The organism is Methylotenera versatilis 79, from assembly GCF_000384375.1.
GTDB lineage: Bacteria > Pseudomonadota > Gammaproteobacteria > Burkholderiales > Methylophilaceae > Methylotenera_A > Methylotenera_A versatilis_B.
Genome location: NZ_ARVX01000001.1, coordinates 805,238 through 920,580, shown reverse-complemented (window position 1 = coordinate 920,580; position 115,343 = coordinate 805,238). Strand labels below are relative to the sequence as shown.

107 protein-coding genes and 3 tRNA genes (2 of these 110 running past the window's edge) are annotated in these 115,343 nt (G+C 43.3%); 45 read left to right on the top strand and 65 right to left on the bottom strand.

Features of this window, described 5'->3' with window-relative positions; all coding sequences use genetic code 11:
* Positions 1-1,734: the 3' portion of a phosphomethylpyrimidine synthase ThiC gene (gene thiC / locus METVE_RS0104660; RefSeq protein ID WP_020167286.1), read on the top strand. Its footprint begins 162 nt before the window's first position; the window shows 1,734 of its 1,896 coding nt (coding positions 163-1,896); its start codon lies beyond the left edge, outside the window; its stop codon occupies positions 1,732-1,734.
* Positions 1,735-1,812: 78 nt separating this feature from the next.
* Here the strand turns inward: thiC and METVE_RS0104655 are convergent, their stop codons facing one another.
* Positions 1,813-3,099, bottom strand: coding sequence for an ATP-binding protein (locus METVE_RS0104655; RefSeq protein ID WP_020167285.1), 1,287 nt, complete (start codon positions 3,097-3,099; stop codon positions 1,813-1,815).
* 269 nt (positions 3,100-3,368) lie between these two features.
* Between METVE_RS0104655 and METVE_RS0104650 the strand changes: the two genes are divergently transcribed.
* The 6 genes from METVE_RS0104650 to METVE_RS0104625 all read left to right on the top strand — a co-directional run bounded on the left by METVE_RS0104650 (position 3,369) and on the right by METVE_RS0104625 (position 9,607).
* Positions 3,369-3,444 (top strand) — tRNA-Val (locus tag METVE_RS0104650).
* A 26-nt stretch (positions 3,445-3,470) separates the two neighbouring features.
* Positions 3,471-3,547, top strand: a tRNA-Asp gene (locus tag METVE_RS0104645).
* A gap of 163 nt (positions 3,548-3,710) precedes the next feature.
* Entirely contained in the window at positions 3,711-5,051 is a 1,341-nt protein-coding gene (locus tag METVE_RS0104640; RefSeq protein WP_020167284.1) for a pseudouridine synthase, read from the top strand.
* 57 nt (positions 5,052-5,108) lie between these two features.
* Positions 5,109-5,498 (top strand): YidB family protein, encoded by a 390-nt coding sequence (locus METVE_RS0104635; RefSeq protein WP_020167283.1) that lies wholly within the window; start codon positions 5,109-5,111, stop codon positions 5,496-5,498.
* A 183-nt stretch (positions 5,499-5,681) separates the two neighbouring features.
* Positions 5,682-6,482 carry an undecaprenyl-diphosphate phosphatase gene (locus METVE_RS0104630; RefSeq protein WP_020167282.1) on the top strand — a complete coding sequence of 267 codons (801 nt, stop codon included), beginning with the start codon at positions 5,682-5,684 and terminating at the stop codon, positions 6,480-6,482.
* A 131-nt stretch (positions 6,483-6,613) separates the two neighbouring features.
* Complete coding sequence (locus METVE_RS0104625; RefSeq protein ID WP_020167281.1) at positions 6,614-9,607, top strand: AsmA family protein; 2,994 nt, start codon at positions 6,614-6,616, stop codon at positions 9,605-9,607.
* 39 nt (positions 9,608-9,646) lie between these two features.
* Here METVE_RS0104625 and METVE_RS12785 read toward each other — a convergent pair whose 3' ends face one another.
* Positions 9,647-9,823, bottom strand: a complete 177-nt coding sequence (locus tag METVE_RS12785) for a hypothetical protein (protein WP_020167280.1) — start codon at positions 9,821-9,823, stop codon at positions 9,647-9,649.
* An 85-nt stretch (positions 9,824-9,908) separates the two neighbouring features.
* On the opposite strand from METVE_RS12785, the gene mutY reads away from it, so the two are divergent.
* Positions 9,909-10,958, top strand: coding sequence for an A/G-specific adenine glycosylase (gene mutY, locus METVE_RS0104615; RefSeq protein ID WP_020167279.1), 1,050 nt, complete (start codon positions 9,909-9,911; stop codon positions 10,956-10,958).
* 78 nt (positions 10,959-11,036) lie between these two features.
* On the opposite strand, the gene METVE_RS0104610 is transcribed toward mutY, so the two are convergent.
* The 3 genes from METVE_RS0104610 to METVE_RS0104600 all read right to left on the bottom strand — a co-directional run bounded on the left by METVE_RS0104610 (position 11,037) and on the right by METVE_RS0104600 (position 12,617).
* Complete coding sequence (locus METVE_RS0104610) at positions 11,037-11,267, bottom strand: hypothetical protein (protein ID WP_020167278.1); 231 nt, start codon at positions 11,265-11,267, stop codon at positions 11,037-11,039.
* 152 nt (positions 11,268-11,419) lie between these two features.
* Positions 11,420-11,971, bottom strand: a complete 552-nt coding sequence (gene fae / locus METVE_RS0104605) for a formaldehyde-activating enzyme (protein WP_020167277.1) — start codon at positions 11,969-11,971, stop codon at positions 11,420-11,422.
* 163 nt (positions 11,972-12,134) lie between these two features.
* A complete protein-coding gene (locus METVE_RS0104600; RefSeq protein WP_020167276.1) occupies positions 12,135-12,617 on the bottom strand; it encodes a GNAT family N-acetyltransferase in 483 nt (160 codons plus the stop codon).
* On the opposite strand from METVE_RS0104600, the gene METVE_RS12565 reads away from it, so the two are divergent.
* Positions 12,604-13,086 (top strand): DoxX family protein, encoded by a 483-nt coding sequence (locus tag METVE_RS12565; protein WP_020167275.1) that lies wholly within the window; start codon positions 12,604-12,606, stop codon positions 13,084-13,086. The two genes, METVE_RS0104600 and METVE_RS12565, sit on opposite strands and share 14 nt — an antisense overlap.
* Before the next feature lie 57 nt (positions 13,087-13,143).
* On the opposite strand, the gene METVE_RS0104590 is transcribed toward METVE_RS12565, so the two are convergent.
* Positions 13,144-14,094, bottom strand: coding sequence for a quinoprotein relay system zinc metallohydrolase 2 (locus METVE_RS0104590; RefSeq protein ID WP_198290302.1), 951 nt, complete (start codon positions 14,092-14,094; stop codon positions 13,144-13,146).
* 133 nt (positions 14,095-14,227) lie between these two features.
* Between METVE_RS0104590 and METVE_RS0104585 the strand changes: the two genes are divergently transcribed.
* Positions 14,228-14,824, top strand: a complete 597-nt coding sequence (locus METVE_RS0104585) for a cytochrome b (protein ID WP_020167273.1) — start codon at positions 14,228-14,230, stop codon at positions 14,822-14,824.
* 62 nt (positions 14,825-14,886) lie between these two features.
* Here METVE_RS0104585 and hemE read toward each other — a convergent pair whose 3' ends face one another.
* The 3 genes from hemE to METVE_RS0104570 form a co-directional block, all read right to left on the bottom strand.
* Positions 14,887-15,951 carry a uroporphyrinogen decarboxylase gene (gene hemE, locus METVE_RS0104580; protein ID WP_020167272.1) on the bottom strand — a complete coding sequence of 355 codons (1,065 nt, stop codon included), beginning with the start codon at positions 15,949-15,951 and terminating at the stop codon, positions 14,887-14,889.
* 119 nt (positions 15,952-16,070) lie between these two features.
* A complete protein-coding gene (locus METVE_RS0104575; RefSeq protein ID WP_020167271.1) occupies positions 16,071-17,498 on the bottom strand; it encodes a glutamate synthase subunit beta in 1,428 nt (475 codons plus the stop codon).
* Between the two features lie 95 nt (positions 17,499-17,593).
* Positions 17,594-22,240 carry a glutamate synthase-related protein gene (locus METVE_RS0104570; protein ID WP_232415546.1) on the bottom strand — a complete coding sequence of 1,549 codons (4,647 nt, stop codon included), beginning with the start codon at positions 22,238-22,240 and terminating at the stop codon, positions 17,594-17,596.
* 284 nt (positions 22,241-22,524) lie between these two features.
* On the opposite strand from METVE_RS0104570, the gene METVE_RS0104565 reads away from it, so the two are divergent.
* Positions 22,525-22,776, top strand: coding sequence for a hypothetical protein (locus METVE_RS0104565; RefSeq protein ID WP_020167269.1), 252 nt, complete (start codon positions 22,525-22,527; stop codon positions 22,774-22,776).
* Between the two features lie 19 nt (positions 22,777-22,795).
* Here METVE_RS0104565 and hemL read toward each other — a convergent pair whose 3' ends face one another.
* From hemL to METVE_RS0104540, 5 genes are all read right to left on the bottom strand, one after another.
* Positions 22,796-24,079, bottom strand: coding sequence for a glutamate-1-semialdehyde 2,1-aminomutase (gene hemL, locus METVE_RS0104560; RefSeq protein WP_020167268.1), 1,284 nt, complete (start codon positions 24,077-24,079; stop codon positions 22,796-22,798).
* A 2-nt stretch (positions 24,080-24,081) separates the two neighbouring features.
* Positions 24,082-24,717 (bottom strand): thiamine phosphate synthase, encoded by a 636-nt coding sequence (gene thiE / locus METVE_RS0104555; RefSeq protein WP_020167267.1) that lies wholly within the window; start codon positions 24,715-24,717, stop codon positions 24,082-24,084.
* A complete protein-coding gene (gene thiD / locus METVE_RS0104550; RefSeq protein ID WP_020167266.1) occupies positions 24,689-25,555 on the bottom strand; it encodes a bifunctional hydroxymethylpyrimidine kinase/phosphomethylpyrimidine kinase in 867 nt (288 codons plus the stop codon). The genes thiE and thiD overlap by 29 nt, the downstream gene beginning before the upstream one ends.
* A gap of 12 nt (positions 25,556-25,567) precedes the next feature.
* Positions 25,568-25,641, bottom strand: a tRNA-Gly gene (locus METVE_RS0104545).
* A 73-nt stretch (positions 25,642-25,714) separates the two neighbouring features.
* Complete coding sequence (locus tag METVE_RS0104540) at positions 25,715-27,946, bottom strand: primosomal protein N' (RefSeq protein WP_020167265.1); 2,232 nt, start codon at positions 27,944-27,946, stop codon at positions 25,715-25,717.
* A 149-nt stretch (positions 27,947-28,095) separates the two neighbouring features.
* Here METVE_RS0104540 and argS point away from each other — a divergent pair, with 149 nt between their 5' ends.
* From argS to METVE_RS0104500, 8 genes are all read left to right on the top strand, one after another.
* Positions 28,096-29,754 (top strand): arginine--tRNA ligase, encoded by a 1,659-nt coding sequence (gene argS / locus METVE_RS0104535; protein ID WP_020167264.1) that lies wholly within the window; start codon positions 28,096-28,098, stop codon positions 29,752-29,754.
* 87 nt (positions 29,755-29,841) lie between these two features.
* The gene (locus METVE_RS0104530) at positions 29,842-30,462 is read left to right on the top strand and encodes an SPOR domain-containing protein (RefSeq protein ID WP_020167263.1); all 621 of its coding nucleotides are present in this window, start codon (positions 29,842-29,844) and stop codon (positions 30,460-30,462) included.
* Between the two features lie 162 nt (positions 30,463-30,624).
* A complete protein-coding gene (locus METVE_RS0104525; RefSeq protein ID WP_020167262.1) occupies positions 30,625-31,281 on the top strand; it encodes a thiol:disulfide interchange protein DsbA/DsbL in 657 nt (218 codons plus the stop codon).
* Between the two features lie 154 nt (positions 31,282-31,435).
* Positions 31,436-32,287: an SDR family oxidoreductase gene (locus METVE_RS0104520; RefSeq protein WP_020167261.1), complete on the top strand. Its 852-nt coding sequence runs from the start codon at positions 31,436-31,438 to the stop codon at positions 32,285-32,287.
* Positions 32,288-32,461: 174 nt separating this feature from the next.
* A complete protein-coding gene (locus METVE_RS0104515; RefSeq protein ID WP_020167260.1) occupies positions 32,462-33,079 on the top strand; it encodes a paraquat-inducible protein A in 618 nt (205 codons plus the stop codon).
* Positions 33,079-33,873, top strand: a complete 795-nt coding sequence (locus METVE_RS0104510) for a paraquat-inducible protein A (protein WP_020167259.1) — start codon at positions 33,079-33,081, stop codon at positions 33,871-33,873. Before METVE_RS0104515 ends, METVE_RS0104510 begins: the two co-directional genes overlap by 1 nt.
* Entirely contained in the window at positions 33,870-35,519 is a 1,650-nt protein-coding gene (locus METVE_RS0104505) for a PqiB family protein (protein WP_020167258.1), read from the top strand. The genes METVE_RS0104510 and METVE_RS0104505 overlap by 4 nt, the downstream gene beginning before the upstream one ends.
* A gap of 74 nt (positions 35,520-35,593) precedes the next feature.
* Entirely contained in the window at positions 35,594-36,235 is a 642-nt protein-coding gene (locus METVE_RS0104500) for a PqiC family protein (protein WP_020167257.1), read from the top strand.
* A 111-nt stretch (positions 36,236-36,346) separates the two neighbouring features.
* On the opposite strand, the gene ettA is transcribed toward METVE_RS0104500, so the two are convergent.
* Positions 36,347-38,011, bottom strand: coding sequence for an energy-dependent translational throttle protein EttA (gene ettA, locus METVE_RS0104495; RefSeq protein ID WP_020167256.1), 1,665 nt, complete (start codon positions 38,009-38,011; stop codon positions 36,347-36,349).
* 117 nt (positions 38,012-38,128) lie between these two features.
* On the opposite strand from ettA, the gene METVE_RS0104490 reads away from it, so the two are divergent.
* From METVE_RS0104490 to METVE_RS0104480, 3 genes are all read left to right on the top strand, one after another.
* A complete protein-coding gene (locus METVE_RS0104490; protein WP_020167255.1) occupies positions 38,129-38,674 on the top strand; it encodes a YaeQ family protein in 546 nt (181 codons plus the stop codon).
* A gap of 117 nt (positions 38,675-38,791) precedes the next feature.
* Positions 38,792-39,031, top strand: a complete 240-nt coding sequence (locus METVE_RS0104485; protein ID WP_020167254.1) for a DUF2171 domain-containing protein — start codon at positions 38,792-38,794, stop codon at positions 39,029-39,031.
* Between the two features lie 253 nt (positions 39,032-39,284).
* The gene (locus METVE_RS0104480; protein ID WP_020167253.1) at positions 39,285-39,941 is read left to right on the top strand and encodes a cytochrome b/b6 domain-containing protein; all 657 of its coding nucleotides are present in this window, start codon (positions 39,285-39,287) and stop codon (positions 39,939-39,941) included.
* Positions 39,942-40,034: 93 nt separating this feature from the next.
* Here the strand turns inward: METVE_RS0104480 and ccmI are convergent, their stop codons facing one another.
* From ccmI to METVE_RS0104430, 10 genes are all read right to left on the bottom strand, one after another.
* Entirely contained in the window at positions 40,035-40,874 is an 840-nt protein-coding gene (gene ccmI, locus METVE_RS0104475; RefSeq protein WP_232415387.1) for a c-type cytochrome biogenesis protein CcmI, read from the bottom strand.
* Complete coding sequence (locus METVE_RS0104470) at positions 40,874-41,347, bottom strand: cytochrome c-type biogenesis protein (protein WP_020167251.1); 474 nt, start codon at positions 41,345-41,347, stop codon at positions 40,874-40,876. Before METVE_RS0104470 ends, ccmI begins: the two co-directional genes overlap by 1 nt.
* Positions 41,344-41,880, bottom strand: a complete 537-nt coding sequence (locus tag METVE_RS0104465; protein ID WP_020167250.1) for a DsbE family thiol:disulfide interchange protein — start codon at positions 41,878-41,880, stop codon at positions 41,344-41,346. Before METVE_RS0104465 ends, METVE_RS0104470 begins: the two co-directional genes overlap by 4 nt.
* A complete protein-coding gene (locus tag METVE_RS0104460; protein WP_020184189.1) occupies positions 41,877-43,850 on the bottom strand; it encodes a heme lyase CcmF/NrfE family subunit in 1,974 nt (657 codons plus the stop codon). Before METVE_RS0104460 ends, METVE_RS0104465 begins: the two co-directional genes overlap by 4 nt.
* Entirely contained in the window at positions 43,847-44,344 is a 498-nt protein-coding gene (gene ccmE, locus METVE_RS0104455; protein ID WP_020167248.1) for a cytochrome c maturation protein CcmE, read from the bottom strand. The genes METVE_RS0104460 and ccmE overlap by 4 nt, the downstream gene beginning before the upstream one ends.
* 21 nt (positions 44,345-44,365) lie before the next feature.
* Entirely contained in the window at positions 44,366-44,533 is a 168-nt protein-coding gene (gene ccmD / locus METVE_RS0104450) for a heme exporter protein CcmD (protein ID WP_020167247.1), read from the bottom strand.
* Positions 44,534-44,535: 2 nt separating this feature from the next.
* Entirely contained in the window at positions 44,536-45,279 is a 744-nt protein-coding gene (ccmC, locus tag METVE_RS0104445; protein ID WP_020167246.1) for a heme ABC transporter permease CcmC, read from the bottom strand.
* A gap of 26 nt (positions 45,280-45,305) precedes the next feature.
* Positions 45,306-45,974, bottom strand: a complete 669-nt coding sequence (gene ccmB, locus METVE_RS0104440; RefSeq protein ID WP_020167245.1) for a heme exporter protein CcmB — start codon at positions 45,972-45,974, stop codon at positions 45,306-45,308.
* Complete coding sequence (ccmA, locus tag METVE_RS0104435; protein ID WP_020167244.1) at positions 45,974-46,681, bottom strand: cytochrome c biogenesis heme-transporting ATPase CcmA; 708 nt, start codon at positions 46,679-46,681, stop codon at positions 45,974-45,976. Before ccmA ends, ccmB begins: the two co-directional genes overlap by 1 nt.
* 176 nt (positions 46,682-46,857) lie before the next feature.
* The gene (locus tag METVE_RS0104430) at positions 46,858-47,328 is read right to left on the bottom strand and encodes a c-type cytochrome (RefSeq protein WP_020167243.1); all 471 of its coding nucleotides are present in this window, start codon (positions 47,326-47,328) and stop codon (positions 46,858-46,860) included.
* 642 nt (positions 47,329-47,970) lie between these two features.
* Here METVE_RS0104430 and METVE_RS0104420 point away from each other — a divergent pair.
* The 4 genes from METVE_RS0104420 to METVE_RS0104405 all read left to right on the top strand — a co-directional run bounded on the left by METVE_RS0104420 (position 47,971) and on the right by METVE_RS0104405 (position 57,186).
* Positions 47,971-50,859 carry a TonB-dependent receptor domain-containing protein gene (locus METVE_RS0104420; protein ID WP_020167241.1) on the top strand — a complete coding sequence of 963 codons (2,889 nt, stop codon included), beginning with the start codon at positions 47,971-47,973 and terminating at the stop codon, positions 50,857-50,859.
* A gap of 366 nt (positions 50,860-51,225) precedes the next feature.
* Complete coding sequence (locus METVE_RS0104415; protein ID WP_020167240.1) at positions 51,226-54,447, top strand: efflux RND transporter permease subunit; 3,222 nt, start codon at positions 51,226-51,228, stop codon at positions 54,445-54,447.
* A 7-nt stretch (positions 54,448-54,454) separates the two neighbouring features.
* Positions 54,455-55,717 carry an efflux RND transporter periplasmic adaptor subunit gene (locus METVE_RS0104410; RefSeq protein ID WP_020167239.1) on the top strand — a complete coding sequence of 421 codons (1,263 nt, stop codon included), beginning with the start codon at positions 54,455-54,457 and terminating at the stop codon, positions 55,715-55,717.
* Positions 55,714-57,186, top strand: a complete 1,473-nt coding sequence (locus METVE_RS0104405) for an efflux transporter outer membrane subunit (protein ID WP_232415385.1) — start codon at positions 55,714-55,716, stop codon at positions 57,184-57,186. The genes METVE_RS0104410 and METVE_RS0104405 overlap by 4 nt, the downstream gene beginning before the upstream one ends.
* 2 nt (positions 57,187-57,188) lie before the next feature.
* On the opposite strand, the gene METVE_RS0104400 is transcribed toward METVE_RS0104405, so the two are convergent.
* From METVE_RS0104400 to METVE_RS0104355, 10 genes are all read right to left on the bottom strand, one after another.
* Positions 57,189-58,553: a tetratricopeptide repeat protein gene (locus tag METVE_RS0104400; RefSeq protein WP_020167237.1), complete on the bottom strand. Its 1,365-nt coding sequence runs from the start codon at positions 58,551-58,553 to the stop codon at positions 57,189-57,191.
* Between the two features lie 99 nt (positions 58,554-58,652).
* Complete coding sequence (locus METVE_RS0104395) at positions 58,653-60,170, bottom strand: MBL fold metallo-hydrolase (RefSeq protein ID WP_020167236.1); 1,518 nt, start codon at positions 60,168-60,170, stop codon at positions 58,653-58,655.
* Positions 60,171-60,437: 267 nt separating this feature from the next.
* The gene (locus METVE_RS0104390) at positions 60,438-60,722 is read right to left on the bottom strand and encodes a hypothetical protein (protein ID WP_020167235.1); all 285 of its coding nucleotides are present in this window, start codon (positions 60,720-60,722) and stop codon (positions 60,438-60,440) included.
* Between the two features lie 17 nt (positions 60,723-60,739).
* Positions 60,740-61,240: a c-type cytochrome gene (locus METVE_RS0104385; protein ID WP_232415384.1), complete on the bottom strand. Its 501-nt coding sequence runs from the start codon at positions 61,238-61,240 to the stop codon at positions 60,740-60,742.
* Between the two features lie 27 nt (positions 61,241-61,267).
* Complete coding sequence (locus METVE_RS0104380) at positions 61,268-62,266, bottom strand: SMP-30/gluconolactonase/LRE family protein (protein ID WP_020167233.1); 999 nt, start codon at positions 62,264-62,266, stop codon at positions 61,268-61,270.
* Between the two features lie 42 nt (positions 62,267-62,308).
* On the bottom strand, positions 62,309-62,959 hold the full coding sequence (locus METVE_RS0104375) for a c-type cytochrome (protein WP_020167232.1): 651 nt from the start codon (positions 62,957-62,959) through the stop codon (positions 62,309-62,311).
* Positions 62,960-62,991: 32 nt separating this feature from the next.
* Positions 62,992-63,594 (bottom strand): peroxiredoxin, encoded by a 603-nt coding sequence (locus tag METVE_RS0104370; RefSeq protein WP_020167231.1) that lies wholly within the window; start codon positions 63,592-63,594, stop codon positions 62,992-62,994.
* A 51-nt stretch (positions 63,595-63,645) separates the two neighbouring features.
* Positions 63,646-64,041 (bottom strand): hypothetical protein, encoded by a 396-nt coding sequence (locus tag METVE_RS0104365; protein WP_020167230.1) that lies wholly within the window; start codon positions 64,039-64,041, stop codon positions 63,646-63,648.
* A 137-nt stretch (positions 64,042-64,178) separates the two neighbouring features.
* Positions 64,179-65,618, bottom strand: a complete 1,440-nt coding sequence (locus METVE_RS0104360; RefSeq protein ID WP_020167229.1) for a DUF1501 domain-containing protein — start codon at positions 65,616-65,618, stop codon at positions 64,179-64,181.
* 79 nt (positions 65,619-65,697) lie between these two features.
* On the bottom strand, positions 65,698-68,040 hold the full coding sequence (locus METVE_RS0104355; RefSeq protein WP_232415383.1) for a DUF1549 and DUF1553 domain-containing protein: 2,343 nt from the start codon (positions 68,038-68,040) through the stop codon (positions 65,698-65,700).
* Between the two features lie 612 nt (positions 68,041-68,652).
* On the opposite strand from METVE_RS0104355, the gene METVE_RS0104350 reads away from it, so the two are divergent.
* On the top strand, positions 68,653-69,789 hold the full coding sequence (locus METVE_RS0104350) for a sigma-54 interaction domain-containing protein (RefSeq protein WP_020167227.1): 1,137 nt from the start codon (positions 68,653-68,655) through the stop codon (positions 69,787-69,789).
* 342 nt (positions 69,790-70,131) lie between these two features.
* Here the strand turns inward: METVE_RS0104350 and METVE_RS0104340 are convergent, their stop codons facing one another.
* From METVE_RS0104340 to mnmG, 16 genes are all read right to left on the bottom strand, one after another.
* Complete coding sequence (locus METVE_RS0104340) at positions 70,132-70,530, bottom strand: hypothetical protein (RefSeq protein ID WP_020167225.1); 399 nt, start codon at positions 70,528-70,530, stop codon at positions 70,132-70,134.
* A gap of 33 nt (positions 70,531-70,563) precedes the next feature.
* The gene (gene glmS / locus METVE_RS0104335; protein ID WP_020167224.1) at positions 70,564-72,408 is read right to left on the bottom strand and encodes a glutamine--fructose-6-phosphate transaminase (isomerizing); all 1,845 of its coding nucleotides are present in this window, start codon (positions 72,406-72,408) and stop codon (positions 70,564-70,566) included.
* 63 nt (positions 72,409-72,471) lie between these two features.
* Complete coding sequence (gene glmU, locus METVE_RS0104330) at positions 72,472-73,842, bottom strand: bifunctional UDP-N-acetylglucosamine diphosphorylase/glucosamine-1-phosphate N-acetyltransferase GlmU (RefSeq protein WP_020167223.1); 1,371 nt, start codon at positions 73,840-73,842, stop codon at positions 72,472-72,474.
* 115 nt (positions 73,843-73,957) lie between these two features.
* On the bottom strand, positions 73,958-74,380 hold the full coding sequence (locus METVE_RS0104325; protein WP_020167222.1) for a F0F1 ATP synthase subunit epsilon: 423 nt from the start codon (positions 74,378-74,380) through the stop codon (positions 73,958-73,960).
* A gap of 42 nt (positions 74,381-74,422) precedes the next feature.
* Complete coding sequence (gene atpD, locus METVE_RS0104320) at positions 74,423-75,874, bottom strand: F0F1 ATP synthase subunit beta (RefSeq protein ID WP_020167221.1); 1,452 nt, start codon at positions 75,872-75,874, stop codon at positions 74,423-74,425.
* Positions 75,875-75,931: 57 nt separating this feature from the next.
* On the bottom strand, positions 75,932-76,798 hold the full coding sequence (gene atpG / locus METVE_RS0104315) for a F0F1 ATP synthase subunit gamma (protein WP_020167220.1): 867 nt from the start codon (positions 76,796-76,798) through the stop codon (positions 75,932-75,934).
* 25 nt (positions 76,799-76,823) lie between these two features.
* Positions 76,824-78,365, bottom strand: coding sequence for a F0F1 ATP synthase subunit alpha (atpA, locus tag METVE_RS0104310; protein WP_020167219.1), 1,542 nt, complete (start codon positions 78,363-78,365; stop codon positions 76,824-76,826).
* Between the two features lie 18 nt (positions 78,366-78,383).
* Positions 78,384-78,920: a F0F1 ATP synthase subunit delta gene (locus METVE_RS0104305; protein ID WP_020167218.1), complete on the bottom strand. Its 537-nt coding sequence runs from the start codon at positions 78,918-78,920 to the stop codon at positions 78,384-78,386.
* 3 nt (positions 78,921-78,923) lie between these two features.
* Positions 78,924-79,394, bottom strand: coding sequence for a F0F1 ATP synthase subunit B (locus tag METVE_RS0104300; RefSeq protein WP_020167217.1), 471 nt, complete (start codon positions 79,392-79,394; stop codon positions 78,924-78,926).
* A gap of 61 nt (positions 79,395-79,455) precedes the next feature.
* A complete protein-coding gene (gene atpE / locus METVE_RS0104295) occupies positions 79,456-79,731 on the bottom strand; it encodes a F0F1 ATP synthase subunit C (protein ID WP_020167216.1) in 276 nt (91 codons plus the stop codon).
* Between the two features lie 88 nt (positions 79,732-79,819).
* On the bottom strand, positions 79,820-80,635 hold the full coding sequence (gene atpB / locus METVE_RS0104290; protein WP_020167215.1) for a F0F1 ATP synthase subunit A: 816 nt from the start codon (positions 80,633-80,635) through the stop codon (positions 79,820-79,822).
* A gap of 68 nt (positions 80,636-80,703) precedes the next feature.
* Positions 80,704-81,135 (bottom strand): ATP synthase subunit I, encoded by a 432-nt coding sequence (locus METVE_RS0104285; protein ID WP_020167214.1) that lies wholly within the window; start codon positions 81,133-81,135, stop codon positions 80,704-80,706.
* Positions 81,136-81,267: 132 nt separating this feature from the next.
* Complete coding sequence (locus METVE_RS0104280; RefSeq protein ID WP_020167213.1) at positions 81,268-82,131, bottom strand: ParB/RepB/Spo0J family partition protein; 864 nt, start codon at positions 82,129-82,131, stop codon at positions 81,268-81,270.
* Positions 82,124-82,927: a ParA family protein gene (locus METVE_RS0104275; RefSeq protein WP_020167212.1), complete on the bottom strand. Its 804-nt coding sequence runs from the start codon at positions 82,925-82,927 to the stop codon at positions 82,124-82,126. The genes METVE_RS0104280 and METVE_RS0104275 overlap by 8 nt, the downstream gene beginning before the upstream one ends.
* Positions 82,928-82,969: 42 nt before the next feature.
* The gene (gene rsmG, locus METVE_RS0104270; protein WP_020167211.1) at positions 82,970-83,593 is read right to left on the bottom strand and encodes a 16S rRNA (guanine(527)-N(7))-methyltransferase RsmG; all 624 of its coding nucleotides are present in this window, start codon (positions 83,591-83,593) and stop codon (positions 82,970-82,972) included.
* Positions 83,590-85,533 (bottom strand): tRNA uridine-5-carboxymethylaminomethyl(34) synthesis enzyme MnmG, encoded by a 1,944-nt coding sequence (mnmG, locus tag METVE_RS0104265; protein ID WP_020167210.1) that lies wholly within the window; start codon positions 85,531-85,533, stop codon positions 83,590-83,592. Before mnmG ends, rsmG begins: the two co-directional genes overlap by 4 nt.
* A gap of 574 nt (positions 85,534-86,107) precedes the next feature.
* On the opposite strand from mnmG, the gene METVE_RS0104260 reads away from it, so the two are divergent.
* Positions 86,108-86,437 carry a DUF2853 family protein gene (locus METVE_RS0104260; RefSeq protein WP_020184187.1) on the top strand — a complete coding sequence of 110 codons (330 nt, stop codon included), beginning with the start codon at positions 86,108-86,110 and terminating at the stop codon, positions 86,435-86,437.
* Positions 86,438-86,515: 78 nt separating this feature from the next.
* Here METVE_RS0104260 and mnmE read toward each other — a convergent pair whose 3' ends face one another.
* From mnmE to rpmH, 5 genes are all read right to left on the bottom strand, one after another.
* Positions 86,516-87,859, bottom strand: coding sequence for a tRNA uridine-5-carboxymethylaminomethyl(34) synthesis GTPase MnmE (mnmE, locus tag METVE_RS0104255; RefSeq protein WP_020167208.1), 1,344 nt, complete (start codon positions 87,857-87,859; stop codon positions 86,516-86,518).
* Between the two features lie 40 nt (positions 87,860-87,899).
* On the bottom strand, positions 87,900-89,531 hold the full coding sequence (gene yidC, locus METVE_RS0104250) for a membrane protein insertase YidC (protein WP_020167207.1): 1,632 nt from the start codon (positions 89,529-89,531) through the stop codon (positions 87,900-87,902).
* A 73-nt stretch (positions 89,532-89,604) separates the two neighbouring features.
* On the bottom strand, positions 89,605-89,814 hold the full coding sequence (gene yidD, locus METVE_RS0104245; RefSeq protein WP_232415382.1) for a membrane protein insertion efficiency factor YidD: 210 nt from the start codon (positions 89,812-89,814) through the stop codon (positions 89,605-89,607).
* A gap of 45 nt (positions 89,815-89,859) precedes the next feature.
* On the bottom strand, positions 89,860-90,228 hold the full coding sequence (gene rnpA, locus METVE_RS0104240) for a ribonuclease P protein component (protein WP_020167205.1): 369 nt from the start codon (positions 90,226-90,228) through the stop codon (positions 89,860-89,862).
* 87 nt (positions 90,229-90,315) lie between these two features.
* Positions 90,316-90,450 carry a 50S ribosomal protein L34 gene (gene rpmH, locus METVE_RS0104235; RefSeq protein WP_015833284.1) on the bottom strand — a complete coding sequence of 45 codons (135 nt, stop codon included), beginning with the start codon at positions 90,448-90,450 and terminating at the stop codon, positions 90,316-90,318.
* A gap of 308 nt (positions 90,451-90,758) precedes the next feature.
* Here rpmH and dnaA point away from each other — a divergent pair, with 308 nt between their 5' ends.
* The 3 genes from dnaA (at position 90,759) to gyrB (ending at position 96,072) form a co-directional block, all read left to right on the top strand.
* Entirely contained in the window at positions 90,759-92,186 is a 1,428-nt protein-coding gene (dnaA, locus tag METVE_RS0104230) for a chromosomal replication initiator protein DnaA (protein WP_026362004.1), read from the top strand.
* Positions 92,187-92,476: 290 nt separating this feature from the next.
* Positions 92,477-93,577 carry a DNA polymerase III subunit beta gene (gene dnaN, locus METVE_RS0104225; RefSeq protein WP_020167203.1) on the top strand — a complete coding sequence of 367 codons (1,101 nt, stop codon included), beginning with the start codon at positions 92,477-92,479 and terminating at the stop codon, positions 93,575-93,577.
* Positions 93,578-93,654: 77 nt separating this feature from the next.
* Entirely contained in the window at positions 93,655-96,072 is a 2,418-nt protein-coding gene (gyrB, locus tag METVE_RS0104220) for a DNA topoisomerase (ATP-hydrolyzing) subunit B (RefSeq protein WP_020167202.1), read from the top strand.
* Positions 96,073-96,310: 238 nt separating this feature from the next.
* Here gyrB and METVE_RS0104215 read toward each other — a convergent pair whose 3' ends face one another.
* Positions 96,311-97,219, bottom strand: a complete 909-nt coding sequence (locus METVE_RS0104215; RefSeq protein WP_020167201.1) for a LysR family transcriptional regulator — start codon at positions 97,217-97,219, stop codon at positions 96,311-96,313.
* Positions 97,220-97,312: 93 nt separating this feature from the next.
* Between METVE_RS0104215 and METVE_RS0104210 the strand changes: the two genes are divergently transcribed.
* From METVE_RS0104210 to tatC, 5 genes are all read left to right on the top strand, one after another.
* On the top strand, positions 97,313-98,158 hold the full coding sequence (locus tag METVE_RS0104210; RefSeq protein WP_020167200.1) for a DMT family transporter: 846 nt from the start codon (positions 97,313-97,315) through the stop codon (positions 98,156-98,158).
* Between the two features lie 38 nt (positions 98,159-98,196).
* Positions 98,197-99,006 (top strand): hypothetical protein, encoded by an 810-nt coding sequence (locus METVE_RS0104205; protein WP_020167199.1) that lies wholly within the window; start codon positions 98,197-98,199, stop codon positions 99,004-99,006.
* A 393-nt stretch (positions 99,007-99,399) separates the two neighbouring features.
* The gene (tatA, locus tag METVE_RS0104200) at positions 99,400-99,570 is read left to right on the top strand and encodes a Sec-independent protein translocase subunit TatA (protein WP_020167198.1); all 171 of its coding nucleotides are present in this window, start codon (positions 99,400-99,402) and stop codon (positions 99,568-99,570) included.
* On the top strand, positions 99,563-99,889 hold the full coding sequence (gene tatB / locus METVE_RS0104195; protein WP_020167197.1) for a Sec-independent protein translocase protein TatB: 327 nt from the start codon (positions 99,563-99,565) through the stop codon (positions 99,887-99,889). The genes tatA and tatB overlap by 8 nt, the downstream gene beginning before the upstream one ends.
* On the top strand, positions 99,879-100,652 hold the full coding sequence (gene tatC, locus METVE_RS0104190) for a twin-arginine translocase subunit TatC (protein WP_020167196.1): 774 nt from the start codon (positions 99,879-99,881) through the stop codon (positions 100,650-100,652). Before tatB ends, tatC begins: the two co-directional genes overlap by 11 nt.
* A gap of 17 nt (positions 100,653-100,669) precedes the next feature.
* Here tatC and METVE_RS0104185 read toward each other — a convergent pair whose 3' ends face one another.
* The gene (locus tag METVE_RS0104185; RefSeq protein ID WP_020167195.1) at positions 100,670-101,707 is read right to left on the bottom strand and encodes a helix-turn-helix domain-containing protein; all 1,038 of its coding nucleotides are present in this window, start codon (positions 101,705-101,707) and stop codon (positions 100,670-100,672) included.
* 520 nt (positions 101,708-102,227) lie between these two features.
* On the opposite strand from METVE_RS0104185, the gene METVE_RS0104180 reads away from it, so the two are divergent.
* Genes METVE_RS0104180 through napH form a run of 9 tightly spaced genes read left to right on the top strand, consistent with a single transcriptional unit; the run spans position 102,228 to position 109,351 of the window.
* Positions 102,228-103,085: a methylamine utilization protein MauF gene (locus METVE_RS0104180; RefSeq protein WP_020167194.1), complete on the top strand. Its 858-nt coding sequence runs from the start codon at positions 102,228-102,230 to the stop codon at positions 103,083-103,085.
* A 60-nt stretch (positions 103,086-103,145) separates the two neighbouring features.
* Positions 103,146-104,372 carry a methylamine dehydrogenase (amicyanin) large subunit gene (gene mauB / locus METVE_RS0104175; RefSeq protein ID WP_051085506.1) on the top strand — a complete coding sequence of 409 codons (1,227 nt, stop codon included), beginning with the start codon at positions 103,146-103,148 and terminating at the stop codon, positions 104,370-104,372.
* A gap of 7 nt (positions 104,373-104,379) precedes the next feature.
* Positions 104,380-104,928 (top strand): MauE/DoxX family redox-associated membrane protein, encoded by a 549-nt coding sequence (locus METVE_RS0104170; RefSeq protein ID WP_020167192.1) that lies wholly within the window; start codon positions 104,380-104,382, stop codon positions 104,926-104,928.
* A 21-nt stretch (positions 104,929-104,949) separates the two neighbouring features.
* Positions 104,950-105,585, top strand: a complete 636-nt coding sequence (gene mauD, locus METVE_RS0104165; RefSeq protein WP_020167191.1) for a methylamine dehydrogenase accessory protein MauD — start codon at positions 104,950-104,952, stop codon at positions 105,583-105,585.
* A gap of 37 nt (positions 105,586-105,622) precedes the next feature.
* Positions 105,623-106,192 (top strand): methylamine dehydrogenase (amicyanin) small subunit, encoded by a 570-nt coding sequence (mauA, locus tag METVE_RS0104160; RefSeq protein ID WP_020167190.1) that lies wholly within the window; start codon positions 105,623-105,625, stop codon positions 106,190-106,192.
* Position 106,193: 1 nt separating this feature from the next.
* Entirely contained in the window at positions 106,194-107,216 is a 1,023-nt protein-coding gene (gene mauG / locus METVE_RS0104155; RefSeq protein ID WP_232415380.1) for a tryptophan tryptophylquinone biosynthesis enzyme MauG, read from the top strand.
* 2 nt (positions 107,217-107,218) lie between these two features.
* Positions 107,219-107,737 (top strand): hypothetical protein, encoded by a 519-nt coding sequence (locus tag METVE_RS0104150; protein ID WP_020167188.1) that lies wholly within the window; start codon positions 107,219-107,221, stop codon positions 107,735-107,737.
* A gap of 52 nt (positions 107,738-107,789) precedes the next feature.
* Complete coding sequence (napG, locus tag METVE_RS0104145; RefSeq protein WP_020167187.1) at positions 107,790-108,491, top strand: ferredoxin-type protein NapG; 702 nt, start codon at positions 107,790-107,792, stop codon at positions 108,489-108,491.
* Complete coding sequence (napH, locus tag METVE_RS0104140; RefSeq protein WP_020167186.1) at positions 108,485-109,351, top strand: quinol dehydrogenase ferredoxin subunit NapH; 867 nt, start codon at positions 108,485-108,487, stop codon at positions 109,349-109,351. Before napG ends, napH begins: the two co-directional genes overlap by 7 nt.
* 184 nt (positions 109,352-109,535) lie before the next feature.
* Here the strand turns inward: napH and METVE_RS0104135 are convergent, their stop codons facing one another.
* The 7 genes from METVE_RS0104135 to METVE_RS0104105 all read right to left on the bottom strand — a co-directional run.
* On the bottom strand, positions 109,536-109,913 hold the full coding sequence (locus tag METVE_RS0104135) for a c-type cytochrome (protein WP_020167185.1): 378 nt from the start codon (positions 109,911-109,913) through the stop codon (positions 109,536-109,538).
* A gap of 303 nt (positions 109,914-110,216) precedes the next feature.
* Entirely contained in the window at positions 110,217-111,071 is an 855-nt protein-coding gene (locus tag METVE_RS0104130; protein WP_020167184.1) for a TorF family putative porin, read from the bottom strand.
* 527 nt (positions 111,072-111,598) lie between these two features.
* Positions 111,599-111,925, bottom strand: coding sequence for an antibiotic biosynthesis monooxygenase family protein (locus tag METVE_RS0104125; RefSeq protein ID WP_020167183.1), 327 nt, complete (start codon positions 111,923-111,925; stop codon positions 111,599-111,601).
* Between the two features lie 15 nt (positions 111,926-111,940).
* Positions 111,941-112,846: a dihydrodipicolinate synthase family protein gene (locus METVE_RS0104120; protein ID WP_020167182.1), complete on the bottom strand. Its 906-nt coding sequence runs from the start codon at positions 112,844-112,846 to the stop codon at positions 111,941-111,943.
* 150 nt (positions 112,847-112,996) lie between these two features.
* Entirely contained in the window at positions 112,997-113,971 is a 975-nt protein-coding gene (locus METVE_RS0104115; protein WP_020167181.1) for a vWA domain-containing protein, read from the bottom strand.
* On the bottom strand, positions 113,968-114,483 hold the full coding sequence (locus tag METVE_RS0104110; RefSeq protein WP_232415545.1) for a hypothetical protein: 516 nt from the start codon (positions 114,481-114,483) through the stop codon (positions 113,968-113,970). Before METVE_RS0104110 ends, METVE_RS0104115 begins: the two co-directional genes overlap by 4 nt.
* 44 nt (positions 114,484-114,527) lie before the next feature.
* Positions 114,528-115,343, bottom strand: partial view of a vWA domain-containing protein gene (locus METVE_RS0104105; RefSeq protein WP_020167179.1) — the 3' portion only. Its footprint extends 150 nt past the window's final position; 816 of the gene's 966 nt are visible here — the last part of the coding sequence; its start codon lies beyond the right edge, outside the window; it ends in the stop codon at positions 114,528-114,530.

Genomic DNA, 115,343 nt, shown 5'->3' with positions numbered 1-115,343 from the left:
TCAGATACACCGTCTATGTTCGGCGCAGAAAAAAACCCGCCTGTGATGGTTTACGATACTTCTGGCGTTTATACAGACCCAAATGTAAGCATAGATATTCGTAACGGTTTGCCTGCTTTACGCGCTGGCTGGATTGAAGAGCGTAACGACACGGAACAATTAGACGGCCCAAGTTCAGCATTCGGCCAAGAACGTAAAACGGATCCAGCGTTAGCTGAAATGCGCTTTAACTTAACACGCTTACCGCGCCGCGCAAAAGCTGGCGCAAACGTTAGCCAAATGCATTACGCACGTAAAGGCATTATCACGCCCGAGATGGAATATATCGCGATTCGTGAAAATCAACGCCGCGAGAACATGAGCGACTTATTACAGAAACAGCATAAAGGTCATGATTTCGGCGCGAGCATTCCAGCAGTTATTACGCCAGAATTTGTACGTTCTGAGGTTGCATTAGGTCGCGCGATTATCCCAGTAAACATTAACCACCCAGAAATCGAGCCGATGATTATTGGCCGTAATTTCTTGGTTAAAATTAACGCAAACATCGGTAACTCTGCGCTTGGTTCTTCAATTTCAGAAGAAGTTGAAAAAATGGTGTGGGGCACACGTTGGGGCGGTGATACTGTGATGGATCTTTCCACCGGTAAAAACATTCATGAAACGCGTGAATGGATTATCCGCAATTCACCAGTGCCAATCGGAACTGTACCAATTTACCAAGCACTGGAAAAAGTAAACGGCAAGGCCGAAGATTTAACATGGGAAATCTTCCGCGATACATTGATTGAACAAGCAGAGCAGGGTGTGGATTACTTCACAATCCACGCTGGCGTACGTTTAGCCTACATCCCAATGACCGCAAAACGCATGACAGGTATCGTGTCACGCGGTGGTTCTATCATGGCGAAATGGTGTTTAGCGCATCATAAAGAATCTTTCCTGTATGACCATTTTGAAGACATCTGCGAAATTATGAAGCAATATGATGTTGCCTTTAGTTTAGGTGATGGTTTACGCCCAGGTTCCATCTACGATGCTAACGATGAAGCGCAATTTGCTGAACTGAAAACATTAGGTGAGTTAACCCAAATCGCTTGGAAGCACGATGTGCAATGTATGATTGAAGGCCCAGGCCATGTGCCGATGCATTTGATCAAAGAAAATATGGAACTGCAATTAGAGCATTGCGGTGAAGCTCCTTTCTACACTTTAGGCCCATTAACCACGGATATCGCACCAGGTTATGACCACATTACTTCGGGCATCGGCGCGGCAATGATTGGTTGGTACGGCTGTGCGATGCTTTGCTATGTAACACCAAAAGAGCATTTAGGCTTGCCAGACAAAGAAGATGTGCGCGTTGGTATCATCACTTACAAAATCGCGGCACATGCGGCTGATTTGGCAAAAGGCCATCCCGGTGCGCAGATTCGTGATAATGCACTTTCAAAAGCACGTTTTGAATTCCGTTGGGATGACCAATTTAACTTGGGTCTTGATCCTGAAAAAGCCAAAGAATTCCACGACGAAACATTGCCGCAAGAAGGCGCAAAACAAGCGCATTTCTGCTCAATGTGCGGCCCGCATTTCTGCTCAATGAAAATCTCACAAGATGTACGTGATTACGCGGCAGAACAAGGCATTGGCGAGCAAGAAGCTTTGCAAAAAGGCATGCAGGACAAAGCCATTGAGTTTGTGAAAAAAGGTAGCGAGGTTTATCAGAAGGTATAAGTTTTAACTCTGTGCCAGATTAAAAAGCCAGCGAAAGCTGGCTTTTTAATCTTATGTAGTAATTAACTGAATAAATTGCTACGTATTTTTATTAACGTATTTATTGTCCTGCGCGTAAAGATGACAATCTAAAGCTTGTGCTCTATATCTATCAGTTAAAGTTGGTTCACAGGATTTTAATTCTTTTGAACTTTGAGCAATTTTATTTAGCTCTTCATAAAGGTTTTTTGAATTGGATTTGATATTGTCCGCCCTGAATAATGCCTTCGGACCGTTGTGGGGAATAGTTCTTGATGCAGGGGACAAAAGTGTCACTTTTTTTCCTATGCGAGTAATTAACGTTTTGTGAAATTTATTACCCAAAAAAGCCCCTGTTGAAGCAATGTCTCCCAATGCATTAATATTTCCATTGTCTGATAATGCTTCATTAAGCATTGCAGAAATGTTCATAGCATCGCAATCTTTTAGCCAATAAAATGCGGGGGTCATAGCTTGTAAACTATACCGAGCAACCCATAATCGCTGCTCATTTGACAAATTTATTAGCTCCCTCTCTCTATACCATCTCCAAGTTATTGCAGAATGTGGAATAGCAAAAGGATCTCTTGTAGTCATCGCTATCCAACCCGCAATTTCTTGTTCGTTTGTTTCGGGGGTAATAGTAAAACTCATTCCTTTTACGGGAATGGCATCTGGAGCATCCTGAATGATAAATCTGGTATGTTCAGGATTAGATCTGTCCTCGGACAAAACGAAAATTTCACTTCCCTTAGGCGCTTCAACTACTTTAGTAATTTTTTCCAATAAGGAGTGCTTAAAGTAATCAATTCTTCTATTAAGAATGTCATCAATATCTCTAGAGTCCATCATGTGATTTGCAGCACTTCGACGAACATATGTTGTTCCCATATGCAAAACCGTTTGAGTTTTGCCACTTAGGTGAATAAATGACGCGTCTTTTGTAATTAAATGTGTTCGGTCATATGATGGGGGTATAAAAATAACTACTAAGTCTTTATCGTCTTTTTTAAATTGCTTAGATCTGATTCGAGTGATTGGAGGATCTATATTTTTATTAATTTTTTGGATGAATTTATTCACATCAACTAATAGTGTTAGTTGATCTTGAGGTAAACCAATAATTTCAAAAGTTGCATTTTTAACACCAAACACAAGATACCCCCCAAAAGTGTTTGTGAAAGCCAATAAATCTTTTGTAATTTCTAGCCATTCCTTATCCGTATTTTCAAAAGCAATTTTAAAATCTATGAGTTCAGTTTCTTCTTTGAAAGTGACAAGACATTCGAATATGTCTTCCGACAAAGGATCATCAGATTTTATACATTCATTAATTGTTATAGGCATATTGTTTTTATTAATTATGGGTTAATCGAACTTATATCTCATATAACTAAAGAGAAAATAATTGCACTCATCTTTTAGAGTAACAGGCCAGCCAATATTTTCAAAATAAAGCAAACTTTAAAAAAATTGTCAGTTCACACTTTATTATTTTATCGGCTTGTAAATAAATCATAAACCGTTATTGAAAAAATAAATGTTTTAACTTTATTAAGGTTAATGATTCAAATTATCAAAATTTATTGTAGAATGCGCACCCTGTCAATGATGACGGGTGCTTAGCTCAGTTGGTAGAGCGTCGCCCTTACAAGGCGAATGTCAGCGGTTCGACCCCGTTAGCACCCACCAGCATTAACAGTCAGCATAACCTGCTAGGAGTGGTAGTTCAGTTGGTTAGAATACCGGCCTGTCACGCCGGGGGTCGCGGGTTCGAGTCCCGTCCACTCCGCCAACATTCTTGTAGTAGCTTCTATTTAAAGTCGTTTTCTATTTAACCTGCATTTCATATTTGCCCTTTAGGCAAACTCCGTCTGTCAATTACAGCTTTAATTTTAGTAAGTGGATGATTGCATTTACAAAATAACAATGAATAATTAAGGACTTGCTACTTAATTTTGTTAAAATGCCAATATTGCCCACCAAGTATTAAGCCTATTTTGACCACGATAAAAATCACCAAAAAATCCAGCGAAACCTCATCAGGAAGCAAAGCGCCTGTACGGCGTGTTGACCCAGCTAGACGCGACAGGACGCAACCGCCGCCAAAGCCTGTGATTAGGGATGCTGTAGATGTAGCAAAATCGACTCAATCGCCAAAAACTGAAGGTGGACGCCAGCGCAATCATCGCTTTGATGGTAAAGCGCACGGTGAACCATTTGCCGAACAGCGGAGTGATACAAGGTCAGATACCGGCAAGCCAACTGAAGGCAGACCCGCCTATAGCAAGTCAAATGAAAATAGACCACTGAGAAGTGAGTTAAGGGCCGAAGTGCCTAACGATTCTAAGCCTGCCAATCATCAAGATTCACCTAAGCCACATAAGCCAGCAGGTAAGGACACGCGCATTACGCCACGCCCTGATAAAAATGAGCCGCAATATCGTCAAGCGCCGCGCCGTGGTGGCAAAGTGCGCGATGGTTATGATGCGGTTGCCACGCCACAGTATGGCGCTGCGGCAAAAGCGGCTTATAAATCATCACCTGTAAACGTAGAAATGCCGCGCCTTTCTAAAGTGATGGCAGAGCGTGGTATTTGTTCCCGCCGCGAAGCAGATGAATGGATTGTGAATGGCTGGGTGAAAGTGGATGGCGAGATTTTGGAAACGCTTGGCACACGCATTAAGCCAGATGCTGAGATTGTGATTAGTGCTTATGCCTATGAACAACAAGCTGAGCAAGTAACGATATTGCTGCATAAACCGGTTGGCTATGTGAGCGGACAAGCGGAAGATGGTTATCAACCTGCGATTGTGCTGGTTCACCCCGATAACGAATGGATGGATGACCCAGATTTAAATAGCTACAACGCTAAAGAATTTCAGCGTGGATTTTTACATGGTCTTGCGCCAGCAGGGCGCTTGGATATTGACTCGACGGGTTTGTTAGTGCTCACTCAGGATGGCCGCATCGCACGTCATTTGATTGGTGAAGATTCCAGTGTAGAAAAAGAATATTTAGTGCGGGTTGAAGGCGAATTAAGTGATGCGGATTTGCAGCGCTTGAATCACGGTTTAAGTTTAGACGGCGAAAAACTCAAGCCAGCTAAAGTCAGTTGGCAGAATGAAGACCAGCTTAGATTCGTTTTACGTGAAGGCAAAAAACGCCAGATCAGACGTATGTGTGAGATGGTCGGCTTGTTTGTGGTCGGCTTAAAACGTGTGCGGATTGGCAGTGTAAATTTAGGTAAATTGCCGCCAGGTCAGTGGCGATATTTAAGAGATAACGAACGTTTTTAAGTTATGCTAATAACGTTGTGATATGCGCTTTATTATTTTCAAATTTAGGAGAGAAAAATGGGTTTATTTGATGGCATTGCTGGTAGCGTATTAGGAAAATTCGGCGGCGAACAAGGCGGCGTTGCGCAAGCTGCGCTGGATTTGTTCAACCAAAATGGCGGCTTAAACGGCATTTTGGAAAAATTTAAAGAAGGCGGATTGGGCGAAGCAGCCGCTTCATGGGTTGGCACAGGTGAAAATGCTACTATTTCAGCCGAGCAGATTTCTAGCATTTTAGGCAATGGCACGATTGCAGAATTAGCCGCTAAAGTAGGCATTAACCCAGAAACATTAAGCGCACAAATTGCAGAACATTTACCTACGTTGGTGGATAAATTAACGCCAGATGGGGAAGTACCTGCTGAATCGGGCAGTTTATTATCAAATGTATTGGCTATGTTGAAATAACTTAACCAATTTTTCTGATTAATAATTAAGACTTGATATTGCGTTTTAATATACGTTTAAAACAGTTTTAGTTTAAAAGCGACATAAAAGATTCAACTTAAAGGGTGCACTCGCACCCTTTATAATTTTTCAAACCTGCTAAAATGTAAATCAATAAATCCCAACACTTAAAAAGCATCAATTATGGACTTAATACTATTTTTTAAAACCATCATCATGGGTTTGGTTGAGGGCGCTACCGAATTTTTACCCATCAGCAGCACAGGGCACTTGATTATTGTGGGCGATATTTTGGGCTTTTTATCCAAAGAAAAGCGCGATGTTTTTGAAATCATCATTCAGTTAGGCGCAATTTTAGCAGTGTGCTGGGCGTTTAAAAAACGTCTAGTCGATACTGTGACCAATCTGACAAAAGAAGCAAAAGCACAGCATTTTGTACGCAATTTGCTGATTGCATTTTTACCGGCAGCATTACTAGGCTTGGCTTTTCACGGCATGATTAAAGAATATTTATTTTCACCGTTCACAGTAGCCATTGCGCTGATTGTTGGCGGTTTTGCCATTTTACTCATCGAAAAACTGCCACTTAAAACGCCCACACAAAGTGTCGATGACATTAGCAGCAAACAAGCATTACAAATTGGCTTTGCTCAAGCGTTAGCATTAGTACCTGGCGTTTCGCGCGCGGGCGCAACCATTTTAGGCGGCATGATTTTTGGGCTAAACCGCACTGTAGCCACTGAGTTTTCATTCTTTTTAGCTATCCCCATCATGTTTGCCGCCACTGGTTATGATTTACTTAAAAGCTGGCGCTTATTGAATGCGGACGATTTAACGGTTTTTGCGATTGGTTTTATCACAGCATTTTTATCAGCTTTAATTGCGGTTAAGTTTTTAATTCGCTTTGTGCAAACACATAATTTTGTGCCATTTGCGTGGTATCGCATTGTGTTTGGTGTGGCCGTTTTATGGTATTTTTGGTGAACTAACTAGTTAACTGTTAATCCCAAATTAACTCACTTAAATTATTGATTTGTTTCAATAAACTATTAGATAATTAAAGCAGTGATTTGACTCTCGTTTTAAAGTGAAAACGTTGGAAAAGAGAAAATAAGATGAACAAATACATTAAGTATGCGCTTTATGGCGTTGGTGGCATTGTTGCATTGGCTTTGTTGATTGCCGCTTATTTTGCTGCGACCTTTAATCCAAACGATTACAAAGACGACATCATTAAACTGGTGAAAGATAAAAAAGAGCGCACGCTGAATATTGAAGGCGATATTAAGTTAAGTTTTTGGCCAAAAATCGGAGCTAATTTAGGCAAACTGTCTATTTCTGAACATAAATCTGACACCGAATTTGCCTCTGTAAATAGTGTTAAGGTGGCTTTGGCAGTGTTGCCTTTGCTGAAAAAACAGTTGGTTGTCGATACCATTTATGTAGATGGCGCAAAAGCTAATATCATCAAATACAAAGATGGCACCACCAATTTTGATGATTTATTGAGCAAAGACGATACGGAGTCTGAAACCATTAAATTTGATATTGATGGCGTGAATGTCATTAATTCTGCAGTGAATTACAGCGATGAAGCTTCTGGCGCAAAATACAGCGTGTCACAATTCAATATGCAATCTGGCCATATCGCTTTAGCTGAGCCAATTGATTTGCAAACCGATTTTGTGTTAACTGCCAACCAACCTGCAATTGCCGCCAATGTGACTTTAAAAGGTAACTTTTTGGCCGACCCTGAAACTAAACACTTTCAAGTAAAAGGCTTAGATAGCCATATTACAGGCGAGATGTTTGGCGGCACCGATTTGGACATTAAAGCAACCGGCAATGTGGATGCGAAAACTGAGCAATTGGAATTTTTGGTCGACGGATTGCAATTGGTCGCTTCTGGCAAATTTGATGGCAGCATGCAAACGGTTGATTTGAGCGCGCCAGCGATTAGCATTTTAAAAGATGAAGTGAATAGCAAAAAAGTCACTATTAGTTTCAACCAAGAAAAAGCCGACGGAAATTTGAAAGCCAATATGGTGCTGGCAGATATGAAAGGCTCACCTAAAGCCTTGCAAAGCAGCGGCATCACAGGCGATTTATCCATGGTACAAGGCAAACGTACAGTTACAGGCACGTTTTCATCGCCATTCAGCGGCAATATCGATAACTTGATATTCGATATTCCAAAATTGGTTGGCAAATTAGATGTAAAAGATCCTAGTTTGCCAAATGGCAGCATGAGCGGCTCATTCAATCTAGGCGCGCACGCGGATATTAAAAAAGAGTTAGTTAACAGTCAATTTGACTTAAATATTGCCGAAACCAAACTGGCTGGTGATATAGATGTGGCGAGTTTTAAAACACCTAATATCAAATTTAACTTAAATGCAGATAAACTGGATTTAAATAAATTGCTGCCAAAATCTAACGAAACCAAAGCCAGCACACCTACAAAAAGTAGCAACAAACCGACAGATTTGTCAGCACTTAAAAACTTATTGTTAGATGGAAAATTAAATATCGGTAGCATTATTTATGAAAAATACCGTGTGTCTGGCTTAAACGTGGCAATTAAAGCAGACGGTGAAAAACTCAGTTTGAGCGGCTTAAACGTTAAAGTGGATAACAGCCAAATCAAAGGTAGTTTAGCAATCAGCCAATTTGCCAAACCTTTGTACACATTCAATTTAGATATCGATCAAGTGGATGTCGACCAATATGTGACGGCTGATTCTGGCAAAAATGCGCCTAGCACCAGCAAACCCGCCAGCGATAAACCATTAGATTTAAGTGCATTAAAAGCCTTGAATGCGAATGGCTCAATACGCGTTGGTAGCCTTAAATATGGCAAAACCAAAGCCAGCAATATCAATATTAATCTAAAAGCCGATGGCGAAAAACTGAGCTTAAATCCATTAAGTGCGAAAGTAGATGATAGTCAAATCAATGCAAATCTGGGGATTAGCCAATTCAGCAATCCCGCTTTTAATTTTGCGATCAATATCGACCAGTTGGACGCTGATCGATACATCACCAAAACCGAGCCTTCTGCCAAAACTGAAACGACTGCAAAAAATTCAGCCGATACGCCGATTGACCTGAGTGCATTAAAAAAGCTTAATGCCTCTGGTGAGGCAAAAATTGGCAAATTAAAACTGGCCAATGTAAAAACACAAAATGTAAACATCGGCCTGAAAGCCAATGGCGGCATAGCAACTTTGTCACCTTTTTCTGCTAATTTATATCAAGGCAGTATGAGCGGTTTGCTAAAAGTGGATGCACGCGCAACGCCAATCATCACGTTTCAACAGAATATGAAAAATATCGCCATCGGCCCATTAATGGTCGATGCGATTAATAATGATATGTTGAGCGGCACTGGCGGCGTGAATGTAGATGTGACGACACAAGGTGCCAGCGTGAATGGCTTGAAAAAAGCACTAGCGGGCAATGCCGCACTGAATTTGGCAAATGGCGCAGTAAAAGGTGTGGATATTGCAGGCAGTATTCGCGATATTAAAAGCAAAGTGGACTTTCTAAAAACCAAAGAAACTAACGCTGATAAATCCAAAAAAACCGATTTCAGCGAATTAACCGCAACCTTTACCATTAAAAATGGCGTGGCGCACAATGAAGATTTGGCCATGAAAGCGCCTGTTCTGCGCCTAGCAAAAGGCGACAGCCGCGGTGATATTGATATTGGTAATGAAACGATTAACTATCTAGCTAAACCCACCATCGTCAAATCGCTTAAAGGACAGGGCGGGGCAGATTTGGATGAACTTAGCGGTATTGGTATTCCAGTTAAGATTACCGGCACATTTGCTAGCCCAAAATATGGCATGGATTTCGCCGCCATTGCGACTGCACTAGCACAATCTAAATTGCTGGATAAAGTGGGCGGTGAAAAAGGCGCGGCTGTAAAAGAGCTCATTAATGGCGGCGATAAAGCAAAAGCGCTGGAAGGTTTGTTAAACAAGAAAAAACCAGCTGATTCTGCAGCAGGTAGCGAAGCAACGCCTGCTCAGCCAGCTGAAGAACCTAAATCATTAAAAGAACAAGCCAAAGAAAAAGCATTGAAAAAACTGCTCAATTTTTGAAAAATTGAGCATAGGTTAACGCTTTAAATTCAGTCTATTTTAATAATCTTTATTATGCCCTGGCGCGTTTTCACTGTTGCCAGGCCCGTTACCATGTTTATTATGGCCTGGTGCGTTCTCACTGTTACCAGGTCCGCGAGGGTCATGTCCTGGCGGTACTGAATAACATGCTGCTACTAGACATACACAAAATAGCATCATTAACACTTGTTTCATTTTTCAATCCTTAATCAGTTAAGCGGTGATATATCATGTTGCAAGAAATCCATCAAAATAGCAAAACGCCTTTTAAAAAAACCCCATGACTTCATTCTCGCAACATATTATCGACTGGCAAAAACAGCACGGTCGTCACGATTTACCTTGGCAAAATACTGTAGATCCTTACGCAATTTGGGTATCAGAAATCATGCTGCAGCAAACCCAAGTGACTGCGGTGATTGGTTATTACGCTAAGTTTATGCAGCGATTTCCCAGCATTGAAATTTTGGCAGCTGCAACGCAAGAAGCCGTTTTGCAACATTGGAGCGGTTTGGGTTATTACTCACGTGCGCGCAATTTGCATGCGGCGGCACAAAAAATTATGGATGATTTTGGCGGCGTTTTTCCACACCAATTTGAGGATATTCAAAGTCTTTCTGGCATCGGTCGCTCTACTGCGGCGGCGATTTCTACTTTTGCGCTCAATTTACCGCAACCGATATTAGACGGTAATGTAAAACGCGTTTTTGCCAGACATTTTAATATTGCTGGCTACACGGGTGCACCAAAAATAGCACAACAATTATGGAAAATCGCCGAACGTGAAAACCCACAAGGTTTGGATAACTGCAAAAATGCAATTAATTACACGCAAGGCTTAATGGATCTAGGTGCAACACTTTGCACACGCACTAAGCCAAAATGTCCTATCTGCCCAGTCAATAGCAGTTGTGAAGCGCTGGCAAATGATCTGGTTAAAACCTTACCAACACCAAAGCCACGTAAAACCTTACCAGAAAGAAGTGTCACCATGCTGGTGCTGATGCATCAGAATGAAGTCATGCTGGAAAAACGTCCGTCTAGCGGAATTTGGGGTGGTTTGTGGAGTTTGCCAGAAGTAACTGATGGCGCAAATATGCACGAAATCGATTTGAAATACTCCACCGCGCTAGAGCCGTTAACGCATGTATTTACGCATTTTAAGTTGCATATCTCACCGCAACTTGTTTATATTGATCGGCTAATTCCACAAGTAAATCAAGCAGCAAAAATTTGGCTGCCGCTTGGCGAAGCGATTGCTGCGGCGATTCCGACACCTATTCGGAAAATTTTGATGTCAATTAAGGCGTTAAGCCAGCAGAATATTTAGCCAAAAAAATCGTTAACTAGCACAACAAAAAAGCCGAATAAATCGGCTTTTTTACTTAACTCAATTTTAATGCAGATATCAATGTGGACGTGATTCCAAGATTCTATCTGCCAGCATTTGAAATCGCGGTGAAACGAATTGTCGGCTTTGCGAACCTGCATCGACAATTGATAATAATTCTTCAATCGCCGATCTAAAACCCAACTCGAATAACCAATAATCCGATTCATTGATTGCAGATTTTTTGTCCGTATTAACCTCTGCACAAAGTCGCTCGAAAGCTTCCTTACATACGTTGCGTTCAGTCATAACAATGTCTCCGAATGTCTTCTTTACACATTAATACTAAATACGTATTTTAGCAATCGCGCTATCGTGCATAGCCAAAATGATTTCAGGCGATGATTTTAAGGTTAAGTTAACACCTAAATTAACCTTAAAATCCGCTTACTCTTGTTTCTTTATTTTTGGTCCCAAGAATCTTCCCACATGCAATGTTTGATTTTGTGACGGTTAGCAATCAACTCATCAATGCTTGGTTCGTCATTTAATGCGCGTTTGATGGCTAATTTAGTCGCGTCATAGTTATTTTTATACATATCCGCTTTGTCTAAATTGCCTTCTTTTTCTAAAGCGATACATCCTGGGTCAATCCATACCAAGCTGATAATACATAATTCGTTCACTTGATCTTTCGGAATAATGCCCTCGATCACGCAATCTAAAATCGCATCAGCAGTTGCAGCTTGAACCACGCCGCCAAATAGGCTGACATCAGTGCTGCCTTTAAGCGTTACTTTTGGCACCGTCATACAAACTGGACGCACCAATTGGTTAATATCACGCACTGCAAACATAGCTGTGTGGCCTTTGCTTTGCGCCATTAAGTTAGCAAATGCTTGGCCTACAGGACCATCAACAGCGCCGATTAAAATCTCTGGCATAGCCGCAGTAACGTCTTTGCCTTCGGTATATATAGTGGCTTCGCCTGCTTTAAAAATGATTTTTGACATAAATTTCTCTCTTGGGGTTTAGTAAAAAGTGTTCAGTGATAAAGTGTTTAATCAAAAGTGTTAATGATTAAAAGTTTTAAAAGTCTATTTTAACAAATGCTTGGCATTGCTAACAATTAATCTTGCCTGTGTTTATTTTAAATGCGTCTAAAATTTATCACATTCAATCCAGCATCAGGCGCATATCTACATGCGGAATCTGCACATCGGTATATTCCTCGCTGATTATTTGAAAACCCGCTTGCTGATAAAAATGAATCGCATGTGTTTGTGCTGATAAATCAATCTGCCGGCTGCCATGGCTGCGACAAATATTGATCGCTTCACCCAATAACATTTTGCCCACGCCCAAACCGCGCCAATGACTTAACACCGCCATACGCCCAATTTTTCCATAATGAATAATGCGTAAACAGCCAATCGCCTGATTGTCATGCATCGCCAATAAGTGCACGGCACCACCGTCAATGTCATCCCACTCAAACTCTGGCGTCACAGATTGCTCATTAATAAACACAGTCGTCCGCACTTCGCGCAAATTACTTTCCGCCTGCTGCCAAGTGACACGTTTAATACTCACTTGTTTAACTGAATCTGGTTCAATTAAATCCTGCTTAACAGGGCTATTTTGTATGGGTAATGGCAAGATTTTGTCCTTAGATAATCGCTACGGCTTGCGTGTTAAGCCTGTTCAGTGCATGATTCAGTTTGATTTTTTATCATCTAATTCGTTAAAGGCTCATATGCAACGTTATTTATCTACTCTTGCTCGCATTTTACTCGCACAAGTTTTTTTATTACAAATCGTTATGTTAATTGTTGGATTTTTCAGCAATCCTGATGGTTATCAACAATATCAAGCTGGCTTGGGCAGTTTAGGTTTACCAGGTATCTTCGCACCATTGATTATTTTGGTACAGTTAGTCGGCGGCTTGGCTTTGTTGTTCGGCTTTAAAACTAAATTTTTTGCGGTATTCATGGCGATTTACGCCATCATCATCTCAGTATTATTACATTTACCTGTGTTGCAATATTGGGCGATTGCAGGCGGTTTATTGATACTTTCTCTCAATCCAGTCACGCCATTCAGCTTAGATAATCTTAAAAAATCTTAATTTATTCAAGTTTTTATAAGGTTAATGCGATAAAAAAAGCGGCTAATGCCGCTTTTTTTATTCCCACTCTAAAGCTGGATAAAGCGTATTCACATTACGCCGATTCGCAATATCAAATAACAGCCATTTGTCTTTTTCGCTCGCAGCGGCAGTATCCATCGCTTTGCCCATATCACCTCCGTTTTTTATCACCGCGCGAATGTCCGTCAACAACGCATTTAAATAACGCTGTTCGTTATTCAGAGCAGCCACCCAATCTTTTGCAACAGGGCCGTGACCAGGAACCACTTGTTTCGCAGGATAGGTTTTAAGTACGTCAATCGCCGCAATCAGTCCTTTAATATCGCCTTCAACCACAGGTGTGCGTTCTATAAACAGTAAGTCGCCTGTAAATAAAGTGCCCGTCTTTGAATCGATTACTGAAATATCCGTATTCGTATGCGCGTTCGGAAAGGGCGTCACTTTTAACGTTCTGCCACCTAAATCTAAATCTGTTGGCGCTTTAATAAGTAAAGTTGGCTTAACGATAATGCTGCCTTTGGCATCTTCACCTAAATATCTCACATTCAATTTATCGTACGCTTCTTGACGTAATTGCATTGCATCTGCCAGCTTAAAATGCCCGACAAACTGTGGCTTATCCTGCAAAAAGACTGCATTGCCAAAAATATGGTCTGGATGCACATGCGTATTGATGACGTATAAAATAGGCTTGTCGGTGACTTTCTTAATCGCCTCGCGCAATTGCTGACCCACTTTTAAACTACCTCCAGTATCAATCACCGCAACGCCACGTTCGCCCACCACAAAACTTATATTGCAAATATCGCCTTGATAACCTTCATCAATATCTAAATGCTTGCCGTGATGCACATAAATGCCATTCCCTATATCTTCAATCGCAAAATTATTTGGTTTAACATCGGCCTGCACACAACCGATTAACGCTAAAAAACACAGCATTAACAATAAAAATTGACTCAATATTAACGACTTATTTATACGCATTTTTATCTACTTTCTGAAAGTCTTGCAGTAAGGATTTTTTCCCATGATAATAGCCCTATCATAATAGTTAGGCCAACGTTTAGGTGTGATGGTTGTCACATAGGTGCTTAATTTAAATAAATGGAAGATTTGTATGACGAATAACGCATCACGCTATACCAAAACCGCTGTAATACTACATTGGCTAATCGCCATCGCCATTTTAGGCATGTTCGCTTTGGGTTGGTATATGACCGGTTTGCCAAAAGAGGGCGCCAAACAAATATCGTATGACTTATTTGATTTAGGCGTTTACACATGGCAATTGGCTGAAGAAGCCACACCACGTACGTTTTATTTCAATCTGCATAAGTCTATTGGCATTACACTATTCGGCTTAATCATTATTCGTATTCTTTGGCGCATCACGCATAAACCACCTGCGCTACTTACCACTTACAAAGTTTGGGAACGTAAATTAGCCACTGGCACACATCACTTTCTTTATTTATTGATGATTGCCATGCCATTAAGCGGATTGATCACCGCTGTTTCCAGCAAATATGGCGTGAAATGGTTTGGCGTGCCGTTTATTAAGGGTTTAGATGACGCTGGTTTACGTGATATTTTTGAAGCGGCACACGAAATAATCGCCATCATTATTTTAGTCGTGCTGTTTTTGCACATCGCTGGCGCGCTTAAACATAAGTTTATTGATAAAGATGACACGCTTAAACGCATGTCGCTCTAATTATTAGCAAAATACTTAACACTATTTTTACATTAAAAAAGCCCGCAATTGCGGGCTTTTTATTACTGATGATACTGCTTACTATGTTCTCGAACTGCGGCAAGCATCGCCGCTGCGTTTTCAGGCGGCGTCCATTGTGTGATGCCGTGACCTAAATTAAATACATGACCGTTGCCATGACCGTAACTGGCTAAGATATTCGCAACTTCTTTTTCGATTGCTTCTGGTGTTGATAACAAAATAGCTGGGTCTAAGTTGCCTTGCAGCGCTACTTTACCGCCAACACGTTGACGTGCTGAACCGATATCGACAGTCCAGTCTAAACCTAATGCATCTGCGCCAATCTCTGCTTGTGCTTCTAACCATAACGCGCCGCCTTTGGTGAAAACGACGCTGGGAACTTTACGACCTTCGTTATCTTTAGTTAAGCCTGCCACGATTTTATGCATGTAGTTTAGCGAAAATTCTTTGTATGCATTGTGTGAAAGTGCGCCACCCCATGAGTCGAATATCATCACTGCTTGTGCGCCTGCAGCGATTTGCGCATTTAGGTATTGAATGACTGTTTGTGCGGTGGTTTCTAAAATATGGTGCAGTAAATCTGGTCGCGCGTAAGCCATTTTTTTGATATTTAAAAAATCCGTACCGCCTTTGCCTTCCACCATATATGTCGCAAGCGTCCACGGACTGCCTGAGAATCCAATCAGCGGCACGCGGCCATTAATCGTTTTGCGAATCTGGCTAACGGCATCAAATACGTAATGCAGTTTTGCCATGTCTGGTACGGTTAACTTCTGTATATCGGCTTCTTCGCGCAAAGTACGCTCAAATTTTGGGCCTTCGCCTTCTTCAAAATATAAGCCTAAACCCATTGCATCTGGCACGGTGAGAATATCAGAGAACAAAATAGAAGCATCTAATAATGGATAACGATCTAGCGGTTGCATCGTCACTTCAGTCGCAAAATCTGGGCTTTTGCATAGCTGCAAAAAGCTACCCGCGGTTTTACGGCTTTGTTTATACTCTGGCAAATAACGTCCAGCTTGACGCATCATCCACACTGGCGTGTAGTCTGTGGGTTGGCGCATCAGCGCTTTTAAGAATGTATCGTTTTGCAATTGACTCATGATTTACTACCTAAATAACGACTTAATTTTCGGCCTAATAAAAAAGGACACAAAGCAGTTTTACTTTGCATCCTTTGTTTTCTAATTCACTTAACTAAATTCAAATTCAGTTTGGCTATTTAACGCGGCAGTGTGGATGAACCCATTAAGAACTCATCTACGGCTTTTGCCGCTTGGCGACCTTCGCGAATTGCCCAAACCACCAAGGATTGACCGCGACGCACATCACCCGCAGCGAATACTTTAGCCTTGCTGGTTTTATAACTTTCAGCGCCCTCAGTGGTCGCTTTTGCATTACCGCGATTGTCTTTTTCTACGCCAAATGCATCTAACAATTTTTGCACTGGTGAGACAAAACCCATCGCCAATAATACTAAATCGGCCTTAATCACAAACTCAGTATCAGCAACTTCAACCATTTTGCCGTCTTTCCATTCTACTTTACAGCCTTTTAGCGCGGCCACTTTACCATTTTCGCCAATTAGTTCTTTAGTGGTAATAGACCAATCGCGGTTCGCACCTTCTTCATGCGAACTTGAAGTACGCATTTTAAGTGGCCAATTTGGCCAAAATAGCTCTTTATTCTCTTTTTCTGGCGGCTGCGGCATTAACTCAAACTGCGTGATACTTAACGCGCCATGACGGTTTGACGTGCCTACGCAGTCAGAACCTGTATCGCCACCACCAATCACGACAACGTTTTTATTGGTCGCCATCACTTGGTTAGCAATCGTGTCGCCTGCGACCACTTTATTTTGCGGCGTTAAAAAATCCATTGCGTACATCACGCCATCTAACTCGCGACCTGTGACGGGTAAATCGCGTGGATGCTCAGCACCGCCAGCTAAAATAACCGCATCAAATTCTGCTAATAAATCATCCGCAAGCACATTTTCGCCCACGTTTTGATTGACGCGAAACTCAACGCCCTCGGCTTCCATCTGCGTCATACGACGATCAATATGGAATTTTTCCATTTTGAAATCTGGAATACCATAGCGCAACAAACCACCGATGCGACTACTTTTTTCTAATACAACAACGTCATGGCCAACGCGCGCTAACTGTTGCGCAGCGGCTAATCCTGCAGGGCCTGAGCCCACAATCGCGACTTTCTTACCTGTTTTGTGCGTTGGAACTTGCGGTGTTACCCAATCGTTTTCCCATGCTTTATCGATAATCGCGTGCTCAATCGACTTAATGCCAACCGGATCAGCATTAATATTCAATGTACAGGCAGCTTCGCAAGGCGCCGGGCAAATACGACCAGTAAACTCCGGGAAATTATTAGTTGAATGCAACACATCGATTGCGCCACGCCAATCTTGGCTATAAACCAGATCATTCCAATCCGGAATAATATTATTGATTGGACAACCAGTTGTACAGAACGGAATGCCGCAATCCATACAGCGCGCGCCTTGTTGCTTGGCTTGATCGTCCGTTAAATGCAGCACAAATTCTTTGTAATTCTTAACACGATCAACGACTGGTAGATTTGCTTCTGCCAGTCGTTCAAACTCCATAAAACCTGTTACTTTGCCCATACTAATAAGCCCTTACCCATATTTAATTTTTTTTGCCGTGTTTTTAGTGTTAACTTTTTAACAAGCAAGTTTACAGCCAACTTTGTGTAAGCACGTTATGCTGCTACCAATGCCTTGTCTTCAGCCAACTCAATCAACGCACGTTTATATTCGTTTGGCATCACTTTTACAAATTTAGCTCTGTAATTTGCCCAATCTGCCAACATCGCACTAGCACGCACGCTGCCTGTGTATTTGGCGTGATTTTCAATCAGCGTTTTCAATGTGATTTCATCTGGCTGATCTAAATGATGTATTTTTCCAACACAAGATTCTGCAGTTTCCACTTTTTCTAGCGACACCATGCTCATGTTGCAACGTCTAGCAAACAAGCCATCTTCATCGTAAACATAAGCCACGCCGCCACTCATCCCTGCAGCAAAGTTTTGGCCTGTTACGCCTAAAACGACTACCGTTCCGCCTGTCATATATTCACAACCGTGGTTGCCTACGCCCTCAACTACCGCAGATGCACCAGAATTGCGCACACAGAAACGTTCACCTGCCACGCCTCTAAAGTAGCTTTCACCTGTGGTTGCACCGTACATTACGGTATTACCGATGATGATATTTTCGTGCGCAATACCACGGAACGCGACTGGCGGTTTGATGGTGATACGTCCGCCACACAAACCTTTACCAACGTAATCGTTACCTTCACCCGTTAATTCAAACGTGATACCTTTGGCTAAAAATGCCGCAAAACTTTGGCCAGATGTACCAGTGAAATTCACGTGAATCGTGTCATCTGGCAAGCCAGTATTGCCATAGCGCGTCGCAACTTGGTTTGATAACATGGTTCCAACAGTACGATTTGTGTTGGTGATTGGAATATCTAACACGACTTTTTTGCCAGTTTCTAATGCGTCATTAGCAAGCGTGATTAACTTGTTATCCAACGCATTAATTAGTCCATGGTCTTGCACGTCATTATTTTTGCGTGAGACACTGGCTGGCATTTCTGGCAAGTGGAATACTTTACTGAAATCTAAGCCATTGATTTTCCAGTGATCGATACCTGCTTGCATATCCAGTAAATCGGCACGACCAATCAAGTCATCAAATTTGGCAATACCGATTGAAGCCATTAATTCACGTACTTCTTCAGCGACAAAGAAGAAGTAATTCACCACATGTTCAGGTTGTCCAGTAAAGCGTTTACGTAATTCTGGATCTTGCGTAGCCACGCCAACTGGGCAAGTATTTAGATGGCATTTACGCATCATGATACAGCCTTCAACTACTAGCGGCGCCGTTGCGAAACCGAATTCATCTGCACCTAACAATGCACCAATCAGCACGTCGCGGCCTGTTTTCATTTGTCCGTCAACTTGCACAACTACGCGACCGCGCAATTGATTCAGCACTAAAGTCTGCTGTGTTTCAGCCAAGCCTAATTCCCACGGCGTACCTGCATGTTTGACTGATGAGATTGGCGATGCGCCAGTTCCACCATCATGACCTGCAACCACGATGTGATCTGATTTCGCTTTCGCTACACCTGCCGCTACGGTACCGATACCAGTTTCAGAAACCAGTTTTACCGAGATTGAGGCTTTTGGATTGGCATTTTTAAGGTCATGAATCAATTGCGCTAAATCTTCAATTGAATAGATATCATGATGTGGAGGCGGTGAAATCAAACCCACGCCCGGTACTGAAAAACGCAATTTAGCGATATATTCTGAAACCTTATGACCAGGTAATTGACCACCTTCACCTGGTTTTGCACCTTGTGCCATTTTGATTTGAATTTGATCGGCTGAAGCCAAATACTCAGCAGTCACACCAAAACGACCAGATGCCACTTGTTTAATGCGTGAGCGCATAGAGTCGCCCGCTTTAAGTGGAATATCGCGCACAATATTTTTGGCGCCAATCACGTTTGCCATGGTGGTATCACTAGCTACTGGAATGAAACGTTTCGCGTCTTCGCCACCTTCACCGGTATTTGATTTACCACCAATTCGGTTCATCGCGATGGCTAGAGTTGCATGCGCTTCGGTAGAAATAGAACCTAAAGACATAGCGCCTGTAGCAAAGCGTTTGACGATTTCTTTGGCTGACTCAACTGAATCTAGTGGAATGGCTGAACCCGCTGATTTAATTTCAAACAAGCCACGCAAAGTCATATGGCGGCGCGTTTGGTCATTAATTAACGCGGCATATTCTTTATAAGTCGTCGCAGAGTTAGTACGTGTCGCATGTTGTAATTTTGCGATGGAATCTGGCGTCCACATATGCTCTTCGCCACGCACACGGAATGCGTACTCGCCGCCTGCATCAAGGCTATTCGCCAATACAGGATCATCGCCAAAAGCACTTAAATGTAAACGTTCAGCTTCTTCTGCGACTTGATCTAAGCCTATACCTTCGATATTAGTCGCAGTGCCAGTAAAGTACTTGTCTACAAACGCTGTGTTTAAGCCAATTGCTTCAAAAATTTGTGCGCCACAGTAAGACTGGTATGTAGAAATGCCCATTTTCGACATCACTTTGTACAAACCTTTGCCGATAGCTTTTACGAATTTTTTGGCACCTTCGTCATTTGTTTTACTATTTGATTGGTCATTCGCCATATGATTAATGGTTTCAAACGCTAACCATGGGCAAACCGCTTCGGCCCCGTAACCAGCAAGCAATGCAAAATGATGTACTTCGCGCGCAGAGCCTGTATCTATTACCAAACCAGTGCTGGTTCTTAGGCCATGTTGCACTAAATGCTCATGTGTTGCAGAGCAAGCCAGCAGGGCAGGAATCGCCAGGCGGTCTGCACTAACGTTTCTGTCTGACAGAATTAAAATATTAAATCCATCATGCACTGCGCTTTCTGCAGCACTTGCAATATTCGCTACCGCAGCAGCCATGCCATCCTTACCTAATGTTGTAGGGTAGGTAATGTCTAGCACTAAAGATTTATATTGGTTGTGCGTGAGCGTTGCAATAGCTTTTAATTGCTCTAACTCATCCAGCATTAATACTGGCTGTCCAGCTTCCAAGCGCATTGGTGGAGTAGTTTCATCCACGCCTAACAAGTTTGGTTTAGGACCAATAAATGTCACCAACGACATCACCAATTCTTCACGAATCGGGTCAATTGGCGGGTTAGTCACTTGTGCGAATAACTGTTTGAAATAGTTGTACAGCAGTTTTGGTTTGGCTGACAACACAGGTAATGCTGCGTCATTACCCATAGACCCGGCACCTTCTTCGCCATTAGCGACCATTGGTGCCATTACAAATTTGATATCTTCCTGCGTATAACCAAATGCTTGTTGTGTATCTAACAAGCTGGCAGCCATTTCTAGCTTGCCCTCTACTTTTGACATATCGCTCAAAAAGTAGCGTGTTTTTTCAATCCATTGTTTATAAGGTTTGGCTGTTGCTAGCGCATTTTTCACTTCAGCATCGCCAATAATACGGCCTTCTTCAGTATCAATCAGCAACATTTTTCCTGGCTCTAAGCGCCATTTTTTCACGATTTTTTCTTGTGAAAAAGTCAGCACACCCATTTCAGATGCCATCATCACTATGTCGTCATCTGTCACTAAATAGCGAGCAGGGCGCAGACCGTTACGGTCCAATGTTGCGCCAATCATGCGGCCATCGGTAAATGCTACCGCTGCTGGGCCATCCCATGGCTCCATTAATGCTGCGTGATATTCATAAAAAGCTCGGCGCTCTTCATCCATTAGCGGCTTACCTGCGCCATCTTTTGCGCCCCAAGCTTCAGGAATCAACATCATCATTGCGTGTGGCAATGAATAACCACCAGCGACTAACAACTCTAAACAGTTATCAAAACAAGCTGAATCTGACTGACCTTCTGCAATTAATGGCCAAAGCTTCTCTAAATCCTCACCAATCACGCTTGACCTCATTGTCTCGTGACGCGCTGCCATCCAATTCACGTTGCCTTGCACGGTATTGATTTCACCGTTATGCGCAATCATGCGGAATGGATGGGCTAAATCCCAAGCAGGGAAAGTATTAGTTGAAAAGCGTTGATGCACTAGCGCTAGTGCTGAAACGACGCTTTCATCGTTTAAATCCGTGTAATAAACGCCTACTTCGTTCGCCAACAACATACCTTTGTAAACAATGGTACGTGAAGATAACGACGGTATGTAAAAAGCGGCTTTGTCATTTAAATTTAAAGCGCGTACAGCATGCTCAATACGTTTACGGATGACAAACAATTTACGCTCAAACACATTTTGATCTGAAACTGTGCTTGCAATAATCACTTGTCGCATAATCGGCTCAACATCGCGTGCAGCTTGGGCAATATTACTATTGTTCACCGGCACATCACGCCAACCAAGGAATGTTTGGTTTTCTTCTGCAATGATTTTTGTGATTAGCGCTTCGCAAGCTTCACGACTTTTTGCAACTTGCGGTAAAAAAACATTACCAACTGCGTATTGACCTGCTTCTGGGAGACTGATATTCAGCTTAACGGCTTGTTTACGCATAAATGCATCTGGCATTTGCATTAACAAACCTGCGCCATCACCCAGCTTGGGATCGTAACCTGTCGCACCACGATGCGTTAGATTGGTGAGCAGCTCCAAACCTTTTTGCACAATTTCATGGCTTTTCTTACCTTTAATGTGCGCAACAAAACCCACACCACAGGCATCTTTTTCGTTTGCTGAATTGTATAAACCTTGATTTTTAGGAGCTAGGCTATTTTGAGCCATACTTTTAGCCTCCTGTATTTCAGTTTTTGGGTTTAGCACTTCAATCTTAAGTGTCATTTCGGATTGCATATTCTTAGCCTAATAATTCTGTATCAAAACATTTAGCGGAACCTTCAATAATACCGTTTAATGCTTTCAAGTTCAATCGCTTAAGTGCAGATTGATGATATTTTCAGCGCAAAAAAGCTCTATCAAACTAAAATAATTTGACAATGCAAATGAGAATGATTATCATTTGTAACCAGTGCATTGTTTCTCTAATATAAACTGAAAAGGAACTTAAGATGAAAGAAGCTTTTTGCGAAAAACTTATATTAGCGGATAGCCTAGGCGTTCGCTTAACTTATTGCCAAGACTGCAATGTGGTGGAGCTAGAAATCGGCGCGATTTCTTTGCGCCTGAATCCAGATGTGATTCAGCGCGTTGCTAATCTCATGATGAAAGCAAGTTTACAGCTAGACCATATTGAAGCGGTTAATCGCACTATGAACTCAAGCGAAGCAGGACAAAGCTCCAGATTGCAAATGACGCATTAAAAATGCGTTAATCTAAACCCTACAAAGCTGCGAAAGCTTTTTTTGCGGCTTCAATCGTGTAGGCAATATCTGCATCAGAATGTGCGGCAGAAACAAAACCTGCCTCAAAAGCAGACGGCCCCAAATAAATACCGCTATCCAGCATGCTGTGGAAAAAACGATTGAAATGGTCTTTATTGTTATCTTGCATGATTTCAGCATAGCTGGTCGGGCAATTCTCACTGAAATACAAGCCAAACATGCCGCCGACATTTTGCGCATTAAACGTAACGTTAGCTTGTTTGGCAGCTTGTTTTAATCCATCCATTAAACGCTTGGTTTGAGCCGTTAATTTAGTGTGAAAATCTGGCGCTTGAATCAAGTTAAGTGTCGCCAAACCGGCACTTACCGCCACAGGATTACCAGACAAAGTACCTGCTTGATACACCTTACCCAGCGGCGCCAATACACTCATAATATCTTTACGTCCTCCAAATGCGCCAACTGGCAATCCGCCGCCAATCACTTTGCCTAATGTGGTCATATCTGGCGTGATATTATACAAAGTCTGCGCGCCACCCAAATGCACCCTAAATCCAGTCATCACTTCATCAAAAATAAGAATTGCGCCGTGTTTGGTACATAACGCACGTAAGGTCTGCAAAAACTCCATTTTTGGCACGATCAAGTTCATATTGCCAACTACTGGCTCAATAATCACACAGGCGATCTCATCGCCGCGCTTGTCGAATAAATCTTGCAATTGCTGCGTGTTGTTGTATTCCAGGGTTAAAGTGTGAGCGGCTACACTTGCTGGCACACCGCCAGAATCTGGCTCACCAAACGTTAACAAGCCAGAACCTGCTTTTACCAGCAAGCCATCTGAATGACCATGATAACAACCTTCAAATTTCACAATCGTATCGCGGCCTGTAAACCCCCGCGCCACACGGATTGCGCTCATCGTCGCTTCTGTGCCACTACTATTTAAACGCACTTGTTCCATACTTGGCACGAGCTTGTTAATCAGCACCGCCATTTCCAGCTCAAGGCCTGTTGGCGCCCCAAACGAAAGACTATTAGCCGCAGCAGCTTGTACAGCAGCAATCACTTCTGGATGTGCATGACCGACAATCATCGGGCCCCAGGAATTGATGTAATCAATGTATTCTTTACCGTCGACATCCCACAATTTGGAACCCAAACCTTTTTTAAAGAATACTGGAGTGCCACCTACTGAGCGAAAGGCACGCACTGGCGAATTAACACCGCCTGGAATTAATTGTTGGGATTGTTCAAATAACGATTGATTAAGTGATGTCATGTTTAATGCTTAAATAATTGGGAAAATTGTTGAGAGGATAATTTTACGTCATCTGCAGTAAAAATTGCCTGAATAACGGCAATTGCATCTGCACCTGCCTTCAAGACTTGCGACGCATTTTGCAAGTTAATGCCGCCAATGGCGACACTTGGAATAGTTAACTCATCATGCGCCCGATTAAACAGACTTAAATCCGCTACAGGCGCATTTGGCTTTGTATTAGAAGCAAAACAAGCGCCAAAAGCCACATAATCAGCGCCTTGATTTTGTGCAGTTAAAGCCAAATCGAAACGGTTATAACAAGAAGCGCCTAATATTTTACCCTTGCCTATTCTGGCTTTAACTTCTGCTAAATCACCATCATCTGCGCCTAAATGCACGCCATCTGCATCTAAAGCTAAACATAACTTAACCGAATCATTAATAATCAGCGGCACATTATATTGCCTACACAAAGGCAGAACAGCCTGCGCCTGTTGAGTTTGCAGCTTATGATTAGCTTGCTTATTGCGATATTGCAGAATATTGATGCCGCCTTGTAGCGCGGCTTCTACTTTTTTGACCAATAAATCGGTATCGTCAATATCGGGCGTAATGGCATAAAGCCCATTAATGCTGAATGAAAGGGATTTTTTCATCTGAATCTGTATCATCGTCTCGCGCCCAAAAGAAGCGGTCGGGAATAAATTGCCCCATGCCTGGACGAAATGCATTTTTAAGTGTTTGCCAAGTGTATTCTTGCGCCTCTTGAATCGCTTCTTCCATACTCAAGCCATGCGCCAAACAAGCCGCAATTGCGCTGGTTAATGTGCAACCAGAACCATGATAACTGCCTGCAAGCCGTTCCCAGTGATAAGCTTTGAGCAAGCCACTTGCGCCAGATGATGTTGAGCCGTAAAGCGAATTGACCACATCTGTGCTGCGTTCGTGCGTGCCAGTAATTAACACATATTCCGTGCCCATATCCAGCAAACGTTGCGCAGCCTCTTCTAATGAAGTGTTTTGGATTTCATCACCTTCATCGAAAAACGCTAAACGGCGCGCTTCCAAACTATTTGGCGTAATCAATGTGGCTTGCGGAAACAATAACTCGCTCATCGCTGCCTGCATCTCTTCATTAGCCAACTCATCACCACGGCCAGAAGTCAAAATAGGGTCAATCAGCAGCGGCACATCTGGATAATCAGCCATAATTTCTGCAATTACCGCAATATTTTCTACGCTACCGAGCAGGCCCAATTTAAACGCAGAAACCTGCACGTCCTCTAAAATCGTACGCGCTTGCTCATTAATCCAATCAGAATCCAGCGCCATTACGCTTTCCACGCCCACAGTATCTTGCACAGTAATACCGGTAACAACAGATAGTGGATGGCAGCCAATACTAGCTAAAGCTAAAATATCGGCTTGCAAACCTGCGCCGCCGCTCGGGTCTGTAGCGGCAAATGTTAAAACGGTTGGTGGAGTTGGTGTCATTACATTCTCTCTTGGAGCGGCTGGCGGGAATCGAACCCGTGTATCAAGCTTGGGAAGCTAGCGTTCTACCATTGAACTACAGCCGCAAAATAATCATTTTAGCTAAAACGTTATTTTACTGCCTTTTTGCTTTAGATGCAGACTGAGCGATAAAACAGACTAAAACTCCAACGGGTCAATATCCAAACTCCAGCGGATTTTTGCAGCCAATGGCAACGCGCTAATTTGCGGCATCCACATTTTGAGCAAGCGCTGCAAAGCAACGCGACTATTCGCCTGCAATAATAATTGCGCGCGCTCCATGCCTTTTAGACGTTCCATTTGTGGACGAATCGGATCGTAAATCATGACGTCGTTTTTTAACAACTGCGCAGCATTAATAGCTTTGTTGAGGAATTGCTGTACTTGCGCGTAATCATTGGCTTCTGCTCGTAATAATGCAAAAAAACTAATCGGTGGAAACTGCATTATTTGCCGCTCTTGCAAACACTCATTAGCGTAGCTGACGTAATCTTGTGCACGTAAGGCATTAAAAAGTGCATGTTGTGGAAAAGCCGTTTGTATCAATACTTCACCTGCTTTTTCAGCGCGACCTGCACGCCCGGCAACTTGCATCAGCTGCGCAAATAGTCGCTCACCTGCGCGGAAATCCGGGCTATACAGTGCGCTATCTGTGTCGATTACCCCAACTAAAGTCAGGTTTGGAAAATCATGTCCTTTAGCAAGCATTTGTGTACCCACCAAAATATCGATTTCTTGATTGTGTACTTGGGTTAACAAATCTGTCAGCGCATTTTTGTTGCGCATGCTGTCACGGTCAACACGCGCTATTCTGGCTGTTGGCAGCAAAGTTTGCAGCGTTTGCTCCAATCGTTGCGTGGCTTGCCCAATTGGACGCATATCTGCATTACCGCAACTTGGGCATTGCAATGGAATTTTTTGTTCATGTCCGCAGTGATGGCATTTCAATCTTTTTTGGCTTAAATGCACCACCAACCTTGCCGAGCAGCGCGTACAAGGCGCAACCCATTGACAGGCATTGCAGTGTAAAACGGGTGCATAGCCACGCCGATTAATAAATAATAAGCTTTGCTCGCCTTTGTCTAAACGTTCGCGCAAAGCCTTAATAAGCAGAGGCGACAAGCCATTTTCAGTAGGTGATTTTGCAATATCGATACAAAAAATATTCGGCAAAACAGCATTTTCCACCGCACGCTGCGTAAGACTGAGCAAACCATATTGCTGCTTTTGCGCGCTTTTATGCGTTTCGGCAGGCGCACTTGTTGCATTGAACCAAGTTTCCAAAGAGGGCGTAGCACTGCCTAAAATAATGGGAACATTTAGCTGTTTAGCGCGCACCATTGCAATATCACGCGCATGGTAACGCATGCCATCTTGCTGCTTATATGAGCCATCATGTTCTTCATCCATCACAATCATTTTTAAATGGGGCATTGGTGTAAACACACTTAACCGCGTGCCAATCACAATTTTTGCTGTGCCAGAACTGGCGGCGAGCCAATTTTGTAAGCGCTCACTTTCGCTCAAATTACTATGCAGCGTGACTAATGGAAATTGACTTAAGCGACTTCTGAAGCGCGCTTCTAATTGTGGCGTCAGGTTGATTTCTGGCACCAAGACCAAAACCTGCGCACCATTTCCTTGTGCATTTCTCTGGTTAAGTATTTGCTGCAGCACTTGAATATAGACTTCAGTTTTTCCGCTGCCAGTGATGCCAAATAATAGCCAAGGCTTAAAATTGTGAGTGAGTGCTAACACACAATTTATGGCGTTTTCTTGCTCAACATTCAATTGCGGCTCAACAGCAGACGTTGGCATCGAGGCTTTAATCGCCAGCACTTCTTGTGCGCTAACTACATTTAACTGCTCAAGCTCAGTAATTGCTTTGCGCCAGCCAGTCGATACTAAACTCAACTCTGCCTCAGTAACACTTTGCTGACTTCGCAAAAGCGTAATAATCCGATGCATCAATACTTTGCGCGCTGGAATTTGGCTTGTATCTGCCTGGTCAATCAAACGATACGCAAATTGTTTGCGGGAAACCGCTGGCTTGATTTGACGCAAACGTAATGGCAGCGCCGACATTAAAGCCTGCCCCAGCGGGTAATGATAATAATTGGCACAAAACTGCAGCAATTTAAAAGTCTGGCCATCAAATACCACATCATCAAATATATGGCTGACTGATTTTAATTTTTCTATTGGATAGTCAGACGTTTGCGCAATACCCACCACCACGCCAACCAAATTGCGACCTGCGAAAGACACCACAACCCGACTACCAACACGCGCAACAAAATTGCCGCTTAAATAATCAAAAGTTCGATTTAGCGGCACATCTAACGCAATATTTAAAACAATGGGCGACATATTGATGGGTTATTGAGCCGAGCTTTAAGACTAGCTTAGATTAAAAGTCCTGCTTGGGTTAAAATATACCTTTTGTATTATTTGTAGCGACTTGTTTTCGGGTTTCATGACGATTATCCCGAAAGCTTAACATACTTGAAAGCGTATTCTTGAAAGCCCATTTAACCCATTTACTCACCAGCGCTGCCAGCGAAATAGGCGCAGATATTGCCGAAATCCAATTAGTGCTTGAGCGCCCGAAATCTGCGGAACATGGCGATTTTTCCAGTAACTTAGCGATGGTGTTAGCCAAATCTTTGCGTAAAAATCCGCGTGAATTAGCCACTAGTTTAATCAATGCATTGCCGCAAAGCGAGTTTATTGCAAAAACAGAAATCGCAGGTGCAGGTTTTATTAATTTCTTTTTAAACGCGCAATCGAAACAAAGCGTGATAAATGAGATTTTGTTGCAAGGTGAACAATTTGGGCGCAATGATTCTGGTAAAAGCGAAAAAGTACAGGTGGAGTTTGTATCTGCAAACCCAACGGGGCCTTTGCATGTTGGACATGGCCGTGGCGCAGCAGTCGGCGATTGTTTAGCGCGTTTGTTAGACGCGAACGGCTGGGATGTGACGCGCGAATTCTATTACAACGATGCTGGTGCGCAAATTGATAATCTTGTAATTTCAGTACTGGCGCGCGCTAAAGGTATTGCGGTAGATGACGCAAGTTTTCCTGAAAATGGCTATCGTGGTGATTACATTGTGGATATTGCCAATGCCTATTTGGCGAAAAAAACTGTTGTGGCGGATGATATGCAAGTCACTGCCAGCGGCGATTTAAATGATACTGAATCTGTGCGCGCGTTTGCGGTCGCTTATTTGCGGCATGAGCAAGATTTAGACTTAAAAGCCTTTCAAATCAAATTTAATGTATTTTCGCTAGAAAGCAATTTGTACGAGACAGGCAAAGTTGAAAAAACCGTTCAAGCATTAATCAAAAACGGTCATACATATGAACAAGATGGGGCGATGTGGTTAAAAACTACTGATTATGGCGATGATAAAGACCGTGTAATGCGCAAAACTGACGGTGGTTATACTTATTTTGTGCCAGATGTCGCTTATCACTTGGATAAATGGAATCGTGGCTTCGTGCGTGTGATTAATGAGCAAGGCGCAGATCATCACAGCACGATTACGCGTGTGCGCGCTGGTTTACAGGCACTGAATGTGGGCATTCCGGCAGCTTGGCCAGATTACGTTTTGCACCAAATGGTGACCGTGATGCGCGGTGGCGAGGAAGTGAAATTGTCAAAACGCGCTGGCAGTTATGTCACCTTGCGCGATTTAATCGATGAAGTGGGTTGCGATGCCACGCGCTATTTCTTGGCAGCGCGTCGTGCCGACTCACAATTAATCTTTGATATCGATTTAGCACGCGCGCAAACGAACGATAACCCTGTGTATTACATCCAATATGCGCATGCGCGTATTAATAGTGTGTTAACACAATGGAATGGTGAAGTTTCCAGCCTTAAACAAGTCGATTTAAGTCCACTTAACATGCCAAATGAAGCAAAATTAATGCAACGTTTGAGTGAATATCCTGAAGTAGTCAGCAATGCAGCGACTGAATTGGCGCCGCACACTATTGCGAATTACTTAAAAGAATGTGCAGCTGATTTGCACAGTTATTATAATGATACGAAATTTTTAGTAGACGATGTGCCAACTAAATTGGCGCGTATGGCGTTAATCGCCGCGACACAACAAGTGCTGAAAAATGGCTTAGGCTTGTTAGGCGTGAGCGCACCGAATAAAATGTAAGCAGCTGATTCAAATAGCAAGTCGAGCAAAACAGTCTTGCAAGAACTATATAATATTTAAGTAATAAGCCATATTTAAGGACGCAACATGAGCAAAGATTATAAACCCGCTGCGAAAAGAAACGGCACGAGTAGTAAAGGCAACCCGTTTTTTACCGGTTTGTTAGTTGGCATATTGTTAGGCGTTGGCTTGTCAGTTGGCTTGACCATGTACATTAAAGGCACGGATAGCCCTTTTAATGAAAAGAAAATATCTCAGCCGAATAAGGACACTTTAGCTGAAAAATTACCCAAACAAAAAATTGCTACCGATAACGCTTTACCGTCAGAAGAAAATCCGGATGATTCTGCTGCGAAAAAAACCGATAATCAATTCGATTTTTATACCATTCTGCCAGAGACTGAGAGTACCGTTACCGAAAAAGAAATAAAAGACCGCGCATTAACGGTTAAAAAAGACAATTATTTTCTGCAAGTTGGCGCGTTTCCAAATGAAGCAGATGCCGACAATATGAAAGCAAAATTAGCGCTGCAAGGCTTTGAAGCGGTTGTGCAAACGGCAACCATTCCAGAAAAAGGCGTTTGGCATCGCGTGCGCGTTGGGCCATTAAGTGATATTGATCAAATTAACAAGATTAGAGGCGATTTAACTACCGCTGGTTTTAATACTGATTTAATTAAAGTACATACTGAAACTAAACCGCAGTAATTTGTCCTACAATTTGTCATCTTTTTAGGTCGACCAATCGTTTAATTAATGCAAACCGTTGTTAACAATTGATTTGTTAGCTCGATCATTTGCGATGTTGAATGCATTTAGAGTAATCAAATTTTTAAAAATAACTATCTCAAAGTAAATTAGGAACCATCCATGAAAAAGTTTTTAAGTATATTAATGCTGTTGTTAAGTACATCTGTTTTAGCTGACCCAAAACCAGGTGCAGAATTTGATGCGGTTGCACAACAAATTACCACTGACGTACCTGCCAAAATTGAAGTGATGGAAGTTTTTTGGTATGGCTGCATTCATTGCTATCAAATGGAAGCGCCATTAAATGCCTGGGTAAAAAAATTACCAGCGGATGTTTATTTTAAACGTATGCCTGCGCTGCCACGTGCCGATTGGGCGCCGATGGCAAAAGCTTATTTTGCGATGGAAACATTAGGCATTCAAGAGAAATTACACGCGCAATTGTTTGATGCAGTGCATAAACAAAAAGTGTTGAACCCAACTGACGAAAAAGCAGCGATTGATTGGATCACTAAAGCCAGTGGTTTAGATAAAGTTAAAGTAGAACAAGCCTTTAAATCATTCACCATTAACACTAACTTAAATCGTGCCGCACAAGTTTTCCGTGCATCTGGTGCAACTGGTGTACCAAGTTTGGTGATCGATGGTAAATATATTACCTCTAGCACCATGAGTGGCGGCAACCCAGAAGCGCTAAAAGTGGCTGATTACATTATTGAAAATGTACGTAAAGAAAAAGCAACTCAAACTACAAAAGCACCTGCCGTAAAAAAATAGTTCAGAAATAACCAAGCTCAAAGTTTAACTAAGCGGCTATTAAAGCAATTAGTTAAAATTAGATTAAGGCTTATGTTATTACACCTGCTATATAAAACCAGCCCGCTGATGTTCACGCACAGCGGGTTCTTTATGCGCTAAACTTATTGCTAACATGCAAAAAATCTTTATTACGGGCGCATCCAGCGGCATTGGCCAAGCATTAGCGCATGAGTACGCAAAACGCTATCAACATGCTGGATGCATCATTGGATTAGCGGCTAGACGTAGTGAGCACTTACAAACTTTAGCTTCAGCATTACAAAATCAATACCATATTACCTGTACGATTTACACTTTAGATGTACGCGACAGTTTGGCGTGCAAATTAGCTGCAGATGATTTTATACAACAACACGGCGCACCCAATATTGTGATTGCCAATGCTGGTGTTAGCCGCGGCACGTTGACTGAACATCGAGAAGATATACCGGCTTTTCAAGCGGTGATGGACATTAACGTGATGGGCATGGTGCACACTTTTCAACCATTTATTCAAGCGATGATTGATGCTGCAAAACCTAATATCACAACCAATAGCAATGTAATACTTAACCCTCAAAACAGTGCAAAAACTGCGCAATTAGTTGGCATCGCCAGCGTCGCAGGTATTCGTGGCTTACCTGGCGCGGGCGCATACAGTGCAAGTAAGGCCGCTGCAATTAGCTATTTAGAAAGCTTGCGTGTAGAAATGGCGGTACATCATATCGCTGTTACCACCATCGCTCCAGGTTATATTCGCACGCCGATGACTGACGTTAACCAGTACAAAATGCCATTTTTAATGGATGTAGATATTGCTGCGAGCAAGTTTGTAAACGCTATTGAAGCCAAGCGCCGCTTTGTGGTCATTCCGTGGCAAATGGGTTTGGTTGCAAGATTCATGCGTTTAATACCACCATTTTTGTGGGATTGGGCAATGAAAAAAGCGCCGCATAAACCAAGAACTAATTGGGATTGGTTGTAAGATTTTTAAGTAGTTTTTAAAATATTTAGTCTAGCTGGATACTAGTCGAGCCAAGCGTGTAGGACTAGACCGATTGTAATTTTTTGGTTTTAGCGCGAACATTCGCCAATATAAATTTTCTAAATTATTGCTTTATAAATGAGTTTAATACCTTGCCCAATATACCCTTAATTTATGCATGAAATCACCTACCTGATTGCCTGTGAGCAGTGTGACGCGGTGTTTCAAAAACTGTCACTTGCTAATGGCGAAATTGCCCGTTGCACGCGCTGTGGTGCGGAAATGGATCGCAACGCACAAGGTCGGCGTAACCATCTTTTGCCATTAACAATCGCCAGCCTTATCATGTTTCTTATTGCCAATACTTTCCCAATCGTGGAAATGGAGCTGCAAGGCTTGCATAGCCAGACGACTTTGATTGGCGCGGTATTGTCGTTAACCACCGAAGGCATTTCACTGGTGGCGTTGCTGGTGTTAGCAACCACTATTTTGTTTCCGTTTATGCAGATGCTTATCTTGTTTTACCTGTTGGTACCTTCGCCTGATCCGCACAGCCGTCCTGGTTTTAGCCCGTTGATACGTCTTATGCAGACATTACGGCCTTGGGGAATGGTTGAGGTTTTCATGCTGGGCGTGTTGGTCGCGCTTATTAAGCTATCGAATATGGCGACAATCATTCCTGGCATTGCTTTGTGGGCATTCTGTTTGTTAACCGTCATGCTCACGGTCGTCGTGTCATTTAATCCGCGCTATCTGTGGCAGTTGGAAGATTCTGCGCAAGAAGCCGCTTAATGCAAGATTCTGAAACAAATATTGACGATATTGCCTTAAAAAATAAGGTTAAGTACACAACTCCACGTTACGATAGCGACGATTTTGATTTGGCAAACTTCGACACGGCCCGCAGTTTAGGTATATTGACTTGCCATCAATGCAGCAAACTGTGGAAAGGCGCGCAGCAAGGCGAGCATTGCCCACATTGCAACGCGACACTACATATTCGCAAGCCTGATAGCATCAACCGCACTTGGGCGCTGCTGATTGCCGCATGCATCTTGTATATTCCAGCGAATATGATGCCCGTGATGATTACCAGCACGTTCTTTGACACGCATCAAGATACGATTCTCAGTGGCATTATATTTTTCTGGATATCTGGTGAATGGGGACTGGCAGCTGTGGTATTTATCGCCAGCTTTCTGGTGCCGTTGCTTAAGCTAACATCTTTGTTTATATTACTAGTCACCGCACAAAAAAAGAGCGATTGGCGGCGTTTAGAGCGGGCAAAGTTATATCGCATGGTAGAGCTCATCGGCCGTTGGTCTATGCTGGATGTGTTTGTCGTATCGCTACTCGTTGGTTTGGTACAGATTCAAGGGTTTGCCCAGATAACAGCTGGCGTGGGCATTGTGGCTTTTGGCGCAGTGGTCGTGTTAACCATGCTTGCCTCGCTTAGCTTTGATCCACGTCTGATTTGGGATACTGCAAATTCTGCGACCACGAAGTCGCAAACACCAACGCCACTGATTACCAATAGCAATAACGACTCGCCTAATAACGACATGGCCAAAGAAAGTACAACATGAGTGAAGATGTTAAACAAGACACTTTAGGCAACTTACCTAAACCGAGCCGCGAACAACAGCGCAACTGGCTGCCATCGCTAGTGTGGTTAATACCGATTATTGCGGCAATAATCGGCATCGCGCTGGTGGTTAAAATATTAGTCGATCGCGGCCCAATCATCACCATCTCGTTCCGTACTGGCGAAGGTATAGAGGCGGGTAAGACCAAGGTGAAATATAAAGAAGTCGATATCGGCGAAGTGCAGACCATCACGCTCAGTAAAGACCGTTCGCAAGTATTAGTCACCGTGCAACTGTCTAAAAACGCTGAAAGTTTCACTGCGGTAGACACGCATTTTTGGGTTGTACGACCACGGTTAGGCGCATCAGGTATTTCAGGTTTAGGTACATTACTATCGGGCGCCTATATTGGCGCAGATGGCGGAACTTCAGAAGATAGGACCAAAGAATTTACTGGATTGGAAGTACAACCAACGGTAACGCGTGACGCTTCAGGCAAGCAATTCATTCTGCATGCAGATGATTTGGGCTCACTGGATATCGGTTCGCCGATATTTTACCGCCGCATCAAAGTAGGCCGCGTGTCTGCGTATGATTTGGATGCAGATGGCAAAGGTGTCAATTTGCGCATTTTTATTGACACGCCTTATGATAAGTTTGTCGGCGTCAACACACGCTTTTGGCATGCCAGCGGACTGGATATTCAAGTCAATTCCAGTGGTTTTAAAGTGAACACGCAGTCGCTCGCGACCGTTATTTTGGGTGGGCTGGCATTTCAATCGACTGATGATAAGCCTGGTGCGCTGTCCAAAGAAAACACCACTTTTCTACTGGCACAAAATCAAAATGATGCGTTTAAAGCGCCAGATGGCCGTTCAGAAACCGCTATTTTGCACTTTAATCAATCCATTCGTGGCTTAACACCAGGCGCGACAGTCGATTTTCGCGGCGTAGTATTGGGCGAGGTGAAATCGGTCGGCATTGAATACGATCCAAAACGCCGCGAATTCGATATGCCAGTGGTGATTGAAATCTATCCAGCAAGGTTAGGGCGTAAATATGCCAAGGATGAAGCGCAATCGCCTTATTCTCAACAGCAACGCATCCAGTTTATGGTCAGCCGTGGTTTGCGCGCGCAATTGCGCACCGGCAATTTGCTCACTGGTCAGCTTTATATCGCACTCGATTTCTTCCCTAAAGCGCCAAAAGTAATCCTGCAAAACAGTGAACAAATTGAACTGCCGACAATTCCGAATGGATTGGATGAGTTACAAACGCAGATTTCCACTATCGCCAACAAACTTAGCAAAGTACCGTTTGAGGAGATTGGTCATGATTTGCAGAAATCATTAGCGACCTTAAACAAAACCTTGAGCAGTGCAGAAAAACTAGCACAAACATTGAATCAAGATGTTGCGCCAGAAGTGACGGCGGCGATGAAAGACGTACGTAAAACGCTGGATAATGCAGATCGTACGTTGTCTAGTGCAAATCGCACCTTGTCTGAAGATGCGCCATTGCAGCAAGATTTGCGTCAAACGCTGCAAGAGTTATCGCGTGCAGCGGCATCGATTAAAGTGTTAACCGATTATCTGGAACAACACCCTGAATCGCTGATTCGCGGCAAAGCACCTGATAATCCATAAAAAAGAAACCATACGTAGAGTACGTTAATAATGGCTTTATACTGAAAAAGTGATATAAAAAATAGGAAAACCAGATGAATTTAACCAAATATACCGCGTTAATATTTGCGCTTGCAGCGATGTTAACTGCTTGCGTAACGCCTATCAATGCGACGCGTTTTTATACATTAGCCAATACTAATGCAGCAAAAAATCAAGCGGAAAACGTAACCGCAGTAACGCCGATTGCTATTGAAGTATTGCCAATTAATGTTCCAGAACGCCTAAAACGGCCACAGCTAGTCATTACCACTAATAACGCTTCACAATTGAAGATCTTGGAACAGGAACGCTGGTCATCATCATTCAATGATGAGCTGCAGGACGCATTTGTCAGCGGCATCAGCAGCCAGTTAAGTGCTATTGATATTTCACGTGGTGGTCGCACAGCAAACCAGCCCACTTACCGTATTGCCATTGTGTTACAGCAATTTAACGCCACACCGGGTGAGCAGGTACAAGCCAACTTCGGCTGGACTATCACGCGTCTAGATGCTGGCGCGCGTTCAGCTGAAAGGCGCGCGCTATCATGCCAAACCACTATTTCTAAAATGGTGAGTAACGATATGGACGCCGTGGTAAAAGGTGTGCAAGAAGCGGTCGCAGATGTGATACAGGCAATTTCTGCGAATGTCACTAGTCTTAATAGTGGCGAAGAGGCTAAATGCAATAGCTAGAATAATCAGTGTTACTTCCAATAAAAAAGGCTAACATTTCGTTAGCCTTTTTATTTAGTCACAACATTACCTTATGCGTTAAGTAATAATTTAAATACTTAACGCTTAAACCTAACGAGTAATCGGTTTATAGCGAATACGCTTAGGTTTAGCACCTTCTTCACCTAAACGTTTGCGTTTATCCGCTTCATATTCTTGATAATTTCCGTTAAAGAACGTCCATTGCGATTCACCTTCCGCCGCTAAGATATGCGTGGCGATACGGTCTAAGAACCAGCGATCATGTGAAATCACCAATACGCAACCGGCAAACTCTAGCAACGCATCTTCCAACGCACGCAAAGTTTCCACATCCAAGTCATTTGAAGGCTCATCTAGTAGCAATACATTGCCGCCAGAAATCAGCGTTTTAGCCAAATGCAAACGTCCGCGTTCGCCGCCAGATAATTGACCAACGATTTTCTGCTGATCGCCACCCTTAAAGTTGAAGCGTCCAATATAAGCGCGACTTGGTGTTTCATAACGGCCGACCGTTAAGATATCTGAGCCGTTGGCGATTTCTTCAAAAACGGTCTTGGTATTAGCTAAATCGTCGCGGCTTTGGTCTACATAAGCGAGCTTAACGGTTTGACCAATATTAACTTCACCGCTATCTGGCGTTTCTAAACCCATGATCATTTTGAATAATGTCGATTTACCCGCGCCGTTCGGGCCGATAATGCCGACAATCGCGCCAGCTGGTACACTAAAGCTCAAATTATCAATCAATAATCTGTCTTTAAACGCTTTAGTGACGTTGTTGAATTCAATTACTTGGTCACCTAAGCGCTCACCTGCAGGAATAAAAATCTCCTGAGTTTCATTGCGTTTTTGGTATTCCGCGCTGGCTAATTCTTCATAACGCGCGATACGCGATTTACTTTTGGCTTGGCGCGCTTTCGGGTTTTGGCGCACCCATTCCAATTCCGTGTTTAAGGCTTTGCGACGTGATGACTCTTGCGACTCTTCAAGTGCCAAACGTGCTTGTTTTTGGTCTAACCAACTAGAGTAATTTCCTTTCCAAGGGATACCATGCCCGCGATCAAGCTCTAAAATCCATTCAGCGGCATTATCAAGGAAGTATCTATCATGTGTTACCGCTACGACTGTGCCTGTAAATCTCACTAAAAACTGCTCTAACCATTCCACAGACTCTGCATCCAAATGGTTGGTTGGCTCGTCTAGCAACAACATATCGGGTTTGGATAATAGCAATTTGCACAGGGCCACACGGCGTTTTTCACCACCAGATAATGGACCGATTTTTGCATCCCAAGGCGGTAAACGCAGCGCGTCAGCGGCAATCTCTAACTGCGTACTTAAATCTGAACCGCTGGCGGCAATAATGTTTTCCCACTTGGCTTGTTCTTCAGCCAATTTGTCAAAATCCGCGTCTGGCTCTGCATAAGCAGCATACACGGCCTCTAGCATTGCCTGCGCCTGCATCACCTCACCCATGCCGCTTTCTACCTCTTCACGCACGGTTTTTTCAGCATCCAACTGCGGCTCTTGCGGCAAATAACCAATGGTCATATTCGGCTGCCATTGCACTTCGCCCTCAAATTCTTTATCCGCATTGGCCATAATGCGCAATACGGTCGATTTACCAGAGCCGTTTAAACCCAGCAGACCGATTTTTGCACCTGGGAAGAAAGATAAAGAAATATCTTTGATGATTTGCCGTTTTGGTGGCACGATTTTACTCACGCGGAGCATAGACATTACATATTGAGCCATAGCGATAACTTACTAATTTGAAAGAATGAAAGCTTAACAGAAAGCGGGCTTAACTGGTAAGCAGGGCAGGCTTGTATAGGTATAATGCACTCACTTAAATTAACTTGCTAAAACCATATGGCGCTTAAATCCACCATCTATAAAATTGACTTAAATATCGCAGATATGGACAGGCAATATTACGCGCAACATAGTTTAACGCTGGCCAAACATCCCTCAGAAACCGATGAGCGTGTGATGGTGCGGCTGATTGGTTTTGCGTTATATGCCACCGAAACGCTTATTTTCGGCAAAGGATTAAGCGATGACGAAGAACCTGATTTATGGCAAAAAGACCTAACTGGCGCGATTGAATTGTGGATGGATGTTGGTTTACCTACAGAAAAAGATATTCGCAAAGCAGCAGGGCGCTCCAAACAAGTCGTCGTCGTTCTATACGGCGGACGTATTGCCGATATGTGGTGGACACAAAATAGTAAAGCTGCATTAAAAATTAACAATTTAACGGTCATTAATCTGCCAGAAACCCAAGAATTAGCCAATATAGCTAATAGAAGCATGCAAATAAGTTTAACGATTCAAGATAGCCAAATATTGGTGAGTCATGATGGTGGCAGCTTTGATATTACGCCAGTTACTTTGAAAGAACTTAACACTTTTTAAAGCTTAATTTTTCACACTGTCTGACAGATTTTTAGGACATAGTCCGATAAATCCCACAAGGTGAATCTAGTTTAATAGCGTTTAGGATATGTTTCCTTAACAATATTGGAGAACAACATGATTAACGCTAACGAAATTAAACCAGAAATGCCTGTTGTCTGTTCGCAAGATGGTCAGTTTGCAACAGTTGACCATTTGGAAGGTTCAAACAGCATTAAATTGAACAAAGATGAAAGTGGTGAGCATCACTATATTCCTTTAGATTGGGTAGTTTCAACCGAAGACGGCAAAGTGAAAATTGATCGCTCTGGCGAAGAAGCGATGCAGCAATGGTCAACATCACCGCGGTCTAGTTAAGTAAGTTATTGGTCATAAACGTCATACAATCAGTTAGATAGCTGGTTGCATGATTGCTTTTAAATCAATTAGTCTTTGGTACTTCACACAAAAACGCTTCTTATTAAAAAGTTGATTCGTAGGAAGCACCTAACTGTTTCAATAGCAACAGTTGAGTTTGGAGTTACACCTATCTCTTTGTTTTTAAATGCTTAGTGGAATGGCGCGATTATTGCGTATTCCACTGAATCTATTTAGGCAATAAGAGGTATTCATGAAAAGTATTCACGTGTGGGATCTTCCACTTCGACTATTTCACTGGGCTTTAGTCGCCCTTGTGATTGCAGCTATAGTTAGCGCAAAACTAGGTGGGAATGCCTTGGATTGGCACGTTCGATTCGGTCTTGCAACATTAGCTCTGCTTATCTTTCGCTTACTTTGGGGATTTATCGGTGGAACCCATGCTAAATTCTCAAACTTTATTCGCGGACCTAAAACGATATGGGCGTACCTTAAGGGATTAGCTGACAAGCCTTTAGGCCACAACCCAATGGGGGCGCTTTCGGTCATCGCGATATTGCTAGTTTTATTCACGCAGGCAATTACTGGTTTATTCTCGAACGACGACATCCTGACTGAAGGGCCGTTATATGCACTCATCAGTAAAGACACCAGTGATTACCTGACACATCTTCATACGCTTAACCAATACCTTATGTACGGCTTACTGGCATTGCATGTAGGTGCTATTTTGTACTATCGACTGTTCAAAAAGGAAAACTTGGTACGCCCTATGCTGACAGGCCGTAAACAAGTTCATCCATCTATTGCAGAAATCTATAACGGGAGCGTAGGTAGTTTGCGCTCCGCAGTGGTTGTCATCTCTGCTAGTTCAGTTTTAGTGTGGTTTATTGCAACCTATTGGAAGTAAAAGATTACTCAACTAGTAAAAAAAAGCATGTAAAAAGGGCATAAGAATCAACGTTCTCATGCCCTTTGTATTTACAGAAATACAATTGGATGATTAGTTAGTGACAAGCGCTTTAGCTTCAGCGAGTGATTTTTCTACTGACAACGCAATCTCAGAACCTACTGGCAGATCAGGCTGTAGTCTTTCCCATAGCTCAATCGCAGTTTTGTAATCTTGATGCTTAAAGGCAATAGAAGCACCTAACATCAATGCATTGGGCAGATGCGGATCAATTTTTAATGCCCTGAAAACAAGCGTTTCCGGCTTACCATCGACCTTGCGGTCATTCGCCATTGCCAGTACCACAGCATAGTCTGTTAATAACTCTGCATCATCTGGCGCCAGCTTTTCCGCCTTGTCAAAAGCAAATATCGCTTCATCATAACGATGCAACTTGCCATACGCCCGCCCCAGTAGCGCCCATCCAGCTGCGTCATTCGGGTCTTTATCGAGTTTTTCACGCAACGATTTCAGAATAGGCTCAATTTGAGCCGCATCTCTATCAACACTCTTCGTTTGCTGAGCCAACAGCTCGTTAATAGCCGTTGGATGGCCAATTTTTTGATAAATCAGTACAGAAAAAACAGGCAAGGCAATTAATAACAACACAGCGAGGCATTTATCTGCAGTGAATGTAAGTGTCTTTGCAACATCGCCCCCAGCCTCATCCAATAGGCGATGTTGCAGCTCGCTGTTCGCAAGTTCATATTGTTGCGCAGCCAACACGCCGCTGGCTCGATCTTGTTCGAGCTCTGCGAATTGTTGGCGGTATAAAGCCAATTTCTCACTTTGTGCATCTGTTGCTATTTCACGTGCTGGCTTTAACAAAGGCGGCAATAAAATGGCCAGGCTGGCAATCATTAATAGCGCTGCGGCACCCCAAAAAATTAGCATCATGATTCCTTGTTTATAAGATCTGAATTTAATAGCTCGGTCACTTTGCGTGACTCATCAATATTTAGCGGTGTAGCAATAATTTGTTTCTGGCGGCTACGCAATATTAAGCCCAAGCCAATGACTCCAGCGACCAGCAACAAAAATGGGCCTATCCATAGCAACACAGTTGTTGCTTTAACTGGCGGGCGATACAGCACAAAATCGCCATAACGCGCGACTAGGTAATCTATAATTTCCTGATCACTTTTACCCTGCGCTGCCATTTCCCGAATTTCCACACGCAAATCTTCTGCAAGCGGCGCGTCAGAATCGGCCAAAGTTTGATTCTGGCAAACAAGGCAACGCAATTCTGTAGATAAACGATGTACCTGAACTTCAAGCTGTGGATCGACTGCCAAGGGGTTTGCTTCTTCAGCTAACAACGGTGTGGTCAGCAATATCAACACGATGAATGATAGAAAATGCCTCATTCCGCCTGCAGCCTTTTGACCAGTGGCAAAATTTTTTCCGTCAGCAGTTTGGATGTAATAGCGCCAGTCTGCTTGTAACGAATAATGCCTTTTTTATCAATTAGATAGGTTTCAGGCACGCCATACACACCATAGTCGATACCTACGCGTCCAGTTTCATCCATTACAGATAAAGTATAAGGATCACCGCCCCCGTTTTTTAACCATTTTTGTGCAGCATCTTGCGTATCCTTGTAATTGATTCCATACAAAGGCACTGCTCTTGTTTTCGCCAGCTCAAGCAATAGCGGATGCTCTTCGCGGCAAGCGGCGCACCACGATGCCCATACATTGAATAACCACACCTGATCTAACATCTCTTTAGGGGAGAACGATTGCTGCGCATCATCCAGCCGTGGTAAAGAGAATTGTGGTGCAGGTTTACCCACTAGCGGCGAAGGCACATCGCTGGGATCATGCTGTAAACCCACTGCCAAAAAGCCCACTAATACGACAAATAATATCAGCGGCCCCAGAATCAACAGGCGCTTCATGCAGTCACGCCTTTTGGCACAAGCTTACTAGCTGCTTTATGTTTGCTAGCACGATAGCGACGGTCACTTAATGCCAGTAAACCACCAAGCGCCATCAACGCGCAACCGCCCCAAATCCAATCCACCATAGGTTTGTAATAAATGCGTACACTCCAAGTACCATCCTGCAACTTTTCACCCAGCGATGCGTACACATCGCCTGTGATACTGGCCGCAATTCCCGCTTCGGACATCGGCATATTCTGCACGATGTAGATTCGTTTGGAAGGCTTTAGCGTTGCGATTGCTTTGCCGTTTTTAGTGACCTTGATCGCGCCCTGAGCGGCTATATAATTGGGTCCTTCAATGTTTTGCACGCCTTCAAAAGTAAACGCAAAACCTGACAGATGGGCAACATCGCCGATTTTCATACGCACCGCTGTTTCGGTTTCAAAACCCTTAACGATAGTGACACCCAAAATAAAGATGCCGATGCCAAGATGCGCAAACCACATACCCCACCACGCTAGCGGTACACTGCGAATACGCGTTAGCACTGACTGATGATTTGCCGTCAAGCGTTCGCGCAAGGTTTGCAATGAAACGAGCAATACCCAAGCCGCCAAAAATAAACCCAGACCTATCATAGGCGCCCAGTGCCCAAGCCATAAAGGCAATAAAGCTGCTGTTGCCAGGCTGATGAAGAATGCCCAGCGCAAACGTAAAGCCAGTTCTGGCAATTCAGCTTTTTTCCAGCGCGCTATTGGCCCGACTCCCATCAAAAAAACCGCTGGTGCCATTAACGGTGCAAACACACTGTCAAAATAAGGTGGGCCTACAGAAATCTTGCCTAAGCCAAGTGTATCCAAAAAAAGTGGATACAGCGTGCCTAATAATACTGAACCAGCTGCCACTACGAGCAACACGTTGTTCCCGAGTAAAAAGCTCTCGCGGGATAGCAGATCAAACGCGCCGCCTTTGCCCACGCTGCTTGCGCGCCAGGCAAACAAGGCCAGTGAGCCACCGATGACAATGACGAGAAAGGCCAATATAAACAAGCCGCGCTCCGGATCGGTAGCAAATGCATGTACTGAAGTCAGCACACCTGAGCGCACGAGAAACGTCCCTAACAAACTCAGTGAAAAAGCACTTATCGCCAGCAATACCGTCCATGCTTTAAAGCTGCCGCGTTTTTCGGTGACGGCCAATGAATGAATGAGTGCTGTGCCGACCAGCCAAGGCATGAAAGACGCGTTTTCAACCGCATCCCAGAACCACCAACCACCCCAGCCAAGCTCATAGTAAGCCCAGTTACTGCCGGCCATAATGCCGATAGTCAGGAAAACCCATGCCATAGTCGTCCAAGGACGTGACCAGCGCGCCCATGCTGCGTCCAGCTCTCCCCCCAATAATGCCGCAATAGCAAAAGCAAACGCCACGGAAAAGCCCACATAGCCCATGTAAAGCATAGGAGGATGAAACACCATGCCAGGATCTTGTAACAAAGGGTTCAGGTCGCGACCATCAATCGCTGCCGGTATTAAACGCTCAAAAGGATTGGATATCGTCAGTAGGAACAGTAAGAAGCCGACACTGATTAGACCCATCACACCCAGAATTCTGGCACGTGTGATTGGTGGCAAATGCTTGGAAAAGAAGGTGACGGCGACTGTCCATACATTCAAAATAAATGCCCAAAGCAATAATGAGCCCTCATGCCCACCCCACAATGCTGCCACACGGTATTGCAAAGGCAGTTTTGAGTTGGAATTGGATGCCACGTAAAGAACAGAATAATCCTTAACGGCAAAAGTGTAGGCGAGTGATACAAAAGCAACTGCCACCAATAAAAATTGGGTGCGTGCTGCGGGTTTTGCTAACGCCATCCAGGCGACATTGCCTTTAGCTGCTCCCCAAATAGGAAAAACGCCTTGTAACACAGCCACCAGAAGTGCCAGAATCAATGCAAAATGACCTATTTCCGGAATCACGACTTATCCTTTTTTTCTATGATTTGTTCTGTGTCTTTTCTTGTATTGAATGAGCTATTTGCTGACCCAGCTTCTTGCGCGCGTTTCAATGCCTCAGCGGCTTCAGGTGGCATATAGTTCTCATCATGTTTTGCCAGCACTTCGCTGGCTGTGAATTGACCTGCGGCATCTAGCTTGCCTTGCGCGACGACGCCTTTTCCTTCTTTAAACAAATCCGGCAAAATGCCTTGATAGCGCACGGCAGTACGTTTCGCTAAATCCGTCACCGCAAAATGTACGGTCAAGCCATCTTGGTCATGCTGCACACTACCTTGCTCTACCAAACCACCTATTCGAAAGCTAGTGTTTTTTGGCACTTCGCCATTGGCGACCTGAGTTGGCGTGTAGAAAAACACCATATTGCTACGAAAAGCATTGAGGATGAGGGCTGCGGCTAAGGCGACGATAAGCAAACCCCCGCTTATCCAGGCTAATCGTTTATGTCTTGCTTTCATTGATATCTTTCATTTTCCAATTTAATTCGATGCTATCTGCTGCTTGATTAGTTGAATCGCTTTATGACGGCGATGGCTCAGAGATAAGAGTTCCCATATTGCAAGCAGCGCCGTCAAACCGAATGATCCCCACACATAAAAGGCGTAGCCGCCCATGGCTAAGAATTCACCGAGTGTCTTCCAATGCATGATTAATTGACCTCACTTAATGGCTGCACCCAATCGGCACGGCGTTCGCGCTCAAGGATGATGCTACGCAAGCGACTAAGCGCCACCGCAATCGCATACATCCAACACGCCAGTGTCATCAGCAACATACCAGTGAGCATGATAGAGGCCATTTTTGGCGCAGTCGTCACGCTGACAGAAGCGCCTTGATGCAAGGTATTCCACCAGCGTACGGAAAAATAAATAATAGGTATATTGATAGCGCCAACCAAAGCTAATAGTGCGCCAGCACGATCAGCGCGACGCGGGTCATCAATCGCGGCCTGCAAGGCGATGAACCCAATATAGAGAAATAGCAGAATAAGCTCTGAAGTCAGGCGTGCATCCCATACCCACCATGCACCCCACATCGGTTTTCCCCATAATGAGCCTGTGACTAAAGCAATCACTGTAAACAGCGCACCAGTAGGTGCAAGTGCTTGCGCCATCATGGCGGATAGTTTTGCATTTAGCGCCAGACCTATACCTGCCCAAGCCGCCATAACCAGATAGATAAGCATCGACATCCAAGCTGCCGGCACATGGATAAAGATGATGCGGTAAGCTTCGCCTTGCTGAAAATCGGTAGGCGCAACTGCGAAGCTGATATAAAGACCCGCAACCAATAGCAAAGAAGCTAATCCATAAAACCAAGGTACCAGCTTGCCTGCCAACGGATAAAAAGCCGCGGGCGATGCATATTTGTACCAATTAATCCCAAACGTCATAAATAGTTTCCGTATCGTTTATATTGTTATTCAACTGCGATGCGTAAGGCGGTTGCGCTGGCAAAAGGCGCTAATAGCAGCGCCAATAAAGTGCTAGCCGCCAAAAGCGACAGATTCGCCTCTGCACTAATACCAGTTTGACTAGCCGTTACCGCGCCAGCGCCAAAAATGAGAATAGGTATATAAAGTGGCAACACCAATAGCGCGATCAGCAAGCCGCTACCTCGTACTCCCAACGTTAATGCAGCACCGATAGCCCCAATCAGGCTTAAAGCAGGTGTGCCTAACAATAAGGACAACGCCAATATCCACAAACTTTGACTGTGCATGCCGTACTGCAAGGCTAATAATGGTGAGAGCAATACCACAGGTAAGCCAGACACCAGCCAATGCGCCACGATTTTGCCCAAGGTCAACAGGCTAAGGCTATGTGGAGAAATGACCAGTTGCTCAAGCGTGCCATCGGCATAATCAGAAGCAAATAGCCTGGATAAAGAAAGCATACATGCCAATAACGCTGCCACCCAGAGTACGCCCGGACCTAACTGGCGCAAAATGGCAGGATCAGGACTCACGGCCAAAGGAAACAAACTAGCTACCATCACAAAAAAGAACACCGTCGTGGCGATATCCGAACGGTTGCGAAACGCCTGCAAAAGGTCGCGCTGAATAATGGAAATAAAGCCAGTGCTCACTAATGTAGCCTATAGATTTGGATGTCATCGGAAGCAATATCCACAGGTTGATGCGTAGTGAGGATGACCATGCCACCTTTTGCAAGATGTTGACTGATTCGACCTGCTAACAAACCGGACATTTCGGTATCCAGCGAGGCGAAGGGTTCATCAAGTATCCACAATTTGGCAGGCGTGTGAATATTTGCAACAGATGTAGCAATAGCGTCTAACCATAAACGCGCCAATGCCACACGGCGCTTCTGCCCTTGAGAAAGATAACGAGTAGGTAAATACGCCTGACGCTGCAGCCCAACAGCTTGTAAAGCTTGGAGTACCTGATTTGAAGCTAAGTTAGACTGAATTTCCTGCTGGTTAATGTTGGAAGAAAACAACAAATTTTCGTGGGCACTCAAGTCTTCTTTGATCGCGTTCAAGTGTCCGATATACAGCAATTGCGATTGAAAAGCTTCGGCACGCCGTTGGATGTTCCGCTCATTCCATAAAACAACTCCGGATTCCGGTTGCAACAGTCCGGTCAGTACTCTGAGCAGACTACTTTTGCCTGTGCCATTCTCACCCAAGATATAAAGCAAACTGCCGGCTTGTAAGTGCAGGTTGACCTCTTTAAACAAAATGCGGTCACCGCGAACGCAACTGATGTTTTGAGTGACCAGGTTTTGAGTTGTCAGATGTTGAGTTAACGACACATTTTGGGTGGAAGACATAAAAACCTACTGAATAAGCTTATTAATATGATTGAAAATAATGGTTCAAAAAAATGGCGCTAACATCAGCGCCATTTTTGCAGCACATGTCACGATCCAACTAATTATTCATGATTAACTGACAGGTCATCTTTAGCTTATCCAACTTAATCTCTAGTCATTATTTCTTGTCAAAATTACTTCTTATCTTTTACGCGGTAATCATCATGGCAAGCTTTACAAGTTTTACCTACTGCGCCCACTTGAAGCTTCAGCGTATCAAGGTCTTTAGCGGCAGCTGGTAACTTGGCAGCTTCGAACTGGAATTTGTCTGCAGCTTCTTTAAATTTAGCATTCTCTTTCCAAATTTTGGGATCTGACTTATGAGTACCAATGTCTGTACCAGGGCCGAATGAACCAAACGGTAACGTAGATAACGCTTCTACGATGTTGGCAGATTTTTGTGCCAAGGCTTGGTCATATGGACGCTCGCCTTTTGCAATAGCACCAAGAACAGAAAAGTTACGCCCAATGACATTAAACACAGATTGGCGATAACGCACTTCCTCTTCTGGTTTAGGTTCTGCAGCAAACGCTGCACTTACCATCGTCAATGTTGCTGTTAATGCAAATGCGCCTAACACGATTTGTTTAACTAATTTATTCACAGTTAATTCCTTGATAATTATTTTGAGAGATTTTAAGTGTTAAGTCTGGACTTTAAAATTGAGCATGTTGCACTTTGCAATGCCCACTTAATCTCGCAAACTAGCCAACACCAATCGATTTTAAATGCAATTACTATGCCACCCTTTAAAATCAACTAGTTACCTATTTTTCTGCTCTTTTTTATGATGATTTGCTTAATTAGCAACAGCAAATTGTTTAATCTCGTACAGTCAACTGAGCTAAAAACAATCACCTCTTTATAATTTTTCCTAATATAACAACTAATTATCATAACTCTTAATTATTAATAGTTATTTGCTTATTCCTTTTTGTTGTTTGTTCAAAAACATCTTTTTTATCTAGCGAGAATCCTTTCCAATCTTGACAAAATTAATGCCGACTTATGTCCCATTCACAGCAGCAGTGTTTCAAAACGCTGATGATGCTGCAACATTTAGCGCCACTTTATTTACCTCATCCAAGCTCTTTCAAAAAATAATTAAACGCCCTACAAAAGCCTTGGATATTAGTTCTAACAACTTTATCGACCCCCATTTTTTTAATTTTTTTGCCTGCTGGCATGCTCTTTGCCAGAAGAGACCGTCCATGTAGTCCATCAAAAAATTAGGGAGTTTGTAAAAATGAGCTTTAAACAATCGCAAAATAGCGACTCACCACCAGCCAATCGTTTACCTTTTCGACCGTCTAAAGTGACGATTGCAATTGCTACTGCTTTGAGCATTTTTAGTGCTAACCCCGTGTATGCTGCGGATGACAAAGTGGTCGATGAATTGCAAGCCGAAATTACGCGTTTAAAACAGGCATTGCAAAAATCGGAGCAGGAATTAGCTGCGCAAAAAAATACTGCGGCGCCTGCCAGTAATGAAACAGCGGCAGGCGCCGCGCCCGCTGGTAATGCAACTGAAAACAATACAGCTGCAGCTCCGCCTCCAGAAGAAGCCAATAATTTGGATGCCGTTGTGGTACGTAGCCGCAGTAAACTTGAAAAATTGCATGATGTGCCGCAATCGGCTTCGGTATTATCAGGCGCCGAACTAAACCGCGAGTTGGCACTAGATCTTGGCTCTATCACGCGCCGTACCGCTGGCATTCAATTTAATCAGAACAATACGCGTGGCGGATCTTTATCGATTCGTGGTCTGGGTAAACGCTCATTTACAGAAACGCAAGATCCAAGCGTTGGCCTTGATGTTGATGGCGTTAGCTATGGACTCACACAGTTAGGCAACTTTGACTTTTTTGACGTTGAATCAGTGACCGTTTTGCGAGGCCCGCAGGGTACGGCGGGTGGTAAGGGCGGTAGTACCGGCCTTGTCAGCATCAATACACGACGCCCATCATTTGTGCCTACTGCAGATTTCTCGCTGACTTACGGCCAGCGTGATGCTCTAGTCGCCAAAGCTAACCTTGGCGGCACAGTGGTCGAAGATTTGCTGGCATGGCGCGGTTCTTTCATCGCCGACCGCGGACGCGGCTTTTATGACAGCGAATACGACAAGAACTACAGCTTCTATAACAGAAACCGATTGGCAGGGCGCGCGCAATTCCTGTTAACACCCACACCAGAATTGACCGCACGTTTCAGTTTTGATCTAGAACCTAAAGCGCCGCAGGTAGAAAACGGCCTGACCTTCCGCCACGACCAGCCACTGAAATACGATAACGGTTTATACAGTGATCCTAGAGGCACCACCGCCAAAGCCAAACTGGCCGGATATATCAGACCCACCGTCGCGACCAACCCCAACAGCCCCACAACCTTCGTGGGCGCGCGCGACTGGTTTGTAGGACGCAGTTTCAGCGCCGATGGCCGTACCAACAAGATTTATGACTACAATGACTATGTCAGCAAAAAGCTATTACAAAATGAAAATCAGGGACAGACTGTCACTAACAAAGGCGCTTCAGCCGAGGTTAATTACGACTTCGAGAACAATACGCTGACTTCGATCACGGCATGGCGCAGCTATAGCTTTGATGCCCACAACGATGAAGGCACACCATTCGATATCAATCTTAATGGCGGCGGCGGTGTCGATTATCGCCAATACAGTCAGGAATTCCGTATAGATTCCAAGCCCGGCGAGCTGTTCGATTACCGCGCTGGCATCTATGCACTGCGCACCGAAGACACTATCTCGTCCAAAACAGGCTGGGGCGCAGATGCAGGCGCCTGGTTTGCCAACGAGGCTCAATACAACGCGCTTGATAGAAACGCTGGCGTGAATCGCGGCTCGGGTTTGGCTCTGCTCAAGGACTCTTTGGACGACGGCTATACTAAGGCAGACACGAAGGTAGATACCAATAGCAACGCGGTTTATGGCCAGATCAACTGGCATTTGACCGAAGACGTGAATCTGCTGACCGGGCTTCGCATCACGCATGAGGATCGCACCACCGAAGATACGAAGATTTTGGCTTCCAATGGCATAGGCGCTGCGCTTAACCCAGTATCCGTGCGCGGCGTAGCCACTGGAGGTTTCGCATCTGATGGCTCTGGCAACTTGGGCGCAAATACGCCTGCGCAGTTGGCAATGGCAGACGCTGTGGCGGCCAAGTATTTCGGTGCAGCTAACTATGGCGCATTATCAACCGATCAGAAACTGCAGATAGCTAATGCTAAAACCCTCCGCGCAGGGCAAATCGGTACGCTCAGCAACGGCGTCAAGAGCAGTTATCGCGATGTATTGTTCACCTCATTGGTTAGCCCTAGCTATAAGATCAACGAAAACTTCACTGCATATACCTCTTGGCAATATGGTGAAAAATCTGGTTCCGCACTCAACGTCAATTTCGTCAAGGCAAACGTTAAACCTGAAAAAACTAATGCTTTTGAACTGGGTCTGAAATCGGAGCTGCTCGACAAGACGTTAACACTCAATGCGGATGTTTATTATCAAGATATTCGCGATTATCAATCGACCATACGTGCAGTTGACGAATTTACCACCGCCACCAATATTGCTACAAACCAACCAAATCCGCTGGCTTACTTAAGCGTGCAAGGTAACGTTAAACGCGTGAAAGCAAAAGGGTTCGAGCTAGACGCGTTCTATTCGGGTATTGATTACACAACCGTGCGCTTTGGCTTGGCTTATACGGATGCGCGCTACGCCGATTTTGACAATGCTGCGAAGCCGGATGAGTTGACATACTTAGCGCCAAACTTTATCAGCCAGACTGGCGATACTCTGCCAGGCGTTTCAAAATGGACCTTCAATCTAGGCGCTGAATACCGTCGCCCAATCGTCGACAAGATATTCCATACCAGCTTCAACACCAATTTCAACAGCCGTTATAACAACACCGATACGCTTTCGAGCTATGGCTGGGTAGATGCCTACAGTCGTACCGATGCCTCAATCGGTCTTACGTTTAAGAATAATTTTGACTTGAGTCTGGTGGGACGCAATATATTCGATAACCGTGAGCATGAAGAAGGTTGGACCAGTTATGCGCCGTTTCCTTATCCACGCTGGATTGGTGTAAGTTTCAGCGGCAAATTGTAGTCCGCTTGCTGCGCCAGAATCTAATACCAAATCTAATATTAAGTTGCTCTTTTAGGGACTTGGGGGATTTCCTCAAGTCCCTTTTCTTTTGCAATTTCCATGTTTAACAAAACACTCAACTGTTTGCCATACAACAGCAGTCATCATCATGTGCACAAAATTCAGCAAGTTTGTTTCGAAAAACAGCTGATTTAGGACTAATTGAGGCAATTTCGCTTGGTATGGTTTTTGCATTTAGGTATTGCTGTTCTTATGTGGGGTTTTGTAGTTTTCGATAAGTACAGCCAATAGTGCAACCTTTGTCTGGATTCATTAAAAAAATTCATTCCTGACATCTATACGGAAATACCTGGAGTTCCTCCCCATATGTGGATAGTTAGCATTGCACTTCGCCGCCCTTATACTTTTGTAGTGGCTGCTTTACTCGTCGTCCTGTCTAACCTGTATGTACTGCGCAACATGTCGACAGACATCTTCCCCAATATCAATATTCCAGTCGTCGCCATGATTTGGGAATACAGAGGCATGACCTCCAAGGAAATGGCGGACCGTATTGCTGGGCAGGTTGAGCGATCGATGAGCCTGATTGATGGTATTGAACATATTGAGTCGGTTTCTTTCTCTGGAGCCTCAATCATTAAAATATTCTTTCATCAAGGTACCGATATCAGAACCGCACTTGCACAAGTGATGGCAAGCAGTAACTCTGTATTTCGTTCGCTGCCTCCAGGGATTAACCCGCCGCAAATTATTCAATACTCAGCATCAGATTTGCCGCTTCTGCAGATTGGATTATCGAGTAAAACGATCCCGGAAACCGAAGTTGCTGATTTAAGTGGCAATGTTTTGCGTAACGTTTTGCAATCCAAAAAAGGCTTGGCGCTCACACGTCCATATGGCACCAAAGACCGCCAGATATCAGTCGATTTAGACAGCACCGCACTGTTAGCAGATGGTTTGAGCCCAGTCGATCTGGTCAATACCATGGCCGCCCAGAATATGATTTTGCCTACTGGCTCTATTAAGTTAGGAGACACTGAGCTGGATGTCACCTTGAACGGTTCTATCGCCAAAATTGCTTCGATTGCTGATTTACCTGTGACCACGATCAACGGCAATACTATATTTGTCCGCGATGTAGCTCAAGTGCGCGATGGAGCTGGAGCACAGACCACTATTGCACGACAAAATGGCGAGCGCGGCGTGCTCACTTCGGTATTTAAAATAGGCGACATCTCAACGCTGGAAGTGGTGGCTCATGTCAAAGAATCTATCCCCAAAATTCTCGACCAAATGCCGCAAGGGATTGATTTAAAACTGATGTTCGATCAATCGCTATTTGTAAAAGCTGCCGTAGATAACGTGTTGCATGAAGGCCTGATCGCGGCTAGTTTGACAGCTGCTTTGATTCTGCTATTTCTTGGCAGCTGGCGTAGTACCTGCATCATCGCCGTTTCCATTCCGTTATCCATCATGTGTTCACTCATCGTGCTATACCTGATTGGTGAAACCATCAACTTGATGACCTTAGGTGGGCTGGCACTTGCCGTGGGCATATTGGTAGATGATGCTACGGTAGAGATTGAGAATATAGAACGCCATATGGCGATGGGCAAGCCGATACATCAGGCCATTATGGACGGTGCAGCGGAAATCGCAGTGCCTGCATTCGTTTCCACGTTGTGTATCTGTATCGTATTCGTCCCCATGTTCTTTTTAAGTGGCGTCGCACACTTTTTGTTCGTGCCGCTTGCAGAAGCGGTGGTATTTGCCATGCTGGCGTCTTACATCATTTCGCGTACGTTGGTTCCTACCTTGGCCATGTACCTGCTGGCCAATCATGAGCATGATCATGGCCTAAGTCAGGGTAAGGCTAAGGTTCAAGGCTGGTTTTCAAGCATACATCAACGATTCAATCGTGGATTTGAATTGTTGCGTCAGCAGTATGTTTCCCTGCTCGCTGGCTTGTTAAACCGCCGTAAACTATTTGGCGCAGGCTTCTTGCTATTCTGCCTGCTCTCACTTGGCTTGTACCCTTTGCTTGGACAAGATTTATTCCCCCCCGTGGATGCCGGGCAAATTCGTTTACATTTGCGCGCCACCTCAGGTGTGCGGATAGAAGAAATGCCCAAGCTGGTCAATGCAGTTGAGGGCGTCATCCGTGAACACATACCGCAAGACCAAATCGGGGAAGTGCTGGACATTATCGGTGGCCCTTACAGTACCCGCAATACGTTATTTGGTAACTCTGGCACTGTAGAAACAGCGGATACGGAGATTATGATTTCTCTGAAAGCGGGCCATCGTGATTCTAGCGCTCAATATATCAGCAAACTGCGGTCGGTACTACCGAAACGCTTTCCTGGGATTGAGTTCTTTTTCCAGCCAGCCGACCAGATCAGTCAGACATTGAATTTTGGCATCCCGGCGCCGATTGACATTCAAATCATGAATGGTAAACCTGAAGAAATCACGCCGCTTCTTGTCGCACTTAATAATAAGGTACGACAGATTCCCGGTATTGTGGATGCCCACGTTTACCAGCGCTGGAGCAAGCCTACACTCGATCTGGAGATGAATCGCACACAACTTAATCAGCTGGGACTTTCCGCCAGGGATGTAGCGCAAAACCTATTAATATCCTTAAGCGGCAGTATGCAAACCGCCCCAAGTTATTGGCTGAATCCGGCCAACGGTAACTCTGTCAATATCGGCGTGAAAAGTAACGAGCTTGTATTGAACAATCTGGATGCACTCCTGCGCACTCCGGTAGGAACTGCTAACGGCAGCAACAATACCCAATTACTGGGTAATCTGGTCACAGTGAAACGTTCTTACCAGCAACCAGCGGTCACCCATTACAACAGCAACAATGTGTTTAATATCTACGCAAACGTGCAAGATCGTGACTTGGGTTCAGTAAGCCGCGACCTTGAACGATTGGTGGAAGAAACTAGAGGCCAACTACCCAGAGGCGCAGAAATAGCACTTCGCGGACAAGTTGAAACCCTCAACGATTCCTTTACTGGATTGGCTACAGGTCTAGCTGTCGCTATTCTGCTGGTTTATCTACTCATTGTGATCAATTTCCAATCTTGGCTAGATCCGCTCATCATTATCAGTGCGCTTCCGGCAGCACTGGCCGGTATCGCGTGGACGCTTTATCTAACTGGCACCACATTAAGCGTACCAGCCTTGACCGGCATCATCATGACTATGGGCGTGGCGACTGCTAATAGTATTTTGGTGGTCTCATTTGCCCGCACCCAATTACAAAAAGGCACCACAGCCGTAATCGCGGCACTGGAAGCCGGTTCAACACGGTTGCGCCCTGTGTTGATGACGGCTTTTGCGATGATCGTGGGGATGTTACCCATGGCCATCGGCGTTGGCGAAGGTGCAGAACAAAACGCGCCGCTCGGCAAAGCGGTTATCGGCGGTTTATTGTTTGCCACCATTTCCACATTGATTTTTGTGCCTATCGTCTTTGCTGCTTTACATAGACGGTCTAAACATAGTCACGACCATTCGTCACAACTTTCGTCGCATGCGGCGAATTTACCCAATCCATTAACATCTGGCCATTGAAAATACTATGACTGATATAGCTCCCAACATTCTTGCTCAGAAATCCACTTCCAAACGTCATCCCCTACGCATCGCTGCTTGGCTGGGTTTTGGGTTTGTCATTGTGCTGATTGCCAGCGGCGGATTACGCTTTCTTGCCAATGCCAAGGCTGTCAATGCCTTGCAACAACATACTCAAGAAAATCTAATCCGCAGCGTTAATGTGACGTACCCCAAAACCGATAAACTCAAAACCACTTTAATGTTACCTGCCAGTTTGCGCGGTTATAGTGAATCTGTGGTCTTTTCCCGCAGCAATGGTTACCTCAGCGCTTGGTATAAAACCATAGGGGATACGGTCAAGAAAGGTGAATTACTCGCTAAATTAGAAACTCCAGAACAGACCCAAGAACTCGCACAAGCCACAGCCTCACGTGAATTGGTCAAGACGCGCTTAGCGTTGGCAAAGCTCACCCAAGAGCGCTGGCAAACTTTACGCGACCATGATTCTGTACCGCAACAAGAGCTTGAAGAGAAACGCAGTATCTACCAACAAGCGCTTAACGAGCTGACTATGGTGGAAGCCAATATCAATAGACTTGAACAACTACAATCATTTCGTCATATCGTCGCACCGTTTTCCGGCGTCATTACCAGGCGCAGCATTGATATTGGTGATCTGATTACACCTAACAGCAAAGAGTTATTTGCGCTCACCCAGATAGATAAGCTGCGATTAAGCCTGTGGGTTCCCCAAGTATATGCCAGCGAAATCAAGTCCAATCAGGAAGTAGATGTTTCCGTGAGCGGCCTAAGTGAAAAATTCAAGGGCAGAATCGAACACTTATCAGGCGCCATTGACCCTGTCACACGTTCGCGCCAGATAGAAATCGTTTTGGATAACCCGGACCGCAAACTGATTCCCGGAGCCTATGCCGAAGTTAGCATTAACTTAGTCAAGGCGATTCCCGCTCAAATCATTCCGCCTAGCGCTTTGGTGATCAGTAAAAACGACCCATATGTCGTTATCGTTGATAAAGAGAATAAAGTCAGGTTCCAAAACGTGAAAATAGGACGCGATTTGGGGAAAACCATAGAGATCATTGATGGCATATCGTCAGGCGACACGTTGATATTAAGCCCGTCCGAATTGCTTGAAGAAGGCGAAAAGGTGATCCCAACTTTAATCACCTTGAAAGACCCGGACGATAAAAGCCAGAAAAAAGTAGCCGAGAATATTAAAAACCCCAGTGAAAAGAACCCATCGCCTGATGGAACAGCAAAACCATGAGCTTAGCATTCAAAAAGAGCTTAAGTTTAAGCCTGCTCAGTATGAGCCTGGTCGCTTGCTCTCCTTGGCAGATTTACCATAAACCCGCGATTGATTTGCCCGTTACTTGGCAAGAAGGCTGGCGACCAGCCACACCCCAAGATAGCGTTCCAAAAGGCGAGTGGTGGCTACTTTTCAATGATGCAGAATTGACTCGATTATCGCAGGCAGCTATTGCACATAATCAAAGTTTGAAAGCTGCCTTTGCCAGTGTGCAACAAGCCCGTGCGCTTTCCCGCGTTTCGCAAGCAGCGTTATACCCATCTCTGGATTTCGCGGCAACAGCCAGTCGCACCCAGCCATCTGCCAATCGCCCAAATAACGCAAGAAACGCATCCGTTTCTGCCAATATTCAGCAAAATATCAATCCTGTATTCGTCGCTGGATATGAAGTGGATCTATTCGGCCGCATTGCCCATGACATTGAGTCGGCAAAAACTTCATTACAGCAATCCCAAGCAGATTTTGAGAATCTGAAGTTAGTACTCACTGCCGATGTAGCCAGCAACTACTTTAATCTGCGTGAACTAGAGTCCGAACTGGATATTTTGAAACAAAGCATCGAGCTGCAAACTAAAGCTGTAAAGTTTGCCAAGACAAGACATGAAGATGGCGTTGCTACCGGGCTAGACACGATCCAGCAACAAGCTTTGTTAAGCAAGACTCAGGCACAACTCAGCCTTACGCAACGTCAGCGGGATATCACGCTACATGCACTCGCTACCTTGACTGGTTCAACTGTGAACAATTTCAAAGTGATCAATGGCAACTTACCGACGGCGATCCCAGAAATACCGATTGGATTACCCGCTGACGCGTTGGAAAGACGTCCAGATGTTGCCGCGACAGAACGCGCGGTCGCCATAGCTAACATCCAAATTGGCGTTGCCAAAGCAGCCTGGTACCCATCATTACGTTTGAGTGCCACACGCGGTTGGCAAAGCACCACCGCAGCAAATCTATTCGATGCACCTAGCGTTGTGTGGTCTTTGGGTATTAGTCTGGCGCAGACCATATTTGATAGTGGTCGTAATCAAGCCCAGATTGAATTTGCCAAAGCCGGCCATGAACTGGCCTCAGCGGAATATAGGCAAACCGTATTAAACGCCTTGCAGGAAGTGGAAGACGGGCTTAGTACCGGGCGCTCTTTGACTGATTCGCTGCGTGATTTACAAGCTGCGGAAGCTGCTTCAGCTAAAGCAGCTGAGATGATTGATGATCGCTACAAAGGCGGTATTGCCAGTGTGCTGGAACTCATCAGCGCGCGCCAGGTTCTACTAGATAATCAACGTCAGCTTCAAGTCGTCAGAGGCCAGCAATTAGTCAATGCGGTGTTTTTGATCAAATCACTCGGTGGCGGTTGGCAAAACACGCTACCTGTTCAAAACTCGCAAAACGATACTAAAAAAACGGTTAAGTCTGTCGATTAGCCTTAAGCCTTTTGCAAAGCCTGTTTGACTTCTTGCAACACCGATGACCAATCACCAATAGCTGTTTGCCTGAATAACCTTGCTGTTGGATACCAAGGGCTGTCGCTACGACCTAAGAGCCAGCGCCAATCAGGGCTGTAAGGCAACAATATCCAGACTGGCTTGCCCATGGCGCCAGCCAGATGCGCAACAGCGGTATCTACTGTAATAACCACATCCATTAAAGTGATGATTGCTGCGGTATCTGTGAAATCTTTTATATGTCCACCCAGATATTTTATTTGGGGATGCTGATGAAAGAATTCTGCATCCCCTTCCCGCAACTTTTTTTGTAGCCCATAAAAATCTGCATTTTGGTCCACTATTGACGCGAGCTCTTGTAAGGCTATAGAACGATTATGATCATTCGAATGCGTCGCACTGCCTGCCCATATCAAACCTACACGCGATTTTGATTGATTGACCAGCCCAGTCCCGCCCAGCTTATTCCGCCATGCACGTACTTTTTTAGCATCAATCGCAATATAAGCTGACGTATGAGGGATAGTATCTAACTTGGTAGCAAATGCTTTGGGCAAGCTGAGTAATGGGCAATGGTAATCAAATTTCGGCAGTGAATGACCACGTGCGATAAGCAGATCGACACCTTTTAAAGTTCTTATCAAATTAACCAGTTGCGGTTGTACTTCTAGCACCACAGTCGCTCCCAGCGTTTTGACTAAACTGGCATAGCGGCAAAACTGTAATGTATCGCCAAGCCCCTGTTCGGCATGCAATAAGATAGTTTTACCCTGCAAAGAGTCTGTGCCGTCCCATAAGGACTGTGTAAACAAATGTTTTTCTGCGTGAAGCTCAGACGCCCAGCGCCATTCGTACTCCTGCCAGCCCGGTTGATAGTGACCGGCAAGTAAAAAGCATAAGCCAGCATTCCAGCGTGCATCTGCATAATCGGGCGCATGAGTTAAAGCAAGCTGATAATTTTCTTGGGCATCATCCAATCGGTTGAGCGCACGCAATGCATTGCCTTTGTTATTCAATACCTCAGGGTGATTCGGCATCGTTTGCAACACTTGGTCATAGCTATGCACGGCATCTTGAGGGCGATTTAAGCTACGCAATACATTACCGCGATTGAATAATGATGGCGGATGATCAGGTTCAATCGCCAAAGCGAGCTCAAAGTAGGTTAGAGCATCATCGTTGCGTTTAATTTGTTGCAAAATAATGCCGACATTGTTGAGGACATTTGCCTGATGTGGATGATCGGCCAAGACTTGTTGATACAAATCCAATGCCTGTGACCAATGACCGTTTTGGTGATAAGCCAAAGCCTGGTCTAAACGCGATGGAGATGCGTTAACGGTCATCGTTTAAATTTTGTTTTTGCTATAACAAATCTGGTTAGCGTGAATAAAAAAACTGAGTGCCTAATAAGATTTAGGCACTCAGTTAATTTTAAAAAAAGATTAATTATTGCTAGCTGTCTGTGGCTTGATACCGATTGCTGCTTCTATATCTTCCAACTTGGTGACACGTGGGCCATGTAACGCAGCAATCTGCTCAACATTCAACTTGAGACGCTTGATATTGTCATACAGATTAGCCGTGTAAGGGTTTACGCTAGTAGGCAAGGGCGCACCAGCTGCAGGTGGCGTATAGGCATCCGCTTCAACCAGCACTTTGTCATTTGGCAAATAAACCAATGCGAAAGCATCATTATGCGTATTACCAGCGATGGTATAAATCTCTACAGGATGGGCTGCATCTGGCAACACTAGCTTGTCTGAAAAGGTTTTAAACTTTGCAGGTTTATGAGAAGCGGCCAAGCGATCAGGACTAAGCGTATGCGCATTGGCCCAGATTTTTTTGTAATATGGCTCATTGAGTTTATGCGTCACAATCGTTGCGCCTTCATCCACATAAGTACGCAAGCCGCCAGAATGGTCAAAGTGATGATGTGTATTCACTAAAAAAGTGATGGGCTTGTTCGGGATGATTTCTTTCACCTTGGCAATCACCGCTTCTGAGCGCGCTTCATTTAAAGGCGCTTCAACCAGAATGATTTGGTTTGCCTGCTCAATCGCCACGCTATGGTGGGTGCCGCCTTTCAAGTAGAACACTCCCGGCACAAGCGGATCAGATGTCACTTTAATTGATGTGTCCGCCTGGCTTAACTCGGCAGGTACCGTAATATTTGCCTCAGCATTCGGCGTTACAGATTTAACCGCTAAAGCCAATACAGGATAACCGCCTTGTTTGCGGAGGATATTAGAAGGGAAAGAAATGCCGCTGTAATCTTTGTAATCGCTATAACTGTACTCAACCAATGTATCGCCTAGCACTGGGCTATCGATCCAAGTCTTGACATTGCTGACCTCATTTTTGGCATTGATGATGCCGACATACTTATTCTTACCCTGCGTGAATGAAACTTCCACGCCTTTTTTTACTTTTTTCGATGTGGCATTGTTAGCTTGCGCAGCTTTCAGAAAGCCTTGTGGTGTCGCCCAAATCTCTGACACGCGCTCTTCAACTGCGGCTACTTGTGGTTGAGCAACAGGCGCTGAGTCTGGCGCAGCACCCGCTGCTGGCGCTAAATTCCAAGCCGTATTACCACTCACATATTGATCAGGCTTTTGCTCAACCGGCACTGGGCGAACACGTTTAGGTTCAACGGCTTGCTTACGGGTAATCTGTACACGTTCAGCAGGTGCTTCAAAATTGATGGTGGCTTTATAACTACTTACATTGAATTGCGGCCAAGATGAGCTTGGATTCGGCGCTTGGCCAAATTGGTACCAATGCCCGGCGCCTGAAAACTCAATCGATTTTAATTGAGTTGCACCAAGTACTTCAGTCGAAGCAGCAAGTGATGGCGCATCTTGTCCCCAGGCTGAAAATGAAGCCACTGCCAAGGCAATAGCGGTAAGCTGGCGCAGCTTTAAACCACCTGTCTTAGAAGTAATTGTTGTTATTACTGACATCTTTAATCCTTTAGCTCAAATATTAAAAATTCATTCATATGAATGTTATTAGTTGCGTTGCAAGTCCTGTGCCAGACATTTTATAATGCGTAAAATCACAAAAAAACACCAGATAACATATTGTTTTTAATCACTAATATTAAATACAACCGAAAACACAGGGTATAAATCGAATAAATATGCACATTGGTTTGTTGTTAGGGAAACAGCAACAAAAAAGCCCACTGTTGTTTTTCAAACAGAAGGCTCTTAAATAGATAGTGTATTTTATTCTAAGCGATGCTTGAATGGCGTACGGCTGTCTCCATGATAACTAGAATGCTGATTGAGGTCGTGAAGATCATTCGCACCAAGTTTGACTGAGATATTTTTTTGGTCACGAACCCTAACAATTCGTTGATTTGCGACCAAGTTAGGAAGGTCAATTTCTATAATTTCCTGAAGATTAAGCTTCTCCCCATCTACTACAGAGAACGAAATTCCAATATTATTATCCGTCAGCGCCTGATAATTACCATATAAGAAATTTAGTTTAGTTATAGTGGCTCGCATCTTGAAAAACTTTTAGCTTAATCATCCCCTTTAAAATCATCATGGCAAGCTTTGCAACTGCGCGTCACTTTGCCGAACTGCTCTTTGATAGCCGATGCATCATTAGCACTCGCCGCTATTTTGGCTAACTCGGTCGCTTCTTTACTAAAGTTATTCGATAGTTCTGTAAATTTCGCTTTATCTTTAAACACCTCTGCGTTAGCGGCTGTTTCATGCCAACCCTTGCCTTTTTCCGTACCAGGCACAAATAAAACTGGCAATCCTGAATTGGCGATGCCCGCGATTGCATTGGCAGCAGCGACCACCTCAGCTTTGTTGTAAGTTCCCTGAATCGAAGACTTGATACGTGAAACGTTCCATTCAATTATGCGGTAGGCGGACTGTCGCCATTGAATCAATTTTTCAGGTTTGGGTGTCTGCTCAGCCAGAGAAGCCGTTGATGTAACCATAAGCACTGTTGTAACAATGACTGTAGCAATGGACTTAAGCTGTATGGATTTAATCTGTAGTTTTGTCATATTTTCTCAATCAAGACTTCTAATTACTTATTTAACTCGACCTGCGTAGCCCGTCGTTAACATTGGGATTTTATAGGCATCCCCACGACCAACTACGTAAAGTGTCTTTTTATCTTTACCTGCAAAAGCAAGGTTTTGCGGCGCTTTCGGCAGTTCAATAATGCCTAGTGCTATGCCGGCCTTATCAAACACTTGAATGCCAATAGTAGTCGCCACATATAAGCGACCCTCCGCATCTATCGCCAAGCCATCGGCGCCACTGCTAAATCCATTTTCGGCTTTACGATAGCCGTCAAGCAAGGCGAATTTATGACGTGGCCCGATGGAGCCATCTTCTGCAACGTCGTAAACAAACACATATTCGCCGAAAGTATTCGCAACGTATAAAACTTTCTCATCCGGGCTAAGTTGAATGCCGTTAGGGCGTTGAATGTCCGTGATAATCTGCACCAACTCACCACTTGGCTTGATATAGTAAACTGCTGGTTGGCCCGTTGAGGCTTCTCCCGGTTTAGGATTTATGCCAGGATCCGTGAAATACACACCGCCTTTTTTATCAATGACCAGATCATTTGGACGATTTAATGGCTTACCGTTAAATTGACTCGCCAACACTTTTGCATGCTCTTTTGGGTAGATGATGCCTACGCTAGGTTTCAACGTTTGCACTGCATATAAATCACCATTGGCTGAAAACGCTAAGCCATTTGCACCATTGCTTTCCGCGATGAAATTGCTCGTATTGCCATCTAGGCCAATTTTAGTAATACGGTTTGCTTGCGTTTCAGTAAAGATAAAACCACTGCCATCTGGTAAAGCAATGGGGCCTTCCGTTCCTGTAAAGCCGTTTTTAATCGGCCTTAGCTCTAAACCGCCAGCGATTACTCCTGCAATTGGTGGCGTCACTGCTGGGGCGACGGCTTCCTCAGCAAATGCTGGAAGCGCACCAATAATGGTTACTGAAGTAAATAATGTGCCTAGAATCCATGACTGTTTAAGTATGAGTGATGGTTTTTTTGTTTTCATGTTGTTTCCTTTAAGCGTTGGTACGCTATGTAGTTATATGGTTTATGGCATGTCAGAAATATATTCTGCCAATGCTTCTATCTCAGTATCTGTCAGTGACTTTGCAATCACATTCATCACCTGGTCAGGGCTATTTGTCCGTGCCGCAGATCGCCAGTTGCGTAATTGTTCACGTAGGTAAAACTGACTTTGTCCAGCAATGACAGGGTTAATATCATTCGCGGAATGACTGCCTTTACCATCCATTCCATGACAACTTTTGCAAGACATGATGTTGCGTTTTGAATCACCACGCAGAAACAGATTCTGCGCGATTGCGTTTGTTTTACTGCCTTTACCTTGCATAACGGGTTGATTAGCAAAATACGTAGCAATATTCTCTAAGTCTTCGTCATTAAGGTGCTCTACCATTTTGCTCATCACAGAGTGTTTGCGCTCCCCTGATTTAAAATTGCGCAATTGCTTGAACAAATATCCAGCATATTGTCCCGCAAGCTGGGGCACGCCAATGCCGGATTTTTCTAAGGAATCAGCATTCGCATGGCACTCAATACAAAGCTCTGACTTGGATTTGTTTTTACCCAGTTCAAGATTGCCGCCGCCAAAACGGATGGCAACATCTTCTTGATCTACAAATGTGGTTTCAGCCATGACAGGTGGAATAACGTTTGGAATGACAAAAAAACTTAACATGCTAAATAATGCAAAATAATTTCTAAACAAACTTACTTAGACCCTATTGCCTTATTTGGGCTTGCTGCCGCTATTTTCTCAACCACTTCAAGCGCTTTTCCTACATTTTCTGCAGGTTTAATGCCGCCAATTGTCGCGGCAATTTTGCCATCCTGCGTCACCACGAAAGTCGTGCGTTCTGCATAACCGTGATTGATGTCTTTACCGCGCGTGTCTTTCTTACCAGCTACGGCATCGCGTATCGCCAATTCATAAGATTTTGAAATCTTGCCATCAATATCTGTAGCAACCGATACCTTGCCTGCGCAATAATCAGGGTCTGCGGAAAACTCATTCAGTCGCTCAATATTGTCCAGCGACACGCCGACGACTGTTGCTTTCGCAGCAGCAAATTTTTCATACTTCTGGGCAAATGTATGCGCTTGAACATTGCATCCACCAGTGTAAGCAGAAGGGTAAAAATACACGACAACCGGCCCTTTTTTCAGCGCTTCTTTGAGTGAAAAGGTATAAGCCTTGCCATCCAGAGATGCTTGAGTGGTAAAGTCCGGCGCTTTATCACCTTCTTTAAGCGCAGCAGCGGCTGGTAATGAAATCACGCTAGCCAACAAGGCCGTAAGTAGTAATCGTTTCATGGGTAAATTCCTTGAGTAATTGAATATAAAGGTTGAATCAAGCTTAAAAAGCTAATCCTTCTTTTTATAAATTTTGTGGCAAGCTTTGCAGGTTTTAGATAAAGCCACAGCATTTTGCGAAGCGGCGTCAAAGTCGTTGGCTGAGACTGACTTTGCAATCAAAGCAGAAAGATCACGACTTTCCTGCGCCCATTTCACGCCATCAGCGGCATCTGCTTTCTTGAGGAAAAATGCCTCGACTTCATCAAACATTTTTTGCATTTCTGACGCTTCAGAGGCAGATGCTGCTACATCTTTCAAGGCCAAGTTTGAAGTCAGACTTTTATTTAAATCTTCCATCGCTGTCATAAAGTCTTCGTCGACTTCACTATAGGAAAATACGGGTGTAGTAATAGCTGCCATTGCAATTAAGGCAATTGCTAAATATTGATAAATCTTTTTTTTCATTTTTACTTTAATTACAAACTTGTAGACATAAAGCACTTAAAATATTTAAGTGTTAAGTAGTGGGCAATGGCACACGAAACTAGTCATGTCTAGTTCCGTGTGCCATTGATATAAATACCCACTTATATAAATAATAATTAAGCCAGTAACTCTTTAATCACTTCACCATACACAACAGTCGGACGCTCAGAACGGCCATCATGCAAGAACGTGGTTTTCAAGTGATCAAGGCCCATCAGTTGCAGAATTGTGGCGTGCAAATCATAGGTATCTACTGTTTTTCCTACAGACTGCAAACCGACTTCATCTGTTTGGCCAAAAGTGGTACCAGCTTTAACGCCAGCGCCCGCCATCCATTGTGTATAACCCCAGGGATTATGGTCACGGCCTGTACCGCTTTGTCCGTAAGATGTCCTGCCAAACTCCGAGGTCCACACGACAAGCGTAGATTCTAGCAAGCCACGAGATTCAAGATCGGCCAGTAAGCCTGCAATCGGCTTATCAACAGCCTTGGCATGGGCGCCATGATTTTTTTCAAGATCTTGGTGTGCATCCCAGTTTCTGCTTTCGCCCTCAATATCAGTAGGGCCTGAAACAACTTGAATAAAACGTACGCCACGCTCAACTAGGCGGCGAGCACGTAACATATTAGTACCGTAATCCTTAGTTGCTTCGTCGTTTAGACCATACAACTCTTTGGTTGCATCAGTTTCTTTACTCAAATCTACTGCTTCTGGCGCTGCAGATTCCATACGATAAGCTAGCTCATAAGAACGCACTCTGGCTTGCAACTCTGTATCTTCGGGATAACGCTCACCACGTTTTTCATTCAAGCGTTTCAGCAAATCAAAGTTGCCGCGTTGCTGGCCAGCAGCCATTAACTCAGGGCGCTCAAGATGCAAAATAGGCGATGCCCCTGGACGGAATGCCGTACCTTGATACACAGCTGGCAAGAAGCCTGAACTCCAATTGACTGAACCAGCTTGTGGCTCTTTTTTACCACCATACAGCACCACGTAGGAAGGCAAGTCTGGATTTGCTGTACCCAGCGCATAGGATATCCAAGCGCCTAATGAAGGGCGGCCTGGATTCAAATCGCCGGTATTCAATTTGAGGATAGAAATATCGTGTGTTGCACCAACCGTGGTACTAGATTTGATAAAGGCAATCTTATCTGCATGCTTAGCAATATTAGGTACTAGGTCTGAAAACCATGCACCACTTTCCCCGTGTTGCTTCCACTCACGCTTTGAAGCGTAAAGCTTGCCGACGCCACCTTGCGTACTGGTCTTGATACCTTTCAGGAATGAAGCGGGTACTTCTTGGCCAGACAACTTAATCAGGTCGGGTTTGTAATCATATAAATCTAACGTACTAGGTGCGCCATCCATATGTAGCCAGATGACGGATTTAACCTTAGCGGCAAAATGTGGCTGTTTAGGCGCTAGTGGATCAATAAGCTCTGCCGCTTGTGCAGCTGTTAAAAAGCCAATACCTGGCAAGAAGCCGCCGGCTGCAATGCCCCCTAGGCCTATGCCGGCTTTAAGTAAAAAGTCTCTGCGAGATTGATTGTTCATGATGCTATCCTTAATATTATTCAATTATTTTATAAAAGTTGTCTGGGTTTAAAATTTTTGCCGATTTAAATCTTATTGCTTAAAACCGGTAACTAAACTCGTTGGAATTTGCAACTGTATGCACCAGATCAACCAAAGCTGCGGCTCGAATCGGATTGGTCACTTTTGCATCTTTTAAGCCAGTCGGCAACGCAATTGCCAGTTTTCCATCCGTGCTTTTTTCTTGAACAATCTCTTTTTCGTGATTGGTCAGGAATGAAACCAAAGTGGCTTTTTCTGCCTGATCAGGTTTACGTGCAAACAGTATCTGATACAACTTATCCAACTGTGCAGATTCATCATTGCCCGCCTCGCGTATCACGCGACCAGCCAATGCCTGAGACCAACCAAACACTACATCACTATTAAATAGCGCCAGTGCTTGCAGTGGCGTGGTTGTTACGTCACGCTTGCTATGCACTTGTTGTGCAGAGGCCATATCAAAAGTTTCCAGCAATGGATAAGGCACACTACGACGCGTAAATACATACAGGCTGCGTCTATTGAAATCCTTGGAATCTTTAGAAACTTCCCACAAATTGCCTGCGCCCAAATTGCCCGGAACAGGTGGGAATACGCTTGGGCCGCCTACTTTTTCTTCCAGCTGACCAGATGCGACAAGCAAGGAGTCACGAATTTCTTCGGCTTCCAAACGTTTGCGTGGGAACACCGCTAACAGCTTGTTTTCAGGATCCGCTTTATAGGCATCTTCACGATAAGATGAAGACTGACGGTAAACGCTAGATAGCAATATTTCACGCTGCAGCTTTTTCACGCTCCAACCCTGCGATACAAAATTGCCTGCTAAATAGTCCAGTAATTCGGGATTACTTGGTTTGTCTCCTGCACGGCCGAAGTCACTGACTGTACGTACAATGCCTGTTCCAAAATACTGATTCCAAACGCGATTCACAAATACGCGCGCCGTAAGCGGGTTTTGCGGACTGGCAATCCAGTTGGCAAGCGCAGTACGACGGCCCGATGAAATCTCGGTAGGCACGATATTTGGCTTCTCATCCGTTAATGCAACCGGGAAAGCTGGTTGAACTTCATCAAGTGGGCGTTCATGATTACCGCCAAAGAACACAAAAGTAGGCGGCGCATCACTATGGCCGAGCTCAGTCATAGCTGAAATAGTGTCTGAGCCTTTAGCTGGTTTAAGCTTGTCGAACTTCTTCAGATCATCACCAAGTTTTTTATATTGCGCATACTTCTCTGCATTACCTGGCACATAATTATCGCTTTCTTTCTCTGCAGACTCTTTCAGATAGGCGCCTAATTCATTATCGGTAGTGACATTAGTCAAGCGATGATTTACCCAGCGATCCAGCGCATTCCATTGTCCTTCTGGCTTGAATATAGAGTCGCGGCTATCAGTTAAGTAACGTTCTTTGTGATACTGTAAGGCCTTATCACGTACCGTATCTAAAATAGCAGTGCGCTGCGCACGGATATCCTTGGTAGCCTCTTCCCACTTGGCCTGCACCTGTTGATACTGGATTTCCTGATCATTTTTGGGAGCCGGAACATTGTCTACTGCGCTGACATTAGAAAAGAAAGCCTGTAAAGCAAAATAGTCTTTTTGCGTTACTTTGTCAGCCTTGTGGTTATGACATCTGGCGCAACCCACAGTCGTGCCAAGTAATGCCAAACCAACAGTATCTGTAATGTCAGTAGTGATTTGGTATTTACGCTGAATAAGATCACGTGAGTTACGATTATCGGGAAAACCAGCGATAAAACCCGTTGCGACCAATGCTTCTGTGTCACCTGGGAATAACTCATCTCCCGCCAACTGCTCTTTCACAAAGCGATCAAACGGCTTGTCCTGATTAAACGAGTTGATGACATAATCGCGGTAACGCCACATATTTGGACGTGTCTGGTCACCTTGAAAACCGGTGCTGTCCGCATAACGAGCCAGATCCAGCCAGCGACGTGCTTGGCGCTCACCATATCGAGGTGATGCCAGTAAACGGTCTACTAACTTTTCATAAGCATTCGGCGAACGGTCTTCTACAAAAGTACGCACTTCTTCAGTAGTGGGAATCACACCCCAAGCATCCAAAGTAGCACGACGAATATACGCTGCGCGATCAGCATCTGGAGACGGTTTGATGCCCTTGGCTTCTAATTGTGATAGCACAAAAGCATCTACTGGCGTACGCACCCAGGCCTTTTGCTTTACTACTGGTACCGCTTGGTTTTGTACCTGTTGCCATGACCACAGCTTGGCGGCAGCAGGTTTTTTTTGCTCAGCTTGTGGCTTTGCAATAGTATCAGCCGCAGCTTTTTCTTCCGCCGCATAGGTTGTCGCTGTTGAAAATGCCATCAACACCGCAAAATAAACGGTCTTTTTTATTAAATTATTTAGATTACTCATTTACTACTCCCGCATTATTCATTTACCACTCCCGAGTTATGTATCAATTGCGTTAGCCTCAACGCGTTGCGGCTTTAACTGCTACCAAAGCAAGCCTAGAATCTGCAAAACATGGGCTATTTGGAAAAACCGACTCACGAGCTATAGCGCAACTATTGTGCCACTCTGTATACGCAACTTGAAAATACCTGGGTTATGTTTCTATATGGTTGATTTATAACTATAAAATAAAGAATAGTGATCAATAATTAATTTTATTGAGCATTTACATGTTGATGATTCTGGTGATGTAGGAACAGTGTTTTACGTTTTTTTTGTTGCTACAGAAACAGCTATTAAATTAAACCACTCTTACCAAAAATCGCAATTCGTCTCACCGCAAAATAATTAGGTACTTAAATTCGTCATTTATAAATATCCAAATACTAAAATTTAATCTACTTTTTTGACTGCACTAGAAAATTTGCTTTTTAGACGAGAGAAAAATTTTACGATAAATACGCAAACTTCCTATATGCATAATGAGTATATGTAAATAACTATATATAATTATTAATTAGATAGAAAGTTATGTATATTCACCGAGTTATCATTAGGTCAACATCCATCAGCATGCAATCTAAACCATGGTTATCTAACACTGAGTTGCGCGGCTTTCAAGACGATAGCAGTCATGGTGTCATCGAACATCCTAATCCTTCGGCTGTTAGCTTATCCATCCGCGCAAGTGCGCTGGTGTTCAACGACCCAAAATCTAAAAAACTTTTAGCACTGATTGAAAGGGTGGCCGCTAGCGACGCAACCGCATTAATTATTGGCGAAACTGGAACAGGTAAAGAATTAATTGCTAGGCGTCTGCATGATTTAAGTGCGCGCAGAAATGGACCTTTTGCAGCCATTAATTGCGGCGCCTTTTCTGAATCATTGGTAGAAAGCGAATTATTTGGTCATGAAAAAGGCTCATTTACGGGTGCCATTTCCGCCAAAGAAGGCTGGTTTGAGAGCGCAAGTGGAGGGACTTTATTTTTAGATGAAGTTGGCGATTTGCCTTTATCGACCCAAGTAAAACTGCTTCGCGTTCTTCAAGAAAGAGAAATCGTACGCGTCGGCTCACGCAAGCCTCAAAAAATCAATGTCAGGCTAATCGCCGCGACAAATGTCAATTTGGAAGATGCGGTAAATGCGGGAAATTTTAGACAAGATTTATACTATCGAATCAAAGTTGTGCCGATTGAGTTGCCACCACTGCGCGAACGCATCGGCGACATTCTTCCGCTAGTGAATCATTTCTTAAAAGTTTATACGGGACGTTTACATACATCGACACCACACCTATCAGCCGCTTCAGTCCATGCCTTAGAAACCTACGCATGGCCAGGTAATATTCGAGAGCTAGAAAACACTATCCACCGCGCTTTATTGGTCTCTTCTGGCGGTGTAATTTATCCTAAAGATCTGCATTTACCTTACATTACCAGTAAATTTACACCCATAAGTGTTCATGAAAGTGATGATCACTTCTTAAATGTTCCAACAACATCAACCGAGGTTAGATCTCAAGATATTGAAAATCTGCTTTCCAGACTTTTCAAGCAAGAATTACCTAATTTATATGAGCTAATCAACGCGATTACTGTGCGCAAAGCGTATGATCATTGCAATAATAACCAAGTACATACCGCAAAATTATTAGGTATTAGTCGTAATATTTTGCGTGCACGTTTAAAAGAATTGAATCTGATTGCTTAAGGCAGAACTTAAGTTAACCATTATTTTTAAGCAAAAAGCCTAGTTAGTTAGGCTTTTTGCTTATGAAGTTAACATATTAAAACCTCAAAAAATATCATCTATGCTTAAATTTACAGGTGGTTTTGACTTGCAATCCCCTGATGCCGTGCCGAGCAACGCAGACGAATCAGGAGTTTTCGGCGAGGACTGTCTGAGCGAAGCGAGTTCCGCAGCCGCCTGATTCGTTGAGTAGCGCAGGGAAACCGAAGGTCATGGCATGGGGTGTCGTTTACTTTGGTTACTTTCTTTTGGACAAGCAAAAGAAAGTAACTTGCCGTCGGGCAACCCTGACTAGTTTTAAATCTAGTTAGGCTCTTTTATACTTTTCATATATTGATTATATCCATGCAGTGATAATTGGAGGTAAGTTGCACCGCCAACACCGCAACCAAATAAATATGAAATCCAACGTCTTGTAGAGTTCCAATCCCCGTCAATATCTGAACCAGATAAATAAGGGACCCAATAAAGTAATTGATAAGCTCCCGCACCAATTATGATGACATATCCCAAAAAAGCCCCTAGAAAAAGTATTTTTCTAAGCAAATATTTTTTATCAGAAAAGTAATATAGTTTAAAACTATATTCACCTTTTTCGTCAATTTGTTCTGGTCTGTAAATTACAGCCCATATCATGTAAATGACGCTTACCAAAATATAAATAGAAAGTATAACTAATAGAGTTCTTAGAAAAAACTGCATATGAATTCTTTCTTATTTCATATTAACTTATCGTTACTCAACCGTGACCGACTTAGCCAAATTCCTAGGCTTATCCACATCCGTTCCCTTTAACAATGCCGCATGATACGCCAGCAACTGCACTGGAATCGTATGCAAAATAGGGGATAGTATGCCCACATGGCGTGGTGTGCGTATGACATGCACACCTTCAGACTCTGTAAAGTGGCTATCGGCATCGGCAAATACAAATAGCTCGCCGCCGCGCGCTTTGACTTCTTGCATGTTGGATTTTACTTTTTCTAACAATGCATCATTTGGCGCAATCACTACCACTGGCATGTTGTTATCTACCAATGCCAATGGGCCATGTTTAAGCTCACCGGCAGGGTAAGCTTCTGCGTGAATATATGAGATTTCTTTGAGTTTAAGCGCGCCTTCCATAGCGATTGGGTAGTGCACGCCACGGCCTAAGAATAGCGCGTGTTCTTTGTCACCAAAGCGTTTTGCCCATTCGCGGATTTGCGGCTCTAAATTCAATGCAAATTGCACGCTGCCGGCCAATTGGCGTAATGCGCCTAGATATTCTTGTTCTTTTTCGGTGTTAAGTATGCCTTTTTGTTTAGCTAAAGTGGCGGCTAATACAAATAAAGCCACTAATTGTGTGGTGAATGCTTTGGTAGATGCTACGCCAATCTCTGCGCCTGCACGTGTGTAGAAAACCAATTGCGATGCGCGTGGAATCGCACTTTCTTGCACGTTACAAATGCTTAAGCTTAATTCTTGGCCTAGTGATTTGGCGTGTTTTAAGGCTTCCATCGTATCTAAGGTTTCACCCGATTGCGAAAGCGTGACGATGAGTTGATTGGGATTTGGTACCGATTCACGATAACGATATTCACTGGCGACTTCTACATTGCAAGGTACTTTCGCGATACCCTCTAACCAATATTTGGCGGTTAAGGCGGCATAATAACTGGTGCCAGCGGCTAATATTAAGATGCTATCCAGCTGCTTAAATACATCTGCTGCACCTTTGCCAAATAGCTCTGGCCTAAATGCGCCGTCATCGATTAATGCCTCAATGGTGTCGTTAAGTGCTACTGGCTGCTCATAGATTTCTTTTTGCATAAAGTGGCTGTAAGGGCCAAGCTCTAAGCTTGCTAGCGAAACATCACTAGTATGCACTTTACGCGTGGCTAAGGCGCCATCTTTACCGTAAATAGTCACAGCATCGGTTGTTAACGTGGCGATATCGCCATCTTCTAAATAAATCACTCTACGCGTCACAGAAAGCACGGCTGAAACGTCTGAAGCGATAAAATTTTCATCCTCCCCTAAGCCAATCAACAGCGGACAGCCTAAGCGCGCACACACCATCAAATCGGGTTGACTCACTGCAATCACACTAATTGCAAATGCGCCTGTTAATTCAGCGATGGCGGCTTTGGTTGCGGCTAATAGATCAGACGATTTTGCGAAATAATGATGGATTAAGTGAGCGATCACTTCGGTATCAGTTTGCGAATAAAATTCGTAACCAAGCGCTTTTAATTTTGCGCGTTGTTCATCGTGGTTTTCAATAATGCCGTTATGTACCACGGCGATTGTTGGATTTTCTTGTTTAGGGGAAACATGCGGATGCGCATTACTTTCAGTTACGCCGCCATGCGTAGCCCAGCGTGTGTGGCCGATACCAACAAATCCGCTTAATTTTAAATCGTGCGCTTTTTCTGTCATCGCGGCTACGCGCCCAACCGCCCGCACACGCTCAATGCCGTTGCTATTGAGTATTGCAATTCCAGCTGAATCGTAGCCGCGATATTCCAGCCGACTTAAGCCTTCTATTAGCGTAGATACGACGTTTCTTTTAGCGACTGCGCCTACAATTCCACACATAATGATTCTTTCTAATGCTTAATTTTCTATTTACTGCAATTTTTTTAAACGCTGTTTTACTAGTTAATCTTTTTTAATTTTTACTGGTCGTTTCCAACCCAAAATGGTTTTTTGTTCTTTAGCACGACAAAAAGTTAACGCATCGGCAGGGGCATTTTTTGTAATGGTTGATCCTGCGGCAATCGTCGCATTTTTGCCAATGGTCACTGGTGCAATCAACTGCGAATCGGAGCCAATAAACGCGCCATCTTCAATGATGGTTCTGAATTTATTCGCACCATCGTAATTACAAGTGATTGTGCCTGCGCCAATATTGACACTCTTACCAACGCTGGCATCGCCCACGTAGCTCAAATGGTTAATCTTGCTGCCAATGTCTACTTGCGCATTTTTAAGCTCTACAAAGTTGCCTACGTGCGTATCTGCCGCCAATGTAGTGCCGGGCCTTATTCGTGCATATGGTCCGATGCGGGTATTTTCGCCAATTACAGCATCATCGATATGCGTAAAAGCAGCAATCTGTGTACCAGCAGCAATCGTTGCATTCTTAATCACGCAATTAGCAGCGATTTTTACGTTATCGCCTAATGTGACATTGCCTTCGAATACGCAATTCACATCAATTTCCACATCGCGGCCGCAACTGAGTGCGCCACGAACATCTAGCCTAGCAGCATCTTTTAACGTAACGCCTTGCTGTAATAGTCGTTGCGCAACACGCGATTGGTATACGCGCTCAATCTGGCTTAAATCTATTTTAGAATTAATGCCAGTCACCGACCATTCATCCGCCGTGATTTCTGCAATGACATTTACATTATCTTTAACAGCCAGCTCAACAATATCGGTTAAATAATACTCACCTTGTGCATTGTTATTACTTAAGCGACTTAACCAATTTTTTAGATGAATATTTGGCATCGCCATAATGCCCGTATTCACTTCGCTGATTTGTCGCTGCGCCTCTGTTGCATCTTTATGCTCAACGATTGCTGTGACCAGATGGTTGTTACGCACGATGCGACCGTAACCAGTTGGATCGGCTTTATTAAAAGATAAAATCGCCAATTGTTTATTAGCGCTTTCAATTAATTTTTTGCAAGCTTCAACATCAACCAAAGGCACATCACCTAGCATAATCAAGCTGGTTGCATCGTCACTCAAATAGGGGATTGCTTGTTGTACCGCGTGGCCTGTACCTAATTGCTCGGCTTGATTAACCCAGTCTATATTCTCATGCGCAAATGCTTCACGCACTGTCTCACCGCCGTAACCATAAACGACAATGATTTTCTGTGGATTTAAGGATTTTGCACAATCGATCACATGCGCCAAAATTGGCTTGCCACCAATACTATGCAGCACTTTTGGCTTATTTGAATGCATGCGCGTGCCTTTGCCCGCGGCTAAAATCACAATGTTTAATGGCGTCATTTTTTGTGTGTTTTTAAGTGTTAAGTACTGGTTCTTCAATTCAGAAAGTATAACAAAAAAGGCAGCCTAAGCTGCCTTTTTGCTGGTCTAGCTTTACGCCAAACAATCCATGTTTTTAATGCGTTTTACGCAAACGTTCAATCGCATGGATTTGCGCCATTGCTTCTGATAACTCCGCCTGCGCTTTTGCATAATCGATATCAGAAGTGCGATTTTTCATCGCTTCTAATGCCGCTTCTTTAGCTGCAATTGCTTTCACTTCATCTAGATCAGCACCACGTACCGCAGTATCCGCCAACACAGTGATTAAACCTGGTTGCACTTCTAACAAACCACCAGAGATGAAAATCAACGTTTCTTCAGCTTGATCGGTTTGTTTGATACGTAATGCACCTGGTTTAATAGTCGTAATCATCGGCGCGTGGTTTGGGTAGATACCCACTTCACCAGCACCCGCAGGCGCAACCACAAACTCGGCTTCGCCTGAGAATATACTTGCTTCTGCGCTTACTACATCGATATGAACAGTATTTGCCATAATTTTCTCTTAACTTTTAAAGTTTAATGTTCTAAAAACTTATTAGTTTAAAGTTTTGGCTTTTTCTACTGCTTCTTCAATACCACCCACCATGTAGAAAGCTTGCTCAGGTAAGTGATCATACTCACCAGCAACAATGGCTTTAAAGCCTTTAATGGTTTCTTTTAATGGTACGTATTTGCCTGGCGCGCCAGTAAATACTTCAGCCACGTGGAATGGTTGTGACAAGAAGCGTTGGATTTTACGTGCACGGCCAACAGCTAATTTATCTTCTGCTGACAATTCGTCCATACCCAAAATCGCAATAATGTCGCGTAACTCTTTATAACGTTGTAATGTTTGTTGAACGCTACGTGCTACGTTGTAATGCTCTTCACCAACAACCAATGGGTCTAATTGACGTGAGCTTGAATCTAGTGGATCAACCGCTGGGTAGATACCTAAAGATGCAATGTCACGTGACAACACAACTGTTGAATCCAAATGCTGGAACGTAGTAGCAGGTGATGGATCGGTCAAGTCATCCGCAGGTACATAAACCGCTTGGATAGACGTAATAGAACCTGTTTTAGTTGATGTAATACGCTCTTGTAAACGGCCCATTTCGTCAGCCAAAGTAGGTTGGTAACCTACAGCAGAAGGCATACGGCCTAACAACGCTGATACTTCAGTACCGGCTAATGTGTAGCGGTAGATATTATCAACGAAGAACAATACGTCACGACCTTCATCACGGAATTTCTCAGCCATTGTCAAACCTGACAACGCTACACGTAAACGGTTGCCTGGTGGTTCGTTCATTTGACCAAACACCATCGCTACTTTTGATTCTTTCATGTTATCAAGTTTAATAACACCAGCTTCTGCCATCTCGTGATAGAAGTCATTACCTTCACGCGTACGCTCACCCACACCGGCAAACACTGATAAACCTGAGTGTTGTTTTGCAATGTTGTTGATCAACTCAAGCATGTTAACGGTTTTACCTACACCCGCACCGCCGAACAAACCAACTTTACCGCCTTTAGCAAACGGGCAAACCAAGTCAATCACTTTAATACCTGTTTCTAATAAGTCTACAGATGGTGATAGCTCTTCAAAAGTAGGCGCTTTTTGGTGAATGGCACGACGCTCATCACACTCAATTGGACCAGCCTCATCAATTGGGCGACCCAACACGTCCATAATACGGCCTAGAGTTCCAACACCAACTGGCACAGTAATTTGTGAACCTGTTGATTTAAACGCTGTACCACGTGCAAGGCCATCAGATGAGCCCATTGCAATCGTACGCACGATGCCGTCACCTAATTGTTGTTGTACTTCTAGCGTTAAACCAGCTTCGGCTTGGCTAGATGCATCATCAATAATCAATGCTTCAAATACATTCGGCATTTGGTCACGTGGAAACTCAACGTCCACAACAGCACCAATACATTGAACAACTTTACCAATTTTTACTTGGGCTTCTTTAACTTGATTTGCTTTTGCCATTTTCTATTCCTAACTTCTTTTAGTCAGATTTAATTAAATTCTAAATTCGTTCAACTATTAAGCGACTGCCGCTGCGCCGCCAACGATCTCTGAAATCTCTTTGGTAATCGCCGCTTGACGCGCCTTGTTGTAGATCAGTTTCAAATCGCCAATCACTTCTTTCGCGTTATCAGATGCTGATTTCATCGCCACCATACGTGATGATTGTTCTGAAGCCATGTTCTCTGCAACTGCGTTGTACACCAATGACTCTACATAACGCATCATTAACTGATCTACCACTGGTTTCGCTTCTGGCTCATAGATGTAATCCCAATGACCAGTAGGGCTGCCCAATTTTTCACCTGTTAACGGTAGCAATTGCTCCATTACTGGTTCTTGCTTCATGGTATTGATGAACTTTGTGTAGCTAATATAAAGTTGATCAATTTCGCCTGCTTCATAAGCATCCAACATCACTTTGATTGTGCCAATCAACGTTGCTAAATGTGGCACATCGCCCAAACCCGTAATATGCGATTTAACATTCGCGCCTACGCGGTTCATAAAACTGAAACCTTTGTTACCAATCGCACTAACAGTGATTGCTTTGCCTTCAGTTTCCCAGTTTTTCATTTGGTTAACAGACAAACGCAACATATTGGTATTTAAACCACCACATAAGCCTTTGTCTGAACTCACCACAATCAAACCAATGTTTTTAACCACATCACGCTTAATTAAATAAGGATGTTTATACTCTGGGTTTGCAAATGACAAATGCGCTGCAACGTTACGAATTTTCTCAGCGTATGGACGTGAGGCACGCATTCTATCTTGCGCTTTACGCATTTTAGAAGCAGCCACCATCTCCATCGCCTTGGTGATCTTGCGTGTATTTTCTACACTTTTGATCTTGGTTCTAATCTCTTTACTACCAGCCATTTTAGAGTCCTAGATAGTCGATTAATTAGTACGCGTTAGTCGCTTTGAAGTCTTGAATTGCCGCTTCAACCGCTTTTTCGTTATCGCCAGCTAAGTCTTTGCTAGACTCGATACCGTCCATCAATTTAGCGTATTTAGAGCCCATGAAGCCGTGTAATGCACTTTCAAAAGCTAATACTTTATTGGTTGGAACATCATCAAAATAGCCTTTGTTAGCAGCCAACAAGGTAATCGCCATTTTTGAAACGCTTAATGGGGCGTATTGCGCTTGTTTCATCAACTCAGTAAACATACGACCGCGGTCTAATTGTTTACGTGTTGCTTCATCCAAATCAGAAGCGAACTGCGCAAATGCAGCCAATTCACGGTATTGTGCTAAGGCTAAACGTACACCGCCGCCTAGTTTTTTGATGACTTTAGTTTGAGCAGCACCACCCACGCGAGATACTGAAATACCCGCGTTGATTGCTGGACGAATACCCGCGTTAAACAAATCTGTCTCTAAGAAGATTTGACCATCGGTAATTGAAATCACGTTAGTTGGCACGAATGCTGAAACGTCACCAGCAGCTGTCTCAATCACTGGCAATGCAGTCAATGAACCCGTTTTACCTTTAACAGCACCGTTAGTGAATTTTTCTACATAATCTTCATTCACGCGAGCTGCACGCTCTAACAAACGTGAGTGAATGTAGAACACGTCACCTGGGTAAGCTTCACGTCCTGGTGGGCGACGTAATAACAATGAAATTTGACGGTAAGCAATCGCTTGTTTAGTCAAATCATCATACACAATCAATGCATCTTCACCGCGGTCACGGAAATACTCGCCCATTGTACAACCAGCATATGGTGCTAAAAATTGTAGTGCTGCTGAGTCAGAAGCAGTTGCTGCAACAACGATTGTGTAGGCAAGTGCGCCGTTTTCTTCTAGCTTACGGACCACGTTTGCCACTGTAGAAGCCTTTTGGCCAATCGCAACGTAGATACAAGTCATGTTCTGACCTTTTTGATTGATGATGGCATCAATCGCTACTGCTGTTTTACCTGTTTGACGGTCACCAATAATCAATTCACGTTGACCACGGCCAACTGGCACCATTGAGTCTACTGATTTCAAACCTGTTTGCACTGGTTGTGAAACTGATTTACGCGCAATCACGCCTGGCGCCACTTTTTCAATTTTGTCAGTCATTTTTGCATTAACTGGGCCTTTGCCATCAATCGGCTGACCTAACGCGTTCACTACGCGACCAATTAACTCTGGACCGACTGGCACTTCTAAAATACGACCTGTACATTTAACAGTATCGCCTTCAGTAATGTGCTCGTAATCACCTAAAACCACCGCACCCACTGAGTCACGCTCTAAGTTAAGCGCTAAACCAAATGTGTTGCCTGGAAATTCGATCATCTCGCCAGCCATCACGTTTGAAAGGCCGTGAATACGGACGATACCGTCAGTAACTGAAATAACTGTACCTTGAGTACGCGCTTCAGCTGAGGTAGAAAAATTTTCTAATCTGCTTTTAATCAGTTCACTGATTTCTGATGTAGATAACTGCATTTATGTCTCTCCTGTGCCTTAAGCTGATAGCGTATAGGCTAAATTTTGTAACTGACCTTTGACGGACGCGTCTATCACGGTATCGCCAACAATAATTTTAATGCCACCAATGAGCTCTGCATCTACAGTTACACTGGCTTCAATCTTTTTACCAAACTTAGCTTCAAGACGTTTTACGATATCTTTAGTTTCAGCAACGCTTGGTTTAGATGCAGCAATAATTTGCGCATCTAATGTGCCTTCATCCAATGCTTTTAACTCTTCAAAGGCACTGGTAATAGCAGGCAAAATTGACATGCGATTATATTCAACCAACACTTTAATCAGGTTCTGTCCCTGCTCATTGAGTTTGTCGCCACACACTTTTAAAAAAGTCTTTTCTAAGTCGCTTGAGACTACTTTTGGATCTTGAATATAAGCCTGCATTTGTGCATCGTTAGATACAGCTGTGGCAAAACTTAACATCTCAGACCATTTAGCCAGCGATTTTTGCTCTTTACCAAGCTTGTAAGCCGCAACTGCGTATGGCCGTGCGATGGTTGATATTTCAGCCATGAGTTATAGCTCCGCCGCGAGTTTAGATAGCATTTCAGAATGCGCTTTGCCATCGATCTCTTTACGTAAGATTTTTTCAGCGCCAGCGATTGCCAATGCTGAAACCTGCGCACGTAAACCTTCTTTAGCGCGGTTTACTTCTTGATCAATCTCAGCTTTTGCACCCGTAATAATACGGTCGCCTTCTGCTTTAGCATTGCCTTTAGCTTCTTCAACGATTTGTGTCGCACGTTTTTCAGCCTGACCAATAATCTCGCTGGCTTTTTGTTTGGCTTCTGCAAGTGTTGCTTCTGATTTTTTAGCCGCAACTTCTAAGGCACTTCTGCCTTCTTGTGCTGCTGCCAAACCGTCAGCAATTTCTTTTTGGCGTGTTTCAATCGCTTTTAATAGCGGTGGCCAAACGAATTTCACTGTGAACCAAATCAACACAGCAAATGCGATAGCTTGTGCGATCAGTGTAAAGTTAATGTTCATGTTTAATCCAATTAAATTAAGTCAGTATAAAAATTTGAGTCATTGTGCATGACTCAAAAAATTAATTTGCTGCTGCTGTAACAACGCTTAATAATGGGTTAGCGAACGCGAACATCATAGCCAAACCAACGCCGATAATGAAAGAAGCATCGATAAGACCTAATAGCAAGAATACTTTACCTTGCAATTGTGGAATCATTTCTGGTTGACGTGCAGCACCTTCTAAGAAACTTGCACACATAATACCGATACCGATACAGGCACCTGCAGCGCCTAAACCAATAATTAAACCAATACCAACGCCTGTGTAGGCTTGAATCAATGCTAATGCTTCCATTTTATTACCCTCTCAAAAATTAAACTGCACTTTATAATCAAAAACTATAATTACTCTAAAACCACTTACTTAAACAACTTAAAACTAATTAATGCGATTCATGCGCCATTGCTAGATATACAACCGTCAACATCATGAAAATAAATGCTTGTAATGCCACGATTAAAATATGGAAAATTGACCAGCCAGCGCCTAAAACCGCACCAAATATCGTGCCAGACAAACCCGTAGCAGCCCACATACCTAATAACAAGAAAATCACTTCACCTGCATACATGTTGCCGAAAAGACGCAATGAATGTGAAAGTGGTTTTGAAACGTATTCAATGAGGTTAAACAAGAAATTCAATGGCAGTACCCAGAATTTGCTACCGAATGGCGTGTAGAACAACTCATGCAACCAACCGCCAAAACCCTTAACTTTAATCGAGAAGAAAATCATCAAAATCCAGACCGATAAAGCTAGGGCAAATGTGGTGTTAATGTCTGAGGTTGGTACTGCGCGCCATTTGTCAAAGCCAATGCCATGCATAAATTTAGCGAAAATATCAATTGGTAGAAAATCCATGGCATTCATTGCGAACACCCATAAAAAAACCGTCAGCGCTGTTGGGGCAATAAAGCTGTGACGGTTACCGTGGAAAATATTTTTAACTTGGTCATCAATAAAACCAAAAACCAGCTCAACAAAAGCCTGACGCTTGGTTGGCACGCCGGCAGTTGCGCCACGCGCTACCCACCAGACCAAACCCATTACCAGCAAACCCAATACAACTGATGTAATCAATGTATCGATATGCAATGTCCAAAAACTGCCATTGCCAACTGATTGCGCATTAAAACTTAAATGATGCGAAATATATTCTGATGGGGTGAGTACGTGTTCTGCGTGTTCTGTAGCCATATCAATCCGAATTGCCCCAAATAGGCGCTTAATTAAAAGTTACTTACCTAAAATCTAAAACTGTAGTTTTATATTTCTAATTCTGTTTTGTCTAACTTACTCATTGCCGCGCCAGAAAACAAAGCTGCGCCTGCCAAACCTGCAATCAGCGCAAACGGCACCAATTGCTTATAAACCTTAAAGGTAATAAATAGCAGCACAACAATGATGATAATTTTAACTGCCTCTGCTTTTAGCAGATTAACCAATACTGTTGCGGCCTCTTTACTACTACGTTGTGCGATTTTAGAAGCGAAAAACGCACCGATTGTGACTGATAATCCACCAGCCAATGCTGAAACACCTGCATGCAAACCTGAAACAACTAACGCAATTAGCATTACAACGACTGTTGCGCCTAATTGCCACTGCAACATTTTGCTAAATACTTTATTTGAATCTAAGCCTGTTTTTAAGTTAGTCGTTGTTAAGCCTGACTTTGAATTTTGCTCTTCTGTCATTTCTGTTTTCTTATCATTTCAGTTTGATTGAAATGGGCTTATCAGCAAAGTCCGCGATTTTGAATTATTAAGCGTTTTTAGTCAAGCGCTAAGTGTAAGTAATTACAATAAGTTTCACGCAAAATGAAACACTTAGCGCATCATTTTACGAATAATCTCATCCAATTGATCCAAATTACTATAGTTAATTTTAAGCATGCCGGATCCATTTTCTTTAGCTGAAATATTCACGCTGGCACCGATTTTTTCACTTAATGTATTTTGCAGGGTTAAAACGTCATGATTGACCGCAGTTTTCTGTGGTTTATCGTTGTCATTTGTAGTGTCATTCTCAGCTAATTTTTTCACCAGATTTTCAACATCGCGCACCGATAAATTTTGTTGCACTATTTTATTAGCCAGCATAATTTGTTGCGCCGCATCTAAGCCAATTAACGCTCTAGCGTGGCCCATATCCAATTTGTTGTGCATCAACATGGCTTGTACTGGTGACGACAATGACAAAAGTCGTAGCAAATTGGATACCGCCGCGCGCGAGCGCCCAACTGCAGTAGCAGCTTTTTCGTGCGTCATGTCAAACTCATCAATCAAGCGTTTAATACCTTGCGCTTCTTCTAATGGATTTAAATTTTCACGCTGGATATTCTCAATTAATGCCATCGCCAGCGCAGATTCATCCGCGATTTCACGTACTAAAACAGGCACTTCTGTTAAACCAGCCAACTGCGAAGCGCGCCAACGACGTTCACCGGCAATGATTTCATATTGATTAGCACCAACATTGCGCACCAAAATCGGCTGCATTATTCCTTGCGCGCGAATCGAATCAGCCAACGTTTGTAATGCAGCATCATCCATATAGGAACGCGGTTGATATTTGCCCGGCTGCAATTGGCTCACATTCAACGTCATTAACGCATCGCCATGTGCAATTTCTTCGTTGTCATTTGCTAACAACGCGTCCAATCCGCGTCCTAAACCTTTTGGTTTAACCATTTACCGTACCCTTTAATTGCGTTGGTGACTCTTTAAACTTTTGATTTTTATGGATAATTTCTGCTGCTAAGTCCAAATAAGCAATCGCTCCTTTGGACGTTTTGTCATAAATCAACACTGGCAAACCGTAACTCGGCGCTTCGGCCAAACGAATATTGCGCGGTATCACTGTTTTATAGACTTTATCGCCAAAATGGCTGACTAATTGCGCAGACACTTGGCTAGCCAGCATATTGCGATTATCAAACATGGTGCGTAATAAGCCTTCGATTTCCAGCTTTGGATTTAAATGTGCGCGCACTTTTTTGATGGTGTTCACCAAATCAGACAAACCTTCTAGCGCATAATATTCACATTGCATCGGAATCATCACTGTATCAGCCGCTGTTAATGCATTTACCGTGACCAAATTGAGGGCAGGGGGGCAATCGAGCAGCACATAATCGTAATCAGAAATCGCTGAAATGGCTTGTTTTAAGCGCATTTCACGTGCCAATTCATTCACCAGCTCAACTTCTGCACCTGCCAATTCACGGTTAGATGGCGCAATATCAAAGCCTCCTTTTTCGCTTTTTACGATGACTTCTTTTAAGCTTTTTTCACCGATTAGTACATGATAAATACTGAGTTTAAGATGTGATTTATCAATGCCGCTACCAGTGCTGGCATTGCCTTGCGGATCTAAATCAACCAACAATACTTTTTGTTTTTTAGCAGCCAAACTAGCAGCCAAATTCACGCAAGTGGTGGTTTTACCCACGCCGCCTTTTTGATTGGTAATCGCTAATATTTTCATCAATTATTCTTTGTCATTAAACATTATTAAGCACTGTCGTTTTTAAATGACGGTATTTTTAAATACAACCAAATGCCGCTCTGCATCCAAACCCGCAACTTTCAGCGGAATAATATTGCTTGGCAAAATCGGCAAACCATCTAATTCGCCAGAAGGCATCATACCTTTCATGGCAAGCCATTGACCATTTGTTGCAATCAAATGCTTAGTTAACTGAATAAACAAAGCAATTTCTGAAAACGCTCTTGATATCACTATTTCAAACGGTTCACTCGGCTGAAAATTTTCTACACGCGCATGCATAGCGGTTAAATTATCCAAACCCAATTCGCCTTTTACTTGGCGCATAAAAATGGCTTTCTTTTGCACTGTATCAATCGTCGTCACTTGCAATTCGGGTTTACATATCGCCAACACAATACCTGGCAAACCGCCACCACTGCCTACATCTAATAAATTTTTACTATTGATATGTGGTAATACACTTAAGCTATCCAGCAAATGCAAAGTCACCATTTCCAGCGGATCGCGCACCGCCGTCAAGTTGTACACTTTGTTCCACTTGTTTAACAAGCTTAAATAAGCCAATAATTTTTCTTGTGTTTCGGCTGCTACTGCCAAACCCATACTGGCAATACCTTGCGCTAATAAAATCGCCTGACTCATGCAGCTTGCGTGTCAGATTTAATATCTGGGCTAATTTGGCTGGCTTGTTTTTTATGTTTACGTTTTAAATACACCAATAATAAAGAAATAGTCGCTGGCGTTATGCCAGAAATTCGACCAGCTTGACCAAGCGTTTCTGGTTTATGTTGGTTTAATTTTTGGCGCGCTTCAATACTTAAGCCATGCACATCGGCATAATCCAAATCCAGCAACTTAATATTTTCACTGCCTTTTTGCTTAGCGATTTCTTCTTGCTGTCGCGTAATATAACCTTGGTATTTCGCGGCAATTTCCACTTGTTCACGTACAGCTGGGTTCAACTCACCCAACTCAATCCCATCCAAAAAGCCTTCGCCCAAACTTAACATGTTTTCGTAGCTCACTTCTGGACGGCGTAATAATTCAAACAGGCTATATTCGTGCTCTAAAGGTTTACCCAAAATGGCTGCTTGTGTTTCACGTGAAACATCATCTGTCGCCACTTGCACAAATGTTTTTTTCAAACGCTCTTGTTCGCGTGACACCGCCTCTAATTTCTTCTCAAAAGCGCTCCAGCGCGCATCATCCACCAAACCCAATTCACGACCCTTGGTAGTTAAGCGCATATCGGCGTTATCTTCGCGCAACTGCAAACGATATTCCGCGCGCGAAGTAAACATTCGATATGGCTCTGTTACGCCAGTAGTGATTAAGTCATCCACTAACACGCCCAAATAAGCCTCATCGCGGGCAGGGCACCAGCTTTCTTTGCCTTGCACGTATAAAGCTGCATTTGCGCCTGCTAATAGTCCTTGTGCAGCCGCCTCTTCGTATCCAGTTGTTCCGTTGATTTGTCCAGCAAAAAATAAGCCTTGTACGGTTTTGGTTTCTAGGCTGGATTTCAAACTGCGCGGATCGTAGTAATCGTATTCAATCGCATAGCCTGGCCGCAAAATATGTGCGTTTTCTAAACCTTTAATGGAGCGCACTAAAGCAAGTTGAATATCAAATGGCAAACTGGTTGAAATGCCATTCGGATAAATCTCGTTGGTGGTTAAGCCTTCGGGCTCTAAAAACAGTTGATGTGATTCTTTATCGGCAAAACGATGGATTTTGTCTTCCACACTTGGACAGTAACGCGGACCAACGCCCTCAATCACGCCCGTGTACATCGGCGAACGGTCTAAACCACTACGGATAATGTCATGCGTGCGCTCATTGGTATGCGTAATCCAGCAGGGCACTTGTTGCGGATGTTGTGCCACATTGCCCATAAATGAGAACACTGGGGCAGGATTATCGCCTGGCTGCTCTAACATCACAGAATAATCAATCGTACGACCATCAATGCGCGGTGGCGTACCAGTTTTTAGCCTGCCTGCTGGCAAACCAATTTCACGCAATCGCGCCGCCAATGAAATAGCTGGTGGATCGCCAGCGCGACCAGCGCTGTAATTTTGCAAGCCTACATGAATTAGGCCACCCAAAAAAGTGCCTGCTGTTAACACCACACTTTTAGATTTAAAACGTAAACCAATTTGCGTCACCACGCCTGCCGCACGGTCGCCATCTAAAATAATGTCATCAACCGCTTGTTGAAATAACCATAAGTTTGGCTGATTTTCTAGTTTGTGACGTACTGCCGCTTTGTACAAAATACGGTCTGCCTGGGCACGTGTGGCGCGAACAGCTGGGCCTTTAGATGAATTTAAGATACGAAATTGAATGCCGCCAATATCAGTCGCCTGCGCCATTACGCCGCCAAGTGCATCGATCTCTTTAACCAAATGGCCTTTGCCAATACCGCCAATGCTGGGGTTGCAAGACATTTGGCCCAATGTTTCAATGTTATGGCTGAGCAACAGGGTTTTTTGCCCCATACGCGCAGCCGCCAACGCAGCCTCAGTGCCAGCATGACCACCACCAACAACAATCACATCAAAAATATCAGGAAAATTCATTTAAATAGTGCTTACACTTCAATAAGTTAACAATCCAGATTACATGAATTGTGTAAAGCATTAGATTTTACTGCAAAGAGGGCGTTAAGTCATTTAAAAACAGCAAGATATAACGAGTTAATATTTGTCTTTTTAGCATGTTCCACGTGGAACAATATATTTAACCCTGATTTTAAAATAGCTTATATGCCCATTGCGGCAACTCCCAGTCTTAGTCCCATGTCGTTTAATCAAAAAATCGAGATGATTTTTTGATATCTCTCAAATAAAAATATTATTTAGCTACATTTTAGAAGTAACTTTAATATTTACGAAAAACTGTTGCTGTAATTGTTCCATATGTAGAAATAACTCACATTGTTTCACGTGAAACACTTCACAATCATTTACATGGCCAGCCCTTGACCATGCTCAGCGACGCGCCTATAGTAATGGGGGCGAATACTGTAATGTACTAAATATCAAAACTGGGCAATCCGTCATTTAGTATGCTATCCAGCCTTGATATTTAGCACTTATGCCTTAAGTAATATTCCGTAAAATTGAGTTTTACAAATTAGTTTAGGAGAAAATGATGGCCGATATTCAAGAACATAAAGCTACACTCGCAAAATACACTTCCAACATCAATGATGCTGCGCTGCAAGGCATGGCAAGAACGTATGCCTTAGTTTTATCTAAACAAGACTCTCGCCTTGTATCATGTGGTGACCCGACTGAGAAGCAAACTGTACGTGAGAACTTTTTAAAGAAAAAATTAGGTCTGACACATTCAGATGCTGTGCTAGATGCGGCTATTGATGAAATTTGTGCAAAAGTAAAAGAAGATCGCCAGAAATCGCGCTTGGTTTTCTACTATTTGTTAGCGGAAAAATACAATCTATTAGCTAATTTTGTTAAATAAGTTAATCCATTTTTTGTATTAAAAAAGGCGCTTTTGGCGCCTTTTTTATCTGTGCTTAATGTTTTATATTGAGCCTGATTATTTACCTATACAAAATTTACTGAAAATTTCACCCAATAAATCATCTGGTGTAAATTCACCTGTAATGCTGCTTAGCGCTTCCTGCGCTAATTTTAACTCTTCAGCTACTAACTCTGCTGCATTGATTTGCGCTGCTGCGTTGGTTAAGTGGTTTTCCACTTGTGTTAACGCGCTCAAATGTCGCGTGCGCGCCATAAAAACACCCTCAGCATTTTGCTGATAGCCCGCGATATTTAATAAATGCTGTTTCAATAAAGAAATGCCTTCGCCAGTTTTGGCCGATAGGTAAATATGCGTTTCACCAGCAATTTCTGTGATTTTTGCAGATTCTTTGGTCGCATCTATTTTATTATGTACCCAAATTTTGCTGATTCCTTGCGGCAAGCGGTCTAAAACGATTTTTTCAGTCCCCCCAATACCATGAGCCACATCTACCAACAATAATGCGATCTGCGCGTTTTCTAGTGCTTGATATGTTCGGGCAATTCCAATCTTTTCTACTTCGTCTTCTGTATCGCGCAAACCAGCCGTATCAATAATATGTAAAGGTAAGCCATTGATTTGTATAAAACTTTTAATAGAATCTCGTGTGGTTCCAGCAATCGGTGTAACAATTGCGATTTCTTCACCACTTAATTGGTTCATCAAACTGGATTTCCCAACATTTGGCCGACCGACTAATACGATATGCATGCCTTCACGTAATAAGCTGCCTTGTTTGGCTTTTGCAAATACCGATTTTAATTCCTGCGCAATTGCAGCCAGTTTTACAGCGACATTTCCCTGTGTAATAAAATCGATTTCTTCTTCGGGGAAATCCAAACAAGCTTCTACATACATGCGCAAATTAATTAATTTGGCTAATACGGTATTAACGCTATTTGAAAACTCGCCTGACAATGAGCGCATCGCACTACGTGCAGCTTCAATAGTTGTTGCATTAATCACATCTGCAACCGCTTCAGCTTGGGCTAAATCTATTTTGTCATTCAAGTAAGCGCGTTTAGTGAATTCACCTGGTTCAGCTTGACGTGCGCCTAGTTGAACGCAGCGGGCCAATAATAATTGCATCAACGCGGTGCCGCCATGCGCTTGCAACTCTAAGACATCTTCGCCAGTGTAGGAGTGTGGATTTTGATAATAAATCGCGATACCGCGATCGATTAACTGTTGATGTTCATCGTAAAACGGCAAATATGCCGCATGACGCGGGGCAGGGCATGCGCCCAGAGTTTGTGTTGCGATGAAATTACTTAATGGCCCAGAAACTCGCACAACACCAATACCACCGGCGCCACTGGCTGTGGCAATGGCGGCAATGGTATCAATTGAATTTAACATGCGGTTTCACCAGATCATTAAAGCAGGCGATACACAACGCCTATTTTTTGATGTTGCCTTTTTTTGCCAATGCCGCCGCGTGAATGGTTTTGTTCACATACCATTGTTGCGCGATAGACAATATATTGTTCACCAACCAATACAACACCAATCCAGCAGGAAAGAAGAAGAAGAACACACTAAATACCACAGGCATGACTTTCATCACTTTAGCTTGAATAGGATCTGTCGGCGCTGGGTTAAGGAAAGTTTGAATAATCATGGTTGAGCCCATCAAAATAGGCAAAATAAACCATGGATCGGTAGCAGATAAATCTTGAATCCAACCAAAGAATGGTGCATGACGCAACTCTATAGAAGCAAGCAATACCCAGTAAAGTGCAATGAAAACAGGTATTTGCACAATAATTGGTAAACAACCACCCATTGGATTGATCTTTTCCGTGCGATACAATTCAAGCATCGCTTGTTGCATCTTTTGCTTATCATCGCCGAATTTTTCTTTCATACTTTGCAAACGCGGTGCTAGTTCACGCATTTGCGCCATTGATTTATAGCTGGCTGCAGAAAGTGGGAAAAATGCCGCTTTAATCAATATTGTTAGCAAAATAATCGCCACGCCCCAGTTATTAACAAGGCTATGGATTTTAGATAGCACCCAAAATAATGGCTTAGCAATAATGGTTAACCATCCGTAATCTACCGCGTATTCTAAGCCTGGTGCCGCTTTGGTTAATACATCTTCATTTTGTGGGCCTGCGAATAATTGCGCGCCAAATTCCGTGGTTGTGCCAGCGGCAATACTTGCATTCGGCGTTACAACACCTACCGCATAAATATTGTCAGATAATTTTTTGGTATAAAACTCGCGCTCAACACCTGCTTTTGGAATCCACGCACTGGCAAAATAATGTTGCACCAACCCAACCCAACCATCTTTAGTGGTTTTAGATAAGTTGGTTTTTGCCATCTCGCTAAATTTAATCTTTTTAAATTTATCTGCTTCAGTAAAATACGCGCCGCCTGTAAAGGTTGGCATCATCATAGAACCTTGATTCGATTCACTATCGTGCACAATTTGGTAATAAGCTGAAGGCGTGATTGCTGCTGAGCTGGCATTATTGATTTGATAACGCACATCAATCACGTAATTGTTGCGGTGGAAAGTATAGATTTTATCGACTGTTACGCCGTTACCAGCCCAAGTAAGACGTACTTCTTGCGACTCTTGACCATCTACTAGCGTATAACTATCGGCGGTACTGGTAAACTGTGATTTATGATTCGGTAAATCTGCGCCCATTAAACCCGATTGCGCCACATAAAACATTGGCTTGAATGCATCATCCATTAATACAAAATTACCATCTTTGCTATTAGACGCAGCATGCTTGTTTAATACCAAATGGCGCAAGTCACCGCCGATTGTATCAATTTCCGCTTCAAATAAATCGGTTTTTACTTTAATGCGCTGGCCATTAGTCAGCTTGAAACTACCGTCATTAACATTTGTTTGCGACACGCCAGCCGCGCTGCCTGCTGTTGCTACGCCATTGGTAGCAGGTGATGTTTGAACTATCGGTGCGGGATTATTCTTTTGCTGCCAAGCATCCCATAACATCATGATTGAAAAAGAAAAAATAACAAATAAAATTAAACGGCGTGTATCCATGGTTTCTATAATCGATCTTTAGTTATTGCGTTTGTTAAATTGGTTACTTAATAAATATTTAGACAAAGTAATATTAAGGTACAGGGTCGCTACCACCAGCATGCCAAGGATGGCAACGCGCCAATCTTTTGACACTTAAACCGGCACCACGAATAGCGCCATGTTTTTGTATACAGGCAATTGCATAATGCGAACAAGTTGGATGGAATCGACATTGTTGTCCAAAAAATGGACTTAATGCAATTTGATATAATCGAATAAAAGCGATTAAAAATCGTGTCATCAATTTTGCCATGTTCACAGTTTGCAAATATACATGCATGTGGTGCTATGCATCTGTTTTTACTGAATTCTTTGCAATTAACTTAAACGTTAACTGTTCAAACTCATGTTTAATCCTATTAAAATCGGCTTTTTCAAAGGCTTTTTGAGCCTGAATCACCAAATCGATTGCGGGTAAATCATGCTGGCTTAATCTAAATAATTCCCGTAAAACACGCCGCATATAATTACGTTTAACCGCTAATTTGGCTGTTTTTTTTGCCACAATCAAACCCAAACGCGGCCCATTCAATGCATTTGGTTTAAACCGCATCACCAAATAAGGTGTTGCAATTCGTTGTCGCAAATTAAAAACGGATGAGAAATCATCCGTTTTAATTAGCTTGGCTTGTTTAGGTAAACTAAACTTAACCATTTTCTATCATTAAGTACTCATACTTAAGTATTAAGTAGGCAATTAACGTTAATCATTAAAAGCCTTTAACTTAAAAACTTAAGAATATTAAAGACCTAGACGCGAACGACCTTTAGCGCGACGAGCTGCAATAACAGCACGGCCACCTTTAGTTTTCATGCGTACTAAAAAGCCATGTGTACGTGCACGACGTGTTTTAGAAGGTTGGTAAGTACGTTTCATTTAATTCTCCGCAAAAGCAATATGCAACAAAGCCCTCTATTAAACACGATTAAGTGTTGTTTTGTCAACCGATATTTAGTTTAACAATCAAGCTAATTGCCTGTGGATAAGTAAGAGTAAACAAGCTAAAATAGAAAGATTAACGCACGGTTTTTACTCTAGTTTTGCTCTAGCGTTTTTTCATGAAAAACTCACTAAAAATAATGGTTAACTAACCTGCGTATGGATGATTAACGGTGCATATAAATGTGCAAGCCATTCATTATAAACGCATTCACAACACTAACGCTTGGGAGGGCAGAAAACAGATGCATAATTTTTGGCCTACTTGCCTGAGGCGTTTTGAACAAGAGTTATCAACACAGCAATTCAATACCTGGATTAAACCGCTGCAAACAGAGTTGATTGAAAACGCTCAGGGAAGCAATGCCATTCGCGTGCTTGCGCCAAATAAATTTGTGCAGCAATGGGTAAAAGACCGGTTTCTAAGCAAAATTGAATCGATTGCAGCAGAATTATTGCCTAATAATTTCACCGTTGAATTGTGTATTAATCCATCCAAGCCTGAAAATACAGAGAAGAATAATCTTAGAAAAAATCCTGCTCAAAATTTCAGCGACATTATCCGTTCGCCTTTGCAAAAAGCCAATGAAACACAAAGTTCATCTAAAAAAGATACGCCAATTAAAATAGCGGTTCCTCGCAATGCTGAACGCGCATCTGGCTTAAATAGCAGTTTTAATTTTGATAATTATGTCACCGGCCGCGCCAATCAGTTGGCCCGTGCAGCCGCAATTCAAGTGGCTGATAATCCTGGTCAATCTTATAACCCGCTATTTATTTACGGCGGTGTGGGTTTGGGTAAAACGCACTTATTGCAAGCCATTGGTAACCAATTAAAACAACAAAAACCTGACGCCAATATTCGTTATTTGCATGCGGAACGTTATGTATCCGATGTAGTGAAAGCTTATGAAAATAAAGCTTTTGATGAATTTAAGCGTCAATATCATTCGCTAGATCTGTTATTAATCGATGATATTCAATTTTTTGCTAAGAAAAATCGCACACAAGAAGAGTTTTTCTATGCTTTTAATACCTTAATTGAAGAGAAAAAACAGATTGTTATCACATGCGATACTTATCCAAAAGAAATTGCAGATGTAGATGAGCGCTTGCGTACGCGCTTTAGTTGGGGTTTAACGGTTGCAGTCGAACCGCCAGAATTGGAAATGCGTGTGGCAATTTTGCTTAAAAAAGCGGAAGAATCTAAAGTGCATATTTCGGAAGATGTAGCTTTTTTTGTGGCGAAACAAATACGATCTAGTGTGCGCGAATTAGAAGGTGCGTTAAATAGAATTGTGGCGATGGCAAATTTTACGGGTCACGCCATTGATATTCATTTAGCTAAAGATGCGTTACGTGATTTAATTGCCGTGCGCGGTCGACAAATTACCATTGAGAATATTCAAAAAACCGTTGCTGATTATTACAAAATAAAAGTCGGCGAGATGTACAGCAAAAAACGTTCGCGTAATTTTGCACGGCCGCGACAAATCGCGATGAGCCTTGCGCGCGAATTGACGAATCATAGCTTCCCTGAGATTGGTGAAGCGTTTGGTAGTCGTCATCACACAACAGTGATGCATGCATGTGATGAGATTGAGCAGTTACGCTTAAATGATCAAACGATTGCGCGAGATTTAGGCTTTCTAACGCAAGTGATTCGTGATTAATAAATAGGAATTAGAGGGTTGAACGGCTGTGTATAAAAGTACTTTTAGCTTGTGGATAGAATAAGAATAAAACGCGATTTTACTTAATGCGATTTTTAATACACAATTAATGCACAGTAATAAACTTAGTTATAAACAACATTAAAATGCACTTAACTAATTGATTTAATTATTTTTTAAAAGATATACACAGAAAAAAACGCCATTACTATTATTGTTATTTTATATATTATTATTTATTTAAAAACTAACTACTTAAAAAAATCGGTATTACCTTAGGAATTTAAACCATGCAAATTAAAATAAATCGCGAAACTTTGCTAAAACCATTGATGAATGTCACTAGTATTGTAGAAAGACGTCACACTCTGCCGATACTTTCTAATTTATTACTAGAAGCTAAAAATAATCAATTGCAATTAACGGCAACCGATTTAGAAATGCAAATTTCGCTCAACGTTGAAAACAACTTCAGTGGTGAATTATCAACGACAATTTCAGCTAAAAAATTCTTAGATATTTGTCGCTCATTACCAGAGTCAGCTGAAATCGATATGATTACCAATGACAGCCGCATGACGGTAAAAGCAGGGAAAAGTCGTTTTAATTTACAGACCTTACCCGCTGCTGATTATCCAGTGATGACAAAAGCGACGGGTCAAGGTGTTAATATCAGTATTAGCCAAATAGCATTGAAAAAACTATTTAAGCAAGTGGAATTTGCAATGGCACAGCAAGATATTCGCTACTATTTGAACGGTTTGTTACTAGAAGTGGTTGAAGATAATTTAAATGTAGTCGGCACAGATGGCCATCGTTTGAGTTTTAGTTCGATTAAACTTAATCAAAGTTATGATAAAACTGATGTTATTGTTCCGCGTAAAACCGTGATAGAACTGATTAAATTATTAAATGATTCTGAACAAGAAGTCATTATTGAAATTAATGCAGGTCAAGTAAACTTTACCTTTAGTGATATTCGGTTAATTTCAAAAGTGATAGATGGTAAATTTCCTGATTATCATCGAGTGATTCCAACTGGCCATCAAAATACGTTTAGTGTGAATCGTTTAGCGGTATTAACCGCCATGCAACGCGCTTCTATATTATCGAATGAGAAATATCGCGGTATTCGCATGGTATTAAGTAACAATAATTTGAAGCTGATTAGTACTAATACCGAGCAAGAAGAAGCGGAAGAAGAGTTGGAAATTGAATATGTACAAGATGGTTTGGATATTGGTTTTAATGTGACGTATTTGATTGATGTGTTGAATAATGTCAGCGATGAGAATATCAATTTTTCATTTGCGGATGCCAATAGCAGCTGCTTGATTACTGTTCCGAATGATGAAAATTATAAATATGTTGTAATGCCAATGCGCATTTAAGCTTATTAAAGTTTCACGTGAAACAAGTCGTTAAAAGTAAGTAAGAAACCCACTAATAAAAGAGTAAAGAAAATAGTATGGTTAATACCACAAAAGCACAACCAGAATACAATTCAGACAGTATTAAGATTTTAGAAGGCTTAGATGCGGTGCGTAAACGCCCGGGTATGTACATCGGCGATACGTCCGATGGCTCTGGTTTGCACCACATGGTATTCGAGGTGTTAGATAACGCGATTGATGAGGCTTTAGCAGGGCATTGTGATGATATTAAAGTGATTATCCATCCAGATAACTCGATTAGCGTATCGGACAATGGCCGCGGTATTCCAACCGATGTTAAAGATGATGATAAGCATGATCCAAAACGCTCTGCTGCAGAAATTGTGATGACGGAATTGCATGCGGGCGGTAAATTTGACCAGAATTCTTACAAGGTATCTGGCGGCTTGCATGGTGTGGGTGTTTCTGTGGTGAATGCGCTTTCAGATTGGCTGCGTTTAAAAATTTATCGCAAAGGCGAAGTGCACCAAATGGAATTCCAGCGCGGTGTGCCGATGGCACCGCTTGCATTAACAGGAAAAACTGATAAAAAAGGCACAGAAGTCCACTTTTTAGCCTCTGTAGAAACGTTTGTATTAGTGGAATATCATTTTGAAATATTAGCTAAACGTATACGCGAACTGTCATTTTTAAATGATGGTGTAAAAATTGAGTTAATTGATCAACGCACAGGTAAGAGTGAAAATTTTGCGCATGCGGGTGGTATAAAATCTTTTGTTGAATATATTAATCGCAGTAAAACAGTCATGCATCCAAAGACATTTTATGCCAGCGGCGAAAAAGATGGTATGACGATTGAAGTGGCGATGCAATGGAATGATAGCTACTCTGAAACCGTGCAATGCTTTACCAATAACATTCCGCAACGCGATGGTGGCACGCATTTAACCGGCTTGCGTACAGCGATGACACGTACGCTTAATCAATATATCGAGCAATCAGAAATAGCGAAAAAAGCCAAAGTTGAAACTACTGGCGATGATATGCGTGAAGGTATTACTTGTGTGTTATCGGTAAAAGTGCCGGATCCTAAATTCTCATCACAAACCAAAGATAAACTTGTTTCGAGCGAAGTGCAACCCGTTGTTTCTGAAGTGGTATCAGCAAAACTAGCTGAGTTTTTGGCTGAAAATCCAGTGGATGCAAAAATTATCTGTGGCAAAATTGTAGAAGCAGCGCGTGCACGTGAAGCGGCACGTAAAGCTCGCGAAATCACACGCCGCAAAGGTGTGATGGATACAATGGGCTTGCCAGGAAAGCTGGCGGATTGCCAAGAACGAGACCCTGCAAAATGCGAATTATATCTAGTCGAGGGTGACTCTGCGGGCGGTTCAGCCAAACAAGGTCGCGATCGTAAAAATCAGGCTATTTTGCCGCTTAAAGGTAAGATTTTAAACGTGGAAAAAGCACGTTTTGATAAATTACTGGGCTCACAAGAAATCGCCACGTTGATTACCGCACTTGGTACTAGTATTGGTAAAGCGGATTTTAATGTTGAAAAACTGCGCTATCACCGCATTATTATCATGACGGATGCGGACGTTGATGGTGCGCACATTCGTACCTTATTACTGACATTCTTCTATCGTCAAATGACAGAATTAGTAGAGCGCGGCCATATATATATTGCGCAACCACCTCTGTATAAAGTGAAACAAGGTAAAGATGAGCGCTATCTAAAAGATCAGCAAGAGTTGGATATTTATCTGCTGAACTCTGCATTAAAAGGTGCAGAACTGGATACAAAAACCAACGCAGGTATCTTAACAGGCGAGCCATTGGCAGAAATTGCCAAACAAATGGTGTTAACTGAAGCGGTCATTCGCCGTATCGCTGCGCTGTATGACGAAAGTGTATTGCGCGCGATTCAAGATGTGGGTGATATTAATCTAAGCGACGAAACAAACGCTAATAAAGTGGCTGAGCAATTACGTCCGATTTTAGGCGCTATTGGTAGTGAAGTGATTGTTGCATTCGATGCAGAATCCAATGCGTACCGTTTAGAAGTAAATAAATATGTACACGGTAATTTACAATGTTGCGTAATAGATGCAGCTTTTTTAAGTAGCGGCGATTACAGGCAAATTAACAAAGTATCTACCATGCTGCAAGGTTTAATAGGCGCAGAGGCCACTATTAAACGTAACGATAAAGAGCAGGTAGTGACAACCTTTAAACAAGCGTTAGATTGGCTATTGGGAGAAGCAAGAAATACCCTCAATATTCAGCGCTATAAAGGTTTGGGCGAGATGAATCCAGAACAATTATGGGAAACCACAATGGATCCACAAGTGCGTCGCTTGTTAAAAGTACAAATTGATGATGCAATTGCTGCAGATGAAATTTTCACCACGTTAATGGGTGATAATGTTGAACCAAGACGTGCATTTATTGAAAGTAATGCGTTGCGAGCAGGTAATTTAGATATTTAAGATTGTAGGTTCTCTTAAAAGTCCGAATAATTCCCAAAATATCATATAAATAGAGAATTAATTAAAAAAAGCCCTTAAGGGCTTTTTTTATTGTTTTCAAAATATATATGTCCCAGTTCGGCCCAAAGCGGTCATTCACTCTTTGAATTAAGGTTACCCTTTAGCACTTAACTTTTAATTGTAATCGTGTGGTTAGAACTTTTATTAATATTGTTACTATATTCAATCTTAATTTTAATTACATAGGTTGGCTGCAATCCACCACAGTTTGTCGCAACCATTCATGTGCGGGATCATTGTCCTGTCTTGAGTGCCATCCTTGTTTGTAAGTAAATTGAGCTAGCTCTAGTGGTGGTGAGAATTGGCGCAGATTATAGAATTGTTTTAGATGCTCTACACCTCTTGTTGCTACGGTCAGGATAAGATCAGTATCTGGTATCAAATCCGCTGCCACACCCCAATGTGGCAATGCAACTGCGATTCTTCTTTGTTTGCCAATCAGTGCCAAAGCCCGTTCAATTTCGTCATTGGAGTCTGGGCGTAAGGCAACTAAAACATGAGGTCTTTTCAGCCAATCATCCAAAGATAATCCACCTTCGTCAGGTATTGTTTTTTTATCCGCTAGGCAGATATAGCCTTCTGAGAAAAGTGGCTGTACTTTGATGCTTTCTGGCACCTCAGGGAATAGTCCAAGTGCCAAGTCCAACTCACCTGCGATCAATTGAACTAGCATTGCATCTCGGCTCGCCTGGCTCACTGCCAAATCTATACCCGGAGCAAACTCACGTAAATGCTTTACCAAACGAGGTAATACAAGGCGCGTTGCGTAATCAGACATAGCCAATCTAAAACGTCTTTTGATCTGATTAGGATCAAACTGCATCTTCCCGCCCAACAATCCATCCAAACTGTTCAGTGCATCTTGAAGTGGTGGCAGTAAAGCATAAGCCCGCGTTGTTAATCCCAGCTTTCCATTCTGTTTTACCAGTAACGGGTCATTGAAGTGCGCTCGTAGTTGGGACAGTGAATGACTAACGGCTGGTTGACTCCTATGCAGGAGTACAGCAGCACGTGTGACGTGCTTCTCGGTTAATAGCGCATGTAGAGTCAACAATAAATTGAGATCGATTCGTCTTAGTTCATCCATGTGGAGAATAGTAACTATATAAATAAACGATTTCCATAAATATAACAGATGCTAGATGATTGTGGCTATTCAAATTTACCTGAGAAGTCACTTATGAACAGTTTACGTTGGTCGCTTATCACGGCAATTGCGCCAATTTTATTTGGCTCCATTTACTGGGTCACACACACCTTTCTGCCGCCGGGTTCTCCATTATGGGGTTCTGCATTTCGTGCCTTACCCGCTGGGATAGTGATGCTGCTGATCGTGCGTCAATTACCACGGGGTGCTTGGTGGCTGAAAGCAGCAGTTCTTGGCTCATTAAATATGGGCATATTTTTTCTGCTGATCTATGTTGCAGCACAACTTCTGCCATCAAGCATCGCAGCATCCATTGCTTCATTAAGTCCAATAGTGATTGCTGGACTAGCTTGGCTCTTGATGAAAGAACGTATTACCACATGGTTTTTAGGTGGGGCAGTTCTTGGTGTCTTTGGTGTGACCTTAATCGTGGGCGCCGCAAGTGGAGTAGTTAATCCTTGGGGAGTAGCAGCTTCTGGCGGCGCTATTGTACTTATGTCTATTGGTGCCGTGTTAACCAAGCTATGGGATGACGGTACCCCAGTTCTCACCACAACATCATGGCAGTTACTCGCAGGTGGGATTGAATTGGCAATTGCAGCGGTACTTGTTGAGGGTACTCCGCCTGTACTCAACGGAAGTGAAGTTGCAGCATTCGCCTATATCAGTTTGATTGCCACTGTGATTGGTTATTTTTGCTGGTTCACTGGTTTTAGACATCTTAAAGCAAGCACCGTCGCAATGATTGGGTTACTCAACCCTGTTACAGGAGTACTGCTTGGTGTGTTTCTGGCATCTGAATCACTGACCATAACTCAAGCATTGGGTATCACCTTAGTGCTGGCAAGCATCGTCATGAGCCAGCGAGGCAAAGTCTAAATTTTAAACATAGTTAATATCAATCAAAGGAGAGCAACATGGGCACTACACTCAAATTCAAAAGAAAATTAATGGGATTCATCTCAACTTTATTCATCATCGGAAACGCGACTGCTGTATATGCACACGATGTCGTGAAGCTTCAGTTTAGCGATGGCCGCAGTAACGTTACCGGCGTGGAAAATGTAAATGCTGTACTGCGTGCGATTGGAGTTCGTGCCAGCACATTACCAATTCCAGACGAGGCCAAACCGATCATCAACGCCTCAGTGACAAGACCAACCACTGCTGAAGAACAAAACAAGCTTATCAAGATATTCTATTTACATCGTGGTCAATTGCTTGAGCAAATTGAGCTGGCTGGCCGCACACCAGTAGCGCCACGTGGTGGGTATCTTGGTACAAGAGAAGGCAATACTGCGCCGTATCCTAAGGTTTACGATATGAAAGCACTTAGCCCAGAGGTACATAAGGACGTGTTGAAGCGTTACGGAACGCTGCATGTAAATTCATCTGACAATGGTATGGGTCTGGATGAAGTGATGACAGTAGTTTCAGGTGGTCCATTTACCTGGGTATATGTTCTGCCAAATGGCGTACTTGCAAGATTAACAGTTGAGCATGTTGGGCCAAACGACCAGGCAGTACGTTTAAGCTATCCTGGCCTTGGCATGCATGCAGGTTACATGGAACCACAAAATGGCCTTATCGTTGCTTTCGCACACGGCCCTGAAAGCTTCATGATTCGCTATGAAGAACCGAGCGTGCCTCATGCAGAGTTGCTTAATACCAATGCATGGGTAGATTTTTCTGGTGAAATGCCAAAACTGAAAGACAAAGTTCGTTAATAATCTAGGCTGTAAACAGTTTAGGAATAAATAAGGGCGCTACTTCGGCGCCCTTATTTATTTGATGAAGATGAAGTACCTATATAGAGAAAGTTATGTAAGCAAGCGGATTTTACTTTCCCAGAATTGAAACTCAATGACTGCTTTGGGCCGATTAATGTCGTAACTTGTGGCCCTAAGCAGACACTTATTTATTTGACTCAAAGTTAGTCGGGTTCCTCATCTCCACACAAATTATACTTTGTGAAAAGTATATAAATACACCTTATTCAAATCATCTATTTCTTTGATTTATTCTTAGTGTTGTTATGTTATAAGTTGTGCCATTTATTGCTAACGAAACTCCTGTATATCAAGGATTATTACATTTCAGATATTTGGGAGAGTTAATAAATGGGTAGTTTCAGTATTTGGCATTGGTTGATTGTCCTAGCGGTTGTGGCAATGGTTTTTGGCACTAAGCGTTTGCGCAATATGGGTTCTGATATTGGCGGAGCGGTAAAAAACTTCAAAGAAGCCGCAAAAGAGTCATCAAGCTTGGGAGACAAATCTTCAGATGTTTGATATCGGTTTTTCAGAAATCATTGTCATTGCAATCGTCGCTTTGCTGGTGATTGGCCCGGACAAGTTGCCTAAAATAGCGAGGACATACGGTTTACTATATGGTAGATTGCAGCGATATATGTCTGGTTTAAAACAGGATATCGACCGTGAAGTAGCGATTGATGCTATGAAAAAAGCGACTGCAGAAGCGCAACAGAAACTGCTGGCTTTTCAATCGGAATATGCAACTATTTCAGATGATGAGTTAGTGCCAGAAGTACAGCGTGCGGTGCAAGCTGAAAATAAAACTGTGGTTGAGAGTAATGTGTATGGAACTTAATAACACTCTTATCCACCTTTACGAATTAAGAGAAAAATTCATTCGAATTATCATTGGATTGTTGATTGCGCTCGGTATTACTATCCCATTTGCAGCGCAACTACATCAATTCTTTATTGCTCCATTGCTTAATCAATTGCCAGCAGGCGGGCAATTGCTTGCCACATCTGTCACTTCACCATTCATGGTGCCCTTAAAAATAGCCTTATACGTGGCTATAGCGATTAGTTTACCCAATACGCTGTATCAGATCTGGAAATTTGTGCAGCCAGGTTTGTATGTTAAGGAAAAGTGGTTCGTTGTAGTAGGCGTAATTTCCAGTGCCATATTATTAATTATAGGTGCCAGTTTTGCATTTTATGTAGTTGCGCCTGTGGTGTTTAAATTCATCATTAGCAGTGCACCAGTTGGGGTGGCGGTGATGACTGAGATAGGAAATTATGTGGATTTCTTGATTTCCATCATGCTTGCTTTTGGTGTTTCTTTTCAAACGCCAGTCATTGTGGTGGTGATTTCCTATACAGGCTTAGTGGAGCTTAAGACACTTAAGGAAATTAGAAGCTATATTATTGTTGGCGCATTTGTGATTGGTGCGATATTTACCCCGCCAGACATCATTTCACAGCTCTTTTTAGCGATTCCACTTTGGTTACTTTATGAGCTAGGTTTGCTGATTGCGAGTGTATTGATTTACAAGCGTAATCGCGCAGTTGTTTCTGAAATACCAGATATCAGCATTATCAAACACGGGCAAAATAGCTAGGCTCTAACATTAGATATTTAATCTTTGATACTGGTATTTTTCTTCGCTCTTTGCAAGGTGTCGATAGGGCATTCACCAAATAGTTCGCGATAGTACCGAGAGAAAAGGCTCATATGCCAAAACCCCCACCTAGTCGCGACGAAGGCAATATTGGATACGCCGTTAGGCATATTGATCAGCTCATATCTGATTCGATGCAACCGTACATTGCGGATATAGGTAACGGGAGTGATGCCAAGTACCCTGATAAATGCGTGATTGAGCGTTCTGCGACTTATCTTTAATGAGTGACACAGTTCATCGATAGAAAACTGGAACTCAGAGTTTTTCAAAGTGGTATCTCTAACACGATTGACAATATAGCGAGGAATACGGTGGTCAAAATGCGGATGTTTGTTTTCATTAACATATAACAAGGCATGCAAACAGGCTGACATCAGATCTTCTTCGTATTGCTGCCATCTGTCATTTAGATTGATAAGGGAGTTATCATCAGAATCTATTTGTAAGCCTTCTAATAGAACGGTGAGTAATAGTCTCGCTACATCTGAATGCAATAACTCTACAGGCTTGATGGATTGCATGATCTTGCTGAAGTTTAAACAGTCATTCGCTTCTGCGTATGCTTCTAGGCGTTTGGCCGGAATGACAGCGACGGTAATCTGCGAGAGGTTAGACGTTCTGAAATACAACTCGGAATTTTTATCTAAGGTAATGAGGGAGTATTTAGTAACGGGTAATAACCCCCATGAGGATTGACCATCAACCACTGTGGGTAAGCCGATGACATAACAGTCTTGTGGTGCGCTGGCAATTTGATCCACTGCGCGGTTCATGGTTTCAGTGAAAATTTGAATACCATTACAAGCAACGCTGTCGACCGAGCCAGAAAATGTGCCTTTGCTAAGCTGGGTATAGTCTTGCGACCAAAACGGCAATGCCTCGGCTTGATCCAGAACGTCTACCGTGTCGCGCTTTACGATATGAAAGCCAAGGGCAGTTGTTGAGCTGACCCCGAAAATATTCTCATGAAATCCCATTGCATCTCTCCCCATAAAGGCTCTGCTAAAGCAGTGACCTTATATTTCAAATTTCAATTGATGCTCTAATTGAATTCGTCGGTATTCTTATTATTTTTTCTCTCGGACACTTTTGGTGTCCTTTTAGTCCAGACGGGATGTTTTTGCTTTTGGATATACGGACTGGTAAATGCTACTTTAGAGCGAAAATATGCATATAAATAGCAATATTTGGCATAACTAGCATGAATTTATAGTAATTATTTAATTATTTGCCGATTTTATCAACTTATCTTCATAAAAGGCTGCTATTGTCGCGCCTCCCAAATTTAGCGATTTCTCCAAAGGTTGCTAAGTTCGTTTTTAGGCCTCCCCATACGTGCCACACACCCTCCATGGGGAGGTTCTTTTTTTTGAATAGTAAAAATCGGCAAGACTTGTTACATAAAAATTACAGGTGATAAGGATGTGCCGATTCTTGCTAAAGATGCCAAATTAATTCCTTTACATTTACAACTCATTAACAACTGTTGGCCATTTGGCTTTAGGAGGAAATATGAGTATGAATGTAGGTGCAACAGTACTACACCAATCGCAGAGCACCCACGCTGCGATTGAATGTATACCTGACGCATATACCTTTTCTGAAACACAGTCGACAAAGACCAGGTTGGTCATGGTGGTTTCGGCTATTGCTACCGGACTCATTGGTGGCGGTATGCTGCAATCCGTCATGCCGACTGAAATGGCCTTGACCGGACTATTCGTAGTGTTGGCACTGGTAGGAGGTTTGTTATCTACATGGTCTCCATGTGGTTATTCAAGCTTGAGTCTGTTAAGACCTGCCGGTCGTTACACATTCGGATCAGTAGCGCGCTGGACACCAACCTTTTTGACACATGCACTGGGTTATGCAGTTGGTGCATTGGTTTTGGGGGGTGTGCTGGGTCTGGCAGGTTGGCTGTTGTTCGAGCAGCTGCCTTTTAATTATTTGGTAGTGGGTCTGTCTGTAATAGGCATCGGCTATGGTCTCCATCAGTTTGGATTTTTGAAGATGCCATATCCGCAGCGCCGCGCACAGGTTCCTCATGATGCACGTTACCGCTTCCGTTCATGGGTGATCGGTCTATTGTACGGTTTTGCATTGGGTATGAATTATCTTACCTATGTGCAGACGCCAATGCTCTATATCGTTACCGGCGCAGCCCTGTTCAGCGGAAACGTTACAACTGCTATTGCCATCATTGCCATCTTCAACATCGGTCGCTTCCTACCAGTTGCGATTAATTTCCTGCCAGTAAGCAATCAGTCTGCACAAGCCTGGTTAGCGCGTTGGCAAGAGCGCGCTGTTGAAACGGATGGATTCCTCTTGCTTTCTATAGGTTCTGCAGCTTTAACGCTGTTGGTTCTGTGATAGCTGGTGGATTTGATTAAGAAGTGCATTTTATAAATTTTAATAATGTCGGGAGAAAATATGATTACTTTAAATAATCAAACAACAAACGGGCAGCGCGGGTTGAAAACTCGCTTTGCAGGCAAGTTGGCAATCGCCGCTTTGTTGGTGGCGGCGCAACCTGCGTTTGCTGAAGTTCAAAAAGCAGTGCCAAAACAACTTGCCACAGTTGGCAGCCTAAAGATTGACAATTTGTCAGTTGAAAAAGCTCCGCCCAGTGACCCTAAGCGCTTTTACGTGATTGATCCTGGTCACTTCAATATGACTTCTCAAACGTATGTAATGGGTGCAAATGACAACAAGCTACAACTGCATGGCTTGATCGATGGTGGGAAACTGCCTCATGTGATGTCAAGCTCTAAGTTTGTAGGTATTGCTAATACAACTTACGATCGTATTGCTCATGGTAAGAGAGATGACTACGTTAGGTTGCATGATACGCAAACACTTGAGCCAGTTGCAGATATTGATATTCCTGAAATCCGCTTTTTAACCGGGTTAATGGAACGTACGGCAGCTTTGAGTGTTGATGACAAACACATGCTGATTCAGCAGTTCTCACCAACATCTGGCGTGGGTCTGGTTGATCTGGAAAACAAGAAGTTTGTGAAGACGATGGCTGTTCCAGACTGTTATCACATTTTCCCAGCGGCCAAACAAAACTTCTTCATGCACTGTCGTGACGGCTCATTGCTGCAAGTGGCTTATGACGACCAAGGTAATGCCAAGCAGAAAAATACTAAAGTATTCCATGCCGAGAATGAGTATCTGCACAATAACCCGTACTACTCAAACTCCGCTGGTCGTTTAGTATGGCCAACTTACGAAGGTAAGATCTTCCAGGCTAAGTTGACTGACTCCGGTGCTGAATTCTTGAAACCAATCGAGATTTTCAGCGATAAAGAGAAGAAAGATAAGTGGGGTCCAGGTGGTTGGCAACCAATTGCTTTCCATAAAGAGCGTAACGAAATCTATCTGCTGGCAGACCAGCGTGCTAAATGGACGCATAAATTAGCTAGCCGTTTTGTAGTGGTTGCTGATGGTACAACCGGTAAACGTTTGCGCCGTATTGACCTGAAACATGCGATTGATTCTATTGCTGTGACCCAGGACAAAAATCCTACGCTGATTGCAGCTTCAATTGAGCACAAAATCATCTATACATTTGACGCGGTGGGCGGTAAGCAGTTGGCATCAATGGACGAGATGGGCAAAGCCCCTCAAATGATCATTACGATGGATAAGTGAGTAAATCATGAACTGGCTGATTAATGACCCGATTGTTCCGGTATTTGCTTCACTTTTCCTGGCACTTGTTCTGGCTGCGGCAGCAATTCCAAAAATCCGCAATTCAGATGAGTTTCAGGGTGTGGTTGCCAACTATCGGCTGCTTCCTTCCTTTATGGTCGCCCCTTTCGCGAAGCTTCTACCTTGGTTGGAGCTTGCCAGCGCCATAGCATTGCTGGTGCCGCCAGCGCGCGAGGTGGCTGCGTGGGTAGCGGCAGGCCTGTTTATGATGTTTGCAATGGCGCTAGCGATTAATGTCGGACGTGGCCGCACCCACATTGACTGTGGTTGCGTACGTCGCCCGACCAGTGTGAGCCGCATCGGCATGTTCCACGTAATGCGTGCCCTTGCACTCGCCGCAGTGAGTCTCTTCACCGCTAATGTAACTGTTAGTTTGTCAACAATGACATTTGAATCAGTAGTGATCGGTATCGCGGCGGCTGCGATGTTTGCGATGCTTTATCTTGCTGCGGATCTAATCGTGGGGTTACACGACCCACGTGCCAAAAAAAGTTAGTTTATATTTAGGAGAATAGAAATGAATACTGGATTTATGATTGCATCGAATGTGTTTTTGTGGTGCGCATTCTTAAGCCTGGCAGCATTGATGCTTGGCGTTATACGACAAATTGGTCTGTTACACGAGCGTTCCGCTCCGCTGGGTGCAATGTTGCTCGACAACGGCCCTGAAGTCGGCGAACGCTCACCAGTGTTCAGTCTGACGACGTTTGACGGTGCGCCGATTGTAGTTGGTCGTGCGGTTACACCAAACCGTCCAAGCCTGTTGATGTTCACTGGTCCTAGCTGCCCAATCTGCGCTAAGTTACTGCCGATCATTCGTTCAGTAGCTGCTGCAGAAGGAACTGATGTAGTGCTGATCAGTGATGGTACACGCGCTGAACACCTTGAGTTCCTTCGTAACCATCCGCTGCAAAATGAGCGTTATGTTGTTTCAGCTGAAATTGGTATCCGTTATCAAATTTCTAAAGTTCCTTATGGCGTGTTGCTCGACGCAGATGGGGTGATCCTTGGCAAAGGCCTATGTAATACACGTGAGCATGTTGAAAGCTTGTTTGAAACAGTTCGTGAAGGTCATTCAACTTTACAGGACTTCATGAAGCACAGCACGACTCCGTTACTGCAAGCAGACGAAAAAAAGGTATTCATTAATTAAGTCTAAAAGTTCAAATATTTAGGATAAGGAAAACAAAATGAAAGAAAACAAACGATTTGATTCTACCATTGAAAAATTGGCGCGTACCACTGCCAATTACACTGGCCGCCGTAGCTTTATCGGTAAACTAGGTATGTTTTTAGCAGGTTCAGCACTGTTACCTTTGCTGCCAGTTGACCGTCGCGCTCGTCTTGGTCTCGGTGAAGCACAGGCAGCCAGTGTTAACAGCATGACCCGTGAACGTGGATGGGTGCCACAGGATAAAGATCCAAAAGCTTGTGACTACTGGCGTCATTGCTCTATTGACGGTCAAATATGTGATTGTAATGGTGGTAGCTTGACTTCTTGCCCACCAGGTTCAAGCCTGTCACCAAGCTCATGGGTTGCCAGTTGCTTCAACCCTGGCGATGGTCAGACATATCTGATTGCGTACCGTGACTGCTGTGGTAAACAAACTGCCACTCGTTGCGGCTGCTTCAATACACAAGGTGAGTTGCCAGTGTATCGTCCAGAGTTCAACAACGACATCGTTTGGTGTTTCGGTGCTGATAATGATGATATGACATATCACTGCACCATTTCACCAGTTGTTGGTAAGGCTAGCTAAAATGAAAATGAGAACTAGGCTCGGTACTTGCTTAATGGGCCTGATTCTTATCATGAACATGGCGGTGACGTGTGTTTCACACGCTGGCGATATAGTTTCAAAAAACGATTATCGTCGGCCGGAGGGAATTCCGTCACCTTCATCCAATCCATTGACGGAAGAAAAAGCAAATCTTGGCAAAACGTTGTTTTTCGATACGCGTCTTTCTCGCAACAATAGTATGTCTTGTGCCACATGTCATGCGCCAGATAAGCGCTGGAGTGATGGCCGTTTACGTCCTCTGGGTTCAGAACGTGTAGCAAATGCACGCCGCACCCCAACCGTGCTCAATAGCGCGTGGCTTTCAGCCTTGATGTGGGATGGCCGTGCCGGTTCTTTAGAGGCTCAGGCTGTGCTGCCGATTACTACCCAGCATGAAATGAATTTTGATTTGCCGAGCGTGGTAGCACGCTTGGAAAGTATTCAAGGGTATCGCCCTTTGTTCACGCAGGCTTTTGGTGATGTCAGTGTTAACAAAAAACGCATTACCGAAGCGCTGGCTAGTTTCGAGAGAACGCTGGTTTCCAATACTTCGCCTTTTGACCGTTGGGTTACTGGTGATGAAAGCGCTATCAGCGAGCGCTCCAAGCGCGGTTTTAAACTGTTTACAGGCAAGGCGCAATGTGCCTCCTGCCATAAATCATGGCGATTTACTGATGACAGCTTCCACGATATCGGGTTGCGTACCGACGACCTGGGCCGAGGTGCAAAGGTGCCACCAGAGGTAACGCTCATGCAGTATGCATTCAAGACACCATCGTTGCGTGATCTGCCGATTAATGGTCCCTATATGCACGATGGTTCCATGTCGAGTCTGGAGGAAACGATCAAACACTATGAAAAGGGTGGCATTGACCGTAAGAGCCGTTCGCTGGAAATGAAACCATTTGAACTTACCGAGGTGGAAATGTTGTCCTTAATCGAGTTTGTTGAGACTTTGGATGGTGGCCCATTGAGGGTGGATTACCCAAAGATGCCGGAGTGAGTATGCGTATAAAGAAAATAGAGGATATCGTAGCGAAACCGATTACAGGCTTGCTCGGTGTTGTTAATACAAACCAAGCCAGTGTTCCGCGATTGCAATTCTGTGATGTGATCTTGATAGCAGCTATGACCTTGAGCGTATGTACATCCGCTTATAGTGCAACTGAACATCATCCTGCAGTACATGATTCTTCAGAAAAAGTTTACCCGTCCAGAGCGGAACAGGGCGTAGTTACTCCGTTGGCCCCAGGAGCAAAGCTGCACAAAATGACGCTGTCTCATCATGAGCTTGAAGCGTGGTCATTTGTTCCAAAACGCAAAGATCGTATCGAGATTGAAAACCGTTCGAATATTACACATGCACTTTATGTAACTTATCCTGACGGTACTGTGGTCAATCTTGAAATTCAAATTCCTGGTGATATTGTCAGCTGGACGGTACCGGATGATGCCGAAGGCGAGTATGTGTTCCGGTGCTGGATCCATCCGGTGATACGAGCAAACATGATGATAGATGAGTGATAAGCCAAGCTGATTGATGACTGCAATATAGAGATTAAGATTGGAGCAAGATATGTCGAAGCATATGCCTGCAAAAGAGTCAGTGGACAAGTCTGTGATAGAAGAGCCAGAGCGCAGGAAAGCCATAAAACGTATATTTCGTCATGCTGGCCTGGGGATGCTCGGCACTGTTGTTGCGCAGGCAGCAATTTTCTCACGGCCTGCGCGTGCTGCCAAAATTCTTAGACCGCCTGGCGCGTTGCCGGAAAAAGAGTTTGATTCGACCTGCATCCGCTGCGGCTTATGTGTTAATGATTGTCCCTACGACATACTCAAGCTGGCAAGCTGGGCTGACCAAGCGCCATTGGGTACCCCGTTTTTTGTAGCACGCCAGGATCCTTGCCGCATGTGCACTGATATTCCTTGTGTGAAAGCCTGTCCAACCGGTGCCCTTGACCCATTACTGATAGATATCCGCAAGGCAGATATGGGTGTGGCGGTGTTGGTAGATCACGAAAACTGCCTAAATTATAAAGGCTTGACCTGCAGTATCTGCGTACGCGTATGTCCGATCCAGGGTGAGGCAATTTCGCTGAAACCGATACAGAACGAGCAAGGCCTGTTGCAGATTCCGACAGTGGACCCCGATAAGTGTACAGGTTGTGGCACCTGTGAGAAACATTGCGTACTGTCCGAAGCGGCGATACGAGTGCTGCCGCGTGAATTAGGGTTGGGTGTTTCCGGTACGAACGCCATGGGGCGCACGGTGTGGTAATAGCTAATTTATTCCGGCGTATTGTTTCTTTCCTGAAAAGCCATCGCTGGCTGCTGATGCGCCGCACGCTGCAAATTCTGATCGTACTTGCTTTTGTCGTTGATATTCCGGAAGTAGGGCATATCGCCCACGGTAATCTGTCCTCCAGTTTCTGGTTTTGGAATGTGCCGCTTAGCGACCCCTTCGTGCTGCTTCAATCGCTGCTTGCGGGCGCTCCTCTGGCGCAGACTGCGCTGATTGGAGCTGCCATTGTGGCAGGTTTTTACGCATTTTTTGGCGGTCGCATTTATTGCAGCTGGGTATGTCCGATTAATATTTTGACCGATGCTGCACACTGGCTGCGGCAGAAACTCAAAATAAAGGGCAACCTGACCATGTCGCAAGACCTGCGGTCGGTGCTGCTGGTAATGGCGTTAGTGCTGTCTGTAATCACTGGCACACTGGCCTGGGAGAACATCAATCCGATCACGCTGTTGCAGCGTGAAATCATGTGGAGTTCTGCTGCCGGACTCACATTTCTCGCAGCATTGTTCCTGTTTGATTTTCTCGTGACACGTCGTGGGTGGTGCGGGCATCTTTGCCCAGTGGGCGCTTTTTACAGATGGATTGGGCATTATGGTAGGTTGCGTGTTACTGCACTCAATACCGATTCGTGCTCAGGTTGTACCGACTGCATCAAAGTTTGCCCTGAACCTCATGTACTAGCGCCCTTGTTTGCCCAGAAAGCCATTACGGTAACCAATAGCGACTGTACGCGCTGTGGTGCGTGCCTCGATAAATGTGGCAGCGGAGCACTGTCCATGAAGTTGGATATGGGCCGTGGAAGCTCATTTCGTGGTATCCCGATTGTGAAAAATTGATTTGATGCAGATCATGTCTGCGAAGTAACGAAGCAATTAAATTTAAAGAGGCCTATTGCAGGCTGGTTTATCTGAATTCTTATCTCACATATCTTACATTTTAGCTTGCAAACACTGCATGATCCTACAAATCAAAAAAGCGGGACAAGCCCGCTAAAGTATAATTAGAGTCGATAAAGCTGATTTACAGAGTTCTGATCCAGCGCACAACTTCTCTGAACTCATCGTCTGTTAATTTACCTTCGTTAGGAGGCATAGGTAACACGCCCCAAGTGCCACGACCGCCCTTTTTGATTTTGGTGATCAATTTATCTTCTACATCCTGACCTTTGTATGCTGCAGCTATGTCTTTGAATGCTGGCCCCACAGTTCGTTTTTCAATGGCATGGCACATCAGACAGCTACCTTTTTCTGCAAGAATGGCGCCGTCAGCCAGCACTCCTTGGGAGGCTAGTCCAAGTGTAGCTGCCAATATTATGGATAACGGAGATTTCAACGTGATGGAGGTCGCAGTAACCGCTTTAGGGATGCGAGCCGAAAAAAATAGTGATTGAGTGCGCATAATTAATCCAGTTTAGTAATAATCGAAGTTTGATTTTAGACGTGACAATTGTTATACGATGGTAAGAAACGGCATTACATATGCTAATGGGTAGTGATTTTGCCGCGTGAAATCATATAATCACCAAGTTAAGGGTTTGCCATGAGCTAATTTTGATTGGTTTTTTTAGGGTGTAATACAGAGTTGCCATTGGGATAAGAATGCCAGTTTTTACTATCTGAGGAAAAGCCCCATTCAAAGTAAGAAATTTTGGAGAAGAACGGGGCTTATAAATTGACTTTTGACTGATTAAATTCACCCGTATTACATATTGAACCGAATGAAGCCAAAGAATTTGTTTTCAGCAGTTTTATAGCCATCACTCGCTACATACCAGTCATGATTGGCATCAAGTGCCACATAACTAATGCCAGCATTCCAACCTTTTAAGTTGGCAACGGTGAAGTCCTTGTTGAGGCCGATTGAATAGTCGGTGTAATCGGCGATATGGTAGTTATTAACCGATTGATGACCTACATGGATGACACAGTTAATATTTGAATTCGAAATTTGAGTAGTGTAGTTGGCTTCCAAATAGTAACTGCCTTTAGAGTCGCCAACTCCCATTTCATGACTGCCGATAATCTGGTGCCCCATTGAAACTGAATTGACTCCAAACCAATCAGTCAACGAATGCGAGTATTTAACATTGAACTGACGATAATCAATTGCAAGATTTAGTTCCGTCACATGAGGATGCTGTCCAACATAATGGTTATTTTGTGGGTAATAGTAGGTGATAAAACCTGTCGTCACTGCCAAATTTTCAGCAAACTTTTTCTTGAATCCTGCATAAACATCTGTTTCATAGGTGTTGCCATAAATGGCGCCCTTATCCACGTTGGTATAACCCAACCCAATGAAGAAACCGTTATCATTTGAATAATCAATAGCAGCTTGAAAAGCACCTCTACCTCTTCCGTATGATATCCCCCTAAATAAGTAATCGGTGTAAACACCAACATTACCGTTAAGATGATGTGTTGATGTAATTAATTCAGTTGGACTCTCTTTAATAATGTCAATTGCATCTGTAATAGTGACTTCTTCAGCCTGTGTAAGCGTGGTGGTTCCGAATAAAAATACTGACACCAAAAGGCATCCTCTTTTTTGTTTCATACAAACCCTCTCTGATTGTTATATATTTTTTATGACATCTATAACCTGGCAAGCTTGAAAGGTGGGAAATGTAAAGGGTGGATGATGCAAAACATCAGTGAGTTAATAACTATAAAACTTTGAAACTAAGTACTCTTCTGAAATTCACTTCTGATACTTAAAATCCATCCACCTGATTTTATAACCCCCCCCCAGATTTTTGCTTCTGGTCGATACATTTGAACTGAAGCGATACGACAATAACTTTGTTAACGAAGATGGTGTAGCAAGAATTGGCAAACCCGCAATATTGATGGAGAAATATAGATTAGTTATGCCATTTATTGCTATTCATGAAGGTGTTACACGACTAAATTAAGATTTGGAACAAATTATTCAGAACTAAAGCAACAAGCTGAATAAAAACAGGCAATTAATAGTCCGAAAAGGGCCGACTTTACCCATCGACACTAAGCGGCACCAAAGTAGTCATTAGAGATTTGTTGGATACGCCGACTCTCTGTAGTGAGCTGTTCTTAGCGGAGAGCTTAGCCCGCTTTGGATAACGGCAGAGAAGTCAGCTTGGCATCCCCATAGGTTTTAATGACCTCAGAAATAACCACTTGATATCCATTAAGCCAATTTTCTTGAGCAGCTTTAGCTTCTAAATGCTTTGGATGTTTAATTAAAGCTTGTAATGATTCTAGGGTCTCCCAGTAGTAAACATTCGAGACAAGCCCTGTATTTGGATTTTCCCAGATTTCTTCTCCAATGTAGCCAGGGATTTCTTTAGCTGCTTCCGCAATTGCTTGGTCTAGGCGATAAAACTCGTTATCGAACTGCTTCTTCGCAAAGATAAACGTTGATGAGTACATAGCAGTGAAAATTCCCTATTCAGAAATGAGTGAAATATTTTTCATTTGGTTAATCACTTCATTTAACGTTTTGCGAGCTTCCGGATTCAGTGACATAAGTGGAGCAGGTAAACAAGGCTCTGTGATTATTCCTTCTAACTCAGCAACGGCAGCAATTACCCTTAGACTTCCAAATTGTTTAAATAACGCCCATAGAGGCTCAAGTTGTTGAGTAAGTGATTCATAAAGTTGCAAATCATCACTAGATGCTACCAGTATTATTTTACGTGCTAGTTTAGGGTAGAGCCCAGCAATTACAGAGTACCAAATATCACAGCCAGCTTTAATACCATTCATTGCATGCCAATCTCCACTAATCCCAATTGTTACCTTTGCAGGCAAGAATGACCGGAGTTTCTCAATTCTAGATTTTGCTTGGTGAGTATCTGTCGGCACGCCAGGAATTTTAATAGAGTTTACATTGGGTAACTCGGAGATTCGAATATACAGTTCATCACTAAATTCAAAATGTGTCGTACCAGGATTATCATAGATGCATAACGGTACTGATAGATTCCTGCAGACATCAGCATATAAACAATATACTTCATCCTGTGTAAGTCTCTGGTATGAAACAGGGGCTAAAAGAACAGCGTCCACGCCTGCCAATTGAGCATCTTCCGCCAGCAATAAGATATCCGATGTTCTAACAGCACCGATACTTACCATGACAGGGATATTTTCAGAATGATCAACTGCAATTTTTGCTATCTGGTAACGCTCCTTTCGCGAAAGGTATGCGTAGTTCCCAGTTGAACCAAGTGCGCCAATTGAATCTACTTTTGCTTGTGTGAGCCGAACAATAAGCTTAATGAAAGCTTCTTCATCTAAAAAACCATTAAATAATGGTGTTAATGGGAACGCACTTAAACCAATAAACATAGATTCCTAATAGAATATTCTTCAGATTTACAAAATTAGTTTGTTCAATAAAAGATTGTTAGAGCTATATATAAGTCTCACTGCAGCGTAATGATAATTATCAAATTACATAACTGGTTTTATACAGTAGTCGAATGTTCCTTAAGGATGCTATTGGCTCTTATTAAATTTTTTCTTATTTAAACGATATGAAAGTAAATCAGGTAAATAAGTGGATAGTACGAGTAAAACAGCAATAAGTAATAATATCCATCTTATAGAATAAGCCGTTACAAATTTTGCAGCAGGTGTTTGTGATTGCACGAATTCGTAAAAACCGGGTGTATCAGACCCTTCAATGTATTGTCCTTTAATTTCACTAGCCATGTCTTTTAAATGTTCAGTATCTTGTTTCGATAAAAATCGATCAAACTCAGCATATGCAACAGGAGGATCGGGATCATCTTTGCTAGCATCGTTATACATAATACCCCCACCAGCGCTTTCTGCAGCGGCATCTGTACCCCAATAACCCACAAACTTATTGTTAGCATTGAAACGTTTTATCGGGACCGGGTCAGTACCGCCAACACCCACAAATATCACATTTTTGCCGATGCGAACATCGCTGATATCTAGTTTATTAATGCCATTTGCTTTAGGCGCTTCATCGCCATCTGTAAAGAAAAGCATCTGGGCGGGAATATTAAGGTATTGGAAAGTCGCTTCTGCCGCTTTGATCCCGAACGTCATGCGACTATTACCGCTCCATGCCATGCGCCATTCAAGATGATTGATGGTATCTGTAATGATATCGAAATTAGCACAAACCTCTAAAGGCATAAAAAGCAGCGCTACATTCTCGGCCGCAAAAATTCCTACGCTGACGTAAGTCCCGCAAGGTGAAGATTTTACGACTTGTTTCATCATGTGCTGCGAGTAGGCTAAACGGCTAACGACTTTATTGCCAACTTTCATGTCTTCCGCGTTCATGCTTTGCGAAACATCGGCCACTAACAGATAGTTATGCACCTCTTGTTTGAGTTGTATATCGGGTTTGATTAAAGCTAGTAGCAAAAAAACCAACGCTAATACTAATAAAACACTTTCATATTTTGCCCTCAATTTTGAAATGAGATTTTTCATGGCAATCCTTGTGGCAAATTACTAATCTCCATACCCGATGGATCTTGCGCGACTGTTTTGATATTTTTTGGAATGATGGAGAGTAATAAGCTGAGATTAAACTTTGACGCTTTTGAATAAGGATCCAGTTTTAAAGCTTGCTCATAGGATGCTTTTGCCTGCAAGTAATTGAATTTAGCCTCCTCTTGAAGTTCACCATCTTCATTGACTAATCTTTGTAAGCCAGACCGGAATAAGTTATTAGCAATATTAAAATGGATCTGTGATTTCAGTTTTTTATCAATCTCAAACTGATTTTCCTGATCTTTTTTAGGCGGCTCCATTAATTGGCCAAACCCTTGTATGGCATGCTTGTAGTTGCCCGATTTAGCCTGTTGATACGCATCAGAATATTTTTGGTGGAATGGATAAGTTTCCATATCCAGAACCTGGCCAGATAATAATTGCCTGTTCACTTTTTCAATTTTTTTAAATTGATACAGTTCATAACTCGTACCAATTAATCCTGTCAAAAAAATGAGCCCTATTATTTGGTTAATGCGGACGATTCTGTTTTTCATTCATGCACCTTTAGGTTTTTAACGGCTAACATCAAAGCAATTAATACAAATGCCAGGATGATGAAAACTTTTGAATAGTCATATCCGGCAATTATTTCGGTAAATTTAATGGTCTTTTTTTCACGGGAATCAATATCGTTAATGGCTGATTCCAATGTCTCCGGATTATCGGCTTCGTAAGCTTTGTATTTAAGGCCTAATGACTGGAAATACTTATGCAACACGATTGAATTCGGTTCGCGAGCTTCATCATAGACTTCTTTTGTGAATATGCTGGGTTCGCCCGGCTCGCGTAGCATGATCCAGTAGATACTCAAGCCGCGCCGCTTTAATCTCTCGCTCAATAAAAACTTGATACGCGGGCTAAGTTTTCCGGCACCATCAGAAAGCAAGATAATCGCTCTTGATCCTGAGTTTTGAATCTGGTCGAACAAGCCGACTGCTTCAGTTAACCCTGCGCCGATATTGGTTTGATTCAGAGAAGGGCTAGTAGCGGCTAAAATCGCAGCATGTATGGCATCACGATTAGTCGTGATTTTAATGCCGTATAAAGCGGAGTTAGTAAAACCGACCACACCCATCATGTCATCAGGGCGAGAGTCAATAAACTGCGTAATAATTCTTCGTGCGGCGACAGATTTAATCTCCGCTGCATTTCCGGAAGAATCCCCTGCAAAGGGATGATCCATACTAACGCTGCGATCGATGACCATGACTGTTTGTGCCCCCTTACCAGCGCGCTGCACTTTTTCATCATGACCACGTGGCCCAGCCATTGCAATGATGATGCAGGTTAATACCAGCGCCATAAT

Coding starts and splice junctions, on each gene's coding strand:
- METVE_RS0104655 (WP_020167285.1), bottom strand. CDS start 3,099: ATGCCTATAACAATTAATGAATGTATAAAATCTGATGATCCTTTGTCG.
- METVE_RS0104635 (WP_020167283.1), top strand. CDS start 5,109: ATGGGTTTATTTGATGGCATTGCTGGTAGCGTATTAGGAAAATTCGGC.
- METVE_RS0104630 (WP_020167282.1), top strand. CDS start 5,682: ATGGACTTAATACTATTTTTTAAAACCATCATCATGGGTTTGGTTGAG.
- METVE_RS0104625 (WP_020167281.1), top strand. CDS start 6,614: ATGAACAAATACATTAAGTATGCGCTTTATGGCGTTGGTGGCATTGTT.
- METVE_RS12785 (WP_020167280.1), bottom strand. CDS start 9,823: ATGAAACAAGTGTTAATGATGCTATTTTGTGTATGTCTAGTAGCAGCA.
- mutY (WP_020167279.1), top strand. CDS start 9,909: ATGACTTCATTCTCGCAACATATTATCGACTGGCAAAAACAGCACGGT.
- METVE_RS0104610 (WP_020167278.1), bottom strand. CDS start 11,267: ATGACTGAACGCAACGTATGTAAGGAAGCTTTCGAGCGACTTTGTGCA.
- fae (WP_020167277.1), bottom strand. CDS start 11,971: ATGTCAAAAATCATTTTTAAAGCAGGCGAAGCCACTATATATACCGAA.
- METVE_RS12565 (WP_020167275.1), top strand. CDS start 12,604: ATGGGTAATGGCAAGATTTTGTCCTTAGATAATCGCTACGGCTTGCGT.
- METVE_RS0104590 (WP_198290302.1), bottom strand. CDS start 14,094: ATGCGTATAAATAAGTCGTTAATATTGAGTCAATTTTTATTGTTAATG.
- METVE_RS0104585 (WP_020167273.1), top strand. CDS start 14,228: ATGACGAATAACGCATCACGCTATACCAAAACCGCTGTAATACTACAT.
- hemE (WP_020167272.1), bottom strand. CDS start 15,951: ATGAGTCAATTGCAAAACGATACATTCTTAAAAGCGCTGATGCGCCAA.
- METVE_RS0104575 (WP_020167271.1), bottom strand. CDS start 17,498: ATGGGCAAAGTAACAGGTTTTATGGAGTTTGAACGACTGGCAGAAGCA.
- METVE_RS0104570 (WP_232415546.1), bottom strand. CDS start 22,240: ATGGCTCAAAATAGCCTAGCTCCTAAAAATCAAGGTTTATACAATTCA.
- METVE_RS0104565 (WP_020167269.1), top strand. CDS start 22,525: ATGAAAGAAGCTTTTTGCGAAAAACTTATATTAGCGGATAGCCTAGGC.
- hemL (WP_020167268.1), bottom strand. CDS start 24,079: ATGACATCACTTAATCAATCGTTATTTGAACAATCCCAACAATTAATT.
- thiE (WP_020167267.1), bottom strand. CDS start 24,717: ATGAAAAAATCCCTTTCATTCAGCATTAATGGGCTTTATGCCATTACG.
- thiD (WP_020167266.1), bottom strand. CDS start 25,555: ATGACACCAACTCCACCAACCGTTTTAACATTTGCCGCTACAGACCCG.
- METVE_RS0104540 (WP_020167265.1), bottom strand. CDS start 27,946: ATGTCGCCCATTGTTTTAAATATTGCGTTAGATGTGCCGCTAAATCGA.
- METVE_RS0104530 (WP_020167263.1), top strand. CDS start 29,842: ATGAGCAAAGATTATAAACCCGCTGCGAAAAGAAACGGCACGAGTAGT.
- METVE_RS0104525 (WP_020167262.1), top strand. CDS start 30,625: ATGAAAAAGTTTTTAAGTATATTAATGCTGTTGTTAAGTACATCTGTT.
- METVE_RS0104520 (WP_020167261.1), top strand. CDS start 31,436: ATGCAAAAAATCTTTATTACGGGCGCATCCAGCGGCATTGGCCAAGCA.
- METVE_RS0104515 (WP_020167260.1), top strand. CDS start 32,462: ATGCATGAAATCACCTACCTGATTGCCTGTGAGCAGTGTGACGCGGTG.
- METVE_RS0104510 (WP_020167259.1), top strand. CDS start 33,079: ATGCAAGATTCTGAAACAAATATTGACGATATTGCCTTAAAAAATAAG.
- METVE_RS0104505 (WP_020167258.1), top strand. CDS start 33,870: ATGAGTGAAGATGTTAAACAAGACACTTTAGGCAACTTACCTAAACCG.
- METVE_RS0104500 (WP_020167257.1), top strand. CDS start 35,594: ATGAATTTAACCAAATATACCGCGTTAATATTTGCGCTTGCAGCGATG.
- ettA (WP_020167256.1), bottom strand. CDS start 38,011: ATGGCTCAATATGTAATGTCTATGCTCCGCGTGAGTAAAATCGTGCCA.
- METVE_RS0104490 (WP_020167255.1), top strand. CDS start 38,129: ATGGCGCTTAAATCCACCATCTATAAAATTGACTTAAATATCGCAGAT.
- METVE_RS0104485 (WP_020167254.1), top strand. CDS start 38,792: ATGATTAACGCTAACGAAATTAAACCAGAAATGCCTGTTGTCTGTTCG.
- METVE_RS0104480 (WP_020167253.1), top strand. CDS start 39,285: ATGAAAAGTATTCACGTGTGGGATCTTCCACTTCGACTATTTCACTGG.
- ccmI (WP_232415387.1), bottom strand. CDS start 40,874: ATGCTAATTTTTTGGGGTGCCGCAGCGCTATTAATGATTGCCAGCCTG.
- METVE_RS0104470 (WP_020167251.1), bottom strand. CDS start 41,347: ATGAGGCATTTTCTATCATTCATCGTGTTGATATTGCTGACCACACCG.
- METVE_RS0104465 (WP_020167250.1), bottom strand. CDS start 41,880: ATGAAGCGCCTGTTGATTCTGGGGCCGCTGATATTATTTGTCGTATTA.
- ccmE (WP_020167248.1), bottom strand. CDS start 44,344: ATGAAAGCAAGACATAAACGATTAGCCTGGATAAGCGGGGGTTTGCTT.
- ccmD (WP_020167247.1), bottom strand. CDS start 44,533: ATGCATTGGAAGACACTCGGTGAATTCTTAGCCATGGGCGGCTACGCC.
- ccmC (WP_020167246.1), bottom strand. CDS start 45,279: ATGACGTTTGGGATTAATTGGTACAAATATGCATCGCCCGCGGCTTTT.
- ccmA (WP_020167244.1), bottom strand. CDS start 46,681: ATGTCTTCCACCCAAAATGTGTCGTTAACTCAACATCTGACAACTCAA.
- METVE_RS0104420 (WP_020167241.1), top strand. CDS start 47,971: ATGAGCTTTAAACAATCGCAAAATAGCGACTCACCACCAGCCAATCGT.
- METVE_RS0104415 (WP_020167240.1), top strand. CDS start 51,226: ATGTGGATAGTTAGCATTGCACTTCGCCGCCCTTATACTTTTGTAGTG.
- METVE_RS0104410 (WP_020167239.1), top strand. CDS start 54,455: ATGACTGATATAGCTCCCAACATTCTTGCTCAGAAATCCACTTCCAAA.
- METVE_RS0104405 (WP_232415385.1), top strand. CDS start 55,714: ATGAGCTTAGCATTCAAAAAGAGCTTAAGTTTAAGCCTGCTCAGTATG.
- METVE_RS0104400 (WP_020167237.1), bottom strand. CDS start 58,553: ATGACCGTTAACGCATCTCCATCGCGTTTAGACCAGGCTTTGGCTTAT.
- METVE_RS0104395 (WP_020167236.1), bottom strand. CDS start 60,170: ATGTCAGTAATAACAACAATTACTTCTAAGACAGGTGGTTTAAAGCTG.
- METVE_RS0104390 (WP_020167235.1), bottom strand. CDS start 60,722: ATGCGAGCCACTATAACTAAACTAAATTTCTTATATGGTAATTATCAG.
- METVE_RS0104385 (WP_232415384.1), bottom strand. CDS start 61,240: ATGACAAAACTACAGATTAAATCCATACAGCTTAAGTCCATTGCTACA.
- METVE_RS0104380 (WP_020167233.1), bottom strand. CDS start 62,266: ATGAAAACAAAAAAACCATCACTCATACTTAAACAGTCATGGATTCTA.
- METVE_RS0104375 (WP_020167232.1), bottom strand. CDS start 62,959: ATGTTAAGTTTTTTTGTCATTCCAAACGTTATTCCACCTGTCATGGCT.
- METVE_RS0104370 (WP_020167231.1), bottom strand. CDS start 63,594: ATGAAACGATTACTACTTACGGCCTTGTTGGCTAGCGTGATTTCATTA.
- METVE_RS0104365 (WP_020167230.1), bottom strand. CDS start 64,041: ATGAAAAAAAAGATTTATCAATATTTAGCAATTGCCTTAATTGCAATG.
- METVE_RS0104360 (WP_020167229.1), bottom strand. CDS start 65,618: ATGAACAATCAATCTCGCAGAGACTTTTTACTTAAAGCCGGCATAGGC.
- METVE_RS0104355 (WP_232415383.1), bottom strand. CDS start 68,040: ATGAGTAATCTAAATAATTTAATAAAAAAGACCGTTTATTTTGCGGTG.
- METVE_RS0104350 (WP_020167227.1), top strand. CDS start 68,653: ATGCAATCTAAACCATGGTTATCTAACACTGAGTTGCGCGGCTTTCAA.
- METVE_RS0104340 (WP_020167225.1), bottom strand. CDS start 70,530: ATGCAGTTTTTTCTAAGAACTCTATTAGTTATACTTTCTATTTATATT.
- glmS (WP_020167224.1), bottom strand. CDS start 72,408: ATGTGTGGAATTGTAGGCGCAGTCGCTAAAAGAAACGTCGTATCTACG.
- glmU (WP_020167223.1), bottom strand. CDS start 73,842: ATGACGCCATTAAACATTGTGATTTTAGCCGCGGGCAAAGGCACGCGC.
- METVE_RS0104325 (WP_020167222.1), bottom strand. CDS start 74,380: ATGGCAAATACTGTTCATATCGATGTAGTAAGCGCAGAAGCAAGTATA.
- atpD (WP_020167221.1), bottom strand. CDS start 75,874: ATGGCAAAAGCAAATCAAGTTAAAGAAGCCCAAGTAAAAATTGGTAAA.
- atpG (WP_020167220.1), bottom strand. CDS start 76,798: ATGGCTGGTAGTAAAGAGATTAGAACCAAGATCAAAAGTGTAGAAAAT.
- atpA (WP_020167219.1), bottom strand. CDS start 78,365: ATGCAGTTATCTACATCAGAAATCAGTGAACTGATTAAAAGCAGATTA.
- METVE_RS0104305 (WP_020167218.1), bottom strand. CDS start 78,920: ATGGCTGAAATATCAACCATCGCACGGCCATACGCAGTTGCGGCTTAC.
- METVE_RS0104300 (WP_020167217.1), bottom strand. CDS start 79,394: ATGAACATTAACTTTACACTGATCGCACAAGCTATCGCATTTGCTGTG.
- atpE (WP_020167216.1), bottom strand. CDS start 79,731: ATGGAAGCATTAGCATTGATTCAAGCCTACACAGGCGTTGGTATTGGT.
- atpB (WP_020167215.1), bottom strand. CDS start 80,635: ATGGCTACAGAACACGCAGAACACGTACTCACCCCATCAGAATATATT.
- METVE_RS0104285 (WP_020167214.1), bottom strand. CDS start 81,135: ATGACAGAAGAGCAAAATTCAAAGTCAGGCTTAACAACGACTAACTTA.
- METVE_RS0104280 (WP_020167213.1), bottom strand. CDS start 82,131: ATGGTTAAACCAAAAGGTTTAGGACGCGGATTGGACGCGTTGTTAGCA.
- METVE_RS0104275 (WP_020167212.1), bottom strand. CDS start 82,927: ATGAAAATATTAGCGATTACCAATCAAAAAGGCGGCGTGGGTAAAACC.
- rsmG (WP_020167211.1), bottom strand. CDS start 83,593: ATGAGTCAGGCGATTTTATTAGCGCAAGGTATTGCCAGTATGGGTTTG.
- mnmG (WP_020167210.1), bottom strand. CDS start 85,533: ATGAATTTTCCTGATATTTTTGATGTGATTGTTGTTGGTGGTGGTCAT.
- METVE_RS0104260 (WP_020184187.1), top strand. CDS start 86,108: ATGGCCGATATTCAAGAACATAAAGCTACACTCGCAAAATACACTTCC.
- mnmE (WP_020167208.1), bottom strand. CDS start 87,859: ATGTTAAATTCAATTGATACCATTGCCGCCATTGCCACAGCCAGTGGC.
- yidC (WP_020167207.1), bottom strand. CDS start 89,531: ATGGATACACGCCGTTTAATTTTATTTGTTATTTTTTCTTTTTCAATC.
- yidD (WP_232415382.1), bottom strand. CDS start 89,814: ATGACACGATTTTTAATCGCTTTTATTCGATTATATCAAATTGCATTA.
- rnpA (WP_020167205.1), bottom strand. CDS start 90,228: ATGGTTAAGTTTAGTTTACCTAAACAAGCCAAGCTAATTAAAACGGAT.
- rpmH (WP_015833284.1), bottom strand. CDS start 90,450: ATGAAACGTACTTACCAACCTTCTAAAACACGTCGTGCACGTACACAT.
- dnaA (WP_026362004.1), top strand. CDS start 90,759: ATGCATAATTTTTGGCCTACTTGCCTGAGGCGTTTTGAACAAGAGTTA.
- dnaN (WP_020167203.1), top strand. CDS start 92,477: ATGCAAATTAAAATAAATCGCGAAACTTTGCTAAAACCATTGATGAAT.
- gyrB (WP_020167202.1), top strand. CDS start 93,655: ATGGTTAATACCACAAAAGCACAACCAGAATACAATTCAGACAGTATT.
- METVE_RS0104215 (WP_020167201.1), bottom strand. CDS start 97,219: ATGGATGAACTAAGACGAATCGATCTCAATTTATTGTTGACTCTACAT.
- METVE_RS0104210 (WP_020167200.1), top strand. CDS start 97,313: ATGAACAGTTTACGTTGGTCGCTTATCACGGCAATTGCGCCAATTTTA.
- METVE_RS0104205 (WP_020167199.1), top strand. CDS start 98,197: ATGGGCACTACACTCAAATTCAAAAGAAAATTAATGGGATTCATCTCA.
- tatA (WP_020167198.1), top strand. CDS start 99,400: ATGGGTAGTTTCAGTATTTGGCATTGGTTGATTGTCCTAGCGGTTGTG.
- tatB (WP_020167197.1), top strand. CDS start 99,563: ATGTTTGATATCGGTTTTTCAGAAATCATTGTCATTGCAATCGTCGCT.
- tatC (WP_020167196.1), top strand. CDS start 99,879: ATGGAACTTAATAACACTCTTATCCACCTTTACGAATTAAGAGAAAAA.
- METVE_RS0104185 (WP_020167195.1), bottom strand. CDS start 101,707: ATGGGGAGAGATGCAATGGGATTTCATGAGAATATTTTCGGGGTCAGC.
- METVE_RS0104180 (WP_020167194.1), top strand. CDS start 102,228: ATGAGTATGAATGTAGGTGCAACAGTACTACACCAATCGCAGAGCACC.
- mauB (WP_051085506.1), top strand. CDS start 103,146: ATGATTACTTTAAATAATCAAACAACAAACGGGCAGCGCGGGTTGAAA.
- METVE_RS0104170 (WP_020167192.1), top strand. CDS start 104,380: ATGAACTGGCTGATTAATGACCCGATTGTTCCGGTATTTGCTTCACTT.
- mauD (WP_020167191.1), top strand. CDS start 104,950: ATGAATACTGGATTTATGATTGCATCGAATGTGTTTTTGTGGTGCGCA.
- mauA (WP_020167190.1), top strand. CDS start 105,623: ATGAAAGAAAACAAACGATTTGATTCTACCATTGAAAAATTGGCGCGT.
- mauG (WP_232415380.1), top strand. CDS start 106,194: ATGAAAATGAGAACTAGGCTCGGTACTTGCTTAATGGGCCTGATTCTT.
- METVE_RS0104150 (WP_020167188.1), top strand. CDS start 107,219: ATGCGTATAAAGAAAATAGAGGATATCGTAGCGAAACCGATTACAGGC.
- napG (WP_020167187.1), top strand. CDS start 107,790: ATGTCGAAGCATATGCCTGCAAAAGAGTCAGTGGACAAGTCTGTGATA.
- METVE_RS0104135 (WP_020167185.1), bottom strand. CDS start 109,913: ATGCGCACTCAATCACTATTTTTTTCGGCTCGCATCCCTAAAGCGGTT.
- METVE_RS0104130 (WP_020167184.1), bottom strand. CDS start 111,071: ATGAAACAAAAAAGAGGATGCCTTTTGGTGTCAGTATTTTTATTCGGA.
- METVE_RS0104125 (WP_020167183.1), bottom strand. CDS start 111,925: ATGTACTCATCAACGTTTATCTTTGCGAAGAAGCAGTTCGATAACGAG.
- METVE_RS0104120 (WP_020167182.1), bottom strand. CDS start 112,846: ATGTTTATTGGTTTAAGTGCGTTCCCATTAACACCATTATTTAATGGT.
- METVE_RS0104115 (WP_020167181.1), bottom strand. CDS start 113,971: ATGAAAAATCTCATTTCAAAATTGAGGGCAAAATATGAAAGTGTTTTA.